This window comes from Allobosea sp. P2_B12 (assembly GCF_056404835.1).
This window is the reverse complement of record NZ_JBFUDG010000013.1, coordinates 1-112,022: the sequence shown is the minus strand read 5'-3', so window position 1 is coordinate 112,022 and position 112,022 is coordinate 1. Positions and strand designations below refer to the sequence as shown.

The window sequence follows — 112,022 nt, the reverse complement described above, 5'->3', positions numbered from 1 at the left end:
TCCGACATGGCCGCCAACACCACCGGCCACAAGAAGACCGACCACCTCAAGATCATCGCGCTCGCCGAAGCCGCGCTCGAATTTGCCAACGACATCCTGATGCCGGGCGGCTTCTTCCTGGCGAAGCTGTTCCAGGGCGGCGAGAGCGCCGAATTGCTGGCCCAGCTCAAGCGCGACTTCACCACGGTCCGCAACCTCAAGCCGGCGGCAAGCCGCTCGGATTCCTCGGAGCTCTACGTGCTGGCGACGGGGTTCAGGCGGAAGGCTGAGATTGCGCAGGAGGGTGCGCCGGAAGGTGTCTCGACAGGCGATCAGGAATCCTGACGCTGTTCTGCCGGCCTCAGGCTGCTCTCGGCACGATTCCCGCCAGCGTGGCCTCCATTGCCCGCTTGGCTTCCATCAGGTCGTAATCCGCCTGCAGCCCGAGGAAGAACCCTTCCGAGGCGCCGAAATAGCGGGCAAGCCTGAGATCGGTGTCGGCCGTGACGGCCCGCTTGCCCAGCACGATTTCGTTGATGCGCCGGGGCGATACACCAATTGCCCGCGCGAGTTCGCTCTGGCTCAGTTCCATCGGCTTCAGGAACTCCTCCAGCAGGATGACGCCGGCATGGGGGTTCGACAGCCGCTCCTCAGTGGTAGTCGACGATCTCGACATCATCCGCCCCTCCCTCGATCCAGCGAAAACAGATCCGCCATTGCTGATTGATCCTGATCGAATGCTGCCCTGCCCGGTCACCATGCAGGCTCTCCCGTCGGTTGCCAGGCGGAATCCGCAAATCGTCGAGACGGATCGCCCGGTTCAGCAAACGCAGCTTGATCAGCGCCTTGTCCTGAATCTCCAGCGGCAGCCGGCGCGACCGCAAGCCGCTCCAGATCTTCTCCGTCTCGCCATCACGGAAACTCAGGATCATCCAGAACTATACCGCATAACGTTATGAGGGCAATCACTAATGGGTTTTGCGGCTGAGGTGTTGGTCGCTCGCTACGGAAACAGGTCCCTCGGCAGAGCGTCAGGTCGGTAGATTCCGGGCCGGCTCTTCTCGATCGCATGATAGATCCAGGCGCCGAAGCCCAGCAGGCCCAGGAGCGGCAAGAACACTTCCAGCACGGGTATCGTGCCGTCGAGAGTCTTGAACAGGATCAGCGCGCCGGCTCCGCCAAAGACGATCAGGAAAACGACCCCGACGATTTTCATCGCCCTGTGCCGACCCTCCGTGACGCCGCGCAGGAAACGGATGCGCGCGGCATCCTGCAGCGGAATGCGGCGATGCAATTCCTCGACGAAGGCGATGAAGACCGGGTCGCGCGCCGGATCGTCCCCGCCCCAGGGCGCAGCGGAATGGACGACGAGCTGCTTGCCGCTGGCGAAGCTGAGCTCGACCATGGCCTCCCAGGGGCTGTTCTTGCCGCCATGGACGGCCTGCATCCTGACGCTGCGCAGATTGGAAAAGGGCCGCAGCCCCGTTCGGGCGTCGAGCGTATAGTCGATACCCTCATCGGTCAGCGTCAGCCTGGCCTCGGCCAGCTTGAACCGCATCCCGCCATCGCTGATGGCGAGGTCGAAATGCGCCTCGGGCTTGGTCGCAGCCGGCTCCATGGCATGATTGTGCCCTGCCGTAGCGGAAGATGACAAGCCTTGGGTCGGCCGGAGCCCGCTATTCCAGCGGCTTCTGGTCGGCGATCGCCTCCGCGGTCGCCTTGCGGGCGCTGGTTGGCGTGCTCAGGATATGGCCCGAGACCTCGGCGCCGGCATCGGGCGAAAGCCGCATCATCCAGAACACCGAGGAGGCCGAGATCAGCCCGACCAGCGCGAAGGCCGGCCAGAAATCGCCGGCACCCAGCGCTGCGCCGCCATGGACGGCATGGGCCGTCTCCAGCGCGAAGGCGCCGATCGTCACGCCGATGCTGAGCGACAATTGCTGCGCGACGCTCGACAGGCTGGTCGCGCTCGACATCTCCTTGTTGGAGACATCGGCATAGCTCAGTGCATTGATGCCGGTGAACTGCAGCGAGCGGAAGCAGCCGCCGACCAGCAGCACGCACAGCATCAACCAGTGCGGCGTCAGCGGTGTGAACAGCCCGGAAGCCGCGAGAAACGCCGCGCCGACCACGGCGTTCACCGTCAGCACGCGCCTGAAGCCGAAGCGCGCCAGGATGGTCTTGGCGAGCGTCTTCATCAGGAGCGCGCCAGCCGCCGAGACGAAGGTGATCAGACCCGATTGCAATGCATCGAGCCCGAAGCCGAGTTGCAGCATCAGCGGCAGCAGGAAGGGCACGGCGCCGATCCCGGTCCGGAAGATCGAGCCGCCGATCACGCCGATCCGGTAGGTCGGGATCTTCAGCAGCGCCAGATTGAGCACCGGATGGGCGACCCGCCGCGAATGGAACCAGTAACCGGCCAGGGCCGCGATTCCCGCCGCGACGCAGGCATAGGACACAGCTTCCGGGACAAGATGGCGCCCACCGGTGGCAAGCCCCAGCATCAGGCTGGCGAAGCCGAAGGACGACAGCACGAAGCCGCGGATGTCGAGCGGAGCGACGTCCTCCTCGCGCACATCCTCGAAGAACAGGCTCGCCAGCACGATGCCGATCAGGCCGATCGGGATGTTGATGAAGAAGATCCAGCGCCAGTCGAAATAAGTCGTGATGAAACCGCCCAGCGGCGGGCCGACAACGGGACCAACCAGCGCCGGCACCGTCAGATAGGCCAGCGCGCTGACCAGCTCCGACTTCTGCACGCTGCGCAGGATGACGAGCCGCCCGACCGGCACCATCATCGCCCCGCCCATGCCCTGGATGAAGCGGGCGCCGACGAAGGCCCCAAGCGAATTCGACAGGGCGCACAGCACCGAGCCGACCATGAAGACGCCGAGCGCGGCCCGGAAGATCGTGCGCGCGCCATAGCGGTCCGCCATCCAGCCCGAGATCGGGATGAACACGGCGAGGCTGACGAGATAGGAGGTCAGCGCCAGCTTCAGCGCGATCGGATCCTCGCCCAGCGACTGCGCGATCACCGGCAGTGAGGTCGCGATCACCGTCGAATCGGTGTTCTCCATGAAGAGCGCACAGGCCACGATCAGGGGCAGGAGTTTGGCGCGCTGCAAGGCGGAGGCTTTCGGCGGAGAGGCTCGGGACCTGCTTACTGCGGCAGGTCAGCGCCGACGAGAGCCGCGAGGCAAGAAAAACCCTGCGATGATCGGCATTGCGCCGGCTGCATAACCAAATCGTGAAGCTCAGGTCTGCTATGCGCCAAGGGCAGTCAAAACCTGCCTCGATCGGCACTATCTCCCAGGCGTCTCACACCGATGTGAGACGCGACTGGACTTCAGGCCAGCCACTAACGCTCGCCCAAGAGGTAATCCAATGATCGATCATGCAAGACATGCCCCGGCTCCGAATCGTGCTCGGTCATCGGGGGCATTGGCCCGGGCGGCCCTGCTGGCCTTTGCGGCCGGCAGCATCTGGATCGGCGCCGGCGCGGCGCCGGCTTCAGCGCAAACACAGCAGCCTGACATGAAATGGGAGACCGGTTGCGCCTGGCGCGAGGTTACGCCGGGCTCCGGCGATGCGCTGCGGCAGTACAACTGCACCCGGCAGAAGGAATGCCAGCTGATGGCCAATGCCAAGGGCGCCATGATGATGAATATGGGCTGCTTCTTCGTGCAGCCCGCCCCGACCTCGCCCTCGCCGGCGACGACCCGGACGCGTCCGGCCCAGCAGCAGTAGGAACCCCGGCGGCCGGCATCCGCGCCGGCCGCCTTCCTCTGGCTCGCGCAGGCATGACGCCACGCCGGCCTCGCATTGCAAAAAGATTCGCTGCTGCGCTCTAGCGAACGCCACGCACGCATGCTAACGGGCCTCGTCAACCCGGTCGCGGGCGCCCTCCGCGAGACCGCAACAGAGCCGGCCATAAGCCGGTGTCGGAGTTGACGATGACGCTTCCCCAAAACGGTCTGATTGCTCAAGGCGGCCTGATCCGCGACGGGCTCACCTTCGACGACGTGCTCCTCGAGCCCGGCCCGTCCGAGGTCATGCCGGCCGATGTCGACATCTCGACGCAGCTCACCAAGACGATCTCGCTGAACCTGCCGATCGTCGCCTCGGCCATGGACACGGTGACGGAGGCCCGCATGGCGATCGCCATGGCCCAGGCCGGCGGCATGGGCGTGATCCACCGCAATCTCGAGGCCGACCAGCAGGCGGCGGAAGTCCGCCTCGTCAAGAAATTCGAATCGGGCATGATTCTCAACCCGATCACGATCTTCCCCGACGAGACGCTCGCTGACGCGCTCGGGCTGATGAAGCAGAACCGCATTTCCGGCATCCCGGTGGTCGAGCGCGGGGCGCAGGGCCACAAGGGCAAGCTCGTCGGCATCCTGACCAATCGCGACGTCCGCTTCGCCGCCAATCCGCAGCAGCCGGTCTCCGAACTGATGACCAAGGACCGCCTGATCACGGTGCGCGAAGGCGTCGCCCAGGACGAGGCCCGCCGCCTGCTTCACCAGTTCCGCATCGAGAAGCTGCTCGTCGTCGACGACCATTACCGCTGCATCGGCCTGATCACCGTCAAGGACATGGAGAAGCAGGTCACGCATCCCAATGCGGCCAAGGATTCGCATGGCCGGCTTTTGGTCGCGGCCGCCACGACGACCGGAGATCTCGGCTTCGAGCGCTCGCAGATGCTGATCGACGCCGGCGTCGACATCATCGTCGTCGATACCGCCCATGGCCATTCCGCCAAGGTGCTGGAGGCGGTGACGCGGGTGAAGAAGCTCTCCAACGCCGTCCAGATCATCGCCGGCAACGTCGCCACCGCCGGCGGCGCCCAGGCGCTGATCGATGCCGGCGCGGACGCCATCAAGGTCGGCATCGGGCCAGGCTCGATCTGCACCACCCGCATCGTCGCCGGCGTCGGCGTGCCGCAGCTCACCGCCGTGATGGATGCGGCCTCCGCCGCGCAGAAGGCCGGCATCCCGGTGATCGCCGATGGCGGCATCAAATATTCCGGCGATCTCGCCAAGGCACTGGCGGCGGGCGCCTCCTGCGCCATGGTCGGCTCGCTCCTGGCCGGCACCGACGAGACCCCGGGCGAGACCTTCCTCTACCAGGGCCGCTCCTACAAATCCTATCGCGGCATGGGCTCGGTCGGCGCGATGGCGCGCGGCTCCGCCGATCGCTACTTCCAGCAGGACATCAAGGACGCGCTGAAGCTGGTGCCGGAGGGTATCGAGGGCCAGGTCGCCTATAAGGGCCCGGTTTCCAGCGTGCTGCACCAACTCGCCGGGGGCCTGCGCGCCGCGATGGGCTATGTCGGCGGCAAGGACCTGAAGGACTACCAGGCCAAGGCCCGCTTCATCCGCATTACCAGCGCGGGCCTGCGCGAGAGCCATGTCCACGATGTCACCATCGTGCGCGAGAGCCCGAACTACCCGACCCGCTCCTGAAGCGCCCGGACAGGCCAACTATCCACCATCATCTTCAACGCGGCGGGTCCATTGCGGCCCGCCGCGCTTGCATTCTGCGGGTATGTTCGCTTCGCTCCCGATCACGCTGCGCCGGCCCGACGCCGCGCCGCCGGACGATCGGAAACGCTGATGACGCTCAAGCTGGTCTATCCCTCCCTGGCCCTGATCCTCTGGATCTTCGTCGTCCTCGTCATCGTCTTCCTGCGGCGCAAGGCAGCGTTCACCGGCAAGCAGATACGGATGGCCGACATCGCAGTCTCGACGGAAGCGTATCCGGAGCCTGCCCGCCTCGCCGCCAATAATTTCTCCAACCAGTTCGAGACGCCGGTCATCTTCTTCGCGCTGATCATGCTGGCGATGGAGGTCGGCGCGGCCAGCTACATCATGGCCGGCCTCGCCTGGGCCTTTGTCGCGACGCGCGTCGCCCATACGCTGGTCCATATCGGCTCGAACGACCTCAAGCTCCGCTCCGCCATCTTCGCGGTCGGCGTCGTCATCCTGTTCGGCATGTGGATCGGCGTCGTCCTAGCCGTGCTGTAGCAGCCGCGGTCGATCGCGGAGTCACGCAAGAACCCTGCCGACATTGCGGGCGGAGCCAAGCAGTGACAATGAGCCCGCTTTCACGACACAAGTCCTGCGCAAGCGCGTCGCGTTAAGCATCGCGGCGGTTTTGCCGGCCGAATCCTGTGGCGGCGTTGAACCTTAACAAAAAGTAAACTACACCCGGCAGGCGGCGGACGAGTAAACAAGCGTAGGGTGGAGTCGACGCGATGTTGCGTGTCCGAGACGTTGCGACGCAGGCTTCGACCTGCGCCGAAAGAGCTGTCGCTTCAAGTGTTTCCGCCGAGAGCCTGCCACGAGGGAGTGAGCCACGGACCGCCAGTCCGGCGAGACTCGTCGCCTTGGCTGCTCTAGGACTTGCCCTAGGCGCTGGGGGGGCGGTCTTTACCGTCTCCCTGGTGCAGGCCGAGGACGACGCGGGCATCCGCGCCTTTCATCGCCAGGAAGCGGCGAACCGCCAGGCCGCCAGCTATCATGCGCCAGGTCAGCCGGCCCAGCCCCGCGCCTACGCCTATGCCCCGGCCCGCTCCGGCTGGCAGATTCCGCTGCTGCGGATGGAGGCGGACGGCCGCATCGCGCATCCGCCGGTCGATCTCAACCCGTTCCGGCAGCAGCGCGTGGCAAGCGACGGCCCGAAGCGCCAGGCCAAAAGCACTGCAAATACTGCCCATGTCCGGCTCGACACCGTCTCCGGCGCGGCCGACGTCGCGCGCACCATCTGCGTGCGCCTCTGCGACGGCTTCCACGCGCCGATCGGCTATCTGCACGCCGCCTCCGACATGAAGGCGCATGAGGCGCTGTGCCAGGCGATGAACCCCGGCATTCCCGTCAAGGTCTTCCGCGTCGCCGCTGGCGCCGCCGAGATTGGCAACGCGCAGGCCGCCGATGGCAAACGCTACAGCGCCCTGCCGATGGCCTACAGCCATGAGACCACGCGCGACGCGGCCGCGTGCCGTCCCGCCATCGTCCAGGCCGGCGAGCGTCGCATCTCGCTGCTGCGCGATTTCACCCTGCGCCCCGGCGATAGCGTCGTGCTCGACGGCAAGGTCAGGACCTTCGCGGGCGGCTCGCGCTGGCCCTACAGCACGCGCGACTTCCGCGACTTCCGCAGCGCGTCGGAACTCAGCAAGGGCCAGCGCAAGCAGATCGACGAGCGCGTCGGCGTCTCCCGCATGGAGGCGCAAGCCCGTGGCGTGCGCCGGCAGATGCGCCTGCGCGAGGCGAGCCTGCACGACGACAATCTCGCCAGCGACGCCGTCGTTGCGCTGCGCGGCTCGCTCGCCCCGAGCATGCGCGGTCCTGTCCGCATGATTTCGCTCACATCTGCGTCACAATAACAGAGACCAAAGGCGGGCGGCGAAAGTCGCACGCCACGCCTGTCGCGCAAAAAGCCAAGCCGTTTCCGATGGATGGCTCTTTTATTCGAATTATTCTAATAAAGAACTAGAGCTGAACCACTTTAACGCTTTGATTTAAAAGGTTTATCGAATTGACGCCCCGGCGGCGGGGCTCTATCGGTCCGCAGATGCGCGCTTGGCGCTTTTGAACCGACGGAGCGAACAATGATCGGAAAAAGGCATCTCTACGGCCTGGCGTTGAGCGCCAGCGTGCTGGCGTCTCCCGCCCTGGCGCAGAGCGTCAACCTCTACACCACCCGCGAGCCCGCTTTGCTCAATCCGGTCCTGGAAGCCTTCACCAAGGACACCGGCGTCAAGGTCAATGCCGTCTTCCTCAAGGACGGCCTGCAGGAGCGCATCAAGGCCGAAGGCGCCAACAGCCCGGCCGATGTGATGCTGGTGGTCGATGTCGGCGAGATCAACGCGGCCGTCGACGCCGGCGTGACCCAGCCGATCAAGTCGGCGGTCGTCGACAAGATCGTCCCAGTGCAACTCCGCGGCCCCGGCGACAACTGGGTGACGCTGACCAAGCGCGCCCGCATCGTCATCGTCTCGAAGGAGCGCGTCAGCCAGGACGCCATCACCTATGAGGACCTCGCCGACCCCAAGTGGAAGGGCAAGTTCTGCATCCGCGCCGGCCAGCACCCCTATAACAACGCCTTCTTCGCGGCCTATCTCGCCCGCAACGGCGCCGAGAAGACCGAGACCTATCTCAAGGCGCTGAAGGCCAATGTCGCCCGCAAGCCCGGCGGCGGCGACCGCGACGTCGCCCGCGACATCCTCTCCGGCCAGTGCGACATCGCCCTGATCAACACCTATTATATCGGGCTGATGAGCGTCGCGAAGAACGAGCAGAAGGGCTGGTATGACGCGATCAAGCCACTCAAGACCACCTTCGCCGGTGGTGGCACCCATGTGAACGTCTCCGCCGCCGCCATCGCCAGGAATGCGCCCAACAAGGACAATGCCGTCAAGCTGGTCGAGTACATGCTCGGCGAGAAGGCCCAGGCCCTGTACGCGGACGGCAATTTCGAGTTCCCGGTCAATCAGGACGTCAAGGAAAGCGCCGCGGTGAAGCTGCTCGGCGCGGTGACGCCCGACACCACGCCGCTCGGCGACGTCGCCAAGAACCGCAAGGCGGCGGCCGATCTCGTCGACAAGGTCGGCTTCGACAATTGAGCCTGAGCGCTCCTTTCGCCACCAAGCGACGGTCGCCACTGACGTGGCGGCCGTCGACGCGTTTTGTCTTCGCCTCGCTGCTCGGTGCGGCCCTCGTCGGCCTGCCGGTGCTGGCGCTCGCGATCACGGCCCTGTCCTCGCAAGCCGCGTCGATCTGGCCGCATCTGGCGGCCAACGTCATCCCCGCCGCCCTGGCCGACACGGCGCTGCTCCTGCTCGGCGTCGGTTTGCTCTGCGCGCTCATCGGGGTCGGAGCGGCCTGGCTGGTGACCCAGTACGAGTTTCCGGGCCGGCGCGCCTTCGAATGGCTGCTGGTGCTGCCGCTGGCACTGCCGACCTACATCACCGCCTATGTCTACGTCGAATTCCTCGGCTTCCAGGGGCCCCTGCAGGGGGCCTTGCGGGCGCTGACCGGCTGGCGCTCGCTGCGCGACTACTGGTTTCCCGATCCGCGCAACCTCTTGGGCGCGATCTGCATCATGGCGATCGTGCTCTACCCTTATGTCTATCTCAGCGTGCGGGCGCTGTTTGGCCTCCAGGCCGCGGCGATCGTCGAATCGGCCCGGACTTTGGGCGCCTCGCGCGGCCGGCTGTTCTGGCGCATCGGCCTGCCGATGGCGCGGCCTGCGCTGGCCGCCGGTCTGACGCTGGCGCTGCTCGAGGCGCTGAACGACATCGGCGCCAGCGAATATCTCGGCGTCCGCTCGCTGACGCTGTCGATCTACACGACCTGGGTCAACCGCAGCTCGTTGCCCGGCGCGGCGCAGATCGCCTGTGTCATGCTGCTGATCGTCGTCGCCCTGATCCTGATCGAGGGCAGGCTGCGCGGCCAGCGTCGCTTCGCCCTGCCCGTGCGCCAGCCGCGCGCCGTCGGGCGGGTGCCGCTCGCGGGGCGCCTCGCGCTGGCGGCGAGCCTCGCCTGCGCCCTGCCGGTCCTGCTCGGCGCGGTGCTGCCGATCGGTTTTCTCGGCCTCGAGGTGCTGCGGCGCGATCTCTGGCAGCAATTCGACGCCGCCCTGCTGCGCAGCCTCGTCAATGCCCTCGTCTTTTCCGGCCTCGCCGCCGGCATCGTGATCGCGATCGGCATCGGCATCGTCGCCGCCAGCCGCCAGGGTCGCGAACCCTGGCTCCCAGCGCTGGCCCGTATCGCCTCGCTCGGCTACGCCGTTCCGGGCACCGTGCTGGCGCTCGGGCTGCTGGTGCCGCTCGCCGCCTTCGACAATGTCGTCGCCAATGCCGCGTCGCGCTGGCTCGGCTTCAACCCCGGCCTGCTGCTGATCGGCTCGGGGGCCGCGCTCGTTCTCGCCTATGTCGTGCGCTTCCTGACGATCGCGGTTTCCGGCATCGAGAGCGGGCTGGCGCGGATCTCGCCCCGCATCGACGACGCCGCACGCACGCTCGGCGCCAGCGCGCCGCAGGTGCTGCGCAAGCTGCACTGGCCCCTCGCCCGCCCGGCCATCGCGGCCGCCGCCCTGCTCGTCTTCGTCGACTGCCTGAAGGAGCTTCCTGCGACCCTGCTGCTGCGTCCGCTGAACGTCGACACGCTGGCGACCACGGTCTACGGCCACGCCGCGCGCGGCTCCTTCGAGGACGGCGCGCTGGCCGGCCTGCTGATCGTGCTCGCGGGCCTCTACCCCGCCATCAGGCTGGCGCGCGCCGCTGGCCAGCGGGCATGAGGCAGCCGGCCCGGTTCGCCGGCTCGACAAGTCGCGGCCATCGGCCTAAACCGGGCACCGCACGGGACATGATGCCGAAAGCTGGGCGCCGTATTTCGGTCGGCTTCATGCCCTCCCCATGGTGAGTGAGAGGCGGGGCATAGGCCCGGACGGTATCGCTTGGGTGCGGCCGCCGACGCACCATCTCGGCGGGACGGCAAGCCGCCCCGACGCCGGTTCGACAGTCCACCACGTTTCGAAAGCCCATCGATCCGAAAGCCCATGATCCCCGAAACCCTATGACGCGACGCGCTTCGATCCTCGTCTACAGCATCGTCATCATGCTCGGATTGCTCGGCCTGCAATCCTGGAGCATCGCGGTCGCTCGCGTCGAGAAGCACGTCATCGCGGCGATCGAGGCGCGCACCGGTCTCGTGGTGACCGGGCTCGATCGCGCCGAGATCGCGCTGTTGCCGTTGCCGCGCATCAGCCTCTCCAATGTCGGCTTCAGCCAGCGGGGCGGAGAGGTCTCGGGCCGCGCGTTACGCATCAGAGCGCGCGCCAGGCTGTTGCCGCTGCTCGTCGGGCGCGTCGATTTCGACAGGATCGACCTCGTCGCGCCGCAGATCGACGTCGCGGTGGCGCCCAAAAGCGACGGCCTCTCCGATTGGCTCGCAGCCCCGGTCGACTATCTCCAGGGCCTGCGCGGCCAGAGCCGGATCATCATCACCGCCGGCTCGATCTTCATGCGGGCGCAAGGCGCGATCGCGACCATCCTGCGCGACGTCAATCTCGTTCTCGACGAGCGCGAGGCGGAGCAGCCGCTGGCGATCTCGGGCTCGCTGACCTGGCGCGGCGTTCCCACCGAGGTCAATCTGCTCTGGCCGGTCGCGACCGGTCGCGGCCGGACCTCGCTCAGCGTGACCTCGTCGCTGCTGAAGCTGAGCTTCGACGGCACCCGCAGCGCTTCGCCGGAACCCATCACCACCGGGCAATTGAGCCTGACGACGCGGGCGCTGCCGGAGCTTCTCGGCTGGTTCGGCGAGCGGCCGCGGCTGGCCTCCGCGATCGGTGCGTTCAGCCTCACCGCCGACGCCCGGATCAGGCCGCACGACATGGCCCTGAGCAATGTCGTCGCCCGCCTCGACGCAGACCGGCTCGATGGCGCGCTGAACGTCACCATGTCGGCCGGGCGCCCGTCGCTGTCGGGCACCCTGGCCGGCGCCGAGCTGGATCTCGGGCGCCTGGTCTCGCGCATGGACATCGCCGCGCCGGACGCAGGCCCCGGTGCCGCCGCCCTGCCCTTCGACGCCTGGACCGCGCAGGACATCGATCTGCGCGTCTCGGTCGAGGCCGCGCGTTTCAACGGCGCCAGGCTCGGCGACGTCGCGACCTATCTCCTGGTCAAGACGGGCCGTTTCGAGACCGGCATCCTGCGCGCCAATGCCTATGGCGGCAGCGTCAAGGGCCGCCTGCTCGCCATGGCGACGCCTGATGGCATCGACGTCAAGCTCATCGCCGGGCTGGACAAGATCAATCTCGGCCAGGCCGGCGTCGACCTGCCGCAGATCGCCCGCCTCAGCGGCACCGGCGGCCTGCAGCTCAGCCTCGACGGGCTCGGGCGCTCGCTGCCGGAGCTGCTCGGCTCGTTCAGCGGCAAGGCGACGCTGGCCCTGCGCCAGGGCGAGCTGGCCGGCTTTGCCTTCGGCGACCTGCTGCGCCGGGCCGAGCGCAATCCAGGGCCGGCACTGCGCGACTGGCGCCAGGGCAGGACGGGTTTCGAGATCGCCAGTGCCAATGCCGTCATCGCCAACGGTGTTCTGACGCTCGGCGATGCGCAGATGGCGGGTCAGGGCTATCGGCTGACGCTGGCGGGCACCGCCTCGCTGCCGACGCAGACCCTCGACATGCTGGCCCTGCTGCAGCCAACGACGGGCGCACTGAGGCTGCCCTTCAGCCTGACGGGTCCGATCGAGGCGCCGACGCTCGAACTCGAGCCGGAATCGATGCTGCGCCCGACCGGGGCGATCGGCGGCGCGCCTCTGCCGCTGCGCTGAGAGCATCGGCCCGAAAAGTGGCATGCGGTTTTCGGGAAAGCCGATGCTGCCACAATGCGCCGGATCATCGGATCGGATACGACATCCGGTCCGATAATCTGGCGCCTGTTTTCCCCGCTTCCGTTCGACGTCGAATTCAGCTTGGATGGCGTCAAGGCCGCGCGACGGCTGCACAGGGCAAGGAAACCGGCGAATGAAATACTGGATCGCGGCCACGGCCGGCGTCGTGGGATGGATGGCGATGGCGATGATCGAGGCGCAGCCGGCTGCGGCCCAAAATGCGGCCCAGGATCTGGTCACCGAGAAGAAGGTCTTCACGCTGCCGAGCTACACGACGCAGGGCGGCCGCACCCTCAAGGACGTCAAGGTCGGCTGGGAGAGCTACGGCACGCTCAATGCCGACAAATCCAATGCCATCCTGATCTGCCACTTCTTCTCCGGCAACTCGCATGCGGCCGGCAAATACGACGCCAAGGACGCCGCGCCCGGTTACTGGGACGCGATCATCGGCCCGGGCAAGGCGATCGATACCAACAAATACTTCGTGCTCTCCTCGGACACGCTGGTGAACCTCAACACCGGCGACCCGAAGACGACGACGACCGGCCCGGCCTCGGTCAACCCCGACACGGGCAAGCCCTATGCGCTCGACTTCCCGATCGTGACCGTCGGCGATTTCGTCAATGTCCAGAAGGCGCTGGTCGAAAGCCTCGGCATCAAGCGTCTGGCGCTGGTCGCCGGCCCCTCGATGGGCTCGCTGCAGACCTTCGAATGGGCGGCGTCCTATCCCGAGATGGTCGCCAAGGCCATGCCGGTGATCGGCGCCGGCGAGGCCGATGCGCAGCTCATCGCCTGGCTCGACGTCTGGGCTGCGCCCATCCTGGTCGATCCGAACTGGAACAAGGGCGATTATTACGGCAAGACACCGCCGAATGCCGGTCTCGCCAAGGCGCTGGCGGTGGTGACGCTGCAGGCCAACCACGCCGACTGGGCCAACGCCACCTTCGGCCGCCGCCCGGCCAAGCCGGACGAAGACCCGGCCAAGGCCCTGTCCAACCGCTTCCAGGTCCAGAGCATCCTCGACAATGCCGGCGAGGCCCGCGCCAAAGTCTCCGACGCGAACCATTTCCTCTATCTGGTCAAGGCGAACCAGCTCTTCGCCGCGGGCGGCACCTCGCTCGCGGATGCCGCCACGAAGATCAAGGCACCGATGCTGCTGATCACCCAGCCGAAGGACCTCGTCTTCACTGCCGACACCGTCAACCACACGGCCGAGACCCTGAAGAAGGGCGGGGTCGACCTGACCCATGTCCTGATCCAGGGCTCGCGCGGCCATCTCGACGGCGTCATCTCGATGAAGCAGGCCGAAGCCGCGATCCGGGCCTTCCTGGAAAAATAGCTACAGCTAAGGCGGAGTCGGGCGCGCTGGACTGGCCAAGCCGCGCCGCCCTGCGCTATCGCTGACGCGATCGGGGGGCAGCGGTTGATCGCGAAGCAGCGCATGGGAGGGAGATCTCCAGTCGGAAGGTCCTGGGTCGCGCTCGTGGCGGCCTATGCCGTCCTGCTTCAGGCCTTCTTCGGCAGCGCGCTGCTGGGGCAGAGCCTCGGCCCCGCCTTGCTCGACAAGGCGATCCATCTGACGCTGTGCGCGCCCGGCGCGGAAGGCGTCCCCAAGCCTGACGATGCGTCGATCCCGCATCTCCCCGCCTGCTGCCAGAGCGGCTGCAGCGCGCTCGGCGTTGCCTACGCCGCGCCGCCCGCCAAGATGTTGCTGCTTGGCTCGCCGGCCCGCTCCAGCGCCCCGACCTCCTTCCACGATCCCGCGCCTCCGGGCCTGCCCGGCCATGACCGGCTCGCCGGCCGGCCACGCGGACCCCCTTCCCTCGTCTGACGCGGGGCGGCCGATGCGGCCGCCTGCCATGCCGGGCACCGGTCGCCACAAGCTTGGCGCGCGCGGTCCCGGCGCTGTCCATCCAGACCGTCTACGAGGATCATCCATGACCGCTCATGCGGATTTCGAGGCGCGTGCCGAAGCCGGCCGTGCCATCGGGCTTTCGTCCGAACTCAAGGCGTTCGTCGCCAGGCTTCACTTCTATGCCGGGCTGTTCGTCGGCCCGTTCATCCTGGTCGCGGCGCTCACCGGCACGCTCTATGTGCTGACGCCGCAACTGGAAACGCTGCTCTACCGCCAGCAACTGACGGCGGCCACGACCGGCGAGCCTGCGCCACTCGCAGCCCAGATCGCTGCTGCCCGCAGCCATGTCGGCGAAGGCCCGCGCCTCTTCGCCCTACGGCCTGCACCGTCGCGAGGCGAGACCAGCCGCGTGATGTTCGCGCAGCAGGGCCTCGGCGATTCCGAAAGTCGCGCCGTCTTCATCGATCCGGTCTCGCTGGCGGTGCGGGGCGATCTCGTCGTCTACGGCACCAGCGGCATCCTGCCCTTCCGCACGACGCTCGACTACCTGCACCGCAACCTGCTGCTCGGCGAATTCGGCCGCAACTACAGCGAACTCGCCGCCTCCTGGCTCTGGGCGGTGGCGCTCGGCGGCGTCCTGCTCTGGTTCTGGCGGCGGCATCCTCAGGCCGCGAAACGCGCCGCGATCAACCCGGCGCTGCGGCTGCGACGCTGGCACGGCCTGACCGGGCTTGCGCTGTCGCTGGGCCTCGTCTTCGTCTCGGTCACCGGGCTGACCTGGTCGAAACATGCCGGCGACCGGATCGACGCCCTGCGCGCGACGCTCGGCTGGGTCACGCCTTCCGTTTCGGTGAAGCTCGACGCAGCTCCGGTCGCCGGAGGCGAACATGCCCATCACGGCACGGCCACCTCCGCCATGCCGATCATGCAACCCGGTAGCGCCGCGCAATTCGACGCCGTCCTCGCGGCGGCTCAAAAGGCCGGCATCGACTCGCCCCATCTCGAGATCCGTCCGCCGCGCGCCGAGGGCCAGGCCTGGCTGGTGCGGGAATACGACCGGAGCTGGCCGACGCAGGTCGATACCATCGCGGTCGATCCGCGCGATCTGTCCGTAGTCAGCCGTGCCGATTTCGAGACCTTCCCGCTGATCGCCAAGCTGATCCGCTGGGGCATCGACCTGCATATGGGCATCCTGTTCGGCTGGCCGAACCAGATGCTGATGGCCGGCCTTGGCATCGCGCTCATCGTGCTGACGCTGCTGGGTTATCGCATCTGGTGGCGCCAGCGCCCATCGGCCGGAGCCCTTCCGCGCACGCTCATCCAGTCCTGGCTGCGCCTGCGCGGGTTGGAGCGGGCGGCGATGCTGCTGGTCGCAGCCGCGCTCGGATGGGCCTTGCCTCTCATCGGCGCCAGCCTCGCGCTGTTCCTGATCGTCGATATTGCCCGCTGGCGAATGGCCCGCAGTTCCTGATCCCTTCCCTTCGGAGCGCCGCCATCACCGGCGGCGCTCCCCACCGCTCAGAAGCCGATATTCAAGCCCATGCGCAGCATGTCGCCACGGGTCTTCGCCCGCATCGTCGCATATTCGTCGGTGAAGAAGCCGAGCGTCTCGCTGAGCACGACGCGCTGCGTTCCGAGATCGTAGCGGAGATAGTCGAATTTCAGCGACAGCATCGGCCCCAGCGCATATTCGAGACCGCCGCCCAGAGCCCAGCCCGAGGCCATCTGCCCGTTCGAGCCCGCATAGGTCGGGTTGTTCGTCGGGTCGGGGTTGATCGCGCCGCGCTGGCCGAGATGGCCATAGGCATAGCCGCCGGTGGCGAAGACCATGAGGTCGCCGAAGGCGACGCCGGCCCGCGCGCGCACGGTGCCGAGCGTGAACAGCTCGTTTTGCGTCTGCGTCGTCACCTGGACGCCGAAGGGATTGACCGTCGACGACTTACGGCCGCCGGTGTGCATCGCCGAGAAATCCGTCTCGGCTCCCAGCACGACCATGCCGATCTGGTAGTTGAAGCCGGCCTGGCCCGAGATCGTGACGTTGCGGCCCGAGGGCGACAGCCGCGACGCGACATTGCCGGCATCGATCGAGGTCTGGACCTCGTTGTTGGGCCCGACGCCGGCGATCCGCGTCGGCGAACTCTGGTCGGCACCGCCGACCGAGCCGCCGACATAAAAGCCGGTCCAGCGCGGCTTGCCGGGCAGGAGCGCAGGCGGCAGTTCGGGAATCTCGGCCGGCTGTACCGGAGCCGGGCCGGACGGCGGCGCAAACGGCGCCTGCCGGGCCGGCGCGACGCGGGCGGGCGCGACATCGCGCGGCGTGAAGTCGGCGCGGCGGCTGCGCGGCTGCAACGCCGGGCAGACGGGGCACATCGCGGCAACCTGGACGCGGTTGCGGCTGGGCGCGCCGGGCGCCAGACGCAGCGCCTCCGCGACATGCGGCGAACCCGGATAGAGCCGGGCGAAGAGCCGCAGGGATTCGGCATCGCCCGCGCGCACCGTCTCGGCCCATGCCGTCTCCTCCGTGCGCAAGGTGAAGCTGCGATACAGCCGCACGGTGCGTTCGTCGTCAGGATGAGCGTCGAGCGTGGCGCGATAGATGTCGCGCCGGTCCCAGGCGATGGCGGCGCGATAGGCGTCGGCCGGTGCCATGGCGCGGAGCGCCGCCGCTGTCGGCCGCATCGTCAGCGAGGGGCCCGGCGCCGTGGCCGGAGCTGCCGGCGCCGTACCGGGCGCAGTCGCCGGACGCTGGAAGAAGGTGAAGTCGGTAATCAGCGAGGAGGTCTCCCAGGGGATCTGCTGGCCGCTGGTGGTGTCGTGGACGGCAAGCCGGATGCGGCGGAAGAGCTGCTCGATCGGCAGGCCAGGCTCGCGCATCTCGCGCAGGAAGGCGGTGGTGAAGGGGCTGTTGGTTCCCGTGCCGTCAGCGGCGGTGGCGCCCGGCGAGGTCGAGAAGGCTACGAAGGTGCCGCTGCCGGAATCGATCCGCGCCAGACCGGCCTCCGAGCGGATGCCTTCGCTGACGCCGTCGACGAGCTGGAGCGAGAGCCCGCGCGCGAGCTCGGCATTGGCGAAGGGGTTGTTGCGGCAGGCGTCGAGCACGACGATCTTGGAGACCGCGCCGGTGCCGTCGAGCCGCCGCAGGATCTCGCTCAGCGACAGCGCCCGCGATGCCAGATCGGTCGAGCGCGTCAGCCGCACATCGACCGGCAGCAGATAGTTGGTGCCGTCGAGCTGGACCGCATGGCCGGCATAATAGACCATCGCGGTCGCGCCGGTGCCGGCGGCACGGACCCGCTCGATGAAGGTATCGAGCGCGCTGCGCATCCCCGCCAGCGTCGCATCGGTCGCGGGCACGACGTCGAAGCCGGCCTCCTGCAGCACGGTGCGCGTCGCATTGGCGTCGTTCAGCGCGTTCTGCAGCGGCGCGACCCCGGTATAGCCGCCATTGCCGATGACGAAGGCGAGCCGCTTGGGCGCCTGCGCCGATGCGGCGCCCATCGTCACAATCGCAAACGCCATGGCGATAGCGGCGAACGCCGCCGCGAGCCTCCCTGATCCGAGCCGCATGCTGCCTCCCGATTCGCGTGATTCCCCGCCCGAGTATCGCCAAGCCGCACCGGGCCGGCATCATCCAATTGACGGAGGTCGCGGACTCGGGGGCGACAGTTACACGACGATGCATGGAACCGCGCCGTCATTCCGGACAAGCCGCGAAACGGCTCCGATCCGGGATGAAGACTTCGCTTGCTTGTCTCTCAATTGAGAGACATACTCCGCCTCGATCAGCAAGGGGAGCTCTCACGGTGGCTGCACGCACATCGATGTTGCATGTCCGCATCGACGATCACCTCAAGACGGAAGCGGCGGAAACGCTCGCCGGCTTCGGCCTCTCCGTTTCGGATGCCGTGCGCATTCTGCTGACCCGTGTTGTCAAGGAAGGCGGTCTCCCCGCAGGACTTGCTGTCGATCCCGAAGCCCATGACGCCTGGTTTCGGACCAAGGTGCGCGAAGCCCTGGCCGATCCGGGGGCCGGTCTGCCCCACGAACAGGTCATGGATGAGGTGCAGGCCCTGATCGACAGGAAGCACCTTGCCAAAGCTTGAATGGCGTCAGGTGGCGCGCGCTGACCTGTTGTCCATCGTGGACTACATCGCGGACGACAACCCCGAGGCGGCCCAACGCCTGAAGAACGAGATCGAAGCGAAGGTTGCGAAGCTACCGGCCTTCCCGAAGCTTTTCCGATCCGGCCGGGTTGAGGGCACACGGGAAATGACCATCGGGGCCAATTATATTGTCGTTTATGCGGAGGACGACACGACCATCCGCATCCTGCGGGTCCTGCACGCCGCACGGCAATGGCCGCCAAGCCAAGGCTAGGGCGCTCTGCGCCCTACCGGGAAACCCTGGCAACCGGCCTACCCCGCCCGGACCACCGCCCCCACCCCGTCGATCACGAACTGCACCGCCAGAGCCGCCAGGATGACGCCGAGCAGGCGCGTCAGCACGACGTTGCCGGTGATGCCGAGCAGGCGGGCCAGCGGCACGGCCAGCCAGAACACGACGAGGCAGGACAAGATCACCAGGCCGCAGATCAGCGCGAGCGCGGCCAGCCTCAGCGGGTCGCCGTCCGCCCGGCCCGCCAGCAGGATGATCGCGGTCAGCGCACCCGGCCCCGCCATCAGTGGGATCGCCAGCGGAAAGGCCGCGACATTGCGGATGTGATCCTGCGTGATCGCCGCCGTCGCCGTCTGCTGCTTGCGCTCGCTGCGGCGCTCGAACACCATCTCGAAGGCGATCCAGAACAGCAGCAGCCCGCCAGCGATGCGGAAGGCCGGCAGCGAGACGCCGAGCGCCTTCAGCACCACATCGCCCGCCACGCCGAAGAAGGCGAGGATGCCGAAGGCAATGATGCAGGCCCGGACCGCGACCTGCCGGCGCTCGCCCGTCGACATGCCCTGCGTCAACGACAGGAAGATCGGCGCCAGCCCTGGAGGGTCGAGCGTGACGAGCAGCGTCACAAGGGCGGAGGTGAGGAAATCGAGGAGCATGGGGGCAGTTAAGACACGCCGCGCGCCGCACCGGAAGGGCCGACGGCTCTGAAGCGCAGCGGCCTACGCTCAGCCCTCATCCTGAGGAGCTGCGCAGCAGCGTCTCGAAGGATGCTCCAGGAGGTTCCGGAGCGAGCTGGAGCATCCTTCGAGACGGTCGCCAAGGCGACCTCCTCAGGATGAGGGCTGGAGGATCAGTCAACGCGTCGCCACGTCGCTCGAGCCTGTTTTCGCTCCCAGCGAAGTCCAATCAAGGCGGGAATGTGGAGAGGATCGGAAGGCGTTTCCGAAACGGCATACAAGTACTTGATTTAATTGAATTTATTTTCCACCGAAAAGCCGGTGGCGCGGCTGGCCTAAACCACTGGAATCGGGTAGCCAGAAGCCTGAAAACAAGCAGGAATCGGGACCCAATCCCTTGAGCGACGACACAGACGACAAGCGCCCGGACGAGCCGCATTTCGGCGGCGACATCAAGCCGATCGCGATCACCGACGAAATGAAGAAGAGCTATCTCGATTACGCCATGAGCGTGATCGTGAGCCGCGCTCTGCCCGACGTCCGCGACGGCCTCAAGCCCGTGCACCGGCGCATCCTGTTCTCGATGCACGAGAACAAGAACCTGCCCGACCGGCCCTACACCAAATGCGCCCGCATCGTCGGCGACACGATGGGTAAATACCATCCGCACGGCAATCTCGCGGTCTATGACGCGCTGGTGCGCATGGCGCAGGACTTCTCGCTGCGCCTGCCGCTGATCGACGGCCAGGGCAATTTCGGCTCGATGGACGGCGATTCACCGGCGGCCGATCGTTATACGGAAGCCCGGCTCGACAAGGCGGCGATGCCGCTGCTGGAGGACCTCGACCTCGACACCGTCGAGTTCCAGCCAAACTATGACGGCAAGGAGCGCGAGCCCAAGGTCCTGCCGGCGCGCTATCCCAACCTGCTCGTCAACGGCGCCGGCGGCATCGCGGTCGGCATGGCGACCAACATCCCGCCGCATAATCTCGGCGAGGTGATCGATGCCTGCGTCGCGCTGATCGACAATCCCGAGATCACGATCGACGAGCTGATCGAGATCGTGCCCGGTCCGGACTTCCCGACCGGCGCCTCGATCATGGGCCGCAGCGGCATCCACGCCGCCTATCACACCGGCCGCGGCTCGGTGGTGATGCGCTCGAAGACGCATATCGAGGAGCTCCGCAAGGAGCGCGAGGCGATCATCGTCACCGAGGTTCCCTATCAGGTGAACAAGGCCTCGATGGTCGAGAAGATCGCCGACATGGTGCGCGAGAAGCGCATCGAGGGCATCTCCGACCTGCGCGACGAATCCAGCCGCGAGGGCGTGCGCGTCGTCATCGAGATCAAGCGCGACGCGCTGGCCGACGTGGTGCTGAACCAGCTCTATCGCTTCACCCAGCTCCAGACCTCCTTCGGCTGCAACTTCGTCGCGCTGACCGGCGGCCGCCCGGAGGTCCTGAACCTCAAGGACTTCATCGTCGCCTTCGTCGAGTTCCGCGAGGAGGTCGTCTCGCGGCGCACGCGCTTCCTGCTCAACAAGGCCCGCGAGCGCGCCCATGTGCTCTGCGGCCTGGCGACGGCGGTGGCGAATATCGACGAGGTCATCCGCCTGATCCGCACCGCGCCGACGCCGGCCGTCGCGCACGCCTCGTTGATGGACCGCGACTGGCCGGCCGAGGACATCGCCCCGCTGATCGCGCTGGTCGACGATCCGCGCCATCCGATCAATGCCGACGGCACCTATCGCCTGTCGGACGCGCAGGCCAAGGCGATCCTCGAACTGCGCCTCGCCCGCCTGACGGCTCTGGGCCGCGACGAAATCGGCGACGAGCTGCAGAAGCTCGCCACCGAGATCGCCGATTATCTCGACATCCTGCGCTCGCGCGTCCGCATCCAGACGATCATCAAGCACGAACTGGCCGAGATCAGAGCCGCGTTCGCCACGCCGCGCCGCACCGTGATCCAGGACTGGGGTTCCGATCTCGACGACGAAGATTTGATCGCGCGCGAGGACATGGTCGTGACCGTGTCCCATGCCGGTTACATCAAGCGCGTGCCGCTCTCGACCTATCGGGCGCAGCGCCGCGGCGGCAAGGGCCGCTCCGGCATGGCGACCCGCGACGAGGATTTCGTCGCCCGCCTCTTCGTCGCCAACACCCATACGCCGGTGCTGTTCTTCTCCTCGCTCGGCCAGGTCTACAAGGAAAAGGTCTGGCGCCTGCCGCTGGCGGCGCCGAACGCCAAGGGCAAGGCGCTGGTCAACATGCTGCCGCTCGAAAAGGGCGAGCGCATCACCACGATCATGCCGCTGCCGGAGGACGAGGAGAGCTGGGACAAGCTCGACGTAATGTTCGCCACGGCGTCCGGCGGCGTCCGGCGCAACAAGCTGTCGGACTTCGTCAACGTCAACCGCGCCGGCAAGATCGCGATGAAGCTCGACGAGGGCGACGCCATCGTCGACGTGCAGATCTGTACCGAGGGCAACGACGTCCTGCTAACCACCGCGCTCGGCCAGTGCATCCGCTTCGCGGTGCCCGAGGTGCGCGTCTTCAAGGGCCGCGATTCGACCGGCGTGCGCGGCATCAACCTGGGCAAGGGCGACATCGTCATCTCGATGGCGATCCTGCACCATCTCGACGCCACGCCGGATGAACGCGCCGCTTATCTCAAGCGCTCGGCCGCTGCCCGCAAGGCCTTCAACGGCGAAGGCGACGACAGCGCGGAGACCGTGGTTCCGGTCGATACCGAGGAGCCCGCCGGCGACATCGAACTCGGCCTTGAGCGCTATGCCCAGATGGACGCATCCGAGCAGTTCATCCTGACCCTGTCGGAAAAGGGCTACGGCAAGCGCACCTCGTCCTTCGAGTACCGGGTCACCGGGCGCGGCGGCAAGGGCATCGTCGCCATGGTCGTCAACGACCGCAACGGCAAGCTGATCGCCTCCTTCCCGGTCGATGAGCGCGACCAGATCATGCTCGTCACCGATGGCGGACAGGTCATCCGCGTTCCCGTCGATGCCGGCCCGGGCAACCGTATCCGCATCGCCGGCCGCTCGACGCAGGGCGTCACGGTGTTCAACACCGACGCCAGCGAGAAGGTGGTCTCGGTCGAGCGCATCGGCGACGAGGGCGACAGCGAAGAGGGCGAGGCCGAAGCCGGCCCGGCGCCGGAGGAGAACGGCGGGGAGTGATCTCCTCGCCGGTGGCTCACACGTCATGCTCGCCCTTGTGGCGAGCATCCACGTCTTGGTCATAGGGCTCGACGAAGGAAGACGTGGATGGTCGGGACAAGCCCGACCATGACGGCAACCGTCTACAGGGCCCGTTAGCCCCCTCAGCCCACATCCTTCGAGACGCCGCTTCGCGGCTCCTCAGGATGAGGGCTTCAAACAGTGTTTTACACCGTCTCCAGCAGCCCCTTGATCAGCGCGCGCCGCGGCGCGATCGAGGAGATCAGCGCGTATTCGCTGAGCGTATGGGCGCCCTCGCCATCGATGCCGAGCCCGTCCAGCGTCGGCACGCCGAGCGCGGCGGTGAAGTTGCCGTCCGAGCCGCCGCCGGTCATCGGGCAATCCTCCAGCGAAAAGCCGATGCCGGCCGCGATCGTCCGTGCCGTCTCGAACAGTCCCGCCACCGCCGTCGACTTCTCGTAAGGCGGCCGGTTCATGCCGCCGCTGATCTTGATCGCGACATCGGGGTCATGCGGCTTCAAGCCGAGGATGCGGCTCTCCATCTCGATGCCGTCCGCCAGGCTGGCGACGCGCAGATCGACACTGAACCAGGCATGCTGCGGAATGACATTGGCCGCCGTGCCGCCGCCCATCAGCGCGACCGAGGTGGTGATGCCGCGCGCATAGTCCGTCATGGCCTCGATCGCCAGGATCTGGTGGGCGGCCTCGCGGATCGCGCTGCGGCCATCGGCATGGCGCGAGCCCGAATGCGCCGGCCGGCCTTCGAGCTTGACCTCGAAGCGCCCGACGCCCTTGCGCGCGGTGACGATCTTGCCGCCCTCGCGCGCCGGTTCCGTCACCAGCACGGCAGCCGACGCCCGGCCGATCTGCTCGATCAGGCCGCGCGTCGTCGGCGAGCCGATCTCCTCGTCGGGCGTGAACAGGAAGACCATCGGCCGCTTCGCCGTGCCGGACAGCGCGACCTCCTTGAAGGCCTGGAGCGCGAGCCAGGCGCCGCCCTTCATGTCGTAGACGCCTGGCCCATAAAGCCTGTCGCCCTCGACGCGCACGGGCAGGTCGCGCGCGCTGGTCCCGACCGGATGGACCGTGTCGAGATGCGACATGACCGCGACCGACGCCTCGCCATTGTCGAGGCCGGCCCGCAGGATCAGGCTGTCGCCGAGGCCGTTGCGCCCGGGAATGCGCTCGACCGCGATCGGCAGACTTTCGACCTCGTGGGCGACCAGGTCCATCATGCCGTTAACGCCGGGCGTGTGGTGGGTGGGGCTTTCCAGGGCAAGCCAGACGGAGAGGGCGGAAACGCTGGGATCAATGCTGCTCATGATGCCGGCAGCTTCGCGAAGAACGCCGGCTCAGGCAAGAACGACGCGTGGGCCGGCCGCCCTGCCCTCGTTGCATGGCGTCACCCATCCGCGGGGCTTCAGGGTTGACATCGGCCATCACATTATTTAACCAATTGGTTAAGTAAATGACCTGACGCAAGCCGCGAAGACGACGATGGAGGACGCCATGAGCACGGTTCAGAAGATCACCCCCTTCCTGTGGTTCGACAATCAGGCTGAAGAGGCGGTCGCCTTCTATTTGTCCGTCTTCAAGAACGCCAAGGCCGGCCCGGTGATGCGCTGCGGCGATGCCGGTCCGGGACCCAAGGGTAGCGTCCTGTGTGCTTCCTTCGAGCTCGAAGGCATGCAGTTCACGGCGCTGAACGGCGGGCCGCATTTCACGCTCACCGAAGCGGTTTCGTTCCTCATCCATTGCGACTCGCAGGAGGAGGTCGACTACTTCTGGGAGAAGCTCGGCGAAGGCGGCCAGACCAGCCACTGCGGCTGGCTCAAGGACAAGTTCGGCCTGTCCTGGCAGGTCACGCCCGACCGGCTGCTCGAACTCAACATGGACCCGGACCCCGCCAAGGCCGGCCGCGTCATGCAGGCGATGATGCAGATGACGAAGATCGACATCGCCGCGCTGGAGCGCGCGGCGGTCGGCTGAACGGCCCCTTTTTGAGCCAGTAGAAGCGCGCCGTCATCCCGGGCGACCAAAGGGAGACCCGGGATCCATTCCGGAACGGTTCAGGCATGGATCCCGGATCGGCGCGGCTTCGCCGCTTGTCCGGGATGACGCCGCGCTGTTGCGATCACGCAAGCCCTGGCTTGAAGGCTTGCGACCTTACACCCGCCGGACGTTCCAGAAGGTCGGGAAGCTCGGCAGCACGCCGGTGATCGTCCGGCGATAGGCGGTCGGCTGGAAATACTGGCCGAGCGGCGCATAGGGCACGTCCTCGAAGACCTGGCGCTGGATGTCGGCGGCAATCCGCTTTTGCGCCGCGAGATCGGGCGCCTCGATCCAGGCTTCGCGCAGCGCCTCGATCTTGGGCGCGACCGGCCAGCCCGGCCAGGCCGCGGCGCCGTTGCCGCGCAGCGAGAGATGGCCGACGGGGTCGAACATGTCGAGCCCGGCCCAGCCGGTGAAGAAACAGTTCCAGCCGCCCTGCGAAGGCGGCTCCTTCTTGGCGCGCCTGGCGACGACGGTGCCCCAGTCCATGCTCTGGTAGTCGACATTCATGCCGATGCGCTTCAGCATCTCTCCGGCGACCTCGCATTCCGCCTTGAGGTTGGCGAGATCGGTGACGCCGAGCAGCACGACCTTCTCGCCGTTGTAGCCGGCCGCCGCCAGCGCCTGCTTGACCCGGCCGACATCGCGCGGGCTGTTCAGCACCTCCATGCCGGCATCGCTCGCCATCGGCGTGCCCGGCGGGAAGACGCCGACGCCGGCGCGCCAGAGCGCCTTGTCGGGCCCGCCGACCGCTTTCATGAACTCCGCCTGGTCGATCGCCAGCAGCATGGCGCGGCGGATCGCCGGATTGTCGAAGGGCGGATGCAGATGGTTCATCCGCATGATCGCGACCGCGCCGGTGGTCTCCTTGATGACGACCTCGATCGCCGGGTTCTTCGCCAGCACCGGCAGCAGATCCGGCAGCGGCTGCTCGACCCAGTCGATCTCGCCGCTCTGCAGCGCGGCCGCCGCCGTCGCCGGATCGGGCAGCGTGTGCCACTCGACCCGCTCGAAATGCACGATTTTTGGGCCGGCGGTCCGGCCCGGCTTGCCGTCGCCACGCGGGACATAGCCCGCGAATTTCTCGTAGACGGCGCGGCTGCCGGACTGGCGCTCGGCCGCGACGAAGCGGAACGGCCCACTGCCGACGACCTCGGTGACCTGGGTGAAGGCATCCGTCAGAGCCAGCCGCTCCGGCATGATCACCGGCATGAACGCCGTCATCTTGGCGAGCGCGTCGGGCAGAAGCGGAAACGGCTTCTTCAGCCGGAAGCGCAGGGTCCGGTCATCGACCGCAGCCAGTTCGTCGGTCAGGCCAAACAGCGTCTGGCCGAAGGAATCGCGCTTGCCCCAGCGCGTCAGGCTGGCGACGCAGTCGCGCGCCAGAACCGGCGCCCCGTCATGGAATTTCAGCCCGTCGCGCAGTCTGATGGTCCAGACCTTGCCGTCGGCATCGGGCACCGCGCCCTCGGCCATCTGAGCTTGAGCCTTGTAGGTCTCGTCCTGCCCGAACAGCGTGTCGTAGACCATGAAGGCGTGGTTGCGCGTCACCGTTGCGGTCGTCCAGATCGGATCGACGACCGCGAGGTCCGCCTGGGGTACGAACTTCAGGACCTTTGCATCTGCGGCCCCTGCGAGCCGTGGTGCAGAGAGGGTCAGCGCCGCCGCGCCGCCTGCCAGGAATCCGCGCCGTGTCGTCATCTCCGCCTCCCCTGTGACCGGAGGCCTTGTCTCAGGCAGGCCCCGCGATGACGCAGGCTATCGCAAGCCGCGTGCCAGCCCAAACCACCAGGAGAGCGAGTTCACACATGAGAACCGCGCCGCACCGGGGAAGCCCGGCACGACGCGGTGCAATGTTTTCAGGCGCGCCGATGCAGGCGCGTTCGGCGGTCGCGATGCAAATCCTAGAACGGGATGTCGTCGTCGAGATGGCTCGAGGACGAGCGCCCGCCGCCGCTGCTGGCGCCACCGCCCGCCATCGCCGGCTGGCGCGAGCCGCCACCACCGCTGCTGGGGCCGGAGCGGCCGAAGGACGAGCCGGAGGAGCGATCCTCCATCGATCCGCCGCCCTCGCCATACTCGTCCGAGCCGCCCTGGCCGCGGCTGTCGAGAATGGTCAGTTCGCCGCGGAAGCGCTGCAGCACGATCTCGGTGGTGTATTTCTCGACGCCGGACTGGTCCTGCCATTTGCGGGTCTGGAGTTGGCCCTCGATATAGATCTTCGAGCCCTTCTTCAGATACTGCTCGGCGACCTTGGCGAGGTTCTCGTTGAAGATCACGACGGAGTGCCACTCGGTGCGCTCCTTCTTCTCGCCCGACTGCTTGTCGCGCCAGGTCTCCGACGTCGCGATGCGCAGGTTGACGACCGGCTCGCCCGAGCCGAGACGCCGGACCTCGGGATCGCGGCCGAGATTGCCGACCAGAATGACCTTGTTGACGCTACCAGCCATGAGAGGCTCCATTTCCTGCGCACATCGAAACCGGCTTGCAACCGGAGCCGGACCCTACCGGCTGACCGCGCCACTATCAATCATGTTCCTGTTTTGTTCAAGGGCCATTTGCAGGGTTGTCCCCGGATTTCGTCGGCGCGTCCCGGAGACCGGGCAGGCTCAGGCCAGGCATTCGCCATCTCCCCAGACCATCGCTTCGGTCAGGCCGAGCGCCGCGAACTCCTCGGCCCTCAGCCCGGCCTCGCCGGCCGAGAAGAACTCGTCGAGTTGCGGTGGCGCCACCGTCGTGCCGCTGAGCATGGCATGCGCCTGGCCGCGATGATGGACCTGATGCTGGAACAGGTGCAGCAGCAGCCGGTCGAGCCGCTCGCGCTGGATGCTCGCTCCGCGATGCACCTCGACGACGCGGCCGAGGCCGGGCCCGGAGGCCGCCTCGACGACTGCGATCAGGCGCCGGTCCATCGCCTCCTGCGCGGCCTGCAGGGCGGGCAGAGTCGCGCAAGGCTCCGGATCGGCCCAGGCGGCGGGCCCGAGCCTGCCGCCTTCCATGGCGTCGATATAGAAATGGTCGATGATCAGGATGTGGTTCAGCGTCGCGCGCAGGCTCGGGAAGAACCCGGTGCGCGTCGCGACGAAATCCTGCTGCGACAGCCCTGCGCAGGCGTTCAGCAATCGATGGTTGGCCCAGAGATTGTTGCAGGCCATCGCCCGGTAGGGACGCAGCTCATCCATGACGGTGTCCTGCATGACGACCTCCTGTTCGACGAAACCACGCTATCACGGGCCGGCAGGTCAAGTCGCGGCAGCAGCTAGGCCGGATCGCGGCGCCCCCGCCTAGCCGTGTCGCTGCTCACGGATTTTCGGCAGGAACCAGGCGAGCAGGCCGATGGCCGGCAGGAACGAGCAGATCCGGTAGACCGCGTCGATGCCGATCTGGTCGGCGAGTTCGCCAAGGATCGCGGCCGCGACGCCGCCGAGCCCGAAGGACAGGCCGTAGAACAGCCCGCCGACGAGGCCGATGCGACCGGGCATCAGCTCCATCGCGTAGATCAGGATGGCCGCAAAGGCGCTCGACATGATCATGTTGATGACGATCGTCAGCACGCCGGTCCAGAACAGATCGGCGAAGGGCAGGATCAGCGTGAACGGCAAGGCGCCCAGGATCGAGAACCAGATGATCTTGTTGCGGCCGATCCGGTCTCCCAGCATCCCCCCGAACAACGCGCCTGCCGCCGACGAGGCGAGAAACAGGAAGAGCATGACCTGCGAGCTCTGCACCGACACCCCGAACTTGCCGATCAGGTAGAAGGTGTAGAACGAGCTGAAGCTCTGCGAATAGGCGTTCTTCGAGAACAGCAGGATGACGAGGATCGTCACGGCCAGAACCACGGCGCCGGCCGAGCGGGCCGGACCGGTGGCCGCCGCGCCCTTGGGGGCCGATGGCGTCGCTGCCTGCTGGCGCCGCAGTTCTGCATAGCACCCGGCCGTCCAGGTCAGCAGCATCATCGCGAGCAGCGCGGCGGCCGAGAACCAGGCCAGGCTGGCCTGGCCGCGCGGCACGATGATGAAGGCGGCAAGCAGCGGCCCGAGCGCGCCGCCGGTCTGGCCGCCGACCTGGAAGATGCCCTGCGCCAGCCCGTGCCGGCCGCCCGATGCGTTGCGCGCCATGCGGGTCGCCTCGGGATGGAAGATCGACGAGCCGAGCCCGACGCAACCCGCCGAAAGCAGCAGCAGCGGATAGCTGCCGGCATAGGCCAGCCCGATCAGCCCCGCCAGCGTGAAGCCCATGCCCGCCACCATCGAATAGGGCATCGGGTTCTTGTCGGAATAAGCACCGACCAGCGGCTGGAACAGAGAGGCCGTGATCTGGAAGGTCAGCGTGATCAGCCCGATCTGGCCGAAATCCAGCCCGTAGGCGGTCTTGATGATCGGATAGATCGCCGGGATCAGCGACTGCATCATGTCGTTGAGCAGATGCGTGGCGCTCAGCGCGATCAGGACCGGCATGGCGGCACGATGGGAAAGGCGGGCGGGCGTGCTGATGGTCATGTCCGGCGTTTCGTCTGGCGTCTTGTCGCGGTCGTCGGTTGCCTGGCTAACCAACCGATTGGACCCGCAAGAGGCGCGGCGCCAGCCGAAATCATGCAGGGACGGCATGCATCCAAGCAAGGAATGTCATGACCAAACAGCCCCGGAAGCCTTGCTTGAGCCCCTGATCTGTCGCTAAGGCCTCGGGCCAGCCCCGTGAGCGACAATCGCGCGGCCGATAAAGGATTCCACCCCGATGAGCATCGCAAACGGCCGGCCGATCCTGGCCATGCCAGGGCCGACCAATATTCCCGACCGCGTGATGCAGGCGATGATGCGCCCGGCGGAGGAGCTCTCCTCGCAGTCGATCATCGGGCTGACCGAGTCGATCCTGGCCGATCTCAAGCGCATCTTCCGCACGCAAGGCGAGACCTTCGTCTACGCCGCCAACGGCCATGGCGGCTGGGAGGCGGCACTGAGCAACGTGCTCTCGCGCGGCGACAAGGTCCTGGTGCTGGCGAGCGGCCGCTTCGCCATCGGCTGGGGCGAGATGGCGCGCTTCATGGGGGCCGACACCGAGGTTCTCACGGGCAGCTGGCGCGCCGCCGTCGATCCGGCCGCGGTCGAGGCGAGGCTTCGCGCCGACACCGGCCACATGATCAAGGCCGTGATGGTGGTGCAGGTCGACACCGCCTCCGGCGTCGTCAACGACATTCCCGCGATCCGCCGGGCGATCGATGCCGCCAACCACCCTGCCCTGTTCATGGTCGACGGCGTCGCCTCGGTCGGCTGCATGCCCTTCGAGATGGACGAATGGCGCATCGACGTCGCCATGTCGGCCTCGCAGAAGGGGCTGATGTCCTCTCCGGGCCTCGCCGTGGTCGCCGCCGGCCCCAGAGCCATGGCGGCCCATGCTCTTGCCGACATGCGCACCGGCTACTGGGACTGGACCGGCCGCATGAACACGCTCGCCTATATGAAGCATTGCGGCACGGCGCCGGAGCATCTGCTCTTTGGCCTGCGCGCCGCCTTCGACATGATCTTCGAGGAAGGGCTGGAGGCGATCTGGCAGCGCCACGCCATCCTCGCCCGCGCCACCCATGCCGCCATCGAAACCTGGCAGACCGGGCAGGTGCTGAGCTTCAGCGTGCCGGAGCCGGCGCAGCGTTCGCCTTCGGTCACCACGATCCTGGTCGAGGGCTTCGACGCCGCCACGATCACCGATTTCACCCGCGACATCTGCGGCGTCTCGCTCGGGTTGGGCATCGGCGACTATACCGGCAAGGCCTTCCGCATCGCCCATATGGGCCATTTCAGCGCGGCGACGCTGCTGGGAACGCTCGGCGCCGTGGAAATCGCGCTGCAGGCCAAGAGCGTGCCGCATGGTTCAGGCGGCGTGGCTGCAGCCGTGGCCGCCCTGAGCGCGGCGACGGCCTGAGGCGAACCGGCCGGGCCGGATGGGCTGCAACCATCCGCCGGGCCGAGCCTGCCCCATCGTCGAGCCTGCCCATCGTGAAGAATTACTCGACGCCTTCATTCGAATGCGAGGCGTCGCCGAAGGCCTATGTTCGCGAACATCCTCTATGGCTTGGCCGACTATAGGGGGTGCCGATGGCCTTGAAGATGATGATTGCGACGGCGGCTGCCATGATGCTCCGGCAGATGCCCGACATGAAGCCGGTCAAGCAGAGCCCGCTCGTCGCGCACGCGCCCGGCGACCTCGGAATGGAGGACGCGCCGATCGAGCCGTCCTGGATCATTGCCGGCACGCCGAAGGCGCGCGTCGCGCTGCATTCCCGCAGCGGCGACGACACCGCCAGCACCGCGGTCTGGGAGTGCACGGCCGGCGAATTCCGCTGGTTCTTCGATTGGGACGAAACCGTCGTCATCCTCGAGGGCGAGGTTCATGTCACCGCCGAGGACGGGACGCAGCGCACGCTGCGCGCCGGGGATATCGGCTATTTCGCCGGCGGCACCTGGGCGACCTGGCGCATCGATACCTATCTCCGCAAGATCGCCTTCTGCCGCAAGCGCTTCCCGACACCCGTCGTCCTGGCCTACCGCCTGCGCAACATGCTGCGCGGGACTTCGGCGACGCAGGGCGGCATCGCAGCTTGATGCTGGCGCTGCGGCCGACAGCGGATCCGCATCGAGCCGTGGCCGTAGACTCATAAGCACGGAGCCAGAGCCGCATTGAAGCGCGTTGGACCATGGCGAGGACGTTGGCGGCGAGCTTGTCGTAGCGGGTAGCGACGCAGCGGAATTGCTTCAACCTGGAGAAGAAGCGCTCGACTAGGTGACGGCCAGCCAGCCGACGAAATCCCCGATATCGCTGTCGAGCTCGACGGAGGTCGATCGGAGTTGCTGGGCCAGATCGCGCGCCTGCCCGGTCGTCTCATGCAGGATGCCGACCGCGTTCTGGACAATCCCGGCGCTTGTCATGGTCCCTTCCGCGATCATCGAGACCTCGGCCGCGTCGCCATAAATCAGCGCCGTGGCCGCGCTCTGCTTTGAAGCCAGTTCCGAGATCGACCTCATTTCCGTCTCCATCTCGCGAATGGTTTCGGAGATCGACCTGACCCCGACGATGGACCCGTTTGCGATCGCCTGCAGCGCCGTGATCTGGGCGGAGATCTCCCTGGTCGCCAGTTCCGTTTGGCCGGCCAGGGCCTTCACCTCGCCGGCGATTACCGCAAAGCCGCGACCTGCCGGGCCCGCACGCGCCGCCTCGATCGCCGCATTGAGCGCCAGGAGATTGGTTTGCGTCGCAATGGCCGCGATCAGGCCGATGACGGAGCCGATCTGGTTTGCGACGGCGCCGAGGCTTTCGACATTGTCGGAGAGCCTGAGCGCATCCGCGACGCCACGCACAGCCGTATCCCGGTGCCGCTCCATCGTGCTGCCGATCTCCGCGGCGGCCATCGAGAGCTGTTCCGTGGCCGAGGCGGTCACGGCCGCGCTTTCCCGGGTCCGGCGCGCTGCCGAACTGACCTCGGCGGTTTCGTGAGCCGCGGCCGCGCTGATCTGCGAGGCCTGGTCGGCGCTTTTGAGAAAGCGGTCGGATGAATCGTAGACGGCCTGATTCAGCTGCTTCATTTTCGACTGGAAATCGGCGGCGCCGTCGGCGAGGCGGATTTGTCGCGCGGTGCCGTCATGGGAGAGCTTCAGCTGCTCCAGCGCGATGGTGGTATTGATATCCAGCGTGAAAACCCGCCCGACGATCTCCATGTCGCGCGCCAATTTTCTCGGCGAGAACCGGTTTTTCCGCGCCAGCGCCAGCGAGATCGGCTCGAGCAGGCGCATTGCTATCGACAGGCGCGACCGGGCGCCAAGCGACGACGCAATCTCGATATTGCGGAACCGGACGACCGAGGCGACGTAGTCCTCGTCGAAATTCGCAGCAAACAACACGCAGAAATGGCGCGAAGCACAGGCAACCATTTCGTCCATTCTGGCAGAGATATCCCCCGTCTTGTCGGCATGGACGATCAGAGCCCGTCGGTAATCGACGTAGCACAGCCGCTCGATATTCTCCTCGACGACGGGCTTCAGCCAGCGGAGGAGCGATCGAGTCTTGTCATCGAGCCCGAAAACCGGCAGGCGCTTTTCGATCTCGCATCTGACGATTTCGACGAGGGTTGTCATAGGACGGCCAGACGGTTGGAGGCCGGGACCGCGACTAGGCGGCGGTTTCCCTTAACGCGGCGTTACGGATCGCGGCGGCAGCGATGCTGGCAGATGAAGCGGCGCTCCTGACAGGAGCTGTCAGTGGAAGCCGCTCCTGTCAGCCACACTGCGTGATAGACATGCCGGCCAACCCAAGCCGGGGCTGGCATGGCCCGGCTTTTGCCCTATCTCTACGCTTCATCCCTGACCGGACGGCCCCATGGCTCGCAAACCCTCGCCCGACAGCAAGACCTCTGCTGGTGGCAAGACCTCTGTTGGCGGCAACAAGACCTCGCTCGCCGACCAGGCCGCCTCGCTGGAGGCGCTGTTCGACGAGGCGCGCAAGACGGATTCGCGCGTCATCTCGGTGCGCGGCGCCCGCGAGCACAATCTCAAGAACGTCGATCTCGCGATTCCCCGCGACAAGCTCGTCGTCTTCACCGGGCTGTCGGGCTCCGGCAAGTCCTCGCTCGCCTTCGACACGATCTATGCCGAGGGCCAGCGCCGCTATGTCGAGTCGCTCTCGGCCTATGCCCGCCAGTTCCTCGAGATGATGTCGAAGCCCGATGTCGACCAGATCGACGGGCTCTCGCCGGCGATCTCGATCGAGCAGAAGACCACTTCGAAGAACCCGCGCTCCACCGTCGGTACGGTCACCGAGATCCACGACTATATGCGCCTGCTCTGGGCGCGCGCCGGCATCCCCTATTCGCCCGCGACCGGCCTGCCGATCGAGAGCCAGACCGTGCAGCAGATGGTCGACCGGCTGACCGAGCTGCCGGAGAAGACGCGCGGATACCTGCTCGCGCCGGTGGTGCGCGGCCGCAAGGGCGAGTTCCGCAAGGAGATGGCGGACTGGCTCAAGCGCGGCTTCCAGCGCGTCAAGGTCAATGGCGAGTTCGTCGAGATTTCCGACGCGCCGACGCTCGACAAGAAGTTCAAGCATGACATCGACGTCGTCGTCGATCGCATTGTGATCAGGCCCGATCTCGGCGCCCGCCTCTCCGACTCGCTGGAGCAGGCGCTCGAGCTGACCGACGGCATCGCCGTCTTCGAATATGCCGACGAGAAGGAGGAGAACGGCGAGGCCAAACGCATCATCTTCTCCTCGAAATTCGCCTGCCCGGTCTCCGGCTTCACCATCCCCGAGATCGAGCCGCGCCTGTTCTCGTTCAACAACCCCTTCGGCGCCTGCCCGGCCTGCGACGGTCTCGGCCACGAGATGCGCATCGACCCGGACATGATCGTGCCGGATTCGAGCCTGACCCTGAAGAAGGGCGCGATCGCGCCCTGGGCCAAGTCGACCTCGCCCTATTACGGCCAGACGCTGGAATCGCTGTCGAAGCATTTCGGCTTCTCGATGACGAAGCCCTGGGCCGAGCTTCCCGACAACGCCAGGATCGCCATCCTGTTCGGCACCGGCACCGATCCCGTCCGCATGGCCTATAATGACGGCCTGCGCGCTTATGAGGTGAGGAAGCCCTTCGAGGGCGTCATCACCAATATGGAGCGGCGCTGGAAGGAGACGGAGTCGGACTGGGCCCGCGAGGAGATCGGCCGCTTCATGTCGGAGACGCCGTGCAAGGCCTGCGAGGGCTATCGCCTCAAGCCCGAGGCGCTCGCGGTCAAGCTCGACATGCGCCATATCGGCGAGATCTCGCGGCTGTCGGTCAAGGACGCGCTGGAATGGGTCTCACGCCTCCCCGCGCGCCTGTCGAAGAAGCAGAACGAGATCGCCCCGCGCATCCTCAAGGAGATCCGCGACCGGCTGACCTTCCTGCTCGATGTCGGACTGGAATATCTGACGCTGGCCCGCGCCTCGGGCACGCTCTCGGGCGGCGAGAGCCAGCGCATCCGGCTGGCCTCGCAGATCGGCTCGGGCCTCACCGGCGTGCTCTATGTGCTGGACGAGCCCTCGATCGGCCTGCACCAGCGCGACAATGAGCGCCTGCTCGGCACGCTGCGTCGTCTCCGCGACCTCGGCAACACCGTCATCGTCGTCGAGCATGACGAGGATGCGATCCTCACCGCCGATTATGTCGTCGATGTCGGCCCCGGCGCCGGCATCCATGGCGGCGAGATCGTCGCCCAGGGCACGCCGCAGCAGATCCTCGACAACCCGGCCTCCCTCACCGGCAAATACCTCACCGGCGAGATGTCGGTCGCGGTGCCGGTCCGCCGCCGCAAGGCCCAGAAGGGCCGCTCGCTCAAGATCGTCGGCGCACGCGGCAACAACCTCAAGGATGTCACGGTCGACATCCCGCTGGGGCTGTTCACCTGCATCACCGGCGTCTCCGGCGGCGGCAAGTCGACGCTGGTCATCGACACGCTCTACAGGGCCGTGGCGCGCAAGCTCAACGGCTCGATCGAGCACCCGGCCCCGCATGAGCGCATCGAGGGCATGGAGCTGCTCGACAAGGTCATCGACATCGACCAGTCGCCGATCGGCCGCACGCCGCGCTCGAATCCGGCGACCTATACCGGCGCCTTCACGCCGATCCGCGAATGGTTCGCCGGCCTGCCCGAGGCCAAGGCGCGCGGCTACCAGGCCGGGCGCTTCTCCTTCAACGTCAAGGGCGGCCGCTGCGAGGCCTGCCAGGGCGACGGCGTCATCAAGATCGAGATGCACTTCCTGCCGGATGTCTACGTCACCTGCGACGTCTGCAAGGGCCGCCGCTACGACCGCGAGACGCTGGAGGTGAAATACCGCGACCACTCGATCGCCGACGTGCTCGACATGTCGGTCGAGGAGGCCAGGGACCTGTTCAAGGCGGTGCCCTCGATCCGCGACAAGATGGAGACGCTCGCGCGAGTCGGCCTGAACTACGTCAAGGTCGGCCAGCAGGCGACGACGCTGTCAGGCGGCGAGGCCCAGCGCGTCAAGCTCTCCAAGGAGCTCTCCAAGCGCGCCACCGGCCGCACCCTGTACATCCTGGACGAGCCGACCACCGGCCTGCATTTCCACGACGTCGCCAAGCTGATGGAGGTGCTGCACGAGCTGGTCGAGCAGGGCAATTCCGTCGTGGTGATCGAGCACAACCTCGAAGTGGTCAAGACCGCCGACTGGGTCATCGACATGGGCCCCGAAGGCGGCGACGGGGGCGGCATGGTCGTGGCTGAAGGAACGCCGGAAGAGATCGTCCGCGCCGGCAAGGGCCACACCGCGCGCTTCCTCAAGGAGGTGCTGGCGCGGCGGCCGATCAAGGGGGTGAAGGCGAGGCAGGCGGAGGCGGCGGAGTAATGCTCTCCCCCATCGACCTCGCCGCCTATCTCGCTTGCATCGGCTATGACGGCCCGGTCGCGCCGACGCGCGCCGTGCTCGATGCGCTGCACCTGCTCCATCCCCAGGCGATTCCATTCGAGAACCTGAACCCGCTCGCCGGCCTGCCGGTACGGATCGACCTCGCTAATGTCGTGGAAAAGCTCGTGCGCTCCCGCCGCGGCGGCTATTGTTTTGAGCACAACACGCTGTTCCACGCAGTGCTCGCAACCTTCGGCTTCGACGTAACGCCGCTCGCCGCGCGCGTGCTGATGGGTCAGCCGGAGGATGCGCAGGTCGCGCAGACCCACAAGCTGCTGCACGTGACCTGCGAAGGCGAGGATCTGATTGCCGATGTCGGCTTCGGCGGCATGACGCTGACCGGCCCGGTCCGGCTCGTCGCCGACCTCGAACAGGCGACCCCGCACGAGCCCTACCGGCTCGACCGGACCGGCGAGGACTGGTGGCTGCGTGCCAAGGTCGCCGGCGACTGGCGCCTGCTCTACCGCTTCACCCTGCATCCGACCTGGCGGATCGACGAGGAGGTCGCCAACCACTATGTCGCGACGCACCCGGACGCGGCCTTCACCACCACGCTGCGCGTCGCCCGCATCCTGCCGCAGGGCCGGCTGACCCTGCTGAACCGCCGCCTGACCGAGCACCGGCTCGGCGCCGCCTCGCAGGTCGAGGAGATCGCGAACGACACGGCCCTGCGCAGCGTGCTGGCGGACCGTTTTGGAATCGAGGTGAGCGACGCGCAGTGGGCGAAGGCCGCAGGCGCGATAGGCGACTGAAGCCGCCCTTGCGTCGTCGGTGGCAGCCAACACGCCTCGATAACAACCCCGCGCTGCGGCCTCGCGCCGCTTTGGTCGGCAACGCAATCCCCGTCGCTGGCGGCGGCGTGGTGGTGGCGGAGGGCACGCCGGAGGAGATCGTGCGCGCGGGCAAGGGGCATACCGCGCGCTTCCTCAAGGAGGTGCTGGCGCGTCGGCCGATCAAGGGGGCGAAGGGGGTTAGGCAGGCGGCGGAGTAGTCACTAGCATAGCGGCGCCTCCTATCAGGCGGCCATGCCGAGCTAGCCCACGACCCAAGTTTACCCACCTGATCGCCTCAGCCGATTACAACACCGCGTTGGCGATACATCGATTTCATTCAGCCCTTCCACGAGAAGAGCGCCCCCGCTGCGTTGACATGCATCTGCGTTAACGCATCATCGTTCTGGGGGAAAACCATGAAATTCGAGCTTTTGAGTTTTGATGCCGCTTTCAAGGCTGCATCGGCGTATGGCAAACGGCATCTTTTGCTGGGAAACGGCTTCAGCATTGCCTGCAAACGCGACATTTTTTCCTATCTCTCTCTATTTGAAGAGGCGAGAAAGACAATGTCGGCGGAACTCGCCGCCATTTTCGACGCCATGGGAACCCAAGATTTTGAAGAGGTAATCCGCGCGCTTCAGAACGCGGCGGCTATTGTGAGCGTTTATCGCCCCAAGTTTGTCGCTACCAAGAAGCTATTGTTATCGGATTCTGAGAAATTGAAGGTCGATCTGATCCAAGCTGTCGCTGGACGTCATCCTGCACGCCCTAATGAGATCGCCGACGATCGCTATGCCGCTTGCCGATCCTTTCTTGCAAATTTCGTCTCCGAGGGCGCTACAGGCAAAATCTACACTATGAACTATGACATCTTGCTCTATTGGGCTCTAATGCACGAGGAAGAAGATGTTCTTGCGAGAATAGCTCTCAAGCACGATGATGGATTTCGCAAAGATCATGACGACTATGAAGCGCCCTATGTTGAATGGCAGGGCGAGGGAGCGGCTCACGGCCAAAACATTCACTATCTTCATGGGGCGCTGCACCTATTCGACGCAGGACACCAACTTCAAAAATATACATGGGTAAACACCGGGAGAGCGTTGGTCGATCAGGCCAACGAGGCACTTAGAAACAACCTTTTTCCGCTTTTCGTTGCGGAAGGCGACAGCAACAGCAAGCGCTCCAAGATTCAACATAGTGCTTACTTACATCACAATTTTAAAAGCTTCTCCGGAATTTGCACCAGCAAGGCGCGCGACGGAACGGCGCTATTTGTCTACGGTCACTCTTTCCACGCGAACGACGCTCATGTCTTGAACATGATTGGCTACGGAAAGATAACCCATCTTTTTGTTAGCTTATATGGAGACCCTTCGAGCAAGGAAAATCTTCAAATACGAAATAATGTCGATTATATTTCAAGTTTACGGCCTCGTGAATATCCTGCATTGAAAGCAGATTTTTATGATGCCGCGTCAGCAAAGATATGGGGCTAACTCATTTTTAGTTTAAATATTACTGTTCCCTTTATCATCACCATCACCCAAACCGCCGCGACCGTCCGGAGCTATACCAGAAGTGGGGCGGCGCCTGCAGGCGGCTTGAATTAGACGCGGTGCCTCCCTCTCCCGGATGGGTGGCAGGGGTGAGGGACTGCCGCCGATCATTAAAGCGCACCGGCGCCGCTTGAGCCCTCTATTGCAACGGCAGGCCCTCATCCGGCGCTCCGCGCCACCTTCTCCCATCCGGGAGAAGGAAAGAGGCATCACGGTTCCCTCGCCTTCCGCGAGGTTCGGGGCCCCGCCCTCGCAGGACCAAGTGCGGGGAACCCCTCTCCCGGATGGGAGAGGGGCAGGGGTGAGGGACCGCCGCTGGGCGCTAAAAACAACGGAGCCGCTGCGCCCTCCCCCGGCAACGGCAGGCCCTCATCCGGCCCTCCGGGCCACCTTCTCCCATCCGGGAGAAGGATAGAGGCGTCGAGACCGCCTTGCCGGCAGCGCCCTTCGCGCGTTAGGAAGCCGCCCCGTAAGCGCTCCATGGAGGGTGTCATGACCAGGAACAAGCACGACGTCACCGACCAGCCGTCCTTTTGAGGTCACGAGCAAGCGTCGCAAATCCTATCCATCCGAGACGCGCGTGAAACGCGGCGTCCGCGTCGTTCATGGCGACGTGGAACTGCACGAAAAGCTCGGCCGTAACGATCTCTGCGTCTGCGGCTCCGGGCGCAGATTTCAAAAAGTGCTGCATGCCGGGCGGCCAGTTCGATGGTTCCGACCGGGACGACTACTTTCAGGGAGTGATGCCTCCCCTCCCCGGTAAAGCGCGGGGAACCCCTCTCCCGGATGGGAGAGGGGCAGGGGTGAGGGCCCGCCGCTGGCTGTTGAACACAACGGAGCCGTTGCGCCTTCTTGCTGCAACGGCAGGCCCTCATCCGGCCCTCCGGGCCACCTTCTCCCATCCGGGAGAAGGAAAGAGGCGTTGGGCTTTACGCCGCGGCGCGGCGGATTGCTGCCACGACCGCGTCGCGGTCATCCAGCACCTGCGCGTTGGTGAAGCGCAACACCGTGAAACCGAACTGCTCGATCTCCTGCGTCCGGGCAGCGTCGTAGTCGCGCTCCCAGCCATGCTGCCGACCGTCGATCTCGACGATGAGCTTGCGGTCAATGCAGAGAAAATCGACCGTGTAGGCCAGCAGCGGCACCTGCCGGCGGAACTTGAGGCCGTCGAGACGGCGCTTGCGCAGCAACTCCCAGATGATGTCCTCAGGCTCGGTGGCCTGTCGCCGAAGCCGCCTGGCGAAGCTGCGCTGCTCGGTGGTCATGCGTCAGGATGCTGCCATCGCGGAAGGCCGCGGGGAACCCCTCTCCCGCATCGAAGTCGGGTCTACCCGACTTCGACACTCTGGGTGCTGATCTCGGGCAGGCCCGCGATCAGTGAGAGGGGCAGGGGTGAGGGACCGCCGCCGATCGTCAGGGTGCGACGGAGCCGTGGCGCCTTCTTGCTGCAACGGCGGGCCCTCATCCGGCCCTCCGGGCCACCTTCTCCCATCCGGGAGAAGGAAAGAAGCGTCGAGGCTCCCAACCGAAACTTATCCCCGCCCCTTCCCGCCCACCCCATACTCCCCTCGCCCATCACCCAAACGGGGCGGCCGTCCGGAGGTATGCTGGAGGTTGGGTGAGGGTCGGCGCCTGCGGGTGGAGTTACGATCCACTCCCGGGAGGCTTCGGGGCACCGCCCTGGGGACACTACGGTCCCTGTGCGAGGAGCTCGCTGGACGGGACGGCGGAAGCGGTCAGGTCCGACACCGCGGTGTGGCGCACCCCATGGGGCGTTGAGGCTGCAGGACGGCAAGGCAGGCCAAGCCTCTCCCTATAAGCGCGGCCCGAGGTCCGAAATCGCCGGAGGCGGAGCGCCACGGGGCGTGCGACGGGTGGCTCAACCCCGCCGCGCCGCGTCCTGGCTCAACGGATGCGGATCTCTACTCTCGCGCCTCGCGGCGCTCCGCCAGCCCCTGCTTGTCCCCGCCGCGCGCCCGCGCGGGCGGATCGTCAGCGCGTGCCCGGCTGAAATGGAGGCGGGCCGCGCGCCCCACACAGGAGCCCGCCATGGCCAAGACCGAAAAATCGCCCTTCAGCGCCGAGCACATCGCCCAGTTCCACCGCATCCAGCAGGTGCGCAAGCAGGTCCTGCATCGCATGGGCAATCTGCTGGAGGTCTGGCGCCACTGCGAGAACAAGGCCTGCCAGCGGGCCAAGAGCTGCCGGCGCGACGACGCGACCTGCCTCTATGCCTTCATGCAGGCGATGCCCGACGAAGATCGCCGCTTTGCACGCTACGCCATCGAAAACGGCAGCGCCGGGCTCACCCCGCAGGAGGCGATGAGCCGGGCGCAGGCCCGCATCGACGACGAGATCGCCCGGGACGGCGGCTGAACGCTGAGGCCGGGGCAATGATGTGGGGGCTGTCCACCCGTCGTCATTCCCGCACCGTCATCCCGGACAAGCCGCGTCAGCGGCGCCGATCCGGGATCCATGCCTGAACTTCTCGGATCAGCGTTCCGGCATGGATCCCGGGTCTTCGCTGCGCTCCGCCCGGGATGACCCGCGCGTTGATGCGGATCATCCCGGCGATCGTGCCGGACATTCAGGGGACGCCGTCATCGGTGCGGCAACAGGGGCGCGAATCGATGACCCGCCCCGGCCGCCTGCGGAACTGCGAATATGGTGAACGTTTCCGGACGCGCCGCTACGGCCGGCAAAAGCCCTCTGCCGGCCCGCAATCGCGGCCGGCAGGCGCTCGAAACCGCCCATCGCGGTGGCAGGGACGCGCCCATTTCGCAGTTGCAGCATAAATTGCCCAGGGAATGGGCAGGAAACGCTCAAATCTTACCGATCCGTTAACCGCTCAGCGCGTGCGACTCGGCGAAAATGAAGGATTTGAGAATGGTTCATGCGTTGATTGCATAACAGAACTGACGTCATGCCTCTGTTTGGGGCGCACTGGCTCACTTATATGCACTGCACAACGAATTCATCGCTGTGGGCACCGACCCGCTCCGGAAACCTAGTAGGACCCTCGTTATGTTCGTCACCATGATCGCCGCCAAGATCCGCTCCTATCTGCGCTATCGCGAGACCGTTCGCGAGCTTTCCCGTCTGACCGACCGCGAGCTCGACGATCTCGGCCTGTCGCGCTCGGAGATCGCCTTCGTCGCGCGCAGCCACGCTGCCGTCTGAAGGCGTCGCGCTCCGCTCGGCGGGGCCGACAACGCCTAGTGTCTCCCGGCTTCGCGGTCCCTCCCCCGCGAAAATCGGTTGAAGAGCGAATGCCCGCCCCCCGGCGGGCATTTTGCATTTCAGGGCCCTGTATCCCTTGACCTTCCGGCCGGCTGCGGACACATGCCGGGCATGGAACCCATTCACATCATCGGCGGCGGGCTCGCCGGCTCGGAAGCCGCCTGGCAGGTCGCGGAGGCCGGCGTCCCGGTCGTGCTGCACGAAATGCGCCCGGTGCGCGCAACCGAAGCGCACCAGACCGAAGGCCTGGCGGAACTGGTCTGCTCGAACTCCTTCCGCTCGGACGATTCGCTGAACAATGCGGTCGGCCAGCTGCATTGGGAGATGCGGCGGCTGGGCTCGCTGATCATGGCCAAGGGCGACGCGCATCAGGTCCCGGCCGGCGGCGCGCTCGCGGTCGATCGCGACGGCTTCTCGCAAGGGGTGACGGCGGCGCTCGAAGCCCATCCGCTGGTCACGATCGACCGCGCCGAGATCGCCGGCCTGCCCCCGGCGGCGTGGGACAAGGTCATCATCGCAACCGGCCCCCTCACCTCGCCCGCGCTCGCAGCCGGCATCCAGTCGCTGACCGGCGAGGATTCGCTCGCCTTCTTCGACGCGATCGCGCCGATCGTCCATTTCGACTCGGTCGATATGGACCAGGCCTGGTTCCAGTCGCGCTACGACAAGGTCGGGCCGGGCGGCACGGGCGCCGACTACATCAACTGCCCGCTCGACCGTGAGCAGTACGAGGGCTTCATCGACGCGCTGCTGGCGGCCGAGAAGACCGAGTTCAAGGAGTGGGAGGGCACGCCCTATTTCGACGGCTGCCTGCCGATCGAGGTCATGGCCGAGCGCGGTCGCGAGACCCTGCGCTGGGGGCCGATGAAACCGGTCGGCCTGACCAACAAGCATAATCCGACGGTCAAGGCCTATGCCGTGGTCCAGCTAAGGCAGGACAATGCTCTGGGCACGCTGTTCAACATGACCGGCTTCCAGACCAAGCTGAAATATGGCGAGCAGGCCGCGATCTTCCGGATGATTCCGGGCCTGCAGAACGCGGAGTTCGCAAGGCTCGGCGGCATCCACCGCAACACCTATCTGAACTCGCCGAAGCTGCTCGACGAGCGGCTTCGGCTGAAAGCCGATCCGCGCCTGCGCTTCGCCGGCCAGATCACCGGCTGCGAGGGCTATGTCGAGAGCGCCGCGATCGGCCTGCTCGCCGGGCGCATGGCCGCCGCCGAACGTCTTGGCCGGGAGCTGGAGCTTCCGCCCGCGACGACGGCGCTCGGCGCGCTGGTCAACCACATCACCGGCGGGCACATCGTCACGATCGACGAGGGGCCGCGCTCCTTCCAGCCGATGAACATCAATTTCGGGCTGTTCCCGCATATCGAGGGCCAGCAGACCCATGGTCCAGACGGCAAGAAGCTGAAGGGACCGGCCAAGAGCGTCGCCCGCAAGCATGCCCTTACCGCCCGCGCCAAGACGGAGATGGATGCCTGGGCCGGGGGCGTGGCGCAGGCAGCGGAGTGAGAGCGGTCTACCTCGCCGCCCGCGCCGCGCGCCAGATCAGCCATTGCCGCTGCCAGGCCGGTAGCGTGATGATCGTGCGGTAGGGGTCGTAGCCGCCGCGCTCCATCCGTTTCAAATAGGGCTCGACCAGCGCCGTCGGCAAAAAGGCCGGCATCACCGCGCTCGGCACCGTGCCGCGCAGGTCCCGCAGCTTCTTCAGATGCGCGCGCGCGATCTCGCGCAGTTCCTTCAGCGAATACAAAACACCCGGCCCGCCGCGCCCGCGCACGATGTCGTCGCGGGTGACGCCGTTGCGGGCGAGGATGTCGGCGGGCAGATAAACCTGCCCCTCGGCTGCATGCCAGGGGAAGGCGCGCATCAGCCCTGTCAGCGCATAGGCGACGCCGGCATAGCCCGCGGCCGCCGCGCCACCGGGATCGCGGCCATTGGCGAGGATGATCGAGGCGAGCCGGATCAGCGCGCTCGATGTCTCGCCGGCATAGCCCTCCAGATCCCGCAGCGACGGCATCGGATCGTCATAGAGATCGAAGACCCGCGCCTCGATCAGCCCGGTCAGCGGCGCGATCGGCAGGCGGTAGCGCGCGATGGCGTCGAGCAGAGCTGCCGCGACCGGATGCGCCTGCGCCTCGCCGCTCGCCTCGCCTTCGAGCAGGTCGCGCCACCATTGCAAACGGACCTCGCCCGGCAGCGGCTCGCTGACGAGGCCGCGCACGCGGGCGATCTCATGGCTGAAGGCATAGAGCGCAAACAGCGCCGGCCGCTGCGATTCGGGGGCGTAGAGGCAGGCGATGTAGCGGTCATGATCGTGCTCTCGCACCAGCGCCGTGCAATGCGCATAGGCCTGCGGCAACGCAGAGGGCGTCGTCTCGCTGCGGCGGTCGGTCTCGGTTGTCTGCGGCATCATCCTGCCTCGATCCGGAGCCTGCGTTCCTGGCCACGATCGCGGCAGTGTAGGACGAGCCGGCCGCGGATGGCTACGCCTCTCGGACATGGCAGGCGCGATTTGGCACGAGGCGGCCTGAAAGGACGTGCTAATCCACCGCGATCAGCGCCGCCGCGACGCGACGGTCCTCGCCGACCAGCACATTGTAGGTCCGTGCCGCCGCTCCCGTCGCCATGCCCTCGACGGTGATGCCGCGCTCGGCCAGCAGGCTGCGCCAGGTTTGCGGGATGAAGACGATATCGGTTCCCGTGCCGATCAGCAGGAAATCGATCGCCTCGGCCTCGTCGAGCACCGGCTGGAGCGTCTCGGGCGTGATCTCGGAAAAGCGCGTCACCGGCCAGATCCGGATGCCGGCCGGCGTCGCCAGCACCGAGCCGCGATGGCCCATGCCGGCGAAGCGGAAGCCGCCGCCGCCGAAAGCGTCGAGCTGGTGCCGGCCGGGAACGAAGCCGTCGAAGCGGGGCATGCCGGAAGGCCAGCGTCGCGCGTCAGGCCTTGGCCTTGCCGGAAGCGGTCGCCTTTTCCAGCGCGTCCTCGCGCGCTGCGGTGCTGCGCACGTCCATGTAGAGCAGCACCGGCGTCGAGATGAACATCGCCGAATAGGTGCAGACCACGACGCCGAACAGCATGACCAGCGCGAAGCCCTCGATCGCCGAGCCGCCGAAGAGCACGAGCGCGATCAGCGCGAGCACCGTCGTGGTCGAGGTGATCGCCGTGCGTGACAGCGTCGAATTGACCGAGAGGTCGAGCAGGTCGGCGACCGGCATGGTCTTGTAGCGCCGCAGCAATTCGCGCGTGCGGTCGAACACCACGACCGTCTCGTTCAGCGAATAGCCGACGATGGTCAGGATCGCGGCGATCGAGGTCAGGTTGAATTCGAGCTGGGTGATCAGGAAGAAGCCCATCGTCAGCACGATATCGTGCAGTGTGCCGAGGATCGCGCCGATGGCGAGCGGCATCTCGAAGCGGAACCAGAGATAGATCAGCACGCCGACGATCGCGAGCACGACGCCGAGCGTACCGGCCTGGACCAGTTCGCCGGAGACGCGCGGGCCGACCGTCTCGACCCGGCGGAAGTCATAGGTCGAGGCGAACGCGTCGCGCGCCTTGACGACGACCTGCTGCTGCGCGACTTCGCCGCCCGGCTGGAGCGCGAAACGCATCGAGATCTCGCCGCCGGAGCCGAACTCCTGCACCTCGGCCTCGCCGAAGCCGAGCCCGTTGGCAGCCTGCCGCACCGAGGCGATCTCGGGCTTGCCAGCCTTGGACTGCATCTCGATCAGCGTACCGCCGCGGAAGTCGATGCCGAAATTCAGGCCCACCGTCAGGAACAGCGCGAGGACCAGCAGCGAATAGGCTGCCGAAAACGGATAGCTGAAGCGCCGGAAGCGAACGATCTTGAAAGTCGTACCATCGGGAACGATGCGAAGCAGACGCATGTGCCGGTCTCCTTGAACAGTGGGCTTGCGTCAGAACGGCAGGGCTTTGGGGCGTGCCCAGCGATACCACAGCGCGATCAGCATTCGGGTCAGCGTCACCGCCGTGATGACGGTGGTCAGGATGCCCAGGATGAAGACGACCGCGAAGCCGCGAACCGGGCCCGAGCCGAGCGCAAACAGCGCCAGCGCCGCGATCAGCATGGTGACGTTGGAGTCGATGATGGTGGCAAAGGCACGCTGGAAGCCGGCTTCCAGCGCCGAGACGAGCGAGCGTCCCTGATGCGATTCCTCGCGCATGCGCTCATAGATCAGCACGTTGGAATCGACCGCCGTGCCGATGGTCAGGACGATGCCAGCGATGCCCGGCAGCGTCATCGTCGCGCCCAGAACCGACATCAGGCCGAAGATCAGGCAGACATGCACGAGCAGCGCGATCGAGGCGATCAGCCCGAACACGCCATAGGTCCCGATCATGTAGATGATCACCAGCACGGTCGCGATCAGGGTCGCAAGCTTGCCGGCCTGGATCGAATCGGCGCCGAGACCGGGACCGACGGTCCGTTCCTCAACGATCGTCATCTTCGCCGGCAGCGCGCCAGCGCGCAGCAGGATGGCGAGGTTGTTGACCGATTCGACTGTGAAGTTGCCCGAGATCTGGCCCGAGCCGCCAGTGATCGGCGACTGGATGACCGGCGACGAGATCACCCGGTTGTCGAGCACGATGGCGAGCGGCCGGCCGAGGTTTTCCGTCGTCGCCTGGCCGAAGCGCTGAGCGCCGCGAATGTTGAAGCGGAAGTTCACGATCGGCTGCGACGTCCGCGAATCGAAGGCGGGTTGCGCATCGATCAGGTCGGCGCCCTCGACGATCACGCGCCGCTCGACCGGAACAGGCTGGCCGCCGGCATCGTTGGACGGCAGCATGTCGACATCGCCGGCCTGGCTCTCGGCGACCATGCGGAACTGGAGCTTGGCGGTCTGGCCGAGGATATCCTTCAGCCGCTGCGGGTCCTGCAGGCCCGGCACCTGGACAAGGATGCGGTCGAGGCCCTGGCGCTGGATGTTGGGCTCCGTCGTGCCGAGTGCATCGACGCGGCGGCGCAGCACCTCCATCGCCTGCTCGACGGCGCGGCGGACGCGTTCATTGGCGCCGCCTTCCGACACCGAAAGCTGGATCAGCCCGTCGGGCTGCTCGACGATGTCGATGGTGTTGTTACCCGAAGGCCCGAAGGCACCCAGAGTTCCGACCGGCTGGGACAGTTCGCGCAGCTTCGGCAGGAGCTTCGCCCGGTCGGCCGCCTCGGGCACGCGCACGCTGACGCCGCGCGCCGTCATGCCGATGCCGCCCTGGAAGCTGATGCGCTCGTCGCGCAGGATGCGGCGGACATCGTCGCGCAACTGCGTCACCTGGCTGCGCACCAGATCGGCACGGTCGATCTCGAGCAGCACATGCGAGCCGCCCTGCAGATCGAGGCCGAGCACGACCGCATGGATCGGCAGCAGGATGCGCGGGATCCAGGAGGGAGCTCCGGTCTCGATCGCCTTGCGCGTCTCGGGCGAGAACAGGTTCGGCAGCGCAAAGCCGCAGCCGAAGAGCAGCACGAGCAGGACGACGATGACCTTGCGGGTCTGGAAACGGAGCATCTGCGGAAACAGCCTTGTTGTCGTGCGCCGGCCCGTCGAGGAGCCGGAACCTGATTTTACCCCGCCGGGGGCTGGTTAGCTCTTGACCGGCTCGCTCTTGGTGCGAACGTCGGTGATCATGCCCTTGACCAAACGGACACGGACACCTTCGGCGATTTCCACCTCGACCTCGGCATCGTCGATGACCTTGGAGACCTTGGCGACAATGCCACCGGCCGTGACCACCGTGTCGCCGCGCCGCACATTCTTCAGCAGTTCCTGATGCGACTTCACCCGCTTCTGCTGCGGCCGAATGATCAGGAACCACATGATCACGAAGATCAGGACGAACGGCACCAGCGACATCAGCATGTCTGTGGAGCCACCGGCGCCAGCGGCTTGGGCAAAAGCGGGGGTGATCACGAAAGGGCTCCTTCATCGCAGCGGCGCAAACGCACCACCGGCCGCGGGGCGCGGCAAACTTCGGCACAGGCTTAAAAATCGCGCGGACTATAGCCAGCGACGCCGGTAAATCAATCGGATGGGCAGGGTCGCCCCGACCGCGCTCCTCACCTATGGGCTTGCGGCTATTCGCGCAATGGCCTTGCACTTCCGGGAGCGGCGCGCTTTACCGTTTCCATCCACCGTAACGCCGGGTACGGTTGCGGAACGACATTTCGAAAGCCTGCCTCATGACCGACCTCGCCACCGACCAGACGCTCGCCACCTTGCTGCGCATCGCCGACGCGCTGGAGCGGATCGCGCCGCCGGCCCGCAAGCCCGCCGATCTGACGCTGGCTGACGCCTTCGTCTGGCATCCGGCCGGCTCGGAGTTGGCCCCCGTCGCCAAGGTCAACCGCGTCGCGCTCTCGCTGCTGCGCGGAGTCGACCGCGTCCGCGACACGCTGGCCGAGAACACCGAGCGCTTCGCCCGAGGCCTGCCGGCCAACAATGTGCTGCTGTGGGGCGCGCGCGGCATGGGCAAGTCGTCGCTGGTCAAGTCGGTCCATGCCGACACCAACCGGCGTCTCGCAGGCGAAGGTTCGCAGTCAGGAATCCGGCCCCTCAAGCTGATCGAGATCCACCGCGAGGACATCGAGAGCCTGCCGGCGCTGATGGGGCTGCTGCGCCCCGACGCGCACCGCGCCATCGTCTTCTGCGACGATCTTTCCTTCGACGGCGAAGACACCTCCTACAAGTCGCTCAAGGCCGCGCTCGACGGCGGCGTCGAGGGCCGGCCCGGCAATGTCGTGTTCTACGCCACCTCAAACCGCCGCCATCTGATGCCGCGCGACATGATGGACAATGAGCGTTCGACCGCGATCAATCCCGGCGAGGCGATCGAGGAGAAGGTCTCGCTGTCGGACCGCTTCGGCCTCTGGCTCGGGTTCCACAAATGCAGCCAGGACGAGTATCTCGCGATGATCGACGGCTATGTCGGCCATTTCGCGCTGGCGATCGCGCCCGAGACGCTGCGCCACGAGGCGCTGGAATGGGCGACGACGCGCGGCTCCCGCTCCGGCCGCACCGCCTGGCAGTATATCCAGGATCTCGCGGGCCGCCTGGGGAAGCCGCTGGAGGGGTGAGCGGGCACGAACGGACCATCTTCGTCATGGTCGGGCTTGTCCCGACCATCCCCGTCTTCCTGCGACGAGACCTATGCCCAAGACGTGGATGCTCGGCACAAGGCCGAGCATGACGGGGAGCGCAAATAGGAGATGGTCGGGTCAAGCCCGACCATGACGCCGCTCAGGCAAAGAATGACGGGGCGGCCTTTCCTGGGACCGCCCCGCCTTGTTCCGACCGGTGGGGTCTCGCGGAGACCGGTCGAAGGGAAACCGGGACAAAATCAGTTGTTGAGGTAAGGCGTCGGATCGACCGGCGATGAGCCCTTGCGCAGTTCAAAGTGAAGCTGCGGCGAGGAGACATTGCCGGTCTGGCCGGATTTGGCGACGACCTGGCCGCGCTTGACCGTCTCGCCGCGCTTGACGTTGAGCTCGCCGGCATGGGCGTAGGCCGAGACATAGCCGTTCGGGTGGCGGATCAGCACGAGATTGCCGTAGCCCTTCAATTCGTTGCCGGCATAGGCGACGGTGCCGCCCTCGGCCGCCTTGATCGGGGTGCCTTCCGGCACGGCGATGTTGATGCCCTCATTGCCGCCCCGGCCACTGAAGCCGGCGATGACGCGGCCACGGGCCGGCCAGCGGAAATCGGCCTTCTCACCGGCCTCTTCCGGCTTCGCCAGGCTGGCGGTGGTCGAAGCAGGCTCGGGCTCGGACTTGGGAACGGCTGTGATCTTCGGCTCGGTCGCGGGAGCGCTGGCGACGACGACCGGCTTGGGCTTCTCGGGCGCGGGAGCGCGGACCGGCTTGGCCTCGGCGACGACGGGCTTCTCCACGACCGGCTTGGCGACGGCAACCGGCTTGACGGCGGCGACAGGCGCGGACGCCTTGGCGGCGGCCTTGGCCTTGGCCTCGGCTGCAAAACGGGCGCGCGATTCGCGCATCGCCAGGGCATCGGCGTCAGCTTTGGCCTTGGCCTCGGCGGCAGCGGCCGCTTTCGACTGGGCAGCCGCGGCCTTGGTGTCAGCAGGCGCAGCGGCGCGGATATCCCGCACCGGCGCGGCCGGACGGATCGGCGCGAGCGAGGCTGAGGGCGCGGGCCCGGTGACGAAGCGCGACGCATCGGAGCGCGTCTCGCTGGCCGCCTGGGCAACCTGCTGCCGCGGGGCCGGCGCGGCGCCGGCAGCGCTGTAGACCGGAATCGTCAGGCGCGAGCCCGGCGCGATGGTCGAGCCCGAAAGCCCGTTGGCCGAGATCAGCGCCGCACGCGGGACGCCGTAGCGCGACGAGATCATGTCGAGCGTCTCGCCCTGGGCAACCACGATCGGCGTGCCGCCCTGGGCGCTCCAACCGGAGGCGTTTCCGGCGACCGCCTGGGGCGCTGCGCTGCGCAGCGCGACGGCCGATTGCGGCGGCGGCAAAGGCTGGGAGCGCACCGCGCTCATGGCAGGCGCGGGCGTCGAATAGATCGGGGTGTTGGCAGAGCGGCCGATCGAGCCGGTGGTCGCCGGATCGCGCGCCGGGGCCGGCGCCTGGGCACTCTTGAACGGACTGGCAAAGGGCGTGTCAGTGAAGCGCATCGTCTCCGACGAGCAGGCACTGACGCCCAACGCCAGGAGGCACGCCGTCGACGCGCGAAGGACGAGGCTGAACTTGACCGATCCGGCTTGGCTACGCATGGAACTGGCACTCGCGAACAACGCAACTCGATAGCCAGCATTAAAGCCCCGTTCAGGTTACGAAAGCGTTTCGCGCCGCTCCGTCACGTTTGCTTTTTCGCAGGTCATCGCGAGCTGGGATGGCGAATGCAGTCCTGGCTCGGAAACACCGCGTCATCCCGGGCTTGACCCGGGATCCATCGGAGGGCTCCGGAGCTCTACGATAGATCCCGGATCGGCGCCGCTTCGCGGCTTGTCCGGGATGACAGCGAAATTCGATCCGTCGTCTAGAGCGCCCGCGCCAGCCCCGGCACCAGCGGCGGCAGGCGCACGACGGGCCCCATCGCGTGGTCGAAGCCGCCATCAGCCAGCCGCGTCACCACCACGCGCCGCGCCGCGCCTTCGACGCGCAGCGCCCCGACCAGGCGCCCGCCCGGCGACAGTCGCATCATCAATGATTCGGGGATGGCATGGGTGACGCCATTGACGAGGATGCGGTCGAACCGGCCCAGCGTGCGGTCGGTCTGGAAGCCGTCGGCATGGCGCAGATCCACCAGTTCGCCATAGCCGCTGCCCGCGACGCGCTCATGCGCAGCCAGCGCCAGCGTGCGGTAGCGCTCGAGCGAGACCACCTCGCCGCCCATCGCCGCCAGCAGCGCTGCGACATAGCCCGAACCGGTGCCGACCTCGAGCACGCGGGCGGCAGGCTGCATATCGAGCGCGGTCAGCAGCGCCGCGACGGTGTGCGGCGCGGTCATGGTCTGGCCGCAGGGCAGCGGCACCGAGACGTCCTGCCGCGCCAGATCGGCAAAGCGCGACGGTGCGAAGCGTTCGCGGGCAACCTTCTCCATGGCGCGCAGCACGGTGAGGTCGCGCACGCCCTGCGCCCGCAGCGACAGCAGGAAGGCGACGGTCCGCTCGCCCTCGCTGGCCGGCGCTTCGTCGCTCATATCATTGTCCGCCATCTCAGCCCTCATCCTGAGGAGCCGCGCAGCGGCGTCTCGAAGGATGCTCCAGAGCGCGCTGGAACATCCTTCGAGACGCGGCCTGAAGGCCGCTCCTCAGGATGCGGGCTGAGGGGTTCATTTGGAACTGCTCAAGCGAACACGCGCGCAAAGCGCGTCAGGGTCGGCTCGTGCGTCAGGTCGAGTTCGAGCGGCGTCACCGAGATTTTCTTCTCGGCGAGCGCGCGCAGATCGGAGCCGTTGGCCGGTTCGCTTTTGCTGCGCGCGAAGGCGATCCAGAAATACGGATTGCCGCGGCCGTCCTGCCGGGGCTGCAACTGCAGCAGTTCCTGGTCGCGCCGGCCCTGCACGGTCACCGCGATGCCCTCGACCTCGCCCGGCGGAACATTAGGAAAGTTCAGGTTGAACAGCACGTCCTTGGGGATGCCCTCCTCCAGCAGCCGCCGGATGATTCCCGGTGCATGATGCTCCGCGCAATCCCAATGGATGTTATCGCGCCCGCCCGGGCCATAGGCCTGGCTGACCGCGATCGAGGGAATGCCCAGCAGCGTGCCTTCCATCGCGGCGGCGATCGTGCCCGAATAGGTCACGTCCTCGGCGACGTTCTGGCCGCGATTGACGCCCGACAGCACGAGATCGGGCCGGTTCTCGATCATGATCGAGCGCGCCGCCATGATCACGCAATCGGTCGGCGTGCCGGTGACGGCGAAACGCTTCTCCGAGATCTGGCGCAGCCGCAGCGGGTTCGACAGGGACAGCGAATGCGCCACGCCCGACTGGTCGGTCTCGGGCGCCACGACCCAGACGTCATCCGACAACTGCGCCGCGATGCGCTCCATCACGCCAAGCCCCTCGGCATGGATGCCGTCATCATTGGTGACGAGAATGCGCATGGTCAGAAGTCTTTCAAAGGAGCGCGAAGGCGTTGGGCGAAGAGCGCGGGGAACCCCTCTCCTGTAAGGAGAGGGGCAGGGGTGAGGTGTAGGCCCCTGGACACCATTGCCGTGAGCTAACGGCGGCCATCTTACGGAAAGTTGGTCGAGGGACCGACCCCTCACCCTGCCCTCTCCCTACGGGAGAGGGTTCCCCGTGCTTAAATCCGCAAGCCTGCAGCATCACGCCTTCTCGATGCGCGTCACGCCGCGCATATAGGGCACCAGAACGTCGGGCACGGTGATCGAGCCGTCGGCGTTCTGGTAGTTCTCCATCACCGCGATCAGCGCCCGGCCGACCGCCGTGCCCGAGCCGTTCAGCGTGTGGACGAAGCGCGGCGCGCCGCCTTCCTTGGCCCGGTAGCGCGCATCCATCCGGCGCGCCTGGAAATCGCCGCAGACCGAGCAGGACGAAATCTCGCGATAGGTCTTCTGGCCGGGCAGCCAGACCTCGATGTCGTAGGTCTTCTGCGAGGCGAAGCCCATATCGCCGGTGCACAGTGTCATCACGCGATAATGCAGGTCGAGCTTCCTGAGCACGTTCTCGGCGCAGCTAAGCATGCGCTCATGCTCCTGCGCCGATGTCTCGGGCGTGGTGATCGAGACCAGCTCGACCTTCTCGAACTGGTGCTGCCGCAGCATGCCGCGCGTATCGCGCCCGGCCGAGCCAGCCTCGGCCCGGAAGCAGGGGGTGAGCGCGGTGTAGCGGCGCGGCAGCTCTTCCTCGGAGAGGATCGATTCGCGCACGAGGTTGGTGAGCGGAACTTCAGCGGTGGGGATGAGCCAGTGCAGAGGCGCATCTTGTGCTAGTGGCGCCATACGCTCCCTAAAGCGGGCTTGAGCGTCCGCGAACTCGCGGCTCACGTCCACAGATAGTGCTCCGTTTTCGTTCCGGACATTTCCCGCATCCGCAAACAATCGGCGCCGATACTCAGAAAACTCTGAGATGAATCCATCGAAGTCGCCTCTTGCAATCCGCGACGTAAAGTCGATCGCAAAACTCAAAGGTGGCGCAGCGGAAAACTGATCATCGGCAAATTTTGGAAGCTGAGCCGTACCGAACATAGCGGCCGATTTGACCATCAGCGGCGGCATCACTTCGGTGTAGCCGTGCTCCTCCGTATGCGTATCGAGCATGAACTGTCCGATCGCCCGGCTCAGGCGCGCGATCTGGCGCTCCAGCACGACGAAGCGCGAGCCCGACAGCTTGGCCGCCGTCTCGAAATCCATCTGGCCGAGCGCCTCGCCGAGCTCGAAATGCTCCTTGGGCGCGAAATTCTGGCCGAACAGCCGCCCGCCCGTCTTTTCGGGTGCTTCGCCATGCACCGACTTGACGACATTGCCGTGCTCGTCGGCACCATCCGGCACCTCGTCCTTGGGCGTGTTGGGGATCGCGGCGAGCTGTTCGTCCAGCTTCGCCTTCGCCGCCTTCTCTTCCGCTTCCAGCGCCGGCTGCAATTCCTTCAAGGAAGCCACCTCGGCCTTCAGGCTGTCGGCGAGCGCGACATCCTTCGCGCCCATCGCCTTGCCGATCTCCTTGGAGAGGGCATTGCGGCGTTCCTGCGAGCTTTGGGCCTTGGCGATGGCCGAGCGGCGTGTCTCATCCAGCGCGAGCAGCGAGGCCGACAGGGCCTTGAGCCCCCGCCGCTTCAAGCCGGTGTCGAACGCCTCGGCGTTCTCGCGAATCCATTTGATGTCGTACATCGTCGTCAGGCCACGCCGTCACGTTCGGGGAACAGCGTGATGCTCTAGACCGGGATCGCGCGCGAGGGAACAGGGATCGTGGCGGAACGAGCCGACGATCATCCCCTCCCCGTCATGGTCGGCCTTGTCCCGACCATCCACGTCTTCCTTCGGCGAATGCGGTGGTCGAGCCGTGGATGCCCGGCACAAGGCCGAGCATGACGGCGGAGCCTTACAGAGAAGGTTGGACTACTCGCTCGCCGCGTCAGCCGCGTCGTCGGCCGCCTTCTTCGCCAGGCGCTTCTTCTCGACATGGCGCACCGAGAACACCGAGAGCTCGTAGAGCAGCAGCATCGGCACGGCGAGCATGAGCTGCGAGATCACGTCGGGCGGAGTCAGCACGGCGGCGATCACGAAGACGAAGACGATGGCGTAACGGCGCTTGTCCTTCAGGAACGCCGAATCAATGATGCCCGCCTGGCCGAGCAGGGTCAGGATCACCGGCAGCTGGAACGAGATGCCGAAGGCGAAGATCAGCGTCATGATCAGCGAGAGATATTCGCTGACCTTGGCCACGAGAACGATGCTCGCCTGCGTCTCGGTCCCGACCTGCTGCATGCCGAGCGAGAACTTCATCAGCACCGGCATGGCGAAGAAGAACACCAAGGCAGCGCCGGCAACGAAGAAGATCGGCGTCGCAGCGAGATAGGGCGCAAATGCCGCCCGCTCGTTCTTGTACAGCCCCGGCGCGACGAATTTGTAGATCTGCGTCGCAATCACGGGGAAGGCAAAGAAGCCCGCGCCGAAGGCCGCGATCTTGATATGCGTGAACAATAGTTCGAGCGGCGCGGTATACTGCAACGGCGCGTTCGTGCCGGACCCGGCCGCCCAGATATAGGGCTGCAGCAGAAGATTGTAGATCTGCGTCGAGAACGCGTAGCAGATGAAGAACATCACCAGAAAGGCGATCAGCGACTTGATCAGCCGGGCGCGCAATTCGATCAGATGGTCGATCAGCGGGGCGCGCGAGGCTTCGATCTCGTCCTCGCCGTCGCGTGGATTGGCGACGCTCATGCCGCGCTCCCTTCACCCGGTTCGGCGGCTGCGGTCTTGCGCTTGCGCGGCGCCTTGGCCGGCGCGGGCTCGGGCAGCGATGCGGGTTCGGCGGCGACCTCGACGGGGGCCGCCTTGCGGGCACGCTTCGGCTTGGCCTCGGGCGACGGCTCGGCAGGCGCCGTAATGTCGCCCGGCGTAATCTCGACCGGCGGCAGCGGCTCGGGCGCGGGAATCGCGGCGAGCTTGGCCTCGGCCTCCTTCAGCGCGGCATCGTCGAGCCCGCTCGAAGCCGGCATCTCGATCGGCTTGAAGTCGGTATTCAGCGAACTGGACACGGAGCCGCCGATATCCTCGACCTCCTTCTTCAGGTCGTGGAGTTCGGCCTCGCGCATCGCATCGTTGAACTGGCCCTGGAACTCCGAGGCCATGCGGCGAATCTTGCCGACGGCCTGGCCGACGGTGCGCATGGCTTTCGGCAGATCCTTGGGGCCGATCACGACGAGCGCGACCGCCCCGATCAGCATGAATTCGCTCCAGGCGATGTCGAACATCGACGGCTCGTCCTCTCAGCCTTTCACGAAGGCTTGCTCTCGCCAGTAGCGAGCGGCTCGGCCTCAGGCCTTGGTCTCGGCCTTGGCCGGAGCGGGATTGGTGGCCTGCGCGTCGATGATCTTGGGATCGACGGGGGTCGAGGCGCTCGGCGGCGGCGGGGTGTCGTCCTCCGCCATGCCCTTCTTGAACGACTTGATGCCCTTGGCAACGTCGCCCATCAGCTCGGAAACCTTGCCGCGCCCGAACAGCAGCATCACGATGACGCCGACGACGATCCAGTGCCAGATACTGACGCCACCCATGGCGAACTCCCTCAATTCAAGTGTTGCCGGGGGATTGCGACCCCGGATCAAGCTGTTGCGGCGGAACCTATGTGTACCCCGCAGGGAACACAAGAACTTCGTCGGTGGGAATATCGAGCCCGACATCGTCGCCCTCGGCGATCGCGCCCGCCAGCGAGGCGCGCACCGAGAGCAGCCGCTCGAAGCCGTCGACCGCGATCAAGAGATGGTCGACCTCGCCGAGGAAGCGCCGGCTCACCACCCGGCCCGGCAGGCAGAAACCGTTCGGTACGATCCGGATCGCATGGGGCCTGATGCAGGCCACCGCCTCGGCACCCTCAGCCATCCCCTTCGCCGGGAAGCGCCCGAACGGCGTCTCCACCGCGCCGCGCAAGACCGTCCCGGGAACCTCCGTAAAATCGCAGAAGAATCGGGCGGCAAAGAGACTGCCGGGCTTGCGGTAAAGCTCCTCGCCGGTGCCGATCTGGACGATCTCACCGGCCCGCATCAGCACGATCCGGTCGGCGATGCGCATCGCGTCCTCGGGGTCATGCGTCACGATGATCGAGGTCGCGCCGGTTTCCTGCAGGAGAGCTGCGGTCTCGTCGCGGACGACGTCGCGCAGGCGCCGGTCGAGATTGGAGAACGGCTCGTCCATCAAGAGCACGCCGGGGCGCGGCGCCACGGCGCGCGCCAGCGCGACCCGCTGCTGCTCGCCGCCCGAGAGCATATGCGGATAGGATTCGGCGAGATCGGCCAGGCCAACGCGGGCGATGGCCCGCAGTGCCGTCGCGTCGATGGAGGCCTCGCTCTCGCTGCGGCGGCTCAGCCCGAAGCGGACATTCTCGCGCACCGTCAGGTGCGGAAACAGCGCGTAGTCCTGAAAGACCAGGCCGACGCCGCGCTGCTCCGGCTCGACAAACGAGCCCTGCGACGAGACGTCCCGGCCCTCCAGCAGCACCCGCCCGGCACTCGGCCGCTCGACGCCGGCCGCCAGCCGCAGCAGGGTCGTCTTGCCGCAGCCCGACTGGCCGAGCAGGGCGACGATCTCGCCGGGCTCGATCGCAAGCGAGACGTCCTTCAGCGCCGTGACCTCGCCGAAGCGCTGGGTGACGTCCTCAAAACCCAGCGCCATCGGGATGGCGGCGCCTGCCGTGCCGCGTCGGCCCCAGCTCAACCAGCGCGATTTGGTCTCGTTGACGGCCAAGGAATGCTCCGAACTTGCAAAAGCCTCCGCCGTCATCCTGGGCGACCGCAGGTCGTCCCGGGATCCATCATAGGGCGCGACATCGCCCTATGATGGATCCCGGATCTGCGCGGCTGCGCCGCTTGTCCAGGATGACGGTGGCGGAAACGGCGTGAAACCGCCCCGCCCTACTCGCCCGCCCCATGCGGCCCACCGTCGCCGTCGTCAAGCGGCGTGAACAGGTCGCCGAGCGGATCCTCATCGGCGCGCAGGTCCGGATCGTCGTCGGGAACCGGCACGGCGAGGTCGCGCGTCAGCCGTCCCTCGATGAAGCCCGAGCCCTTCAATTCCTCCAGACCAGGCAGATCGTCGATCCGGTCGAGCCCGAAATGATCGAGAAAGCCGGGCGTCGTGCCGAAGGTCACGGGACGCCCGGGCGAGCGGCGCCGGCCGCGCAGCCGCACCCAGCCGGCCTCCAGCAAAATGTCGAGCGTACCCTTGGCGGTGGCGACGCCGCGGATCTCCTCGATCTCGGCCCGCGTCACCGGCTGGTGATAGGCGATGATCGCCAGCACCTCGAGCGCCGCCCGCGACAATTTGCGCGGCGGCTCGGCCTCGGCCGCCAGGAGATAGCCGAGGTCGGGCGCGGTGCGGAAGGCGTAGCCCCCGGCGAGCTGGCGCAGATTGACCCCGCGCGGCTCATAGAGCGCGACCAGCCGCGCCAGCACCTGATCAATGGCGATGCCCGACGGCACCGAATGCGCCAGCACCTCGGCCGACAGCGGCGTGGCGGAGGCAAACAGCAGCGCCTCGACGACGCGGGTCGCCTGCGCGAAGGCCTCGGCCCCGCCGCCATCTTCGTCCTCGTCGAAAGGCTCCGTCATCGCGACCGTCATGAGGCATCCCGGCTGGCCAGCGGCAGCACCGGCGGGCGGGCCGAGCGGCGGCGCAGATAGAGCGGCGCGAAGGCGTCGTCCTGGCGCAGATCGAGCACGCCTTCCTTGACCATCTCCAGCATCGCAGACAGCGCCGAGGCCCGCACCGTCGCCGCCATCTCCCGCGCGGGCAGGCCGTGCGACGACATGTAGCGGGTCAGATAAGGGTCGATCTCGGTCCAGTCGCCGGCCTCGCCGACCAGCCGCTGCAGCGCCTCGCGCGCCTCGACCAGCGACCAGACCACACGCTGGCCCACCGAGATATGGCCCTGCACCCGCTTCTGGCGCTGCTGCGCATAGGCCGAGAGCAGGTCGTAGAGTTCCGCCTCCCAGACCGGCCGGGCGCCGGCGACGATTGCTTCCGGCGCGCCTCGCGCGAAGACGTCCTGTCCCAGCCGCTCGCGCGAGGCGAGCTTGCGCGCCGCCGCCCGGATCGCCTCCAGCCGGCGCAGGCGCAAGGCGAGAGCCGTTGCGAGATCGGCCGCGCTCGGCTCCTCGCCCTTGGGCGGTTCCGGCAGCAAAAGCCGCGATTTGAGATAGGCCAGCCAGGCCGCCATCACGAGATAGTCGGCCGCGAGTTCCAGCCGCAGCGCCCGCGCCTGCTCGACGAAGACGAGATACTGCTCGGCCAGCGCCAGGATCGAGATCCGGTGCAGATCGACCTTCTGCCGCCTTGCGAGATCGAGCAGCAGGTCGAGCGGCCCTTCATAGCCGTCGACATCGACGAGCAGCGCCGGCTCGTCGTCCCGGCGCGGGCCGTCATCCTCGAATGGCAGTTGCGCCGCCATGGATGGCCGCCCCCTCTCGCTCACGCGAAAGACGCGTGAGCGCCGCAGGTTCGACGGTTCAGGCGCTCAAGGCAAGCGCGCTCGCGAGCTGCGCCCGCGCGCTGTCCACATCCAGCGGCTCAGGCCCGTGCCGGATGCGCGCCAGCGCCATTGCGGCGCGGCGGGCGCGGTGGCCTTTCATCTCCGGCACGGCGCCGGCAATCGCCACCATCTCGTCCATGATGCCATGGCAGTGAAGCACGACATCGACGCCAGCCCGGATCGCCGCACTCGCCTTCTGCGCGAAGCCGCCCGACAGCGCCTTCATCGAGATGTCATCGGTCATGATCAGCCCGTCATAGCCGAGTTCGCCGCGCATGATCTCCTGCACGACCTTGCGCGACACCGTCGCCGGGTTCTTCGCGTCGAGCGCCGTGAAGACGACATGCGCCGTCATCGCCATCGGCATATCGGCGAGATGTCGGAAGGGCCGGAAGTCATGGGCCCGAAGCTCGTCCAGCGAGGCCTCGACCACGGGCAAATGGTGATGGCTGTCGGCCCGCGCGCGGCCATGTCCGGGCATATGCTTGATCACCGGCAGCACGCCGCCGGCCATCAGCCCTTCCGCGGCCGCGCGCCCGAGCCGCGCCACCATGTCGGGCTCATGGGCATAGGCACGGTCGCCGATGACGTCGTGGCTGCCGGCGACGGGCACGTCGAGCACGGGCAGGCAGTCGACATCGATGCCCACAGTCTTGAGGTCATGCGCCATCAGCCGCGCCGAGAGCCGCACGATCTCGCGCTGCTGCACGGGATCGTTGATCCCAAGGAAAGCGCGGGCGGGCGGATATTTCGGCCAGTGCGGCGGCGCCATGCGCTGGACCCGGCCGCCCTCCTGATCGATCAGGATCGGCGCGTGCCAACCGACTGTCTCGCGCATCTGCGCCGTCAGGGCGGCAATCTGCTCTGGGTCCTGCGTGTTGCGCCGAAACAGGATGAAACCCCAGGGCCGCGCGTCCCTGAAGAAGGCGCGCTCGTCTTGGGTCAGGCTCGTGCCGAGGCAGCCGGCGATGAAGGCGCGTGAGGTCATGGCTCAGGGGTAGGAAGGCGAAGGATGACGGTCAAGCCTCTACCGTCATCCTGGCCGGAGCGAAGCGGAGCGCCGGGATGACGGCGCAGGGTGTCAAAACCCGTCCGCCGTCAGCCCTAAGTATCCTCAGCGCATCTGCGCCGACATCTGGGCGTTGAAGGCGTCGAAAGGCAGCTCGGCGATGCGGAACCAGAGCTGTTCCTTCTTCCAGTAGGGCAGGAAGGAATCGTAGAAGGTCTTGAAGTTCGGGTTCGAGGCGGCAAGCTCCGCATACATCGCGAAGGCCTCCTTGAACGCCGCCAGCATGACCTCCTGCGGGAAGGGCCGCAGCTCGGCGCCGGTGCCGGCCAGACGCACGAGAGCGTCGGGATTGCCGTGGTCGTATTTGGCGACGCACAGCGCGTTCGCCTCGGCGCAAGCGGCTTCCACGATGGCCTTGTAGGAGGCTGGCAGCGCGTTCCACTTCTCGAGGTTCACCAGGAAGGAGACGTTGGCATTACCCTCCCAGAAGCCGGGATAGTAATAGTACTTCGCGACCTTCTGGAAGCCGAGCTTCTCGTCGTCGAGCGGACCGGAGAACTCGACCGCATCGAGCGTGCCGCGCTCCAGCGCCGGATAGATGTCGCCGCCGGCGATCTGCTGCGGCACGACGCCGAGCTTGGCCATGATCTGCCCGCCCATGCCGGCGATGCGCATTTTCAGGCCCTTCAGATCCTCCAGCGACTTGATCTCCTTGCGGAACCAGCCGCCCATTTGCGCGCCCGTATTGCCCGACGGGATGGTGTGGATGTTGAATTTCTGCATGAAGGCACGGCAGAGCTCGAGCCCGCCGCCGGAATAGAGCCAGGCGTTCTGCTGGCGGGTGTTGAAGCCGAAGGGCAGCGAGGTCTCGAAGGCGAAGGCGGGGTCCTTGCCAATATAGAAGCTCGACAGGGTGTGGCTGCATTCCACCGTGCCGTTCTGCACGGCGTCGAGGGCCTGGAGGCCCGGCACGATCTCGCCCGGCGCGAAGACCTGGATCTGGAAATTGCCGTCGGTCGCCTCTGCGACGCGCTTGGCGACCTGGGTCGACAGGCCAAACAGCGTGTCCAGGCTCTTCGGATAGCTCGAGGTGAGGCGCCAGGAGATCTTGGGCTGGCCTTGCGCGATCGCGGGCGCGGCGATCAGGGCGCTGCCGGCGGCGCCTGTGGCGGCGGTCTTGACGAAATTGCGACGATCCATGGTGTCCTCCTGGTCCTTTACGGTCTTCGGCCGTGGCTTCGCGAGATATCCTGCGAGATGCCTGAACGACTCTGCCGCGGCGCTCATCGCATGAAACCGGACCGGCAACCATCGACCGTCTCGCCGGGAGGCATTGCACCAAACGCCAACTAAAAACCGGCGACGCAGGGCGCCGCCGGTTCGTAGGTCACGAGGTGATCGCGATGCGGGCGGCTGGCGCTGCCCGTATCAGTTCTTCGGTGTCAGTTCTTGGCGATGAAGCACTGCCCGCCGGCGGACTGCAGCGCGGTGCACATCGTCGTCGCGTCCTCGCGAGAATACGGCCCGACACGGAGGCGGAACACCGTCTTGCCACCGGCAAGTTCGGTCTTGCGCACGATCGGCGGCTGGCCGCCGAGCTGCTCGGGATATTTGCGCTGGAGCGCGGCGAAGGTTGCACGCGCCTCCGATTCGCTGCCGGGAGCGCCGAGCTGCACCACGAAATCGCCGGTTCCGCTGCGAATGCCGGCGGTCGAGGGTGCCGGAGCGGCAGGCGTCTGCGCGGCCGGAGCGGAGGCGATGCGCATCGGAGCAGAAGGCGTCGTCGCCGGAGCCGGCGTCGCGGCGCGCTCTTGAACCTTTGCGGGCTCGGGAGCCTTGGCCGGCTCCTGTACCTGGACATTGTTCGGGCGCGGGCGGGGCTGGGTGGTCGCCGTCGTGGTCGTCGGGTCGGCCGGAACGATCGCGCTCGGCCGGGCCGGCGGCGCCGAACCCGTGGACAGCGGCGCCGCGGCTGCCGTGTAGGTCGTCGGGCTGTTTGCGGCCGGCGCAGGCGTGCCGTCGGGCCGGATCGAGACGGTGCGGACCCGGCGCGGCTCGCCCAGGCCCGGCACCGGCGGCACCGGCGTCAGGGCGGGTTCGGACGGGACCAGATCACGTATGGCAGCAGCCGGCGCCTGCGACAGCGCATTGGCCGCGGGCGTCGTGGCGACGCCCGAGCCCGGCCCCGGCAGCACGACGCGCGCCGGCAGCGAGCGCGCCGCCTGCTGCACGTCGACGGGCTGCTCCTCGCGGCTGACGACCTTGGTCTGCCCGACCGGCGCGTCGCCGGGACGCTCATAGATCTGCTTGTTCTGATTGGGGATATCGGCACCGCCGGGATTGACCGGCTCGACCTTGGTCGGCCCGTTGGCGGCGCTGATGGTCGGCGGCTGTCCGTCCGAGCGCGTGGTCGTGCCGCGCAGCGACATCGCGGCACCGACGCCGACGACACCGACCACGATCAGGGCCGCAGCAGCATAGAGCCCCTTGCGCGAGCGGCGCGGCTCCAGATCCGGCATCTCGTCTTCCGCCGGCAGGGCAGCATGCTGCTGCGCGTCATATGCGCCCTGCTGCTCGTGATACGGATAGGGCTCGCGCTCCTCGTCGAGGTCGCGCGGTGCCGGGGCCAACCCCTGCACGGCGGCGGGGCGCGCATAGGCCTGCGGCGCAGGCTGGTCGAAGCTTTCACCCTCATGCCCGTACTGTTGGGCCGCATAGTCTTGGGCCACGTAGTCCTGAGCGGCGTAGTCCTGGCCGAAGCGCGGCTCGGTCCGCGCCGGCGCTGCCTCGGCGGGCACGGAGGCTGGCCGCACTGCATCGGTACGGCGCAGCAGCGCCTCGAATTCGTCGAGGGCGCCACGCAGCTCGGCCGGCGGCGACGACTGCTCGGCGGCCGCCTGCAGTTGCTGGACCGGATCGAAAGACGGCTCCTGACGCGGCGGCTCTTGACGCGACGGCTCCTGCTGGCGCGATTGCACCTGCGCCTGAGCCTGCCACGAAGCGGGCACCCGCTGGGGCGCGGCGGCTTGGCCGCGATGGCCGAAGATGTCCTTCAGCGGATCGCCCTGATCGACGATACGCGTCAGCTCGGCCAGCGGATCGGCCGCCTGTCCTGACTTGGGCGCCTGTCCGGCACTGCGAAGCTGGCGCTCGAGATCTTCGAGATCGAGGGCGAAACGGTTTCTAGCTGGCTCACTCATGGCATGATCCATTCCAGCGCAGACCGGCAACACGGATGGAACGCCCAACGCGCCGCGCGGTCAATCTGACCTTGTGCGCACTGAGGGCCAGGTGGCCATCAGCGCATCTCGTCCGGCGCCGCAACTCCAGCGACGGCCAGACCGGAAGCAAGGACGCTGCGCACAGCATGCACAAACGCCAACCTCGCCAAAGTCGACTCTCGATCAGTTTGATTAACGAACCGTAATTGCGGCGAGTCTTTGCCCTTGTTCCAGAGCGAATGGAACGCGCTTGCCAGCTCATGCACGAAGAAGGCCACGCGATGTGGCTCATGGGCGGCGGCCGCGCCTTCGATGATGCGCGGATAGGACGCGATCAACTTGACGATACCCAATTCCGCCTCGTCGGTGAGGCGGGCGAGGTCGGCCCGCGCCAGCGCAGCGGGCGCAAGGTCGAGATCGGGAAACACCTCACGCGCCTGCCGGAAGATCGAGGCGCAGCGCGCATGCGCGTACTGGACATAGAAGACCGGGTTGTCCTTCGACTGCTCGACGACCTTGGCAAGATCGAAGTCCAAGGTCGCGTCGTTCTTGCGGAAGATCATCATGAAGCGCACCGCATCGCGGCCGACCTCGTCGATGACTTCGCGCAGCGTGACGAAATCGCCCGAGCGCTTCGACATCTTCACCGGCTCGCCATTGCGCAGGAGCTTGACGAGCTGGCAGAGCTTGACGTCGAGCGCGCCCTTCTCATGGGTCACGGCCTTCACCGCCGCCTGCATGCGCTTGACGTAGCCGCCATGGTCGGCGCCCCAGACGTCGATCATCTGGTCGAAGCCACGGGTGAACTTCGAGCGGTGATAGGCGATGTCGTTGGCGAAATAAGTGTAGCTGCCATCCGACTTCAGCAGCGGCCGGTCGACATCGTCGCCGAATCGCGTGGCTCGGAACAGAGTCTGCTCGCGATCCTCCCAGTCCTCGTCCTTTTGGCCTTTGGGCGGCGGCAGGCGGCCTTCATAGACCAGGTCGCGGGCGCGCAGATCGTCGATCGTCTCGGCCACCGCATCGCGGTTGCCGTCCTGCGCCTGCAGCGAGCGCTCCGAAAAGAAGGTCTCGTGGACGACGCCGAGCGCGGACAGATCCTCGCGGATCATCGCCATCATGCCGTCGATCGCGACGGTCCGCACCACCGGCAGCCATTCCGCCTCGGCTCTGTTCAGCAGCGCGTCGCCATGGGTCCTGGCCAGCGTCTGCCCGACCGAAACCAGATAGTCGCCGGGATAAAGGCCCTCGGGAATGGTGATCGTCTCGCCCAGCGCCTCGCGGTAGCGCAGGAAGGCCGAGCGGGCGAGCACGTCGACCTGCGCACCGGCATCGTTGATGTAGTATTCCCGCGTCACGGCATGGCCGGCGAAGGCGAGGATGTTGGCGAGCGAATCGCCGAACACCGCGCCGCGGCCATGGCCGACATGCATCGGCCCGGTGGGGTTGGCCGAGACATATTCGACATTGATCTTCGGCTCGGGCTTGGCTGCACCGCGCCCGTAATCGGCGCCGCGCTCGACGGCGTCCTTCAGGATCGCGGTGAAGACGGCCGGCTGCAGCGTCAGGTTGATGAAGCCGGGCCCGGCGATCTCGGCCTTGACGATTGCGGCGTCCTTGACGAGTTCCTCGACCAGCAGCGCGGCCAGCGCGCGCGGATTGGTGCCGGCCTCCTTGGCCAGCACCATCGCGGCGTTGGTCGCAAGGTCGCCATGGGCGGGGTCGCGCGTCGGCTCGACCACGACGCGCCCGAGATCGAGCCCGGCAGGCAGGGCGCCACGCTCGGCGAGCTGCCAAAGCGCGGCGTTGACGCGGGCGGAATAGGTCTCGAACAGGTTCATGGCGGCCAATATCTGCTGCAAAAGGCAGGTTCTGGAAGATCGGGAGAGCCCGGCCCTATCGCAGCGTGGGGGTCGCGTCAAACAGGCGGCGGTGCTCGTCGAGCGCGTACCAGTCGGTCATCCCGGCGATATAGTCGGCGATGCGACGCGCCCGGCGATGCGCGTCGAGGCTGCCGCAGCCCGCCGCCCAGTCGGGAGGCATCAGGTCCGGATCGGCGCTGAAGCGCCCGAACAGGTCGGCCACCACCTGCGCAGCCTCCGCGCGGATCGGCGCGATCCGGGCATGGCGATACATGTTGGGATAGAGGAAGGCCTTGATCTCGCGATCTGCTGTCTCGATTGCCGCGGGAAAGGCGATGACGGGGGCGCCCGCCCGCCTGATCGCATCAGCGTCAGTCGGCGCCAAATCCGCGAGTCGCACCTGCGATTCCCCGATCACACCCTCGACGAAGCGCGTGATCACCCGCCGCACCAACTCGTTGGTGGCGCGCGACGTCTCCAGCCCGGGATGCAACGCCTCGATCTCGTCGAGCAATTCCGCCAGGAAGGGCACCGCGCGCAGATCGGACAGGCCAAACAGCCCTGCCCGCAAGCCGTCATCGATGTCATGGGCGTTGTAGGCGATGTCGTCGGCAAGCGCGGCGGCCTGCGCTTCGGCGGAGGCGTAGCTGTCGAGCCAGAGATCCTGCCGCGCCTGATACTCGACGATCGCCGCCGGAATGCCGGTCGCAGCATAGCGTTCGGTCGGCATCCCATCGGCGAAGAGCAGCGGCCCGTTGTGCTTGACCAGGCCCTCCAGCGTCTCCCAGGTCAGATTCAGACCGTCGAAGCCGGCATAGCGCCGCTCCAGCCGGGTCACGATCCGCAGCGTCTGGGCGTTGTGATCGAAGCCGCCGAAGCCCGCCATGCAGGCATCGAGCGCGTCCTCGCCGGTATGGCCGAAGGGCGTGTGGCCGAGATCATGGGCCAGCGCCAGCGCCTCGGCCAGATCCTCGTCGAGCCCGAGCGCCCGCGCCAGCGCGCGGGCGATCTGCGCGACCTCGATCGTATGCGTCAGCCGCGTGCGGAAATGGTCGCCCTCATGCGAGACGAAGACCTGCGTCTTGTGCTTCAGGCGGCGGAAGGCGGTCGAATGGATGATGCGGTCGCGGTCGCGCTGGAACGGGTTGCGCGTTGGCGAGGCAGGCTCGGCGACCAGCCGGCCGCGGCTCGTTGCGGTGCGGCAGGCGTAAGGAGCCCGCCAGCGATCGCCCGGCTCGCGCCCGCCTTCGGCGTCGTGTCGATGCGGCATGGCTGATCCGTTGCCGGCCCCTGCTTGTCGGAGCGCTGCGCTGCCATTACCTTTGTGGGCAACTCAGGTGCAAGGAGCTTCTGCTCCGGGAGATCGCCAGAATGTCCATCGAGCTCGCGGTCAATCCGCGCGGGATCGCCGTCACCGACAAGGCCGCGAGCCGCATTCTCTCCGTGATGGCCAAGGAGCCGCCGGGCTCGATGCTGCGCGTCAGCGTCGCCGGCGGCGGCTGCTCGGGCTTCCAGTACATCTTCGATGTCGATCATGAGAAGGCGCCCGGCGATCTCGTGATCGAGCGCGACGGCGCCACTGTGCTGATCGACGAGACCTCGCTCGACCTGCTCGAAGGCTGCACGATCGACTTCGTCGACGATCTCGTCGGGCAATCCTTCAAGATTACCAATCCCAACGCGACCTCATCCTGCGGCTGCGGGACGTCGTTTGCGCTGTAGCAGCCGATTCGGGCAGCGTCAGGAGTTGCGCGCCTGCCGGCGTGCGGCATTGACCTCGGCATAGCGCAGCAGCCGATCGAGATCGTCGCGGCTGATATCGAGCGACTCGCCCATCTGCGCCACCGCTTCGTCGATATCCTTGGGGCTGAAGGCGGCGACGAGGCCATTCGGATTCATGTCGGCGCCAGCCGGCGCCGGCGCACGATGAGGATAGGACCGGCGCGACAGCGCGTGGAACGCCATCCCGAGCGCAACCAGCGACAGCGAATTCAGCGCCACTGGCACCAGCGGGAACAACGCGCCCCATTTCGCGACGATGGGGCTGCCGAGCGCCGCCGTCAGGGCGACCGCGCCTCCGGGCGGATGCAGCGACCGGGTCAGCGACATCACGGCGATCGCCAGCGCCACCGCACAGGCCGCCGCGATGGTGGCATCGGGAATCATCCAGGCGGCACCAAGCCCGACGATGGCCGAGATCGTGTTTCCGCCGATGACCGGCCAGGGCTGAGCCAGGGGGCTGGCCGGAACCGCGAAGACCAGAACCGCAGAGGCGCCGATCGGCGCCGCAAGCAAGGGTGAGGTCATCGAGAAGGCAAAGCCCGCTGCCGTAGCCGTCAGGGCCACGGCGACGAAGGCGCCGGCGCAGGCGATCACGCGCTCGGACAGGGTCGCGCCGGCAAGGATGGGTCTGAACAGCTTCACTGGGCCCCGCTGCGATAGGAACGGATCAGATGCTTATATAATAAGCAGCCCGCCCAGTTTAACGCCAGATCTGGGATAATGTACACCACGGCACATGGCCGCGGGCGATGCAGCCAGCGCATGGCCCGCACATGAAAAAGGCGCCGTTCCCGGCGCCTTTCCTCCTGTCAGATTGCCGTTCGGCTCAATGCGAGTTCGGCGGCCCGCCCTGCTCGAGCCGGATCTCGGCGGCCATCAGGCCCTTGGGTCCGGGTCCGTAGCGCACCAGCACGACCTGGCCGGGAATCAGCTCGACCAGCCCGTAGCGGCGCATCGTCTCCATGTGGACGAAGACATCGGGGGCATTCTCGCCCGCCGAGACGAAGCCGAAGCCGCGCAGGCGGTTGAACCATTTCACCGTCATCCGCTCGAGCCCGCTCGTCGGCGTGACCTGGACGTTGGTGCGCGCCAGCGGCATCTCGGCGGGGTGGCGCGCCGCGCTGGTGTCGATCGAGAGGACCCGCACCGCCTGCCGGCCGCGCGGCTTCTCGATCGCTTCGAGAACGATATGGGCGCCTTCTGCAATGGCGTTGAAGCCGTCGCGCTTCAGGATCGTGACATGGACGAGGACATCGGCGCCGCCATCCTCGGGCACGACGAAGCCGTAACCCTTGCTGACGTCGAACCATTTGACATGACCGCTGACCTCGACGCCGGCCTCGTTGCCGAGACCTTCTTCGTCGAGCCGCATCACGCGATTGAGCGACTGGATCGGCCCCATCGGTCTCCGTCCGCCCTCACCGAACTCGTCGGACATTTGCCACCCACCCCCGCCCGAAATGGCTTGATTCGTGGTGTCACGATACCATTGCTGGGGAGTCGCGATACAGCCGGCTTCGCGTCATCCACATCCGCGATCAAGGAATTCCACATCTGCGATCAAGGAATTCTTGGTCCGGCAGCTCCGTTTTGCGATACACCATGGCAGGCGCGACACACCGCCCCGCTGGAGGATGCAATGCCCGATCTTGCGACGCTGGCGCTGTTCACCGCCGCCTGCGCGGTCCTGACCGCGACGCCCGGCCCCGACATGCTGCTGATCGCCTCGCGCAGCCTGAGCCAGGGCCGCATGGCCGGCTTCCTGACCTATCTCGGCATCGCTACCGGCAGCTATCTCCAGGCCTTCGCGGCGGCATTTGGCCTGTCGCAGCTCTTCCTGCTGGTGCCGGCGGCCTACGACATCCTGCGCTTCGCGGGCGCGGCCTATCTGGCCTGGCTCGCCTGGACGACCTTGCGCGCGCAGACGCCGCTCTTCGCTCCCGACGCAAGCCACGCAGCCGTGCCGATGCGTCGCATCTTCCTACAGGGGCTGCTGACCAACCTGCTCAACCCGAAGATGGCGCTGTTCATGCTGGCGCTGCTGCCGCAGTTCCTGAGACCCGAGGCCGGCTCGATCGCGCTGCAGGTGATGGTGCTGGCGACCATCCTCAACCTGATGGGGCTGGTGACCAACGGCCTGGTCATCCTGACCGCGAGCCGGCTCGGCCACGCGCTCGCCGCCCGCCCGCATCTGGCGCGCCTGCCGCAGAAGCTGATGGGCGCCGTGTTCGGGGCGCTGGCGGTGAGGCTCGCGGTCGCGTCGCGGGAGTGAGGGAGGGTCACTTCAGGCGCTGGGCGTCCACGAACCAGGTCTTGCCGCGATAACGGATCTCTGAAGCCCCCGCGCCCGCATCCTCCTCCACGACGACGACCTTCGTCCCGGCGGCGAGACGCCGCGGGCAGTGCTTGCTCATCCGCGCTCCCCGGGGCCTCAGGGAGGCCAATCCGTATTCGTGCCAGCCGGCCCAGCTCACGCAGACAAACGTCTCCCGATTGATCGTCGTCATCCGCTCGGCGGCCAAGGCCGGACTTCCTGCGATCAGGGCGACGGCGATCAGGACCGTTTTCGACATCAGCACCATGGCCGCCTCCCTCCCCATGCAGGTCTCTGCCTATTCCGCCAACCGCCCCAGCACCGCCCCGATCTCGGCGCGCACCACCAGATCGGCGATGGTGTCCAGCTCCGTCGGCTCGCGGTTGACGATGACCAGCGTCGCGCCCTGCTTCTTGGCGATGATCGGCAGCGTCGCCGCCGGATAGACCACCAGCGACGAGCCGACGACGAGGAAAAGCTCGGCGTCCAGAGCCAGTTGCTGCGCCCGGCTCATCTGCGCCTGCGGCATCGCCTGGCCGAAGGAGATCGTCGCCGATTTCACCGGCCCGGCGCATATCAGGCAGTCCGGCGGCTCGCCCGTGGCCTCGAAGGCGGGGCGGATCGCCGCCAGTTCATGCCGCCAGCCGCAGGTCAGGCAGGTCGCATAGGTGCCGTTGCCGTGGAGTTCGATGACCTGCTCGTCGGGCACGCCCGAGGCCTGATGCAGATTGTCGATGTTCTGCGTGATGATCGCGGGCGAACGGCCCTGCGCCACCAGGCGGGCCAGAGCCCGGTGGCCGACATTGGGGGCAGCGCCTGCAAAATGGTCGTCCATCGCGAATTTGCGCCGCCAGGCCTCGATGCGCGCCGCGCGACTCCCCACGAAGGCCTCGAACGGGATCGGCTGGTTGACCATCCAGGGTGAGCCCGGCGTGCGGAAATCCGGCACGCCCGATTCCGTCGAGATGCCGGCGCCGGTGAAGGCCACGATGGAGGCGGCGCGGTCGAGCATGGCGTGCAGCGCCGCGACGGCCTCATTGGTCTCGTCCTGCATGCGTGGCTCCGCTTTCTCCCCCGGTCCAAGATATGGCCCGATCCGGCGCCGCATCCAAGCCGATAGCCCGGCATGCGCCAGGGTCGATTGACGGAAAGCCGGACGCGTCCCAAAGCTGCCCACCATGCTCCAGACCGCGCCCGCCTTCCTGAACCCCAACCTCATCGACACCGGCACGCCGCCGATCCCGCAGGCGCAAGGCTGGGCGCGCGCCTATGACGGCCGTTCCGGCCCGCTGGTCGACCTGTCGCAGGCGGTGCCGGGCTCGCCGCCGCCGCAGGAACTGCTGCAGCGCCTGTCCGAGGCGGCGGCCGACCCCGGCAACACCCGCTACGGCCCGATCACCGGCGACATGGCGCTGCGCGAGGCCTATGCGGCCGAGATCTCGCAGGCCTACGGCACAAGCTTCAAGCCGACCGAGGTGGCGATCAGCTCGGGCTGCAACCAGGCCTTCGTCATGACGATGATGGCGGTGGCGAGGGCCGGCCAGAGCATCCTTTTGCCGGCGCCCTGGTATTTCAACCACGAGATGACGCTTCGCATGCTCGGGATCGAGGCGCGCCCCCTGCCCTGCGACCCCGCTGCGGGCTTCGTGCCCGATGTCGCAACCGCCGAGGCGCTGATCGATGCCGGCACGCGTGCGATCGTGCTGGTGACGCCCAACAACCCGACAGGCGCGATCTATCCGCCCGCCACGATCGCCGCCTTCGCCGAACTCTGCGTCCGGCGCGGGCTCTGGCTCGTGCTCGACGAAACCTATCGCGATTTCCTGCCCGCTGGCGTTGCCGCGCCACATCAAGTCTTTGCGACAACGAACTGGCAGGCTTCGGTGATCGGGCTTTACAGCTTCTCGAAGGCCTATGCCATTCCGGGCTGGCGATTGGGCGCGATCACGGCAGGTGAGTCCGTCATGGCCGAGATCGCCAAGGTGCTCGATTGCGTCCAGATCAGCCCGGTGCGCGCCGGCCAGGCGGCCGTGACCTGGGGCATCGCCGGCATCCGCGCTTGGCGCGAGGCCAACCGCAGCGAGATCAATGCCCGTGCGACGCTGTTCCGCGAGGCGATGGCCCCTCTCAATGACTGGCAGGTGCTCGCGGCCGGCGCCTATTTCGCCTATGTCGCGCATCCCTTCGCTGGCGTCCCCGCTGCCGATGTGGTGCGCAAGCTGGTCGAGGAGCGCGGCGTGCTGGCCCTGCCCGGCCCTTATTTCGGCCCGGGACAGGAGCAGCATCTGCGCATCGCGATTGCAAATGTCGCGGCCGACCGGATCGGTGAGTTGAGCGACAGGCTGCGCGGTTTTTCGGTTTGAGGTCGCCTGGGTCGTCATGCTCGGGCTTGACCCGAGCATCTCTGAAACCAGCTAACCGGTCTGAGAGATTCTCGGGTCTGCTCTTCGCTTCGCCCGAGAATGACGGCTCACGTCAGCGCAGCAGCGCCGCATAACGCTCGCGATACGCGAAGACCAGCAAGCCACCGAGCACGACGAGGATCACCGCGACCGGAATCCCCTGCGGGTTGATCGCCAGATGGAACAGCACGATGACCGCCATCACCGGCGCGATCAGGGCCAGCCCAAGCGCCGGGGCGATGTTCAGCAGCAGGCTGAGCCCCCCGACCAGATTGACGCTCTTCAGCAGTGGCCAGAAGAAGCCGGAATTCTGCAGCGCCATCTCGAAGACGACGCCGCGCTCGCTGATCGGCGGATGGATGAAGTGGGCGCCGGTCGCCATCCACCAGAAGCCGTCGGCGGCCGAGACGAGGAAGAGCAGCCCGAGCAGGACGCGCGGCACGGTGACGAGAACGATGGACTTCATGATGAACCTTGGCCGAGAGACGAAAACGCCGGCGCGCCTGATGGCGTCGCCGGTTCACACGCTTCGTCGCATCAGGAGCCGATCCGGTTCAAGCCGTTCGCTCGAACCGCATCCCGATCACATCGTCGCGCCGATCTGCCAGGGCACGAATTCGGCGTCGCCATAGCCCATCGCTTCGGACTTCGAGTGCTCGCCCGAGGCGACGCGCAGCAGGTAGTCGAAGATTTCCTTGCCCTTCGCCTCCAGCGTCACGCCGTCGAGGACATCGCCGCAGTTGATGTCCATGTCATCGGTCTGCTTCAGATACATCGGCGTGTTGGTCGCGAGCTTGACCGACGGCGTCGGCTTGCAGCCATAGGCCGAACCCCGCCCGGTGGTGAAGGCGAGGATGTTGGCGCCGCCCGCCACCTGCCCGGTCGCCGAGACCGGATCGTAGCCGGGCGTATCCATGTAGACGAAGCCCTTGGATTTCACCGGCTCGGCATAGTGATAGACAGCGGCCAGCGTCTTGGTCCCGCCCTTGGCCGCAGCGCCCAGCGACTTCTCCAGGATGGTCGTCAGCCCGCCGGCCTTGTTGCCGGGCGACGGGTTGTTGTTCATGTCCATCCGGGCGCGGGCCGTATAATCCTCCCACCACTTGATGATGCCGACGAGCTTCTCGCCAACCTCGCGGGTGGCGGCACGGCGCGTCAGAAGATGCTCGGCACCGTAGATCTCCGGCGTCTCGGAGAGGATGGCGGTACCGCCATGCTCGACCAGGAGGTCGACAGCCTTGCCCAGCGCCGGGTTGGCAGTGATGCCGGAATAGCCGTCCGAGCCGCCGCATTGCAGCGCCAGCATCAGCTCCGAGGCCGGCACCGTCTCGCGCACGGCGCGGTTGGCGATCGGCAGCATCACCTTGAGCGCCTCGATGCCGGCCGCGACCGCCTTGCGGGTGCCGCCGGTCTCCTGGATCGTCAGGGTGCGGAAGACATCGCTTTCCTCGACGCCATAGGCGTCCTTCATGCGCTTGATCTGGAAGCCCTCGCAGCCGAGCCCGACGACCAGCACGGCGGCCATGTTCGGGTTGCAGGCATAGCCCCAGGTGGTGCGCTTCAGCACCTCGAAGCTCTCGCCGTTGTAGTCGATGCCGCAGCCGGTGCCGTGGGTCAGCGCGATGACGCCGTCGACATTGGGATAATCGGCGAGCAGGCCGGAGCGCTTGACCTCCTCGGCCATGAAGCGGGCGGCCGAAGCCGAGCAGTTCACCGAGGTCAGGATGCCGACATAGTTGCGCGTGCCGGCCTTGCCATTGGCGCGGCGGAAGCCCTCGAAGGTCGCCTGCTGCTCGACCGGCAGCACGAATTCGGGCTTGGCCTCGGCACAGAAGGCATAATCGCGCTCGAAGGCGTGGAAGCCGGTATTGTGCTCATGCACCCATTCGCCGGGCGGAATGTCGACGGTGGCGAAGCCGATGATCTGGCCGAATTTGCGGATCGGCTCGTCCTTGGCGATCGGTGCCAGCGCCAGCTTGTGGCCGCGCGGAATCCGCTTCAGCGCGGTGACCCCCGCAGCGGTGACGCCGACATCAATCGGATCGACTGCGACGGCGACATTGTCGACCGCGTTCAGCTTGAGGGTCCGCGGCGGAATCGCTTTGTCGAGCATGGGAGAAACCATCATCAGGAAAGGCCACGGAGCCCGCGGCACAACGCGCGCTAGACATGCGCCTCATCGCGCCAGTTTTCAATCGTTTGAAGCAGGGTCTTGCTCCTGCACGACCCAGACTCCCGATCAGGCACGGCCGGCTGGTCCCTTGATGAAATCGAGAAACGCCCGCAGCGGCGCCGGCACCAGGCGGCGGCCCGGATAGTACAGGAACGGGCCAGGGAAGCTCTGCCACCAGCTTTCCAGAACCGGTTCAAGCGCACCGCTGTCGAGATGCGGGCGCAGCCAGCCCTCGAACAGGAAGATGATGCCGCTGCCGGCGATTGCGGATTCGGCCAGGAGATCGATCGCCCCTCCGGCACTGACGATCAGCGGACCGGTGGGATCGACTCGCACGGTCTCGCCGTCGCGCTCGAACTCCCATGGCGCCGTCAGGGCGCCGCTCGCGAACCGGCCAAGCAGGCAGTCGTGGCCGAGCAAGTCGCGCGGATGCTCCGGCCGGCCGCGACGGTCGAGATAGGAAGGCGCGGCCGCAGCGGCGAAGCGCTGGACGCGCGGCCCGATCGGCACCGCGATCATGTCCTGCTCGAGGCGCTCATCATAGCGGATGCCGGCATCGCAGCCGGCGGCAAGCACATCGACGAAGCTCTCCTCGGCGACCACCTCCAGGCGGATATCCGGATAGGCAGCAAGGAAGCCCGGCACGATTTCCGGCAGGATCAAGCGCGAGGCGCTGACCGGCACGTTGAGGCGCAGTGTTCCCGCCGGCCGGTCGCGGAAGCTGTTGACGACGTCGAGAGCCGCTTCCATTTCGCTCATGGCCGGCCCGAGCCGTTCCAGCAGACGCTGGCCGGCTTCGGTGGCCGCAACGCTGCGCGTCGTGCGGTTGAGCAGCCTGACGCCGAGCTGCGCCTCGAGCCGGCGCACTGCTTCGCTCAAACCCGATGCGCTGCCGCCGCTCGCCCGCGCCGCGTCGCGAAAGCCCTTGGCACGCGCCACCGCGACGAAGGCGTTGAGATCGCCGAGATCGACTTTCATTGTTCGCCATCCCGCACAACCCGTGCCGATTATGGCCCATTCTCGCGCGGTATCGCAATGAATAGGTCAGGCTCGTTCCCACAGGAGATCAGCCATGTCCAATATCGACCAGTCCGACACGCTCGTCCTCGGCGACCGTCCCGTGAAACGCCTCGGCTACGGCGCCATGCAGCTTGCCGGCCCCGGCGTCTTCGGCCCGCCCAAGGATCGTCAAGCGGCGCTCGCCGTGCTGCGCGAGGCGGTTGCCACCGGCGTGAACCACATCGACACCTCGGATTTCTATGGGCCGCATGTCACGAACCAGATCATCCGCGAAGCGTTGCATCCCTACCCGGACGATCTCGTCATCGTCACCAAGATCGGCGCCCGGCGCGGCGAGGACGCCTCCTGGATTCCGGCCTTCTCGGCAGAGGACCTGACCAAGGCGGTCCATGACAATCTCCGCAATCTCGGTCTTGACGTGCTCGATGTCGTCAATCTGCGCGCCATGTTCGACATTCACGGCCCGGCCGAAGGTCCGCTGGAGGAACAGCTTGCCACGCTCGCCGAGCTGCAGCGCAAGGGCCTCGTCCGCCATATCGGCCTGAGCAACGTCACGCGCAAGCAGATCGCGGATGCGCGCAAAATCGTGCCGATCGTCTGCGTCCAGAACCAGTACAATCTCGCGCACCGGGGCGACGATGCCCTGGTCGAGGACCTCGCCCGCGACGGCATCGCCTATGTGCCGTTCTTCCCGCTGGGTGGCTTCAGCCCGCTGCAATCATCGACGCTGTCGGATGTCGCCGCGCAGCTTGGCGCCACACCGATGCAGGTCGCGCTGGCCTGGCTGCTGCACCGGGCGCCCAACATCCTGCTGATCCCGGGAACCTCGTCGGTCGCGCATCTGCGCGAGAACCTGGCCGCAGCCGACCTCGTTTTGCCGGCGCAGGTGCTCACGGCGCTGGACGGCATCGCCACGCGCGTCGATCACGGCTGACCGTCCAGCAGCGCACAAAGAAAAAGCCCGGCCGCAAGGCCGGGCTCGATCGGATGGAAGGAACTGCGCCGCCCGCTGCCAGAGGCTCGGGCGGGCGTCACATCACTTGGTGGCCGGAACGGCCTTGGCGACGATGCCCTCGAACGGCTTGTAAGCGTCCTTGGCCAGCGAGGAGTAGAGCTCGCCCATCTTCGTCATCTGGGCGACGGCGCCCTCGAAGGCGGTCTTGACGTAGTCGGTCTGGATCTCGATGGCCTTCTCGAGCGTCTTGACGCCGGCGAGCTTCTCGATCGTGGCCGTGCCGGTCTCGAACGACTTCTTGGCATAGTCGGTCGCCTCGACGGCAATGGTCTGGACGCTCTTGGAGGTGGCGCCGAAGGCCTTCAGGGCCGCATCGACGTTCTCTTTGGAGGCCTTCTGGATGGTCTCGAACTGCTGGATCATGTTTCTTCCCTCGGCACGGAGTGCCGCCTCTGCTGACGAGCCTGAAGCCCGGGTTTCTTCGCCCCTAGGTCAGATGAAAGTGTTCATCACCGGGACTGCTCTCATATTGTGCACCGCAACATGAATGTCAAGGACGTGCTGCAATGCATCAGACGCAGGCGCGGCACATCGGCGGCACGCATCGAGATCGTTAGCCTTTTAACGGCTCCGTAACCGCATCGTCCTAACCTCCTCAACTGTGTCCCTTATGCCACGTCGCAAGACGGTGCCGGGGACCGGGGACGTGAGTTCTGGTTGAGGCGGGTTGCATGGCTTTCAGTTGCGTTGGGTCCCGGCGCGTGCGCTTTCGCACGCTCGTCGGAATGATCGGTATCGTCGCGATCGCAGTGGCGGCGGTGGCGTCTCCGGCCGAGGCGGCCCGCAAGAAGCGGCGCCATGTCGGCGGCGGCTATGCGCCGCCCTATGCGGCGATGGTCGTCGATGTGAAGAGCGGCCGCACCCTGCATGCGGTCAACGAGGATGCCCCGCGCATCCCGGCCTCCATCACCAAGGTCATGACGCTCTATCTGCTCTTCGAGCAGCTCGAGCGCGGCAAGTTCAGGATGGATTCGGAGCTGACGGTCTCCGCCAACGCGGCGCGCCAGGCGCCCTCCAAGATCGGCTTTGCGCCCGGAGAGACGATCTCCGTGCGTGACGCGATCCTGGCCCTGGTGACCAAGTCGGCCAACGATGTCGCCATGGCGGTCGCCGAGAATGTCGCCGGCTCGGAGGACGAGTTCGCGCAGATGATGACGGCGCGCGCCCGCTCGATCGGCATGAGCCGCTCGGCCTTCTACAACCCGCACGGCCTGCCCCACAGCCCGCCCAACATCACCACGGCGCGCGATCTCACCATCCTCGCCCGCGCCATCCAGGAGCGCTTCCCGCGCTACTACCCGATGTTCTCGACGCGCGTGTTCAACTATGCGGGCGGTGCCTATCGCAACCACAACAAGCTGCTCGGCCGGGTCGAGGGCGTGGACGGCATCAAGACCGGCTACACCAATCTCTCCGGCTTCAACCTGATGACCTCGGCCAAGTCGGAAGGCCGGCACATCGTCTCCGTCGTGCTCGGCGGCCGCTCCGGCAATTCGCGCGACAAGATCATGGCCGATCTCGTCGCCTCGACCTTGCCCCGCGCCGCCACCGGCGGCCGCGCCACCATGGTCGCCGAAGCGCCCGAGCCCGAGGAGCGTCAGCCGGAGCGTGTCCAGGAACGCGCTCACGAGCGCCAGCGGCCCGCCGCACCGATCGTAACCGCCGCCGTGCCTGAACCCGCGCCCATGCCGGTGCCGCGTCCGCGCATCGAGACGGAGGCTCCGCTTCCGGCCGCCGCCCGTGCCTATGCGCCGGTCGCGACCACCACACCGATCGCCCCTCCGCGCCCCGTGAATGTCGGCGCCGCCCAGCAGTTGCAGATCTCCGGCATGCGGCCCGTCACCGCGACGACGACGCCCTCGGCCATGCGCTGGTCGATCGGCGCTCCCGCCGTCGACGGCAAGGTCATGCGCCCACCGGCGAATGTCGACGTGACCTCGTCGATCGCCAAGGTCGCCGAGCCCGAGGAGAAGCTTGCGGTCAAGCTCGCCGCAGCGCCCGCTCCGGTCGAGAAACTCCACGACGCCGGCACCACCACGGTGGCGAAACTCGCGGAGAAGGCCCCCGAGCAGGCCAAGCCGAGCGAAGCCCGCCCGGCGCTGGCCACCGCCGGCAAATGGATCATCCAGCTCGGCGCCACCGATGACGAGGCCAAGGCCAAGGACATCCTGGTCCGCGCCCGCGCCAAGGCGTCAGGCCCGCTCGCCGACGCCTCGGGCTTCACGGAGAAGGTCGAGAAGGGCGGCTCGACGCTGTTCCGCGCCCGCTTCGCCGGCTTCGAGGATCCCAAGGATGCCGAGAAGGCCTGCGCCAGGCTCAAGCGCGACGGCTTCGCCTGCTTCGCCACGCGCGGTTGAACGGACAAGGGACAAGGAACGCTGACGATGTCGTACCAGACTTACCCTTTCCCGGCCGGCACCTCACTTCAAAAGGACGTCCTTGGCCTGGTTGACGCGAGCGGCAAGTCCGCTGGTGCCCCCGGCGTCCGGGTGGATGCGCTTCATCAGGGCGCGATGGGCCTCGCGGACCGCCTCCTCGCCCGCCCCCGGCTGAAGCCCCAGGATCTCGTAGGCCTCCTGCTGCGACATCGCGCCCGTGCCCGTCGCGCGGCCCTGCCCCGCGTCGCGGTGACGATCAGCGTCTTCACGCCAGCCGGGCGACCGGCGGTCGAGATATGCCTCTAGCAGCCGGGCTCCCTCGGGATCCCCAGCCAGGCATTCGCGCATCAGCGCGCCGATCTCGGCCAGCGACAGATCGTCGAGATTGCGCCCGGCGAAACTGCCGGCGCTGACCGTGCCGGTCATGCCGCCGCTGTCATGGTCGAGTTCCATCGCCAGCAGCGCGGACGTCACCTTCGAGCGCGCTCCCGGCGTCTCGCCCGCCCCCTTGCTCCAGGGAAAGCGGATGCCGCCCGGCCCGGTCGCGCTCCAGCCGAGCAGCCAGGCGCCGATGCCGCCGACGAACAGCGCCATGTCCATCCGGCCGCGCATCATCAAAAGCCCGGCGACGCCGAGCGAGAGCACGCCACCGCCGCTCTTGACGACCTTCGCGAGCAGCTTCGGATTGGTGCTGGCGAACAGCTTCGAGACCCACCAGAACAAGAGCAGGGCGGCCACGCCGTAGAGCAGCGTCACCGGCGGCCTCCATCCATTGCGCCGATCAGCCCGCGCACGGCAGGGCTGCCGCCGGCGAGCTTCAGCATCGCCTCGCGCCCGCCCGCCGCATAGGCCGCGGCCCCGCGCAGCAGCTCGAGCAGCGAGTCCGGCGCATTCACGTCGAAGCGCGCATGCGCGCCGCCGGTCAATCGCGCCATCGTGGCGAAGGCCGCGCTCGCGGCGGGATCATGCCCCTCCTGGAACAGGAAACCGCGGATGCCGCGTAGGCCGAGTTCGCCTGCGAGCGCCGCCAGCGCGTCGACATCCTCCTCCATCGCGTCGCCGACCAGCACGAAGGCGCGGATCGGGACGGACTTCGCCTCGTCGCGGACATGCTTCAGGACGCGGGCGATCTGGGTCTGGCCGCCCTGGCAGGCGATGGCGCCCATCAGCCCGTTCAGCCGGCGCGGCTCGCCCACCCAGCCCGAGGCCCGGCATTCGCCGAGGCCCCGGAAATAGACCAGCTGCACGGCAAGCCCGCCGCTCGTCGCCGCGACCTCGAACATCCGCGCCTGCAGCGAACAGGCGAGGTCCCAGGTCGGCTGGCGGCTCATCGTGGCGTCGAGCGCGAAGACGAGCCGCCCCGCCTGCCCCGTCGCCAGGGGCGCGAGCTGCTTCGCCGCGCCGAGGAAGCGGTCGATCTCGCCCGGCGCAGAGCGGCCCGGGCTCACGCCCGTGCTCGCAGCCTTGCCGAGGGCTCTGTCGGTCTTGTCTGTCATGGGTCTGATATTGGCCATCGCCGGCACATTTGCTACCCGTCAACCGACCGGACGGTTGCCACTTCACAGCCCTCATCCTGAGGAGCCGCGAAGCGGCGTCTCGAAGGATGCTTCAGGAGGCTCCGGAGATCGCTGGAGCATCCTTCGAGACGCAGCCTTCGGCTGCTCCTCAGGATGAGGGCTGAAATATCCATGCCGACGATGAGAGACACGCCATGAGCCAGATCGCGATCTTCGAAACCGTCGCCGCGATGCGCGCGGCCGTGGCGGGCTGGCATGCCGCCGGCGAGAAGGTCGGCCTCGTGCCGACCATGGGCGCGCTGCATGAGGGCCATATCGCTCTGGTCAGGGAGGCACAGCGCCATGCCAGGCGCGTGATCGTCACAATCTTCGTCAACCCGACGCAGTTCGCGCCGCATGAGGATTTCAAGAAATACCCGCGCACCTTCGACGATGACTGCGCCAAGCTCGTCGCGGCCGGCGCCGACGCTGTGTTCTTCCCACCGGTCGAGGAAATGTATCCGGCCGGCTTCGCCACCCGCATCCTGCTGCTCGGCCCTGCGGCGGTCGGGCTCGACGACCGCTTCCGGCCGACGCATTTCGAGGGCGTCGCCACGGTCTGCTGCAAGCTCTTCACGCAGTCGCGCGCGGATCTCGCCGTCTTCGGCGAGAAGGACTACCAGCAGCTCAAGGTGGTGACGCGCATGGCCGCCGATCTCGACCTCGGCATCGAGATCGTGCCGCTGGCGACGTTCCGCGAGCCCGACGGCCTCGCCATGTCCTCGCGCAACCGCTACCTCTCGCCCGAGCACCGCGCGCTGGCGCCGCTGCTGCACCAGGTCATGCAGGCGCTGGCCGCCCGCATCCGCAACGAAGACCCGCTCTTCCAGGCTGTGGGCGAGGCACAGACCGAGATCATCTCGGCCGGCTTCGAGCTCGACTATCTGGAGGCCCGCCATGCGCAGACGCTGGCACCCGTGACCTCGCTGGCCGACGGCCCGATCCGGCTTCTCGTCGCGGCACGGATCGGCGCGACAAGGCTGATCGACAATATCGGGGTGTGAGAACGGTCGAGCCGCCAATCACAAATGGCGGCCGACATCCATCCTTTCGTGAAGGATGCGCATGATGTCGATACCGGCTTCCGAGAGGCGGTAGAAGACGAGATGCGATCCAACCCGATATTTGAGATAGCCGGCGCGGATATCGACGGGGCGGCCGTGCTTCCCGCCTGCCGCCAGCCCCTCGAACGCGGCGATGATCGTGGCGTGATAGCTTTCGGCCTGCTCCGGTGACCAACGCCCGACGGTATAGGACCAGATGTCTTCGAGATCGGCCTGCGCCAGCGGGGAAAGCCGGTAGCGACCCGCCTTAGCCATGCTTGGCGCGCATCCGCGCCACAAACGCATCATTGTCGAAGGCAACGGGCGAGCCGGACTGCTCTCCGGCGATCAACGCCTCCTGAAGCGCCTTGACCTTGGCCTCGTGTTCTTCAAGCAGGCGCAGACCGGCCTTCACCACATCGCTGGCCGAGTCGTAGCGGCCCGCCTTCACCTGCGCGCCGACAAAACGGTCGAAATGATCGTCCAGCAAAATCGATGTGGTCTTCGACATGGCAACGCTCTCCGGTCGATGCCAACAGATAGCAAAATCGACGGTCATCGCCAATCGATGGCGCGCAACGCCTACAGCAGTCCCATCTCCGCCAGCTCGCGCCGCAGCGCCTCCGGCATCGCGCCGAGATCGCCGCTGCGGCCGTCGATGTCGCGGGGAGCGTCCTTGTCGGCGAGGTAGCGCCAGCCCTGGAACGGACGGCACGGGCGCGGCTCCAGCGGCACGACCACCGGCTCCATCACGAGATGGCAGCGGCCGATGCCGTCGCCATCGGTGAAGGGGCGGATCGCGGTCAGGCGCTGGCGGGCCGAAATCTGGCCCTTGATCACCCAGTAGAGCGAGCCGCCCGCGACGATCTCCTCAACGCGCTTGGGCACCATGCGGGTGGTGTGGATCTGCTCCTCCGGCCGGCCGAGCCGCCGCTCCAGCGTCATCCGCTCCTCGATCCACTCTTCGAGATCGCTGATCGATTCGGCGCCGACGCAAAGCTTGAGCAGGTGGAGAGGCATGGCGGCAATCTAGTGCGCCCGGGGCAACCCGACCAGCGGCTGCGGCGTTTCTCCACAGCCGGCGGCACTCTTCTCGTCAGGGTCGGGCTTGTCCCGACCATCCACGTCTTCCTTCGTCAAGGTCGGTGTTCAAGACGTCGATGCTCGGCACGAGGCCGAGCATGACGGGACTTCTCCGGCAGGCTAGTAAGACGCCCAACACAACGGAGGAACAACATGCGCGGACTTGCAGGCAAGGCCTTCCTCGTCACCGGCTCGTCGAACGGCATCGGCTACGCCATGGCGCAGCGCCTCGTGGCTGATGGCGCCAAGGTCCTGATCCATGGCCGCGACCAGACCGAGATCGATGCCGCCTGCCGCCATCTCGGTTCCGCCACGCAAGGCATGGCGGGCGATCTTGCCGATCCCGCCACGGCGCAAGCCATCGTCGATGCCACGGTCAAGGCCTTCGGCCGCATCGACGGGCTGGTCAATAATGCCGGGATCTATCCGCGCGGCGCCATCGGCGAGACCACGGCCGCGTTCTTCGACCATATGTTCGCCGTCAACACCCGCGCCCCGCTGCTCTGCGCCGAGGCGGCGATCCGGGCCTTCCGCCTGCAGAAATCGGGCGGCTCCATCGTCACCGTCGGCTCGCTCAACGCCTGGTGCGGCCTTTCCAACCTGACCGTCTATTCCATGTCGAAGGGCGCGCTGATGACGATGACGCGCAACCTCGCCGACGCGCTCGGCCCCGAGTGCATCCGGGTCAACCAGCTCAATGTCGGCTGGACCTTCACCGCCAATGAGGACGCCACCCAGCAGCGCGAAGGCCGCAAGCCCGGTTGGGAGAACGAGGTCCCGCTCCGCCAGGCGCCAACGGGGCGGATCATGCAGCCCGAAGAGGTCGCTGCCCACACCGCCTTCTGGCTCTCGGACGAAAGCACCCCGGTCTCGGGCCAAGTCTACGAGGTCGAGCAGTTCCCGGTCGTGGGGCGGCTGTAATCAGGCCAATCCCTGATCCTGCGGCGAGCGAGTCATCCACGTCTGCGGCGTAGATATCGAGATCGAGTTCCAGCCCGCGCTGGCCGATCGCTACCTGTATCGCCGGGCTGAGATTGATGCCCCAGTTCATGCGCGGCATGAACACCCCGCAGAACAGATCCGCCCGAAAGCGGACCGTCAAAACGTCCCACCGCGACAGGTCCTGCGTCGTCGCGCCGAGCAGCGCCACAATCTTCGCTTCAAGGTCGCCGGGCTGATCTTGGCTTATCGATAGCGACCACAATCCGAACCGAGCCAAACCCAAGGAGGTCCCGTTCGGCGAGGTTCTCGGGTCACCTTTCCGATACGCTCGCGTCGGCTGGCTGCCGATCACGGTGCTGATCTCGTCAGGATCGAGGTCGTCGCCGCTAAATCGCAGGCTGACAGCGATGCGCTCGCTCAGAGCATGATCGATCACGCCTCACTCCCGGAGCACGACCACCTTCGCGCCTTCCGCCACCTGCGCCCCCGGCTCGCCGGCGACCTCGCTGACGGTGCCGTCGCGCGGGGCAGTCAGGACGTGTTCCATCTTCATCGCCTCGACGATGGCGAGCCGCTGGCCCTTCACCACGGCATCGCCGGCGGCGACGAACAACGCGATCAGCTTGCCGTGCATCGGCGCCTTGATCACGCCGCCGGCTCCCGCCGCCGCGTCGAGATCGACGCTGAACGGGTCGAACAGCGAGACCGCCGTCTGCCGGCCGCGATGCAGCGCGAGCCAGGTGCCGCGCTCGGCCTGCGCCAGCGCGATCTCGTGCTCGCCCTCCTCGATCTCGTGGCCGGGCAGGCTGACGCGGGCGCCGGCTTCATGCCATTCGATCCGGGCCTCGACGCGCTCGCCATCGACCAGCAGCGGCAGGCCCAGCGCCGGGCGCGGCATGAGCGAAAACGCGTCCGCCACGAGCCAGGGCGAACGCGCCTCGCCATCGGCCCGCTCGGCCGCCTGCATCACGACCGCAAGCTCCCGCTCCTCCTCGAGCTGGAGCGCGGCCGCCGCGACCGAAGCCGCATCGAGCGGCTGCGGCTCGGCCCCAAGCGCCGCGATATTGCGCTCGATGAAGCCGGTGTCGAACGGCCCGTCGCGAAAGCCCTGCGCTTCCGTCAGCTTCTTCAGGAAGGCGAGGTTGGTGCGCGGCCCGGCCACCACCGTTTGCCCCAAGGCCGCACCGAGCCGGTCGAGCGCCTCATTGCGCGTCGCGCCATGGGCGATGATTTTGGCGATCATCGGATCGTAGAACGGCGTCACCACATCGCCGGCCTCGACCCCGGTATCGATGCGGATGCCCTCAGCCACCGGGAACTGCAGCGCCCAGAGCTTGCCGGTCGAGGGCAGAAAACCCTTTTCGGGATCCTCGGCATAGAGCCGCGCTTCGACGGCATGGCCGGTCGCCTTCACATCGGCCTGCGAGAACCCCAGCGGCTCGCCCGCCGCGACCTGCAACTGCAGTTCGACCAGGTCGAGCCCGGTGATCGCCTCCGTCACGGGATGCTCGACCTGCAGCCGTGTGTTCATTTCCATGAACCAGAAGCCGTCGGGTTTCAGCCCGTCCCGCCCGTCGGCGATGAACTCGACCGTACCGGCGCCGACATAGCCGACGGCCCTCGCGGCCTCCGTCGCGGCCTTGCCCATGGCGGCGCGGACCTCGTCCGTCATGCCCGGCGCGGGAGCCTCCTCGATCACCTTCTGGTGGCGGCGCTGCAGCGAGCAATCGCGCTCGTAGAGATGGACGACATGGCCATGACTGTCGCCGAAGACCTGGATTTCGACATGGCGCGGCGAGAGCACATATTTCTCGACGAGCACGCGCGCATCGCCGAAGGCGCTCTGGCCCTCGCGCTGGGCGCTGGTCAGCGCATCCGCGAAATCGTCGGGCCGATCGACCTTCTTCATGCCCTTGCCGCCGCCGCCCGCAACCGCCTTGATCAGCACGGGATAGCCGATGCGCTGCGCCTCCTTGCTGAGGAAATCGACGCCCTGCTCGGCGCCGTGATAGCCCGGCACCACCGGCACATTCGCCTTCTCGACCAGGGCCTTGGCGGCGTCCTTCAATCCCATCGCCCGGATCGCCGAGGCCGGCGGGCCGACGAAGACGATGCCGGCCTTGGCGCAAGCCTCGGCGAAATCGGCGTTCTCCGAGAGGAAGCCATAGCCCGGATGGATGCAGGCAGCGCCGGACTCCTTCGCGACCGCGAGAATCTTGGCGGCGTCGAGATAGCTCTCGCGGGCCGGAGCGGGACCGATGCGATAGGCCTCGTCGGCCATCTCAACGAACAGCGCCTCCGCGTCCGCGTCCGAATAGACCGCGATGGTGCGCAAGCCCAACCGGCTGGCGGTGCGGATGACGCGGCAGGCGATCTCGCCGCGATTGGCGATCAGGATGGAGGGCAGCTTTTCGGCGATCGACATCAGGCGGCTTTCCTTCGCAGGCATGCCGCCTTTATAGCCCGCCGGCTTGCCCTGTCGCGGCCTTGTTCTGCACAGCCGGATCGGCAGGCTCGACATGATCGGCAGGCCTGCCGCGCAGCGAGCGCCAGATCGCCCAGCTCGCCTGGAAACAGATGCCGGCGACGATGACGTCGAAGAGATATTCCGGCCAGCGCACCGGCGCGACGCGGGCGAAGAGTCCGACCAGCGCGAAGCCGGTCGTCGAGATCACGTCGTTGCGCGAGGACAGCCAGGTCGCCTTGATCACCGGGTTGGCCTCGGCCCGGAAGCGCCAGAGCACGCCGACGATCAGCACCGCGACGACGACCGCGCTCGCAGCCGAGAAGCCGAGCGTCCAGATCTCGATCGGACGCGGCGTGATGATCTTGGCGGCGAGGTCGTAGAGCGTGTGCAGGCCCGCCACCGCCATCACCGCGCCGATGGCGAGCGCCGCCAGCTTTTCGGCCCGGGCGTCGCGTCCGAAGACGACCGCCGCGATGCCGTAGAGCGCGACGTCATAGACCCAGTCGACGCCGTCCTTGAACAGCTGCGCATTGCCCACCGCCAGCGCCCAGGCGACGACGCCGATCGCAAAGACGAGGATCGACAGCGCGATCCCCCAGATGGTGAGGGTGTAGGCGCGGGCCGTGGCCCGGCTTACGCCAATGGCGCCATCCTCATGCGCGAGCATCGATCATCCCCGTGCCGTCATCCCGGACAAGCCGCAAAGCGGCGCCGATCCGGGATCCATGCCGGAACATAGTCGATTCAGGTTCAGGCATGGATCCCGGGTCTACGCTTCGCTACGCCCGGGATGACGGGCAGGTCCGCCCTCACCCCCGCCCGACAAACGGTGCGTTCGTCGCCATCACCGTTACGAACAGCACGTTCGCCTCCGGCGGCAGGCTCGCCATGTGCAGAACGGTGGTGGCGACGTTGTCGACATCCATCACCGGCTCGACCTTGATCGAGCCGTCGGCCTGCGGCACGCCGGTGGTCATGCGCTTGGCCATTTCGGTCAGCGCATTGCCAATATCGACCTGGCCGACGGCGATGCCGTATTTGCGGCCGTCGAGCGAGGCGGTCTTGGTCAGGCCGGTGATGGCGTGCTTGGTCGCGGTATAGGCCACCGAGTTCGGCCGCGGCGCATGGGCCGAGATCGAGCCGTTGTTGATGATGCGCCCGCCCTGCGGCTGCTGGTCCCGCATCGCCTTGAAGGCCTCCTGCGTGCACAGGAACGGGCCGGTCAGATTGGTGTCGACGACCTTCTGCCAGTCGGCCAGCGAAAGGTCCTCCAGCATGATGCCGCCGGGCGCATTGACGCCGGCATTGTTGAACAGCACGTCGACCCGCCCGAACGCCTCCTTGGTCTTGGCAAACAGCGCCTGCACGGAAGCGGGATCGGTGACATCGGTCGAGACGGCGAGCGCCTGCGAGGCCGGCACGCCGGACAGCGTAATCGTCTCCTCCAGCGCGTCGGTGCGGCGGCCGGCCAGCACGGTGCGGTAGCCGTCTTTCAGGAAGGCGAGCGCCACGGAGCGGCCGACGCCCGATCCGGCTCCGGTGATGATGGCGACCTTGTTGTGAGACGGCATGGCGTATCCTCGTCTTTTCTTCGGCTTCAACCGATTGAATGGAGGGCCGACCATAGCAGCGCGCCGCGCCGACGGAACAGGCTTTCGCGCAGCCGTGCCGCGCTTTGGCGACGGCACCGCCTGTCGCATCCGTGTCTTGCCAAGGCGGTAAACGGCCATACTCTCAGGCCAAAATGGGAGGACGTGCCATGATCAGCCTGACCCGCCGCCATCTCCTCGCCACTGCAGGCGCGACGCTCGCGGCCCCGGCGCTGGCCCAGCAGCCCGGCCACGAGCACCATGGCGGCCATTACGAGCGCCTGAGCCAACCCGGCCGCATCCAGAAGCCCGAGCTGGCGACGAGCCAGAACGTCTTCGATTCACCCGCCCCGAAGGCGGCCAATCCCGGCCGCTGGAGCACCAAGGCGCTGCTGCCGATGCCGCGCTCGGAGATGGCCTGGGCGACGGCCTATGACGACCGCATGCACATCGTCGGCGGTTACGCCGAGCAGCGCGTCGACCGGCCCTATCACCATGTCTACGAGCCCGCGTCCGACCGCTGGACCGACGCGGCGCCGCTGCCTGTTGGCGCCAACCATGTCGGCGTCGCCTTCCTCGACGGCAGGCTCTACGCCATCGGCGGCTTCCTCGAGCAGAACCGCAAGCCTCATCCGCGCTGCTTCACCTGGGACGCGAAGGCCGACCGCTGGGCCGAGATCGCGCCCCTGCCCCGCCCGGCCGGCTCAACGGCGGTGGTCGCGCTTGGCGGCCTGCTGCATGTCATCGGCGGCGCCATCGGCGAGACCACCGAGGCCAAGCGCTCGGTCGACTGGCACCTGGTCTACGACCCCAGGGCCGACCGCTGGAGCGAGCGCGCGCCTCTGCCCACGGCGCGAGACCACACCGGCACGCTGCCGATCGGCAATCTGATCCATGTCATCGGCGGCCGGGTGGATAGCTTCCACACCAACTCGAACCTGCACCACGCCTATGACCCGGCGACCGACAAATGGGCGCCGCGCAACCCGCTGCCGACCGCCCGCTCCGGCCATGGCGCGGTGCTCTACCGCGGAAAAGTCTTCGTGATGGGCGGCGAAGGCACCAACCGCGTCTTCGGCCAGATTGAGGCCTACGACCCCGTCAGCGACGGCTGGGAGCAATACGCCCCGATGCCGACCCCGCGCCACGGCCTGGGCGCAGCCCTGGTCGGAGACGCCATCCACGTCGCCGGCGGCGGCCCGGTCATGGGCGGCGGCGTGCAGAGCGCGGTGCATGAGGCGTTTGCGTTGGGGTGAGGTGGGTACCCCCGACGAATTCTGATGCTAATATTGCATGTATCAATACCGCCGTGGACGTTTAATCATTACAAGAATCGCGGCCGGCTTATGCCTCCCCTTAAGTCCCATTCGCGAACAGCGTTTATTTATCTGGTATTCATACGATTGCGCCTTTCAAAGCACTGAAATTAAGGACTCGCTATGAGTGGGGATGTAGAAGCGGCACGCCAACTCGATCGCCATCTAAGATCTCCACGCCAAATCTGGCTGACAGGCGCTGGCATTAGCCTAGCAGCCGGCTTACCTCTCATGTATCCGTTGACGGAGCAGGTATTTAGCCGCCTTGCGGCCGATACAGTAAATGCCGACGCGTATAAGCTCGTGGAGGCAGTGCGAGCCGATCTTCCGACAAATCTCCATATTGAACACGTTCTGAGCCATTTTTGCGATCTGATTGCGCTGGCCGAGCGAGCAAAAGATGCTAGCGCCGCAGTCGGCACTAATCGCGCACATAAGACACGCCTTCAGGCGGCGCATCATATGATACTACGCCATATTCGAGATATTCTGAGGTGGGGTTACAGCCCTCTGAATGGAAGCACTCCGGAACGGATTGGTGCACCGGGAAAACCTATAGTCACCATCACCGATCATTGCCGGTTCGTTCGAACACTTTACAAAATAAACCGAGCGGGTCTCGATGATCGGCGCGACGCGATCCAGTTCATCACCACTAACTATGACACCCTATTGGAAGACGCGCTGGCACTCGAACTCATACCCTTCGCAGACGGCTTTGCGGGTGGCGCCATCGCAGCATGGGACGAACACTTATTCGATTCCGCACACAGAACTCCCAATATAAAAGCTGTTGTTACCAAATTGCACGGCTCAATTGATTGGTATCGAAGCAATGCGGCGGGAGGTCGGGTGTTTCGCGTACGTCATGACGACCTCTACCCGGACCGATCTGACGAAAACGGCAGCGTGGTCATTTATCCCCAATCGACCAAATACATGGCATCGCGTGAGGATCCCTTCGGCCATCTGTTCCAGCGCTTTCGCGAACTGCTCTCGCAGGCACAACAGCAGGTTCTCTTCGTTTGTGGCTACTCGTTCGGCGATGATCACATCGACGCTATTATCGAGCAGCACCTTCTCCATCCGGACTGTAAGACGACGCTTGTCGCATTTGCGGGCACGCGTAATAGCAAGTTGAAGCGCTGGGGCGGAAGTAGTGCAGGCGAGCGAATTTTCGTAGTCGCCAAAGATGGACTTTATCGCGGCAAGGATGGACCATATTTTCCGCCTGTCTCGCCCGCGACAGAACGCGACTGGTGGACGTTCTCGGGTACTACCGCCCTGCTGGAGGACGGCTTGCCGGCAGACATAGCGGAGATGATCGAATGAGTGACTTTGATCTCGACCCGCACCTTCAGATAGGCACGGTATTCGAAACCTCGGGCACCACGATCAAAGTATCATTGCGGCGTAGCCTGACGGAGCTGGTGCAATCTCACGGTGGCACCGTCTATTCAGTTGGCCAGATTGGAAGCTTAATCAAACTCCATATGGGCCGTACTGTCCTGTTCGCAATGGTGCGACTGCTGCGCCTGCAGACAGAGGAGGAAGCCGCTGCCCGGGGCGCGATTGACGGCCTGGACCGACGCATTCTGGAGGCAGATCTTTTCGGCGAAGCACGCTGGCAGAAGGCTAGCGAGGCACTAACCTTTGATCGAGGCGTACGGAACTCGCCGCTTCCATTACAGGCCGCTTATCTCGTCACATCGTCCGAGACACGCCGCCTCTATACCGCCATCGAGAAGCAAGGGGGAGATGGGGTCAATCGATTCATCACGTTTGGTACTTATGCAGGCGCCGACGGAGTTGCTTGCCATGCAGACATGGACAAACTATTTGGCCAACATTTCGCGGTACTCGGCTCTACTGGTTCAGGCAAATCTACAGCTGTCGCGGCTATTCTGCACGCGGTATTAGACCATAAGGCGGCGGAGGCCGGACCTCGTGCAACGCCACGCGTGATTGTCATCGATCCTCATGGGGAATATGGCTCCGCATTCGGCGAGCGAGCGACTGTATTTAGAGCCTACGAAGAAGCGGGAGCGGATAGCGCAGCTTCGCGCCCCGTGAACCTCCCCTATTGGCTGATGTCGAGCGATGAATTCCGTCGGCTGGTTGTGGGCAAGGGCGAATTCGAAGCTACTTCGCAAGCAAACGTCGTATACAAGGCGCTAGCTCACGCTCGAATGCACGCAGCGGGGCTAGTTAGCGCAGCAAATGATCCCGCGCGAAAGACAGATGGACTGGGTCATCCGGATCTGCCACGCAACGCCCCTGGGAAGACGATGGTAGAAATCGCGGAATTTAACCGCGATTGGCCCATGCCATTCGATATTGAAGAATTTATAAATCATATTGAATTATGTCAAAATAATCGTCGAGTATCAAACGCGTGGCAATCTCTTACGGACAGTGAATACCAACAGAAATTCGCATCCATACTCGATAAACTACAAGTATTATGCTTAGATAGCCGAATTTCCTTTTTAATGCGTAATCACGTTGCGGGCGATCCAACCCTTGCTGATATTCTCGCTCAGTTCGTTGGCGCGGACACCGCAAAGCCGAACGCCTCTATTCGAATTCTCGATATCTCCGGTCTTCCAACTGAGGTCGCGGGCCCTCTAACTGCCGCAGTTGCCCGCCTCCTCTTCGCTTACAAACTCAATCAAACGCGAGAGGAGCGCGAAAGCGACCCGATCCTTCTCGTCTGCGAGGAGGCCCATCGTTATGTGCCGGATCGTGGTGAGGCTCTGTATGGCGCGGCACAAGACGCCGTGCGACGTATCGCGCGGGAGGGACGAAAGTATGGAATTGGCCTCATGTTGGTATCGCAGCGGCCGTCAGATGTCGAAAGCACGGTACTATCCCAATGCAATTCGTGGCTTGTCTTGCGCCTAACTAACGGCAATGACCAAGAGCACGTTAGCCGGTTTCTGCCAGACATGATGGCTGGTTTGATAAAGCTTCTTCCCTCATTACCGCGCCGGGAAGCATTGTTTGTGGGCGAGGCAGCGGCGCTACCAGCTCGAATCAAATTGACGCACTTGCCTTTAGACAAGCGTCCTCAATCGAATGACATCTCTTTCGCTGCCGGCTGGGCACAGGCTGTTCCCGATATTACCGCGTTGACGGCGATCGCAGAGCGCATGGCTAGCCGATAAGCAGTCGGCACCTACTTGGAAAACATGACGTACGCCCAACTTATCCCCGCCCCTCGCCCTTCCCCCATAATCCCCTCGCCCATCACCCAAACGGGGCGGCCGTCCGGAGGTATGCTGGAGGTTGGGTGAGGGTCGGCGCCTGCGGGTGGAGTTACGATCCACTCCCGGGAGGCTTCGGGGCACCGCCCTGGGGACACTACGGTCCCTGTGCGAGGAGCTCGCTGGACGGGACGGCGGAAGCGGTCAGGTCCGACACCGCGGTGTGGCGCACCCAATGGGGCGTTGAGGCTGCAGGACGGCACGGCAGGCCAAGCCTCTCCCTATAAGCGCGGCCCGGAGCCCAAAATCGTCGAAGGCGGAGCGCCACGGGGCGTGCGACGGGTGGCTCAACCCCGCCGCGCCGCATCCTGGCTCAATGGATGCGGATCTCTCTCGCGCCTCGCGGCGCTCCGCCAGCCCCCGATCTGAAACGTCCGCGCCCCTGAGCGCGGGCGGGTCTTGCCATGCCTGATCCCGGCCATGCCTGTTCCCGGCGAGGAGACGAGCGATGCCTGACGACAGCCGATCCGGCGCAGCCGCGCAGCGCGCCGCCGAGAACGCGATTCACCGGGCCCATCACGAGCGCGTCCTACGCGGGATGGGCGACCGGGCCGGCCTCTGGGCGTACTGTCCGGCCGCCGGCTGCAGGCGCAGGCGGGCCTGCAGCCGCGACGACGCGCGCTGCTACCGAACAGCCGTCAGTGCCCTGATGACCGATGAGGACCGCGCCTTCTACGGCGCGGCCTTCGCCCTGATGGGCCGGGGCGTTCCGCGGCAGCAAGCCTTCGCCCAGGCGCGCGATGCGATTGTCGCGCAGGAGCGCGCCCTGCGCGAGATCGGCGCCGGCCTCACATCCTGAACACGCCGAACTTCGTCTCCGGCACGGGCGCGTTGAGGCAGGCGGAGAAGGCCAGCGCCAGCACGCGGCGGGTTTCGGAGGGCAGGATGATGCCGTCGTCCCAGAGCCGGGCGGTGGCGTAATAGGGCGAGCCTTCCGCCTCGTAGCTCTCGCGGATCGGCGCCTTGAAGGCCTCCTCGGCCTGCGCCGACCAGTCCTTGCCCTCGGCCTCGATATTGTCACGGCGCACAGTGGCGAGCACGCTCGCCGCCTGCTCGCCGCCCATCACCGAGATGCGCGAATTCGGCCAGGTGAACAGGAAGCGCGGCGAATAGGCCCGGCCGCACATGCCGTAATTGCCCGCGCCGAACGAGCCGCCGACCAGCACGGTGATCTTGGGCACGCGGGCCGAGGCGACGGCGGTGACGAGCTTCGCCCCGTCCTTGGCGATGCCGCGCGTCTCGAAGTCGCGCCCGACCATGAAGCCGGTGATGTTCTGCAGGAACAGCAGCGGAATCCGGCGCTGGCAGCACAGTTCGATGAAATGCGCACCCTTCAGCGCGCTTTCGGAGAACAGGATGCCGTTATTGGCGATGATGCCGACCGGAATGCCGTGGATGCGGGCAAAGCCGGTGATCAGCGTCGTGCCGTAGAGCTTCTTGAACTCGTCGAACTCGGAGCCGTCGACGAGCCGGGCGATGACCTCGCGGATGTCGTACTGCTTCTTGAGATCGGTCGGCACGACCGCCTCGAGCTCCTCGACCGGATACAACGGCTCGACCGACTCGGCGATGTCGATATCGGGCCGCTTGACGCTGTTGAGGTTGCCGGCGATGCGGCGCGCGATCGCCAGCGCATGGGTGTCGTCGCCGGCATAGTGATCGGCGACGCCCGAGAGCCTGGCATGGACATCGGCGCCGCCGAGATCCTCGGCCGAGACGACCTCGCCGGTCGCAGCCTTCACCAGGGGCGGGCCGCCGAGGAAGATCGTGCCCTGCTTGCGGACGATGATGGTCTCGTCCGACATCGCCGGGACATAGGCGCCGCCGGCGGTGCAGGAGCCCATCACCACGGCAACCTGTGGAATCCCCTGCGCCGAAAGATTGGCCTGGTTGTAGAAGATCCGGCCGAAATGCTCGCGATCGGGAAAGACCTCGGTCTGGTGCGGCAGGTTGGCGCCGCCGGAATCGACCAGATAGATGCAGGGCAAACGGTTCTCGGCCGCGATCTCCTGCGCGCGGAGATGCTTCTTCACCGTCATCGGGTAATAGGTGCCGCCCTTGATGGTGGCGTCGTTGCAGACGACCATGCATTCGCGGCCGGCGACGCGGCCGATGCCGGCGATCATGCCGGCGCCATGCACGTCGCCCTCATACATGCCGAAGGCGGCAAGCGAGCCGATCTCAAGGAAGGCCGAGCCGGGATCGAGCAGGCGCAGCACGCGTTCTCTGGGAAGCAGCTTGCCGCGTGCGGTGTGGCGCTCGCGCGATTTGGCATTGCCGCCGAGCGCAGCCGAGGTGCGGCGCTCCTGAAGCTCGGAGCGCAGGCCTGCCCAAGCTTGCGCATTGGCGCGCGTCTCGGCCGAGTTCAGATCGACCTTGCTCTCGATGACCGGCACAGTGCGCGCTCCCAGGCGGTGTTCTCCACCGGGTTATGGCGCGGCCAGCGGCAAACGCCAACCGGCGCGGATGCTCAGAGGCGGAAGCGGAAATCCCCCATGCCGTCCCGGCGCGTTATTCTCTGGCCTTGTTGATCGAGCCGGTCACGCTCGGCCCCGCCACCGCCCCGATCGCGCCGCCGGCCACCGCCCCGATCGGCCCGAGCACGATGGCGCCGGCCCCCGCCCCTGCCGCCGCGCCAGCGATGCGCTGGTCGGTGTTGGTGCAGGCCGCAAGGCATGCCGCGATGGCGGCCGCGCAGATGAATTTGGTCATGGTCGTCCCGTCCCTCTCCGTCTGTCCGTGACGGGAGGATGGGCCGGCTTGGTCAACGCAAGGTAAACCGGATGTGCCGCGCGGCTTTCAGGGAACGACCGTCGCGCCGAAGATGCGCTCGAACTGGACGCGTAGCTCCGCGTCGACGTCCGCCATCGTCAGCGGCAGGCCGAGATCGACCAGCGAGGTGACTCCGTGGTCGCTGACGCCGCAGGGCACGATGCCGTCGAAATGCGACAGCTCCGGCTCGACATTCAGCGAGATGCCGTGGAACGAGACCCAGCGCCGCACGCGAATGCCGATCGCGGCGATCTTGTCCTCGGACCCTGCCGCCTTCTCAGGCCGTCGAACCCAGACGCCGACGCGGTCCTCGCGCCGCTCGCCGCGGATGTTGAAGCCGTCGAGCGTCGCGATCAGCCAGGATTCGAGCGCCGCGACGAAGCGCCGGAGATCGGGCTCGCGCCGCTTCAGGTCGAGCATGACATAGGCCACGCGCTGGCCCGGCCCGTGATAGGTGAACTGCCCGCCCCGGCCGCTGCGATGCACCGGGAAGCGCTCCGGCGCGATCAGATCCTCGTCCCTGGCCGAGGTGCCGGCGGTATAGAGCGGCGGGTGCTCGACCAGCCAGACCCGCTCGCGGGCGAGCCCGTCGGCGATCAGCCCGGCGCGCATCTCCATCTCGGCGACGGCATCGTCATAGCCGACGAGCCCGTCGGCCACGACCCATTCGACCGGTGCCGAGCCCGGCTCGGGGAGGAACAATTCGGCAAGCGCCTCGCGCGTCTTCACTGCGCATTAACCCTGTTTGGCCCAACCTCGGGATCGAAGCGGCGGCCAGCCTCATGCTCCCTGAAAGAGCAGCAGGCAAGTTTCGTTGGTGGAATTCTGAAGTAGTGTTTCGGAGGCAGGACTTGAAGGCCGATCTCGATCTCGTACCTGTCGAACTCACCGTCGTGCTGGGCTCCACCCGGATGCCGATCTACAAGCTGCTGCGTATGGGCCGTGGCGCGATCATCGAGCTCAATGCCAGCGAGACCGACGAGGTCCAGATTCTTGCCAACAACCACCCCTTCGCCAAGGGAATCGTCGTCGTCAGCGGCTCGCGCATCTCCGTCGAGATCACGCAGATGCTGAAACGGCCGACGGTCTACACCCTCCAAAGCGTCGCGGCCGCAGCCTGAGCACGTTTTCCTTCGCAACGCCCTTGTGGCGACGGATTCGATTTGCTAGACCCGCGCCGCTCCGGAGTTCACCGCGTCAGCGCGGAATGGCCGGAGCCGCTGCGGTCATGGCGGAACTGGTAGACGCACTACCTTGAGGTGGTAGCGGGGAAACCCGTGGAGGTTCGAGTCCTCTTGACCGCACCAGATTGAGGGCCTCCGGCCCGGCGAACGGCGATCCGCAGGGGTCGCCGTTCGCGTTTCAACGTCGCAATTCGCGTTTCGGAACCCGCCTGCGCGGTTCTCGCCGTCAAACCGCCCTGCTGCATTGCAACAGGGCAAGGCCGCTGACACAAGGGCGGCTGGCACCCAGCCGAATCCACATCTCGAATCGCGGAGCGGGCCGATGACGGACACGCACAAGGCTCCCGGCGACACGCTCGACCGCCCGATCCGCGACGAGGACGGGGCGATCGATGCCGGTCTGGTCGAACAGGTCTCGCAGGCGCTGCTGCTGTCGGACCTGACGACGCTGCGCGCCGTCGTCGCCGACATGCACGAGGCCGATCTCGGCGCGCTGCTCGAGGCGCTCGACCCTGACGAGCGGCCGCGGCTGATCTCGCTGCTCGGCAGCGACTTCGACTTCACCGCGCTGACCGAGGTCGACGATTCGATCCGCGAGGAGATCCTCGAAGAGCTCTCGCCACAGACCGTGGCGGAGGGCGTGCGCGACCTCGACACGGACGATGCCGTCTACATCCTCGAGGACCTCGACGACGCCGACAAGAAGGAGGTGCTCGACCGGCTGACCCCCGCCGAGCGCATCGTCCTGCAGCAGGGCCTCGACTATCCCGAGGATAGCGCCGGCCGGCGCATGCAGAGCGAAATCCTCGCCGTACCGGCCTTCTGGACCGTCGGCCAGACCATCGACCACCTGCGCCAGACCGACAATCTGCCCGAGCGCTTCTTCGAGATCCTGGTCGCCGACCCGGCCCATCATTTCGTGGGTTCGGTGCCGCTCGACCGGCTGCTGCGGACCCGGCGGCCGGTCGCGATCTCGACCCTGGTCGACGAGGACAGCCGCGCGGTGAAGGCGACCGACGACATCGAGGACGTGGCGCGCATGTTCCAGCGCTACAACCTGATCGCCTCGCCGGTGATCGACGATGCCGGGCGGCTGGTCGGCGTGCTCACCATCGACGACATCGTCGACGTGATCGAGGACGCCGCCGATGACGACGTCAAGCAGCTCGGTGGCGTCCACGCCGACGAGGAACTCTCCGACCCGGTGCCGATGATCGCCCGCAGCCGCTTCAGCTGGCTGTTCATCAACCTGGTGACCTCCTTCCTCGCCGCGGCGGTGATGAGCCTGTTCGAGGCGCAGCTTTCGCAGGTCGTGGCTCTCGCGATCCTAGCGCCGGTGGTGGCGAGCCAGGGCGGCAACGCCGCGACGCAGACGATGACGGTCGCGGTGCGGGCGCTCGCGACGCAGGAGCTCGGCGCCTGGAACCTGCGCCGGTTCTTCACCCGCGAGATGATCGTCGGGCTGATCAACGGCGTCGGCTTCGCGCTGATCACCGGCGTCGTGGCGGCCTTGTGGTTCGGCAGCCACGGCCTTGGCGGCGTCATCGCCATCGCCATGGTCGTCAACCTTCTGGCTGCCGCGATCGCCGGCGTCGTCATCCCCGTCTTGCTCGACCGCTACGACATCGACCCGGCGATCGCCTCGGGCACCTTCGTCACCACGGTGACGGATGTGGTGGGCTTCTTCTCGTTCCTCGGCGTCGCCGCGATCTGGCTCGCACATAGCTAGGAGCGAGGCATGCTGACGCAGCACCGTTCCCAGATGGTCCGATTTCAGTAACGTAAACCCGCCGTCAAGTTTTCTCCACGATCTTGCGCGACATGACGTCCCGCCGCATGAAAATCTTCCAGCCCGCAACCCTCCTCGCCGCCGCCGCTCTCGCGGTCCTTGGCGGCTGCGTGGCGCTGGAGGGGAACTACCCGGCCAAGGGCGATGCGCGCCCCCATCCCGGCGTGGCGCAGGCACACAGCTACCCGATCCACGGCATCGACATCTCGCGCTGGCAGGGCGAGATCGACTGGACCGCGGTCAAGGGCGCCGGCACCCGCTTCGTCTACATGAAGGCGACCGAGGGCGGCGACCATGTCGATCCGGCTTTCCAGCGCAACTGGGAGGGCGCGCGGCGCGCCGGCATTCCGCGTGGCGCCTATCACTTCGTTTTCTGGTGCCGCCCGGCCCATGAGCAGGCGATCTGGTTCAAGCAGCAGATTCCCAACGATCCCGACGCGCTGCCGCCGGTGCTCGACGTCGAATGGAACGGCCATTCGAAGACCTGTCCGCAGAAGATCGACCGCTCGCTCGCGCTGGAGAAGATCCAGCTCATGCTGACCGAGCTCGAGCAGCTCACCGGCAAGAAGCCGATCATCTACACCGACATCACCTTCCACAAGGACGTGCTGGAGGGGCAATTCAACAACTACCCCTACTGGATCCGCTCGACCGCGGCCCTGCCCGAGGCCCGCTACACCGAGCGCCCCTGGGCCTTCTGGCAGTTCACCACCACCGGCCGCGTGCCCGGCATCAAGGGCGACGTCGACCGCAACGCCTTCTTCGGCAATGAGGGCCAGTTCGATGGCTGGCGCCAGGGCGAGTTCGACATCGGCACGCGCCGCTGGGACAAGCCCAGGCCCGTGCCGCCGCAGCCGAGCCCCGGCCCCGAGCGCCCGGCAGCGCCGACGCCTTCGCCCGCCATCGCGCGGATTCCCGGCAGCGTCGCGCCCGTCGCCTCCTCGTTCCAGCCACCCGACGACGAGACCGCTCAGGCCGACTGACGTCGGGCCGGCGCGGCGGCAGGCTCCCTGGTTGGCCAAGGCCTTCTCGATTGGCCAAGGCCTCCCCGGTTAACCAAAGCTGAAACAAGCCCGCCGCATTCGCTTCAAATCTAACCGGCTCTTAACTGTCGCATCCGCATTTCGAAGGACGACGCGGGATAAGGAGTTGCCGGTGCGATCGAGGATACTGGAGCGGACGACACGCGCCGCCATCGCCATCGGCAGCCTGCTGACCTTGCTGTCGACGCCCGCAGCCGCGCTTTATCCGAAGAAGAGCGATTCCGCGCCGCATCACGGCGTCCGGGATGCGCGCCGCCAGGCGATCCAGGGCATCGACGTCTCGCGCTGGCAGGGCGAGATCGACTGGACCAAGGTCAAGGATGCCGGCACGCGCTTCGCCTTCATCAAGGCGACGGAAGGCGGCGACCATCTCGATCCGAGCTTCAGGCGCAACTGGGCCGAGGCGAAGAAGGCCGGCGTCGCACGCGGCGCCTATCACTTCGTCTGGTGGTGCCGCCCGGCGAAGGACCAGGTCCGCTGGATGAAGCGTCACATTCCGCGCGATCCCGACGCTTTGCCGCCGGTGCTCGATGTCGAGTGGCAGAACGGCTCGCAATGCGACCGCAAGGTCTCGCGCGAGGATGCGCTGGAGAAGATGCGCATCATGCTCGCAGCCCTGCAGGAGCACACCGGCAAAAAGCCGATCATCTACACCGACATCAACTTCCACGAGGATATCCTCGAAGGCGAGCTCAACGATTACCCTTACTGGCTGCGCTCGACCGCGGCCCCGCTGAGGCATCGCTACAACCGCGAGAAATGGGAGTTCTGGCAGTTCACCACGACAGGCCGCGTGCCCGGGATCACCGGCGACGTCGACCGCAACGCCTTCTTCGGCAGCGAGCATGAATTCGCCGCCTGGCGCCAGGGCCGCTTCGACATCGGCGCCCGCAAATGGCGCGGCGGCGAGCCAAAGGTCGCCAGCGACCGGGCGCCGGCAACCTCGGCGGGCTCGCGTGCGCCCAAGGCGGCCGGCGGCACGGCGCTGCGCATCGCCCCGCCCGCGAAGATACCGCAGCGCACCGCCCACAACGACTGACGCCGGCGGATTGACGTCAACGAACCGTCGACGTCATCGAACTGTCATGGCGCAGGCGCAGGGCTCGCGCTCTTGCCAGCGAGTTCGCCGATCACATCACGATGCCCTCCCCGATCGCCATTGCCGACGCGCAGTCCCGCATGGGCATCATCTGGGCCTATCGCTTCGATGCCGGTGGCGTGCCGACGCTGATCGGGCGCGAAACCCTTCCCGGCGTCGACCCGTCCGAGGGCTTCGTCTGGATCCATCTCGACCTTGTCCACAGCCGCGCCAAGGCCTGGGTCACCGAGCAGCCCTGGCTGCCGGCAGCCGCCGAGGAGATGTTCGTCTCGCCGGAAAGCCATCAGCGGCTGGACCATTCCGCCGAACTCGCCTGGGGCATTGCCCACGACCTCGTCCGCGACATCGCCTCCGATTCCGATCTGGTCGGCGCGTTGTACTGGATCGTCGGCGAGCGGCTGCTGGTGACCGGCCGGCGCGATGCCCTGCAGTCGATCCGGCTCGCCGCCGATGCGCTCAACCGCGGCGAAGTCGTCGAAGGGCCGGTCGCACTGTTCGAGCAGATCATCGAATACATCATCGACGACGTCACCCGCGCGGTCGTGCGGCTGATGGATGAGACCGACAGCGTCGAGGATCATGTGCTGGCCGACCGGTTCGACGACGCGCCGGCGCGCGTCGGCGCCGTGCGGCGCATGGCGGTGCGGCTGCACCGCCAGATCGGCGGGCTGCATCTGCTGTTCCGCCGCTTCGCCGAGACGAATTCCGGCCGCAGAGCGCCCGAGGAGGTCAAGGCGGCCGCCGCGCGCCTGCTCCAACGCATCGACGGACTGCATCACGACGTCCAGTCGGTGCAGGATCGGGCGAGGCTGCTGCAGGACGAGACGACGGCGCGCACCGCAAGCCAGACCAACAGGCAGCTCTATGTGCTCTCGATCCTGACGGCTCTGTTCATGCCAGCGACCTTCATCACCGGCCTGTTCGGGATCAATGTGAAGGGCCTGCCCTGGATGGAGCACGATCTCGGCGCGTTCTTCGTCACACTTACCTGCATCGGCGCCGCGCTGCTGACGCTGATCCTGCTGCGGCGCAGGGGCATCATCGGCGGTTGAACGCGGCTATCGGCCCGCCAACAGTCCTACCCAGCCGTGATAGCCGACATAAAGCCCTACGAGGATGATAAGCCCGCCGGATAGATAGGGCGCCCTCCGAGCGAATTCCCCGAACCATGACCAGCGTCGCGTCGCATGCCGGACGCTGAGCGCGGCCGCAGCGCCGACGGCGACCAGCGTGATCGCCAAGCCGATCGAGAAACACAGCACCAGCGCGAAGCCCAGCGTCAATTCCTTCAGCTGCAGGCAGAGCAGCAGCACCGTGATCGCCGCCGGGCAGGGAATGAGCCCCCCGGTCAGGCCGAACAGCACGATCTGCCAGGTGGTCGCCTCCCGGCCCGTGAAGCGGCGGCGGATATCCTCCGCATGCGCCCGCTCATGCGCATCCTGATGGCCGTCGGCTTCGGCCAGGATGGTCGCTCCCGCCGAGCCGAACGGGATCGCATCGCGAGGCCCATCATGATGATGGTGATGATCATGGGCGCCGCGCCCGTGGTCATGAGCATGACCATGATCATGATGATGATCATGGTGGTGGCCGTGATCATGGGAGTGATGCCGCGCCTGCGTCACCGGATGCTGGTCGCGCCAGGTGCGCCACAGCATCCACAGCGCCAGCGCGATAATCGCGGCCGCCGAGGCGAGCTGGAAATAGGGCTCGAACGTCTCTGAAGCGACATCGCGCCAGAGATAGAGGCCTCCCAACGCGATCGCCCACACGACGAGCGTATGCGACGCCGTCGCCGCCAGCCCCAGCAGCACGGCCTGCGTCACCGTCCCCCGGATCGCAATGATGAAGGCTGCCATCATCGTCTTCGAGTGGCCGGGCTCCAGCCCGTGCAGCGCCCCGAGCAGGATCGCGCTGGGAACGAACAGCCAGGCCTGCCCTGCCCCCTGCTGGATCAGTTCGGCGAAAGACGGCATCGGCGCCTCACAGATATTTGGTCAGGGCCTTGAGCCCGTCGATGGTGCGGCGCATCTCGGGTGTCGACGCCTGCCCATGGTCGAACAAATGATGCTCGATATGGTCGAAGATCAGCAGCTCCTTGACCTTCTCCAGCGCCTTCTCGACCGCCTGGAGCTGCTGCACGACATCGGGCACGTCCCGCCCGGTTTCGACCATCGCGATGACGGTGCCGAGATGCCCCTGCGCCCGGCGCAGACGGTTGGTGATGTCGGGATTCATCTCGTGGCTCATGGCCTCTATCCTATCCTCCTGGATAGGATAGGCAAGTGGTCGTTGTTCGTCGTGCTTGAGCTTGTCCCGAGCACCTCAAGGCACGATGGCTCTGGCTCGACGGAGCATGGCCAGGACCGTCATGCTCGCCCTTGTGGCGAGCATCCACGCCTTGTCCACCGCACTCGCCAAAGGAAGACATGGGTGGCCGGCTATCTCTGAAGAACAATCAACAAGCACGACCATGACGGAGGAGATGCGCGGCACGGCGTCGATACCCAAACCCTGTTCGCGCTCACGCGCGCTGACTTGGTCGCCATCCGCGCTATAAGGCGGGAAACGCCGCGCGCCATGCCGCGCCGCTCGCCGGGAGGACACCATGCTCGCCAACGCGCCCCGCCCCTTCAATTTCGACCTCGGCGAGACCGCCGATGCGATCCGCGACACCGTCCATGCCTTCGCGCAGGAGAAGATCGCGCCGCGCGCCCAGGAGATCGACGCGACGAACCAGTTCCCGCGCGATCTCTGGCCGCAAATGGGCGCGCTTGGCCTGCACGGGATCACGGTCAAGGAGGAGGATGGCGGCGCGGGGCTGGGCTATCTCGAACATGTCGTGGCGATCGAGGAGATCAGCCGCGCCTCGGCCTCGGTCGGCCTCTCCTATGGCGCCCATTCCAACCTCTGCATCAACCAGATCGCCCGCAACGGCAATGCGGCCCAGAAGGCGAAATACCTGCCCAAGCTGATCTCGGGCGAGCATGTCGGGGCGCTCGCCATGTCGGAGCCGGGAGCGGGCTCGGACGTCGTCTCGATGAAGACGAAGGCGGTGAAGACCGGCGACCGCTATGTCCTGACCGGCAACAAGATGTGGATCACCAACGGCCCCATCGCCGAGACGCTGGTGGTCTATGCCAAGACCGATCCCGAGGCCGGCTCCAAGGGCATCACCGCCTTCCTGATCGAGAAGGGCATGAAGGGCTTCTCGACCCACCAGAAGCTCGACAAGCTCGGCATGCGCGGCTCGGACACCTGCGAGCTCGTCTTCCAAGACTGCGAGGTCCCCGAGGAGAACGTGCTGGGCACGGTCGGGCGCGGCGTCAACGTGCTGATGTCGGGCCTCGACTACGAGCGCGTCGTGCTCTCGGCAGGCCCGCTCGGCATCATGCAGGCGGCGCTCGACGTCGTCATGCCCTATGTCCACGAGCGCAAGCAGTTCGGCCAGGCGATCGGCGAGTTCCAGCTCGTCCAGGGCAAGCTCGCCGACATGTATGTGATGATGAACGCCTGCAAGGCCTATGTGTACGCGGTCGCAAAAGCCTGCGACCGCGGCGAGACCACCCGCGAGGACGCCGCTGGCGCGATCCTGATCTCGGCCGAGAAGGCGACCCAGATCGCGCTCGACGCGATCCAGCTTCTGGGCGGCAACGGCTACATCAACGACTACCCGACGGGACGCCTGCTCCGCGACGCCAAGCTCTACGAGATCGGCGCGGGCACGAGCGAGATCAGGCGGATGCTGATCGGGCGGGAATTGTTCGCGAAGACGAAGTAGGACGAGCCGAATCGCGGTAGCGTGAATCATGCCAGTTCCCGCCCGGCCCAAAATCTACCATATCGTCCACGTCGATCGGCTGGCTTCGATCATTGCGGACGGCTTTCTGTGGTCAGATGCGGCAATGTTTCAGAGACAGGGTGTCGGCACTACGATCGGCATGAGCAATATCAAAACCCGTCGCCTGAACGAGCTCAGTTTGAGTTGCTATCCCGACCTGCGCGTGGGTCACTGCACTCCATTCTATTTCTGTACGCGATCGATTATGCTCTATCTGATTTATCGAAGGAACGAAGAGCTTAGTTATAAGGGCGGGCAAGAGCCCATTGTTCATCTCGAAGCCGATCTCCATGCAGCGATTGCATGGGCACAACAGAATAACCAGCGTTGGGCATTTACCTTATCCAATGCAGGCGCATATTACTTTGAAGACAGTTCAGATATCGCAAGATTGAGCGATATCAACTGGGATGCCGTCGGTGCTCGCCAATGGTCGGGAAACGGTGTTTCGCGTTCGATTAAGGAAGGCAAGCAGGCTGAATTCCTGATCGAGCGCGCTTTCCCTTGGCATCTCATCGAGCGCATAGGGGTCTATGCGCAGGGCATCGTGCCACTTGTCTCCAACGGCATGCAGGGCGCGGCGCATCGGCCGATGATCGAAATAAAAAGAGAATGGTATTATTGAGGGCTATGGCGATGATCACGTTCCGGACCGGAGATATCTTGAGGGCGGATGCGGAAGCGCTCGTCAACACGGTCAACTGCGTCGGCATCATGGGTCGCGGGATCGCCCTCCAGTTCAAGAATGATTTCCCGGACAATTTTAGGGCCTACGAAGCCGCCTGTGCCCGCGAAGAGGTGCAGCCGGGCAAAATGTTCGTATTCGAGACGCGAACACTGACCAATCCGAAGTTTATCATCAACTTTCCAACTAAGCGCCATTGGCGTGGCAAGAGCCGAATGGAGGACATCGACTCCGGCTTACAAGCCCTCGTAGCAGAAATCCGGAATCGCAGCATCCGGTCGATCGCCATTCCGCCTCTAGGCAGCGGCCTTGGAGGTCTGAACTGGAGCGACGTGCGCCCCCGCATCGAAACAGCGCTGCGCGGTATCGACGATCTCGACGTCATCATCTTCGAGCCGAACAGTGCGCCCATTGCTACCAGGTCCCGGGAGGTTCCGAACATGACCGCGGGACGCGCCGCGCTGGTCGTTTTGATGCACCGCTATCTCGGTGGGCTGATGGACCCTTTCGTGACATTGATTGAAGTTCAGAAGCTCATGTACTTCATGCAAGAAGCTGGAGAGCCGCTTCGGTTGAATTATATCAAGCACCACTATGGCCCTTACGCAGACAATCTGCGCCATGTGTTGACCAAGATCGAAGGGCATCTCGTGGCCGGATACCACGACGGCGGCGACGCCCCGGAGAAGCAACTCGAACTCGTCCCTGGTGCAGTGACGGACGCCGAAGCATTTTTGAGGCAAGATTGCGAAACGCGAGGCCGCTTCGATCGGGTCGGCAAGCTGGTCGAAGGCTTCGAGACGCCGTTTGGCCTCGAACTGCTTGCAACTGTTCATTGGGTTGCAACCCACGAGAAAGCAACGAGCGCCGAAGATGCCGTAGTGAAGGTCTATGCGTGGAACGATCGTAAAAAGTGTTTCTCGCCGCGCCAGATCGGCATCGCGTTCAAGACCCTTCATGCGAAAGGCTGGTTGGAGGAATCCGAAAACTCAGAGCACTTACCTCAGTAGGATGCCCCTCTACTTCGCCTACGGCCTCAACATGGACCCCGCCGGCATGGCGCAGCGTTGCCCGCGCTCGAAGCCGCTCGGCCTCGCCCGCCTGCCGCGCCACCGCTTCATCGTGACCCGCGACGGCTATGCCTCGGTCATCCGCGATCCGCGCGAGGAGGTCCATGGCGTGCTCTGGGACTGCGCGCTGGGCGACGTCCGCACGCTCGACAAGTTCGAGGAGCTGGCGAGCGGGCTCTACGTCAAGATCAGCCAGCCGGTCATCGTGCCCGGCGGCGCCAAGCGCGCGCTGGTCTATATCGGCCGCTCGGGTGACCCCGGCCGGCCCAAGCCCGGCTACATGGAAACAGTGATCGCCAGCGCCAAACACTGGTCTCTGCCAGAGAGTTATGTAGCCGGCTTGAATCGGCTTCTGAGCAAGCCAGTTCTGGATGCGAAGTCGCTGAATCCAGTTGCGAGCGATCTGCCGCCGGGCCCGGTCAAGGGCGTCAGACCTAGAGCACTCGCGCCGAAGTAAGGAGCCGGCCGTCATGCTCGCCCTTGTGGCGAGCATCCACGTCTTGGACACCGCCCTCGCCGGCCGAAGACGTGGATGGTCGGGACAAGCCCGACCATGACGCAAGGGCTCGGCTGGTGGTCCTACACCGTCAGCCCCTTCGCCAACTCGCTGACCTGCTTCTCGAACAGGCCGCGATAGGCGCCGTTTTCGCGCTGGAGCAGCGCCTCGTGCGGCCCTTCCTCGACGACGCGGCCGCGGTCGAAGACCAGGATCCGGTCCATCGCCCGCACCGTCGAGAGCCGGTGCGCCACCACGATGGTGGTGCGGCCCAGCATCAGCCGCTCCATCGCCTCCTGGATCAGCGCCTCCGATTCCGAATCGAGGCTCGAGGTCGCCTCGTCCAGGATCAGGATCGGCGCATCGGCCAGGAAGGCGCGCGCGATCGCGACGCGCTGGCGCTCGCCGCCCGAGAGCTTGACGCCGCGCTCGCCGACCAGCGTCGCATAGCCCTTGGGCAGCCGCATGATGAACTCATGCGCGTTGGCAAGCTGTGCCGCCTGCTCGATCTGCGCCAGCGAGGCGCCGGGCCGGCCATAAGCGATGTTCTCCGCCAGCGAGCGGTGGAACAGCACCGGCTCCTGCTGCACGATCGCGATCTGGGCGCGCAAGCTCGCCTGCGTGACATCAGCGATGTCGCGCCCATCGATGGCGATGCGCCCCGAGGTCACGTCGTAGAGCCGCTGGATCAGCTTGACGAAGGTGGTCTTGCCCGAGCCCGAGCGTCCGACCAGCCCGACCTTCTCGCCGGCACGGATCACCAGCGAGAAATCGCGATAGAGCGGCTCGGCATGCCCGCCATAATGGAAGGTCACGTCCTCGAAGGTGATCTCGCCTGCCGTCACCGCCATGGCGGTCGCACCCCTCGCGTCGGCGACGCCATAGGGCTGATCGTGCATCGCGACGAGCTCCTCCATGTCGTTCACCGAGCGCTGCAGGTTGTGCACATGCTGGCCGACATCGCGCAGATAACCATGCACCACCGCATAGCTCGTCAGCACGAAGGCGACATCGCCGGGCGTCGCCTGCCCGTTCGCCCAAAGCCAGATCACAAGCCCGATGACGGCCGCGCGCAGGGCCAGCAGCACGAGCTGCTGCGCCGTGCCCGAGGTCGTGCCGCGCACCCAGGTCCGCCGCGTCCGCAGCGACCATTTCGCCAGCACTCCGGCGGCGCGGGCGTCCTCGCGCAACTCGGCGCCATAGGCCTTGACCACCGGGTTGCACGAGATCGCATCGGCCAGCGCCCCGCCGACGCGGGTGTCCCAGCTATTGGCGAGCCGTGCCGCCGGCGCGACATAGTTGAGCGACAGCGCGACGGTGACGCCGACATAGAGCAGCGCGCCCGCGAAGACGACGAGCCCCATCGCAGGCCAGTGCCAGGCGAGCAGCACGGTCGAGCCGAGAAGCACCACGACCGAGGGCAGCAGCGCGATCAGGATCGTGTCGGTGAGCAGGTCGAGCGCCCACATGCCGCGCGTGATCTTGCGCACGGTGGAGCCGGCAAAGTTGTTGGCGTGCCAGTCAGTCGAGAAGCGCTGCAGCCGCGCGAAGGCTTCACTCGCCGTGTCGCCCATGGTGCGCAGCGTCATGCCGGTGATGCCGATGAAGCCGAGATGGCGAAAGACCACGCCGCAGGCGCCTAGCGCCAGCATGGCGGCGAGCGCCCACAGCGCGGCCTCCAGCGCCGACGCGCCCTCGCCTGCCACCGCATCGACGAGGCGCCCGGCATAAACCGGCATGAACAGGTCGGCGACGGTGGCAGCCATCATCGAGCCGGCGACGAAGCCGACGGGTCCGGGCCGGCGAGCCCAGTGGCGGAAAGTGAAGCCGAGAACGGCCCGGAACGGCTCGGGCCGCCCGGTGCGATCGGGTCGGGACATGTGTGTCTTCGGCCCGCAGGGGAGCCGACTCCAGATCATGCTGCAGACGGCGACGCACGCCGATCTTCAGCGAAGGACAGGAAAGCGATGGAGAATGCTCAGGCGCCGCCTTTGGCGGGCCACGGGCGAGTCCGACCTAGTGGCGGGACATTCGCGGGGAGCTGACGATGATCATGAATTCCATTCAGCCCTCCCTGTCTCGTGCGTGAGCGATGGAGACAGGATGCCGCAGGATGATCGGGCTGGCAAGACGGCTGGCGCGCATCGCGGGCGGGATGAGGCTTCGCGGCAACAGATGAAGGCGTGGCCGCTCGGACCTCACCACCCTCGCCGCCCCTACCAGAACAGCGCCAGCAGCCTGACCGCGATCACCAGCAGGAAGCCGGTTATGATGGTTGCCAGCACCTGCTGGCGCCTCGCCCGGTTCGGGAACTGGCGCGCAAAAATCCGCCCCAGCGGCTTGCGGAACAGGAAGGCGACGACGGCCAGAACGATCAGGATGTGGGACAAAGGCGGCGGCTCGAACCGTTCAGGACGCGGCGGGTTTATGCCGGACACCCTTGTCGGCTCGGGCGAAGCAGGTCAATGCGGAGCACGTCTTCAAATCCAGCGACGCCTTGGCAAGCGACGATGGAACACGCAAGCTGCCGCCAGGGGATTGGCATGACCGGCATGATCGGATTCGAGACGCTCGACATCATCGGCATGGTGTTCTTCGCCGCGTCCTGGATCGGCTATCATTTCGCCGTCGAGATGGGGCCGCATGCCGGCAAGAGCCTGAACATGCGGATGAACCTGCGCCGCGCCCGCTGGATCCGCGAATCGATGAGCCGCGACAACCGCATCGTCGATACGCAGATCATGAACGGCCTGCAGAATGGCACGGCCTTCTTCGCCTCGACCTCGCTGATCGCCATCGGCGGCACGCTGACCCTGCTGCAATCGACCGACCGCGTGGTGGCGCTGTTCTCGGACCTGCCCTTCGGCACCGCGCCGACCCGCGCCGCCTGGGAACTCAAGGTCATCGGGCTGGCGCTGATCTTCGGCTACGCCTTCTTCAAATTCGCCTGGAGCTACCGGCTGTTCAACTACTGCGTCATCCTGCTCGGCTCGCTGCCCCCGGCCAAGAACCACGAGCCCAAGGACGCCGAACGCGCCGTCCATGAGGCGACCGAAATGAACATCGCAGGCGGGCGGCATTTCAACCGCGGCCAGCGCGCCTTCTTCTTCGCGCTCGCCTATATGGGCTGGTTCCTCGGGCCGACGACCTTCATCCTCTTCACCGGCGCCGTGCTGGTCGCGATGTACCGGCGGCAATTCGCCTCCGACGCCGCCCGCGTCTTCCGCTATCCGGACACCACACAGAAAACCCCCGAGTGATGACCAAGCCTGACGATGCCGAATTCGAAGCCACGATCCTGAATCTCGCCGGCGAGCGCGGCGAAGGCCGCACGGTCGGCCCCTCCGACGTGGCGCGCGTGCTCGGCGGCGATCATCCCGATGGCTGGGGCCCGCTGATGCAGCCGATCCGCCGCGTCGCGGTCCGGCTGATGAAGGAGGGCCGCATCGTCATCACCCGAAAGGGCCGGCCCGTCGATCCCGATGATTTTCGCGGGGTCTACCGGCTGCGGCTGCCGGAAGGCGAATAGCTCGCCTCCCCGCGTCCTACGGCCCCGGAAACAGCGTGTCGGTATAGCCCGCCAGCCAATAGGCTAGCAGTCCGACCCATTCCTTGAAGCCGTCATCGGCGATGACGAGGCCGCGCGGCGCTCGCGCATAGGGCCGGATGAAATCGGCCGGCTCGCCCTCCGAGAGATAGTCGACCGGGAAGGCCTCGACCGCAAAGCCCGCCTTGCGAAACACGCCCATCGAGCGCGGCATGTGCCAGGCCGAGGTCACCAGCAGCCAGCGCTCGCCGGGTTTGGGATCGACCAGCCGGCGGGCAAAGACGGCATTCTCCAGTGTGTTGCGCGATTTGTCCTCGAGCACGAGCCGCTCCGGCGCCAGCCCGAGCCCGGTGAACATCAGCCGCGCGCCGTCGGCCTCGGTATAGGTCACCGGCGAGATCAGATTGGCAGCGCCGCCGGCGAAGACGACTTTCGCCTGCGGATGCAGCCTGGCGAGTTCAACCGCCTTGGTGATGCGCGCGCCGGCCGAGAGCAACACGACGTCGTCGCGGGCGATCCCGATCGGCCCGCCGAGCACGACGATCCCGGCGACCGGCCCCTTGGCCGCATCCTGCTGCGGAAACCGATCCTCCAGCGGCCGCACCACGATGCGTGGCAACGGGCTGAAGGCCATCAGGACGAGCCCCAGCGCAGCCGCCGCGCCGATCCAGCGCCCCAGTCGCGCGAAGCGCGTGAACGACAGCAGCGCGCTGAGCCCCACGATGAGGATGACGAAATTCACCGGCGAGAAGGCGAACCAGACAAGCTTGGACAGGGTGAAGAACATGCTGTCTCCAGGCCGCGGATAGTCCCGGCCGTTCTTACCCTGCGAAAGCTGACAGCTTGATAATGCCTGCGCTCAGCGGAAGATCTGCGGTGGCGATTGCGGGCGGCGGGCCGGCGCCTGCGGCAGCGCGGCGCGTTCCAGTTCGAGCGCACGCATCGCGACCTCGCGCAACTCGCAGCCGGCCTGCCGACCAAGCTGCCAGCCCTCGCGCTGGGTCGAGCCATAGAAGGCGCATTTCTGCGCGATGAAGCCCTCCCAGGTCAGGTGCAGCGCCGCAAGGCGGCTGCGCTGCCCGGCATCGAGCGTGCGGCCGCTCGCCTGCAGCGCCTGCGTCAGGCGCTCGCGCCAGACCGTCTCCTCGCGCCGGGCGCAGCCGGACTCGGCGGAACGCCGGTCGGCGCTGGCCGCACTTATGCAGCCGACGGCGATGGCGCCGATGCAGGACGGTGCGGCCGAGCGATTGTCGCGCAGGCAGGCCGCGAGTTGGGCGCGGTCGGAAGCAAGCGTCGTGCTCCCCTGCGCCCAAACTGGCGAGACGCCGAAGATCAGCAGCAAGAGAGCGAGCCTGGGCAGGAGCATGGCCGCCATACTGACACCGATCGCAGCCGGATCAAGGCGTCCCCAGGCCATGTCAGGCGACCGGCAGGGGCAGCGCGGGCTTCGCGGCGGGGCGGGAGAAGATCGCATCATACCAGCGCCGCACATGCGGGCGCTCGGCCTGCTCGACCGGCATGTTGAGCCAGCGATGCGCGCCGCAGCCCACCGTGATGTCGGCCATGCCGAAGCGCTCGCCAGCCAGGAAGCTGCGCGTCGCCAGATGCGCGTCGAGGATGTCCATCAGCTTCTCGGCCTTGGCCGCGCTGGCCGCGATCCTGTCCGGGTCCATGTACTCGGGCACCTTGCGGACCACGCCCCATAGGACCGGCGTCATCGCCGGCTGCAGCTCGGACTGCATCCAGTCCATCCAGCGGTCGGCATCGGCGCGCAGCGCCGGGTCCTCCTCCCAGATCCAGCCCGAGCCGTAGCGCGCCGCGAGATAGCGCACGATGCTGTTGGATTCCCAGATGCAGACATCGCCATCCTCCAGCACCGGAATCTGGGCGTTGGGATTCTTGGCGAGGAAGACCGGCTCGCGCAGGCCGCCGAAAGCGCCGCCGCAATCGATGCGCTCGAAGCTCTGCCCGACCTCGCCGGCCGCCCATACGGCCTTCTGGACATTGATGGAGCTGATCCGCCCCCAGATCGTCAGCATGTGAACCTCCGCAATCCCGTCATGCTCGCCCTTGTGGCGAGCATCCACGCCTTGAACACCGCCTTCAGCCGCAGAAGGCGTGGATGGTCGGGACAAGCCCGACCATGACGAGACAGCCTAAGCCTGTCTCGGCGCACTTACTTGAATTCCATGATGACGGCATCGACGGCGAGCGAATCGCCCTCTTTCGCCAGGATCTTGGCGATGGTGGCGTCCTTCTCGGCCAACAGCACGTTTTCCATCTTCATGGCCTCGACCATGCACAGGGCCTCGCCGGCCTTGACCTCCTGGCCGACGGTGACCGAGATCGCCTTGACCACGCCGGGCATCGGGCAGAGCAGGAATTTGCCGGTGTCGGCCGCGACCTTCTCCGGCATCAGCGCCGCGAGTTGCGCCTCGCGCAGCGTATGGACATGGGCGTTGGCATAGGCCCCGGCATGGCCGAGCGAAAAGCCGTTCAGGATCGAGCGCACCTGTGCCGCCACCGCGACGCCGTCGAGCGTGCCGCGCCAGACCGGCTCGCCCGGGCGCCAGTCGCTGACGACCGAGAGGCTGCGCGGGCCGAAGCCGATCACCACTGTCTCGCCCTGCTCCGTGACCTCACCTTCGAAGCGCTCAGCCCCGAGCACCACGATGCGCGTGCGCTCGAAGGCGACCTTGCGCCAGCCCTCCATCTGCGCGCTGACATGACGCTTGCGCTGGTTGAGTTTGTGGTCACAGGCGATCGCGATCGCGGCCATCCGCAAGGCGACTTCGCCGACAGGCACCGGCAGCGCAAAGCCCTCGGGGAATTCCTCGGCGATGAAGCCGGTCGAGAGATTGCCGGCGATCCAGCGCGGATGATGCATCAGCGCCGAGACGAAGGGGATGTTGTGGCGGATGCCCTCGATAGCAAAGGCATCCAGCGCCCTCGCTTGCGCCTCGATCGCAGCGAGCCGCGTCGGCGCATGCGTCACCAGCTTGGCGATCATCGGGTCGTAATAGATCGAGATCTCGCCTCCCTCGAACACGCCGGTGTCGTTGCGCACCATCGCGTCGCCATCCGGCCCCTCCACCGGAGGCCGATAGGTCACGAGCCGCCCGGTCGAGGGCAGGAAGCCGCGCGTCGGGTCCTCGGCATAGACGCGGGATTCGACCGCCCAGCCGTTGAGCTTGACCTCGCCCTGCGTCAGCCCGAGCTTCTCGCCATAAGCAACGCGGATCATCTGCTCGACCAGATCGATCCCGGTGATCATCTCGGTGACCGGATGCTCGACCTGAAGG

At 66.5% G+C, this 112,022-nt stretch carries 110 protein-coding genes, 1 tRNA gene and 1 pseudogene (1 of these 112 running past the window's edge); 49 read left to right on the top strand and 63 right to left on the bottom strand.

Annotated features, from left to right (window positions below):
• On the top strand, window positions 1–324 hold the final stretch of the coding sequence (locus AC1DYU_RS23220; RefSeq protein WP_476793702.1) for an RlmE family RNA methyltransferase. 489 nt of this gene lie to the left of the window's left edge; only the last 324 of its 813 coding nucleotides appear in the window; the start codon falls outside the window, past its left edge; its stop codon occupies window positions 322–324.
• Window positions 325–340: 16 nt separating this feature from the next.
• On the opposite strand, the gene AC1DYU_RS23215 is transcribed toward AC1DYU_RS23220, so the two are convergent.
• The 4 genes from AC1DYU_RS23215 to AC1DYU_RS23200 form a co-directional block, all read right to left on the bottom strand.
• Complete coding sequence (locus AC1DYU_RS23215; RefSeq protein WP_476793720.1) at window positions 341–655, bottom strand: HigA family addiction module antitoxin; 315 nt, start codon at window positions 653–655, stop codon at window positions 341–343.
• Window positions 630–911 (bottom strand): type II toxin-antitoxin system RelE/ParE family toxin, encoded by a 282-nt coding sequence (locus AC1DYU_RS23210; protein ID WP_476793701.1) that lies wholly within the window; start codon window positions 909–911, stop codon window positions 630–632. Before AC1DYU_RS23210 ends, AC1DYU_RS23215 begins: the two co-directional genes overlap by 26 nt.
• Before the next feature lie 71 nt (window positions 912–982).
• Window positions 983–1,597 carry a hypothetical protein gene (locus AC1DYU_RS23205; protein ID WP_476793700.1) on the bottom strand — a complete coding sequence of 205 codons (615 nt, stop codon included), beginning with the start codon at window positions 1,595–1,597 and terminating at the stop codon, window positions 983–985.
• A 58-nt stretch (window positions 1,598–1,655) separates the two neighbouring features.
• Entirely contained in the window at window positions 1,656–3,104 is a 1,449-nt protein-coding gene (locus tag AC1DYU_RS23200; protein WP_476793699.1) for a DHA2 family efflux MFS transporter permease subunit, read from the bottom strand.
• Window positions 3,105–3,513: 409 nt separating this feature from the next.
• Here AC1DYU_RS23200 and AC1DYU_RS23195 point away from each other — a divergent pair, with 409 nt between their 5' ends.
• The 10 genes from AC1DYU_RS23195 (at window position 3,514) to AC1DYU_RS23150 (ending at window position 15,700) form a co-directional block, all read left to right on the top strand.
• Entirely contained in the window at window positions 3,514–3,726 is a 213-nt protein-coding gene (locus tag AC1DYU_RS23195; protein ID WP_476793698.1) for a hypothetical protein, read from the top strand.
• A gap of 206 nt (window positions 3,727–3,932) precedes the next feature.
• A complete protein-coding gene (guaB, locus tag AC1DYU_RS23190) occupies window positions 3,933–5,444 on the top strand; it encodes an IMP dehydrogenase (RefSeq protein ID WP_476793697.1) in 1,512 nt (503 codons plus the stop codon).
• Between the two features lie 150 nt (window positions 5,445–5,594).
• Window positions 5,595–6,005: an MAPEG family protein gene (locus AC1DYU_RS23185; RefSeq protein ID WP_476793696.1), complete on the top strand. Its 411-nt coding sequence runs from the start codon at window positions 5,595–5,597 to the stop codon at window positions 6,003–6,005.
• Between the two features lie 362 nt (window positions 6,006–6,367).
• The gene (locus tag AC1DYU_RS23180) at window positions 6,368–7,363 is read left to right on the top strand and encodes a DUF2865 domain-containing protein (protein WP_476793695.1); all 996 of its coding nucleotides are present in this window, start codon (window positions 6,368–6,370) and stop codon (window positions 7,361–7,363) included.
• Window positions 7,364–7,588: 225 nt separating this feature from the next.
• Entirely contained in the window at window positions 7,589–8,602 is a 1,014-nt protein-coding gene (locus tag AC1DYU_RS23175; RefSeq protein ID WP_476793694.1) for an extracellular solute-binding protein, read from the top strand.
• Window positions 8,599–10,278: an ABC transporter permease gene (locus AC1DYU_RS23170; protein WP_476793693.1), complete on the top strand. Its 1,680-nt coding sequence runs from the start codon at window positions 8,599–8,601 to the stop codon at window positions 10,276–10,278. Before AC1DYU_RS23175 ends, AC1DYU_RS23170 begins: the two co-directional genes overlap by 4 nt.
• Before the next feature lie 278 nt (window positions 10,279–10,556).
• Window positions 10,557–12,314 carry an AsmA family protein gene (locus AC1DYU_RS23165; protein WP_476793692.1) on the top strand — a complete coding sequence of 586 codons (1,758 nt, stop codon included), beginning with the start codon at window positions 10,557–10,559 and terminating at the stop codon, window positions 12,312–12,314.
• Window positions 12,315–12,507: 193 nt separating this feature from the next.
• The gene (locus AC1DYU_RS23160) at window positions 12,508–13,713 is read left to right on the top strand and encodes an E22 family MetX-like putative esterase (RefSeq protein WP_476793691.1); all 1,206 of its coding nucleotides are present in this window, start codon (window positions 12,508–12,510) and stop codon (window positions 13,711–13,713) included.
• A 144-nt stretch (window positions 13,714–13,857) separates the two neighbouring features.
• A complete protein-coding gene (locus AC1DYU_RS23155; protein WP_158484832.1) occupies window positions 13,858–14,205 on the top strand; it encodes a hypothetical protein in 348 nt (115 codons plus the stop codon).
• A gap of 106 nt (window positions 14,206–14,311) precedes the next feature.
• Complete coding sequence (locus AC1DYU_RS23150; RefSeq protein WP_476793690.1) at window positions 14,312–15,700, top strand: PepSY-associated TM helix domain-containing protein; 1,389 nt, start codon at window positions 14,312–14,314, stop codon at window positions 15,698–15,700.
• A gap of 47 nt (window positions 15,701–15,747) precedes the next feature.
• Here the strand turns inward: AC1DYU_RS23150 and AC1DYU_RS23145 are convergent, their stop codons facing one another.
• On the bottom strand, window positions 15,748–17,748 hold the full coding sequence (locus AC1DYU_RS23145; RefSeq protein ID WP_476793689.1) for a caspase family protein: 2,001 nt from the start codon (window positions 17,746–17,748) through the stop codon (window positions 15,748–15,750).
• A 284-nt stretch (window positions 17,749–18,032) separates the two neighbouring features.
• Between AC1DYU_RS23145 and AC1DYU_RS23140 the strand changes: the two genes are divergently transcribed.
• Together AC1DYU_RS23140 and AC1DYU_RS23135 are read left to right on the top strand one after the other, a co-directional pair.
• Window positions 18,033–18,332 carry a type II toxin-antitoxin system RelB/DinJ family antitoxin gene (locus AC1DYU_RS23140; RefSeq protein ID WP_476793688.1) on the top strand — a complete coding sequence of 100 codons (300 nt, stop codon included), beginning with the start codon at window positions 18,033–18,035 and terminating at the stop codon, window positions 18,330–18,332.
• On the top strand, window positions 18,319–18,606 hold the full coding sequence (locus AC1DYU_RS23135; protein WP_476793687.1) for a type II toxin-antitoxin system RelE/ParE family toxin: 288 nt from the start codon (window positions 18,319–18,321) through the stop codon (window positions 18,604–18,606). Before AC1DYU_RS23140 ends, AC1DYU_RS23135 begins: the two co-directional genes overlap by 14 nt.
• 38 nt (window positions 18,607–18,644) lie before the next feature.
• Here the strand turns inward: AC1DYU_RS23135 and AC1DYU_RS23130 are convergent, their stop codons facing one another.
• Window positions 18,645–19,277, bottom strand: coding sequence for a MarC family protein (locus AC1DYU_RS23130; RefSeq protein ID WP_476793686.1), 633 nt, complete (start codon window positions 19,275–19,277; stop codon window positions 18,645–18,647).
• 418 nt (window positions 19,278–19,695) lie between these two features.
• On the opposite strand from AC1DYU_RS23130, the gene gyrA reads away from it, so the two are divergent.
• Window positions 19,696–22,491 carry a DNA gyrase subunit A gene (gyrA, locus tag AC1DYU_RS23125; protein WP_476793685.1) on the top strand — a complete coding sequence of 932 codons (2,796 nt, stop codon included), beginning with the start codon at window positions 19,696–19,698 and terminating at the stop codon, window positions 22,489–22,491.
• Window positions 22,492–22,697: 206 nt separating this feature from the next.
• Here gyrA and AC1DYU_RS23120 read toward each other — a convergent pair whose 3' ends face one another.
• A complete protein-coding gene (locus AC1DYU_RS23120; protein WP_476793684.1) occupies window positions 22,698–23,813 on the bottom strand; it encodes a M20 family metallopeptidase in 1,116 nt (371 codons plus the stop codon).
• 187 nt (window positions 23,814–24,000) lie between these two features.
• Between AC1DYU_RS23120 and AC1DYU_RS23115 the strand changes: the two genes are divergently transcribed.
• A complete protein-coding gene (locus AC1DYU_RS23115; RefSeq protein WP_476793683.1) occupies window positions 24,001–24,480 on the top strand; it encodes a VOC family protein in 480 nt (159 codons plus the stop codon).
• Between the two features lie 177 nt (window positions 24,481–24,657).
• Here the strand turns inward: AC1DYU_RS23115 and AC1DYU_RS23110 are convergent, their stop codons facing one another.
• The 4 genes from AC1DYU_RS23110 to AC1DYU_RS23095 all read right to left on the bottom strand — a co-directional run bounded on the left by AC1DYU_RS23110 (window position 24,658) and on the right by AC1DYU_RS23095 (window position 29,042).
• Window positions 24,658–26,244 (bottom strand): ABC transporter substrate-binding protein, encoded by a 1,587-nt coding sequence (locus AC1DYU_RS23110; protein ID WP_476793682.1) that lies wholly within the window; start codon window positions 26,242–26,244, stop codon window positions 24,658–24,660.
• 203 nt (window positions 26,245–26,447) lie between these two features.
• The gene (gene ssb, locus AC1DYU_RS23105; RefSeq protein WP_158487395.1) at window positions 26,448–26,993 is read right to left on the bottom strand and encodes a single-stranded DNA-binding protein; all 546 of its coding nucleotides are present in this window, start codon (window positions 26,991–26,993) and stop codon (window positions 26,448–26,450) included.
• Between the two features lie 159 nt (window positions 26,994–27,152).
• The gene (locus AC1DYU_RS23100) at window positions 27,153–27,740 is read right to left on the bottom strand and encodes a DinB family protein (protein WP_476793681.1); all 588 of its coding nucleotides are present in this window, start codon (window positions 27,738–27,740) and stop codon (window positions 27,153–27,155) included.
• Window positions 27,741–27,827: 87 nt separating this feature from the next.
• On the bottom strand, window positions 27,828–29,042 hold the full coding sequence (locus AC1DYU_RS23095) for an MFS transporter (RefSeq protein ID WP_476793680.1): 1,215 nt from the start codon (window positions 29,040–29,042) through the stop codon (window positions 27,828–27,830).
• A 235-nt stretch (window positions 29,043–29,277) separates the two neighbouring features.
• Here AC1DYU_RS23095 and AC1DYU_RS23090 point away from each other — a divergent pair, with 235 nt between their 5' ends.
• Window positions 29,278–30,459, top strand: a complete 1,182-nt coding sequence (locus tag AC1DYU_RS23090; RefSeq protein WP_476793679.1) for a pyridoxal-phosphate-dependent aminotransferase family protein — start codon at window positions 29,278–29,280, stop codon at window positions 30,457–30,459.
• A 173-nt stretch (window positions 30,460–30,632) separates the two neighbouring features.
• Window positions 30,633–31,139: a cupin domain-containing protein gene (locus AC1DYU_RS23085; RefSeq protein ID WP_476793678.1), complete on the top strand. Its 507-nt coding sequence runs from the start codon at window positions 30,633–30,635 to the stop codon at window positions 31,137–31,139.
• A 40-nt stretch (window positions 31,140–31,179) separates the two neighbouring features.
• On the opposite strand, the pseudogene AC1DYU_RS23080 reads toward AC1DYU_RS23085, so the two are convergent.
• Window positions 31,180–31,323: pseudogene (locus tag AC1DYU_RS23080) on the bottom strand (IS5/IS1182 family transposase); the annotation flags it as partial.
• On the bottom strand, window positions 31,314–31,916 hold the full coding sequence (locus AC1DYU_RS23075; RefSeq protein WP_476793719.1) for a methyl-accepting chemotaxis protein: 603 nt from the start codon (window positions 31,914–31,916) through the stop codon (window positions 31,314–31,316). The gene AC1DYU_RS23075 and the pseudogene AC1DYU_RS23080, both read right to left, overlap by 10 nt.
• Window positions 31,917–32,907: 991 nt before the next feature.
• Here AC1DYU_RS23075 and uvrA point away from each other — a divergent pair.
• From uvrA to AC1DYU_RS23050, 5 genes are all read left to right on the top strand, one after another.
• Complete coding sequence (gene uvrA / locus AC1DYU_RS23070; protein WP_476793677.1) at window positions 32,908–35,928, top strand: excinuclease ABC subunit UvrA; 3,021 nt, start codon at window positions 32,908–32,910, stop codon at window positions 35,926–35,928.
• Window positions 35,928–36,740 carry an arylamine N-acetyltransferase family protein gene (locus AC1DYU_RS23065; RefSeq protein WP_476793676.1) on the top strand — a complete coding sequence of 271 codons (813 nt, stop codon included), beginning with the start codon at window positions 35,928–35,930 and terminating at the stop codon, window positions 36,738–36,740. Before uvrA ends, AC1DYU_RS23065 begins: the two co-directional genes overlap by 1 nt.
• Before the next feature lie 71 nt (window positions 36,741–36,811).
• Window positions 36,812–36,979 (top strand): hypothetical protein, encoded by a 168-nt coding sequence (locus AC1DYU_RS23060; protein WP_476793675.1) that lies wholly within the window; start codon window positions 36,812–36,814, stop codon window positions 36,977–36,979.
• A gap of 198 nt (window positions 36,980–37,177) precedes the next feature.
• On the top strand, window positions 37,178–38,260 hold the full coding sequence (locus AC1DYU_RS23055) for a DUF4917 family protein (protein ID WP_476793674.1): 1,083 nt from the start codon (window positions 37,178–37,180) through the stop codon (window positions 38,258–38,260).
• Window positions 38,261–38,900: 640 nt separating this feature from the next.
• The gene (locus AC1DYU_RS23050; protein ID WP_476793673.1) at window positions 38,901–39,083 is read left to right on the top strand and encodes an SEC-C metal-binding domain-containing protein; all 183 of its coding nucleotides are present in this window, start codon (window positions 38,901–38,903) and stop codon (window positions 39,081–39,083) included.
• 166 nt (window positions 39,084–39,249) lie between these two features.
• Here AC1DYU_RS23050 and AC1DYU_RS23045 read toward each other — a convergent pair whose 3' ends face one another.
• Window positions 39,250–39,585 carry an endonuclease domain-containing protein gene (locus AC1DYU_RS23045; protein ID WP_476793672.1) on the bottom strand — a complete coding sequence of 112 codons (336 nt, stop codon included), beginning with the start codon at window positions 39,583–39,585 and terminating at the stop codon, window positions 39,250–39,252.
• Between the two features lie 784 nt (window positions 39,586–40,369).
• On the opposite strand from AC1DYU_RS23045, the gene AC1DYU_RS23040 reads away from it, so the two are divergent.
• Window positions 40,370–40,696, top strand: a complete 327-nt coding sequence (locus tag AC1DYU_RS23040; RefSeq protein WP_476793671.1) for a hypothetical protein — start codon at window positions 40,370–40,372, stop codon at window positions 40,694–40,696.
• Between the two features lie 76 nt (window positions 40,697–40,772).
• Here the strand turns inward: AC1DYU_RS23040 and AC1DYU_RS23035 are convergent, their stop codons facing one another.
• The gene (locus tag AC1DYU_RS23035; protein WP_476793670.1) at window positions 40,773–40,907 is read right to left on the bottom strand and encodes a hypothetical protein; all 135 of its coding nucleotides are present in this window, start codon (window positions 40,905–40,907) and stop codon (window positions 40,773–40,775) included.
• A gap of 437 nt (window positions 40,908–41,344) precedes the next feature.
• Between AC1DYU_RS23035 and AC1DYU_RS23030 the strand changes: the two genes are divergently transcribed.
• Both AC1DYU_RS23030 and trmFO read left to right on the top strand, forming a co-directional pair.
• Window positions 41,345–41,500: a DUF1127 domain-containing protein gene (locus AC1DYU_RS23030; protein WP_158487384.1), complete on the top strand. Its 156-nt coding sequence runs from the start codon at window positions 41,345–41,347 to the stop codon at window positions 41,498–41,500.
• Between the two features lie 162 nt (window positions 41,501–41,662).
• Window positions 41,663–43,075, top strand: coding sequence for a methylenetetrahydrofolate--tRNA-(uracil(54)-C(5))-methyltransferase (FADH(2)-oxidizing) TrmFO (gene trmFO, locus AC1DYU_RS23025; protein WP_476793669.1), 1,413 nt, complete (start codon window positions 41,663–41,665; stop codon window positions 43,073–43,075).
• Window positions 43,076–43,082: 7 nt separating this feature from the next.
• Here the strand turns inward: trmFO and AC1DYU_RS23020 are convergent, their stop codons facing one another.
• The 5 genes from AC1DYU_RS23020 to yajC form a co-directional block, all read right to left on the bottom strand.
• Window positions 43,083–43,976, bottom strand: a complete 894-nt coding sequence (locus AC1DYU_RS23020) for a phytoene/squalene synthase family protein (RefSeq protein WP_476793718.1) — start codon at window positions 43,974–43,976, stop codon at window positions 43,083–43,085.
• Window positions 43,977–44,106: 130 nt separating this feature from the next.
• Entirely contained in the window at window positions 44,107–44,484 is a 378-nt protein-coding gene (locus AC1DYU_RS23015) for an Mth938-like domain-containing protein (protein ID WP_158487382.1), read from the bottom strand.
• 22 nt (window positions 44,485–44,506) lie between these two features.
• Complete coding sequence (secF, locus tag AC1DYU_RS23010) at window positions 44,507–45,457, bottom strand: protein translocase subunit SecF (RefSeq protein WP_476793668.1); 951 nt, start codon at window positions 45,455–45,457, stop codon at window positions 44,507–44,509.
• A 30-nt stretch (window positions 45,458–45,487) separates the two neighbouring features.
• Entirely contained in the window at window positions 45,488–47,098 is a 1,611-nt protein-coding gene (gene secD, locus AC1DYU_RS23005) for a protein translocase subunit SecD (RefSeq protein WP_158487380.1), read from the bottom strand.
• 75 nt (window positions 47,099–47,173) lie between these two features.
• Entirely contained in the window at window positions 47,174–47,449 is a 276-nt protein-coding gene (gene yajC / locus AC1DYU_RS23000) for a preprotein translocase subunit YajC (RefSeq protein ID WP_054207969.1), read from the bottom strand.
• Window positions 47,450–47,769: 320 nt separating this feature from the next.
• On the opposite strand from yajC, the gene AC1DYU_RS22995 reads away from it, so the two are divergent.
• A complete protein-coding gene (locus tag AC1DYU_RS22995; protein ID WP_476793667.1) occupies window positions 47,770–48,663 on the top strand; it encodes an ATP-binding protein in 894 nt (297 codons plus the stop codon).
• 263 nt (window positions 48,664–48,926) lie between these two features.
• Here the strand turns inward: AC1DYU_RS22995 and AC1DYU_RS22990 are convergent, their stop codons facing one another.
• From AC1DYU_RS22990 to AC1DYU_RS22920, 15 genes are all read right to left on the bottom strand, one after another.
• Window positions 48,927–50,219 (bottom strand): peptidoglycan DD-metalloendopeptidase family protein, encoded by a 1,293-nt coding sequence (locus AC1DYU_RS22990; protein ID WP_476793666.1) that lies wholly within the window; start codon window positions 50,217–50,219, stop codon window positions 48,927–48,929.
• Between the two features lie 365 nt (window positions 50,220–50,584).
• Entirely contained in the window at window positions 50,585–51,247 is a 663-nt protein-coding gene (locus AC1DYU_RS22985) for a protein-L-isoaspartate O-methyltransferase family protein (protein WP_476793665.1), read from the bottom strand.
• 146 nt (window positions 51,248–51,393) lie between these two features.
• Window positions 51,394–52,155, bottom strand: coding sequence for a 5'/3'-nucleotidase SurE (gene surE / locus AC1DYU_RS22980; protein WP_476793664.1), 762 nt, complete (start codon window positions 52,153–52,155; stop codon window positions 51,394–51,396).
• 222 nt (window positions 52,156–52,377) lie between these two features.
• Window positions 52,378–53,898 carry a serine--tRNA ligase gene (gene serS, locus AC1DYU_RS22975; protein WP_476793663.1) on the bottom strand — a complete coding sequence of 507 codons (1,521 nt, stop codon included), beginning with the start codon at window positions 53,896–53,898 and terminating at the stop codon, window positions 52,378–52,380.
• 228 nt (window positions 53,899–54,126) lie between these two features.
• Window positions 54,127–54,951, bottom strand: coding sequence for a twin-arginine translocase subunit TatC (gene tatC, locus AC1DYU_RS22970; protein ID WP_158487374.1), 825 nt, complete (start codon window positions 54,949–54,951; stop codon window positions 54,127–54,129).
• Window positions 54,948–55,484: a Sec-independent protein translocase protein TatB gene (gene tatB, locus AC1DYU_RS22965; protein ID WP_476793662.1), complete on the bottom strand. Its 537-nt coding sequence runs from the start codon at window positions 55,482–55,484 to the stop codon at window positions 54,948–54,950. Before tatB ends, tatC begins: the two co-directional genes overlap by 4 nt.
• Before the next feature lie 63 nt (window positions 55,485–55,547).
• Window positions 55,548–55,787: a twin-arginine translocase TatA/TatE family subunit gene (locus AC1DYU_RS22960; RefSeq protein ID WP_476793661.1), complete on the bottom strand. Its 240-nt coding sequence runs from the start codon at window positions 55,785–55,787 to the stop codon at window positions 55,548–55,550.
• A gap of 67 nt (window positions 55,788–55,854) precedes the next feature.
• Window positions 55,855–56,901: an ABC transporter ATP-binding protein gene (locus AC1DYU_RS22955; protein WP_476793717.1), complete on the bottom strand. Its 1,047-nt coding sequence runs from the start codon at window positions 56,899–56,901 to the stop codon at window positions 55,855–55,857.
• A gap of 239 nt (window positions 56,902–57,140) precedes the next feature.
• On the bottom strand, window positions 57,141–57,848 hold the full coding sequence (gene scpB / locus AC1DYU_RS22950) for an SMC-Scp complex subunit ScpB (protein WP_476793660.1): 708 nt from the start codon (window positions 57,846–57,848) through the stop codon (window positions 57,141–57,143).
• The gene (locus AC1DYU_RS22945; protein ID WP_158487370.1) at window positions 57,845–58,675 is read right to left on the bottom strand and encodes a segregation and condensation protein A; all 831 of its coding nucleotides are present in this window, start codon (window positions 58,673–58,675) and stop codon (window positions 57,845–57,847) included. Before AC1DYU_RS22945 ends, scpB begins: the two co-directional genes overlap by 4 nt.
• 58 nt (window positions 58,676–58,733) lie before the next feature.
• Complete coding sequence (gene nagZ / locus AC1DYU_RS22940; protein ID WP_476793659.1) at window positions 58,734–59,744, bottom strand: beta-N-acetylhexosaminidase; 1,011 nt, start codon at window positions 59,742–59,744, stop codon at window positions 58,734–58,736.
• A 126-nt stretch (window positions 59,745–59,870) separates the two neighbouring features.
• Window positions 59,871–60,965 (bottom strand): TRAP transporter substrate-binding protein, encoded by a 1,095-nt coding sequence (locus tag AC1DYU_RS22935; RefSeq protein WP_476793658.1) that lies wholly within the window; start codon window positions 60,963–60,965, stop codon window positions 59,871–59,873.
• 242 nt (window positions 60,966–61,207) lie between these two features.
• On the bottom strand, window positions 61,208–62,965 hold the full coding sequence (locus tag AC1DYU_RS22930) for an SPOR domain-containing protein (protein WP_476793657.1): 1,758 nt from the start codon (window positions 62,963–62,965) through the stop codon (window positions 61,208–61,210).
• A gap of 98 nt (window positions 62,966–63,063) precedes the next feature.
• The gene (argS, locus tag AC1DYU_RS22925) at window positions 63,064–64,827 is read right to left on the bottom strand and encodes an arginine--tRNA ligase (protein ID WP_476793656.1); all 1,764 of its coding nucleotides are present in this window, start codon (window positions 64,825–64,827) and stop codon (window positions 63,064–63,066) included.
• A gap of 55 nt (window positions 64,828–64,882) precedes the next feature.
• Window positions 64,883–66,118 (bottom strand): deoxyguanosinetriphosphate triphosphohydrolase, encoded by a 1,236-nt coding sequence (locus tag AC1DYU_RS22920; RefSeq protein WP_476793655.1) that lies wholly within the window; start codon window positions 66,116–66,118, stop codon window positions 64,883–64,885.
• 101 nt (window positions 66,119–66,219) lie between these two features.
• Here AC1DYU_RS22920 and AC1DYU_RS22915 point away from each other — a divergent pair, with 101 nt between their 5' ends.
• Window positions 66,220–66,570 carry a HesB/IscA family protein gene (locus tag AC1DYU_RS22915; RefSeq protein WP_476793654.1) on the top strand — a complete coding sequence of 117 codons (351 nt, stop codon included), beginning with the start codon at window positions 66,220–66,222 and terminating at the stop codon, window positions 66,568–66,570.
• Window positions 66,571–66,588: 18 nt separating this feature from the next.
• On the opposite strand, the gene AC1DYU_RS22910 is transcribed toward AC1DYU_RS22915, so the two are convergent.
• Together AC1DYU_RS22910 and AC1DYU_RS22905 are read right to left on the bottom strand one after the other, a co-directional pair.
• A complete protein-coding gene (locus AC1DYU_RS22910; protein ID WP_476793653.1) occupies window positions 66,589–67,272 on the bottom strand; it encodes an HPP family protein in 684 nt (227 codons plus the stop codon).
• Window positions 67,273–67,456: 184 nt separating this feature from the next.
• A complete protein-coding gene (locus AC1DYU_RS22905) occupies window positions 67,457–68,068 on the bottom strand; it encodes a cold-shock protein (protein ID WP_158487363.1) in 612 nt (203 codons plus the stop codon).
• A gap of 201 nt (window positions 68,069–68,269) precedes the next feature.
• Between AC1DYU_RS22905 and AC1DYU_RS22900 the strand changes: the two genes are divergently transcribed.
• On the top strand, window positions 68,270–68,902 hold the full coding sequence (locus AC1DYU_RS22900) for a LysE family translocator (protein WP_476793652.1): 633 nt from the start codon (window positions 68,270–68,272) through the stop codon (window positions 68,900–68,902).
• Window positions 68,903–68,909: 7 nt separating this feature from the next.
• Here AC1DYU_RS22900 and AC1DYU_RS22895 read toward each other — a convergent pair whose 3' ends face one another.
• Window positions 68,910–69,212 (bottom strand): hypothetical protein, encoded by a 303-nt coding sequence (locus AC1DYU_RS22895; protein WP_476793651.1) that lies wholly within the window; start codon window positions 69,210–69,212, stop codon window positions 68,910–68,912.
• Between the two features lie 30 nt (window positions 69,213–69,242).
• A complete protein-coding gene (locus AC1DYU_RS22890; protein ID WP_476793650.1) occupies window positions 69,243–69,998 on the bottom strand; it encodes an SIR2 family NAD-dependent protein deacylase in 756 nt (251 codons plus the stop codon).
• 124 nt (window positions 69,999–70,122) lie between these two features.
• On the opposite strand from AC1DYU_RS22890, the gene AC1DYU_RS22885 reads away from it, so the two are divergent.
• Window positions 70,123–71,307: an aminotransferase gene (locus AC1DYU_RS22885; RefSeq protein WP_476793649.1), complete on the top strand. Its 1,185-nt coding sequence runs from the start codon at window positions 70,123–70,125 to the stop codon at window positions 71,305–71,307.
• A gap of 112 nt (window positions 71,308–71,419) precedes the next feature.
• Here AC1DYU_RS22885 and AC1DYU_RS22880 read toward each other — a convergent pair whose 3' ends face one another.
• The 3 genes from AC1DYU_RS22880 to AC1DYU_RS22870 form a co-directional block, all read right to left on the bottom strand.
• A complete protein-coding gene (locus AC1DYU_RS22880; protein ID WP_476793648.1) occupies window positions 71,420–71,812 on the bottom strand; it encodes a hypothetical protein in 393 nt (130 codons plus the stop codon).
• A gap of 117 nt (window positions 71,813–71,929) precedes the next feature.
• Window positions 71,930–73,459, bottom strand: a complete 1,530-nt coding sequence (locus AC1DYU_RS22875) for a UxaA family hydrolase (protein WP_476793647.1) — start codon at window positions 73,457–73,459, stop codon at window positions 71,930–71,932.
• Window positions 73,460–73,585: 126 nt separating this feature from the next.
• On the bottom strand, window positions 73,586–74,497 hold the full coding sequence (locus tag AC1DYU_RS22870) for a LysR family transcriptional regulator (protein ID WP_476793646.1): 912 nt from the start codon (window positions 74,495–74,497) through the stop codon (window positions 73,586–73,588).
• 94 nt (window positions 74,498–74,591) lie between these two features.
• Between AC1DYU_RS22870 and AC1DYU_RS22865 the strand changes: the two genes are divergently transcribed.
• Complete coding sequence (locus AC1DYU_RS22865) at window positions 74,592–75,473, top strand: aldo/keto reductase family oxidoreductase (protein WP_476793645.1); 882 nt, start codon at window positions 74,592–74,594, stop codon at window positions 75,471–75,473.
• 102 nt (window positions 75,474–75,575) lie between these two features.
• Here the strand turns inward: AC1DYU_RS22865 and AC1DYU_RS22860 are convergent, their stop codons facing one another.
• Window positions 75,576–75,917: a phasin family protein gene (locus AC1DYU_RS22860; protein WP_158483259.1), complete on the bottom strand. Its 342-nt coding sequence runs from the start codon at window positions 75,915–75,917 to the stop codon at window positions 75,576–75,578.
• Window positions 75,918–76,255: 338 nt separating this feature from the next.
• Here AC1DYU_RS22860 and AC1DYU_RS22855 point away from each other — a divergent pair, with 338 nt between their 5' ends.
• Entirely contained in the window at window positions 76,256–77,911 is a 1,656-nt protein-coding gene (locus AC1DYU_RS22855; RefSeq protein WP_476793644.1) for an SPOR domain-containing protein, read from the top strand.
• 63 nt (window positions 77,912–77,974) lie between these two features.
• Here the strand turns inward: AC1DYU_RS22855 and AC1DYU_RS22850 are convergent, their stop codons facing one another.
• Both AC1DYU_RS22850 and AC1DYU_RS22845 read right to left on the bottom strand, forming a co-directional pair.
• Entirely contained in the window at window positions 77,975–78,688 is a 714-nt protein-coding gene (locus tag AC1DYU_RS22850; protein WP_158483257.1) for a DnaJ domain-containing protein, read from the bottom strand.
• The gene (locus AC1DYU_RS22845) at window positions 78,685–79,428 is read right to left on the bottom strand and encodes a VWA domain-containing protein (protein WP_476793643.1); all 744 of its coding nucleotides are present in this window, start codon (window positions 79,426–79,428) and stop codon (window positions 78,685–78,687) included. The genes AC1DYU_RS22850 and AC1DYU_RS22845 overlap by 4 nt, the downstream gene beginning before the upstream one ends.
• Before the next feature lie 215 nt (window positions 79,429–79,643).
• On the opposite strand from AC1DYU_RS22845, the gene panC reads away from it, so the two are divergent.
• Window positions 79,644–80,492, top strand: coding sequence for a pantoate--beta-alanine ligase (panC, locus tag AC1DYU_RS22840; protein ID WP_476793642.1), 849 nt, complete (start codon window positions 79,644–79,646; stop codon window positions 80,490–80,492).
• Window positions 80,493–80,510: 18 nt separating this feature from the next.
• On the opposite strand, the gene AC1DYU_RS22835 is transcribed toward panC, so the two are convergent.
• From AC1DYU_RS22835 to AC1DYU_RS22825, 3 genes are all read right to left on the bottom strand, one after another.
• Entirely contained in the window at window positions 80,511–80,807 is a 297-nt protein-coding gene (locus tag AC1DYU_RS22835) for a type II toxin-antitoxin system RelE/ParE family toxin (RefSeq protein WP_158483255.1), read from the bottom strand.
• Entirely contained in the window at window positions 80,800–81,042 is a 243-nt protein-coding gene (locus AC1DYU_RS22830; RefSeq protein WP_158483254.1) for a type II toxin-antitoxin system ParD family antitoxin, read from the bottom strand. Before AC1DYU_RS22830 ends, AC1DYU_RS22835 begins: the two co-directional genes overlap by 8 nt.
• 71 nt (window positions 81,043–81,113) lie before the next feature.
• Window positions 81,114–81,551 carry a DUF1489 family protein gene (locus AC1DYU_RS22825; protein ID WP_476793641.1) on the bottom strand — a complete coding sequence of 146 codons (438 nt, stop codon included), beginning with the start codon at window positions 81,549–81,551 and terminating at the stop codon, window positions 81,114–81,116.
• A gap of 216 nt (window positions 81,552–81,767) precedes the next feature.
• On the opposite strand from AC1DYU_RS22825, the gene AC1DYU_RS22820 reads away from it, so the two are divergent.
• Window positions 81,768–82,535, top strand: a complete 768-nt coding sequence (locus AC1DYU_RS22820) for an SDR family NAD(P)-dependent oxidoreductase (RefSeq protein WP_476793640.1) — start codon at window positions 81,768–81,770, stop codon at window positions 82,533–82,535.
• Here the strand turns inward: AC1DYU_RS22820 and AC1DYU_RS22815 are convergent.
• The 4 genes from AC1DYU_RS22815 to AC1DYU_RS22800 all read right to left on the bottom strand — a co-directional run bounded on the left by AC1DYU_RS22815 (window position 82,420) and on the right by AC1DYU_RS22800 (window position 86,594).
• A complete protein-coding gene (locus AC1DYU_RS22815) occupies window positions 82,420–82,992 on the bottom strand; it encodes a DUF4279 domain-containing protein (RefSeq protein WP_476793639.1) in 573 nt (190 codons plus the stop codon). The two genes, AC1DYU_RS22820 and AC1DYU_RS22815, sit on opposite strands and share 116 nt — an antisense overlap.
• A gap of 3 nt (window positions 82,993–82,995) precedes the next feature.
• Entirely contained in the window at window positions 82,996–84,981 is a 1,986-nt protein-coding gene (locus tag AC1DYU_RS22810; protein ID WP_476793638.1) for an acetyl/propionyl/methylcrotonyl-CoA carboxylase subunit alpha, read from the bottom strand.
• Window positions 84,982–85,012: 31 nt separating this feature from the next.
• Window positions 85,013–85,690, bottom strand: coding sequence for a cation efflux transmembrane domain-containing protein (locus AC1DYU_RS22805; protein ID WP_476793637.1), 678 nt, complete (start codon window positions 85,688–85,690; stop codon window positions 85,013–85,015).
• Window positions 85,691–85,832: 142 nt separating this feature from the next.
• On the bottom strand, window positions 85,833–86,594 hold the full coding sequence (locus tag AC1DYU_RS22800; RefSeq protein WP_476793636.1) for an SDR family oxidoreductase: 762 nt from the start codon (window positions 86,592–86,594) through the stop codon (window positions 85,833–85,835).
• A 188-nt stretch (window positions 86,595–86,782) separates the two neighbouring features.
• On the opposite strand from AC1DYU_RS22800, the gene AC1DYU_RS22795 reads away from it, so the two are divergent.
• The 4 genes from AC1DYU_RS22795 to AC1DYU_RS22780 all read left to right on the top strand — a co-directional run bounded on the left by AC1DYU_RS22795 (window position 86,783) and on the right by AC1DYU_RS22780 (window position 91,993).
• A complete protein-coding gene (locus tag AC1DYU_RS22795; RefSeq protein WP_476793635.1) occupies window positions 86,783–87,868 on the top strand; it encodes a Kelch repeat-containing protein in 1,086 nt (361 codons plus the stop codon).
• 291 nt (window positions 87,869–88,159) lie between these two features.
• Window positions 88,160–89,260, top strand: a complete 1,101-nt coding sequence (locus AC1DYU_RS22790) for an SIR2 family protein (protein WP_476793634.1) — start codon at window positions 88,160–88,162, stop codon at window positions 89,258–89,260.
• Window positions 89,257–91,095: an ATP-binding protein gene (locus tag AC1DYU_RS22785; RefSeq protein ID WP_476793633.1), complete on the top strand. Its 1,839-nt coding sequence runs from the start codon at window positions 89,257–89,259 to the stop codon at window positions 91,093–91,095. Before AC1DYU_RS22790 ends, AC1DYU_RS22785 begins: the two co-directional genes overlap by 4 nt.
• A gap of 547 nt (window positions 91,096–91,642) precedes the next feature.
• On the top strand, window positions 91,643–91,993 hold the full coding sequence (locus AC1DYU_RS22780; protein WP_476793632.1) for a hypothetical protein: 351 nt from the start codon (window positions 91,643–91,645) through the stop codon (window positions 91,991–91,993).
• Here the strand turns inward: AC1DYU_RS22780 and AC1DYU_RS22775 are convergent.
• From AC1DYU_RS22775 to lipB, 3 genes are all read right to left on the bottom strand, one after another.
• On the bottom strand, window positions 91,983–93,590 hold the full coding sequence (locus tag AC1DYU_RS22775) for a carboxyl transferase domain-containing protein (RefSeq protein ID WP_476793631.1): 1,608 nt from the start codon (window positions 93,588–93,590) through the stop codon (window positions 91,983–91,985). The two genes, AC1DYU_RS22780 and AC1DYU_RS22775, sit on opposite strands and share 11 nt — an antisense overlap.
• Before the next feature lie 115 nt (window positions 93,591–93,705).
• A complete protein-coding gene (locus tag AC1DYU_RS22770; RefSeq protein ID WP_476793630.1) occupies window positions 93,706–93,906 on the bottom strand; it encodes a hypothetical protein in 201 nt (66 codons plus the stop codon).
• Window positions 93,907–93,993: 87 nt separating this feature from the next.
• Entirely contained in the window at window positions 93,994–94,695 is a 702-nt protein-coding gene (gene lipB, locus AC1DYU_RS22765; RefSeq protein WP_476793629.1) for a lipoyl(octanoyl) transferase LipB, read from the bottom strand.
• Window positions 94,696–94,817: 122 nt separating this feature from the next.
• Here lipB and AC1DYU_RS22760 point away from each other — a divergent pair, with 122 nt between their 5' ends.
• The 6 genes from AC1DYU_RS22760 to AC1DYU_RS22735 all read left to right on the top strand — a co-directional run bounded on the left by AC1DYU_RS22760 (window position 94,818) and on the right by AC1DYU_RS22735 (window position 100,133).
• Complete coding sequence (locus AC1DYU_RS22760; protein WP_476793628.1) at window positions 94,818–95,087, top strand: FliM/FliN family flagellar motor switch protein; 270 nt, start codon at window positions 94,818–94,820, stop codon at window positions 95,085–95,087.
• Window positions 95,088–95,188: 101 nt separating this feature from the next.
• Window positions 95,189–95,273, top strand: a tRNA-Leu gene (locus AC1DYU_RS22755).
• A 199-nt stretch (window positions 95,274–95,472) separates the two neighbouring features.
• Window positions 95,473–96,879 carry a magnesium transporter gene (mgtE, locus tag AC1DYU_RS22750; protein ID WP_476793627.1) on the top strand — a complete coding sequence of 469 codons (1,407 nt, stop codon included), beginning with the start codon at window positions 95,473–95,475 and terminating at the stop codon, window positions 96,877–96,879.
• 92 nt (window positions 96,880–96,971) lie between these two features.
• A complete protein-coding gene (locus AC1DYU_RS22745) occupies window positions 96,972–97,922 on the top strand; it encodes a glycoside hydrolase family 25 protein (protein WP_476793626.1) in 951 nt (316 codons plus the stop codon).
• A gap of 172 nt (window positions 97,923–98,094) precedes the next feature.
• The gene (locus tag AC1DYU_RS22740; RefSeq protein WP_476793625.1) at window positions 98,095–99,021 is read left to right on the top strand and encodes a glycoside hydrolase family 25 protein; all 927 of its coding nucleotides are present in this window, start codon (window positions 98,095–98,097) and stop codon (window positions 99,019–99,021) included.
• Between the two features lie 101 nt (window positions 99,022–99,122).
• On the top strand, window positions 99,123–100,133 hold the full coding sequence (locus tag AC1DYU_RS22735) for a CorA family divalent cation transporter (protein ID WP_476793624.1): 1,011 nt from the start codon (window positions 99,123–99,125) through the stop codon (window positions 100,131–100,133).
• Between the two features lie 6 nt (window positions 100,134–100,139).
• On the opposite strand, the gene AC1DYU_RS22730 is transcribed toward AC1DYU_RS22735, so the two are convergent.
• Window positions 100,140–101,057: a nickel/cobalt efflux transporter gene (locus AC1DYU_RS22730; RefSeq protein ID WP_476793623.1), complete on the bottom strand. Its 918-nt coding sequence runs from the start codon at window positions 101,055–101,057 to the stop codon at window positions 100,140–100,142.
• Between the two features lie 7 nt (window positions 101,058–101,064).
• Window positions 101,065–101,331 (bottom strand): metal-sensing transcriptional repressor, encoded by a 267-nt coding sequence (locus AC1DYU_RS22725; RefSeq protein WP_158483236.1) that lies wholly within the window; start codon window positions 101,329–101,331, stop codon window positions 101,065–101,067.
• A gap of 358 nt (window positions 101,332–101,689) precedes the next feature.
• On the opposite strand from AC1DYU_RS22725, the gene AC1DYU_RS22720 reads away from it, so the two are divergent.
• The 4 genes from AC1DYU_RS22720 to AC1DYU_RS22705 are packed head-to-tail and all read left to right on the top strand — an operon-like array spanning window position 101,690 to window position 105,134.
• On the top strand, window positions 101,690–102,862 hold the full coding sequence (locus AC1DYU_RS22720; RefSeq protein ID WP_476793622.1) for an isovaleryl-CoA dehydrogenase: 1,173 nt from the start codon (window positions 101,690–101,692) through the stop codon (window positions 102,860–102,862).
• Between the two features lie 28 nt (window positions 102,863–102,890).
• Window positions 102,891–103,547 carry a type II toxin-antitoxin system toxin DNA ADP-ribosyl transferase DarT gene (gene darT / locus AC1DYU_RS22715; protein ID WP_476793621.1) on the top strand — a complete coding sequence of 219 codons (657 nt, stop codon included), beginning with the start codon at window positions 102,891–102,893 and terminating at the stop codon, window positions 103,545–103,547.
• 5 nt (window positions 103,548–103,552) lie between these two features.
• On the top strand, window positions 103,553–104,617 hold the full coding sequence (darG, locus tag AC1DYU_RS22710; RefSeq protein WP_476793620.1) for a type II toxin-antitoxin system antitoxin DNA ADP-ribosyl glycohydrolase DarG: 1,065 nt from the start codon (window positions 103,553–103,555) through the stop codon (window positions 104,615–104,617).
• Between the two features lies 1 nt (window position 104,618).
• Window positions 104,619–105,134 (top strand): gamma-glutamylcyclotransferase family protein, encoded by a 516-nt coding sequence (locus AC1DYU_RS22705; RefSeq protein ID WP_476793619.1) that lies wholly within the window; start codon window positions 104,619–104,621, stop codon window positions 105,132–105,134.
• A gap of 122 nt (window positions 105,135–105,256) precedes the next feature.
• On the opposite strand, the gene AC1DYU_RS22700 is transcribed toward AC1DYU_RS22705, so the two are convergent.
• Window positions 105,257–107,053, bottom strand: a complete 1,797-nt coding sequence (locus AC1DYU_RS22700; protein WP_476793618.1) for an ABC transporter ATP-binding protein — start codon at window positions 107,051–107,053, stop codon at window positions 105,257–105,259.
• Between the two features lie 336 nt (window positions 107,054–107,389).
• Window positions 107,390–107,563, bottom strand: coding sequence for a hypothetical protein (locus tag AC1DYU_RS22695; RefSeq protein WP_476793617.1), 174 nt, complete (start codon window positions 107,561–107,563; stop codon window positions 107,390–107,392).
• Window positions 107,564–107,716: 153 nt separating this feature from the next.
• Here AC1DYU_RS22695 and AC1DYU_RS22690 point away from each other — a divergent pair, with 153 nt between their 5' ends.
• Window positions 107,717–108,433, top strand: a complete 717-nt coding sequence (locus AC1DYU_RS22690; RefSeq protein WP_476793616.1) for a DUF599 domain-containing protein — start codon at window positions 107,717–107,719, stop codon at window positions 108,431–108,433.
• The gene (locus AC1DYU_RS22685) at window positions 108,433–108,702 is read left to right on the top strand and encodes a DUF3253 domain-containing protein (protein ID WP_158483232.1); all 270 of its coding nucleotides are present in this window, start codon (window positions 108,433–108,435) and stop codon (window positions 108,700–108,702) included. Before AC1DYU_RS22690 ends, AC1DYU_RS22685 begins: the two co-directional genes overlap by 1 nt.
• Before the next feature lie 16 nt (window positions 108,703–108,718).
• Here AC1DYU_RS22685 and AC1DYU_RS22680 read toward each other — a convergent pair whose 3' ends face one another.
• From AC1DYU_RS22680 to AC1DYU_RS22665, 4 genes are all read right to left on the bottom strand, one after another.
• On the bottom strand, window positions 108,719–109,507 hold the full coding sequence (locus tag AC1DYU_RS22680) for a YdcF family protein (protein ID WP_158483231.1): 789 nt from the start codon (window positions 109,505–109,507) through the stop codon (window positions 108,719–108,721).
• A 72-nt stretch (window positions 109,508–109,579) separates the two neighbouring features.
• A complete protein-coding gene (locus tag AC1DYU_RS22675; protein WP_476793615.1) occupies window positions 109,580–110,095 on the bottom strand; it encodes a hypothetical protein in 516 nt (171 codons plus the stop codon).
• 43 nt (window positions 110,096–110,138) lie between these two features.
• Window positions 110,139–110,759, bottom strand: coding sequence for a glutathione S-transferase (locus AC1DYU_RS22670; protein ID WP_158483229.1), 621 nt, complete (start codon window positions 110,757–110,759; stop codon window positions 110,139–110,141).
• A gap of 137 nt (window positions 110,760–110,896) precedes the next feature.
• A partial coding sequence (locus AC1DYU_RS22665; RefSeq protein ID WP_476793614.1) for a biotin/lipoyl-containing protein occupies window positions 110,897–112,022 on the bottom strand: 1,126 nt, incomplete at its 5' end.

Bases quoted from the DNA above. Each gene is read 5' to 3' on its own strand.
- AC1DYU_RS23215 (WP_476793720.1), bottom strand. From the start codon at position 655: ATGTCGAGATCGTCGACTACCACTGAGGAGCGGCTGTCGAACCCCCAT.
- AC1DYU_RS23210 (WP_476793701.1), bottom strand. From the start codon at position 911: ATGATCCTGAGTTTCCGTGATGGCGAGACGGAGAAGATCTGGAGCGGC.
- AC1DYU_RS23205 (WP_476793700.1), bottom strand. From the start codon at position 1,597: ATGGAGCCGGCTGCGACCAAGCCCGAGGCGCATTTCGACCTCGCCATC.
- AC1DYU_RS23195 (WP_476793698.1), top strand. From the start codon at position 3,514: ATGAAATGGGAGACCGGTTGCGCCTGGCGCGAGGTTACGCCGGGCTCC.
- guaB (WP_476793697.1), top strand. From the start codon at position 3,933: ATGACGCTTCCCCAAAACGGTCTGATTGCTCAAGGCGGCCTGATCCGC.
- AC1DYU_RS23185 (WP_476793696.1), top strand. From the start codon at position 5,595: ATGACGCTCAAGCTGGTCTATCCCTCCCTGGCCCTGATCCTCTGGATC.
- AC1DYU_RS23175 (WP_476793694.1), top strand. From the start codon at position 7,589: ATGATCGGAAAAAGGCATCTCTACGGCCTGGCGTTGAGCGCCAGCGTG.
- AC1DYU_RS23165 (WP_476793692.1), top strand. From the start codon at position 10,557: ATGACGCGACGCGCTTCGATCCTCGTCTACAGCATCGTCATCATGCTC.
- AC1DYU_RS23160 (WP_476793691.1), top strand. From the start codon at position 12,508: ATGAAATACTGGATCGCGGCCACGGCCGGCGTCGTGGGATGGATGGCG.
- AC1DYU_RS23150 (WP_476793690.1), top strand. From the start codon at position 14,312: ATGACCGCTCATGCGGATTTCGAGGCGCGTGCCGAAGCCGGCCGTGCC.
- AC1DYU_RS23145 (WP_476793689.1), bottom strand. From the start codon at position 17,748: ATGGCGTTTGCGATTGTGACGATGGGCGCCGCATCGGCGCAGGCGCCC.
- AC1DYU_RS23130 (WP_476793686.1), bottom strand. From the start codon at position 19,277: ATGCTCCTCGATTTCCTCACCTCCGCCCTTGTGACGCTGCTCGTCACG.
- AC1DYU_RS23120 (WP_476793684.1), bottom strand. From the start codon at position 23,813: ATGAGCAGCATTGATCCCAGCGTTTCCGCCCTCTCCGTCTGGCTTGCC.
- AC1DYU_RS23115 (WP_476793683.1), top strand. From the start codon at position 24,001: ATGAGCACGGTTCAGAAGATCACCCCCTTCCTGTGGTTCGACAATCAG.
- AC1DYU_RS23110 (WP_476793682.1), bottom strand. From the start codon at position 26,244: ATGACGACACGGCGCGGATTCCTGGCAGGCGGCGCGGCGGCGCTGACC.
- ssb (WP_158487395.1), bottom strand. From the start codon at position 26,993: ATGGCTGGTAGCGTCAACAAGGTCATTCTGGTCGGCAATCTCGGCCGC.
- AC1DYU_RS23100 (WP_476793681.1), bottom strand. From the start codon at position 27,740: ATGCAGGACACCGTCATGGATGAGCTGCGTCCCTACCGGGCGATGGCC.
- AC1DYU_RS23095 (WP_476793680.1), bottom strand. From the start codon at position 29,042: ATGACCATCAGCACGCCCGCCCGCCTTTCCCATCGTGCCGCCATGCCG.
- AC1DYU_RS23090 (WP_476793679.1), top strand. From the start codon at position 29,278: ATGAGCATCGCAAACGGCCGGCCGATCCTGGCCATGCCAGGGCCGACC.
- AC1DYU_RS23085 (WP_476793678.1), top strand. From the start codon at position 30,633: ATGGCCTTGAAGATGATGATTGCGACGGCGGCTGCCATGATGCTCCGG.
- AC1DYU_RS23075 (WP_476793719.1), bottom strand. From the start codon at position 31,916: ATGGAGCGGCACCGGGATACGGCTGTGCGTGGCGTCGCGGATGCGCTC.
- uvrA (WP_476793677.1), top strand. From the start codon at position 32,908: ATGGCTCGCAAACCCTCGCCCGACAGCAAGACCTCTGCTGGTGGCAAG.
- AC1DYU_RS23065 (WP_476793676.1), top strand. From the start codon at position 35,928: ATGCTCTCCCCCATCGACCTCGCCGCCTATCTCGCTTGCATCGGCTAT.
- AC1DYU_RS23055 (WP_476793674.1), top strand. From the start codon at position 37,178: ATGAAATTCGAGCTTTTGAGTTTTGATGCCGCTTTCAAGGCTGCATCG.
- AC1DYU_RS23045 (WP_476793672.1), bottom strand. From the start codon at position 39,585: ATGACCACCGAGCAGCGCAGCTTCGCCAGGCGGCTTCGGCGACAGGCC.
- AC1DYU_RS23040 (WP_476793671.1), top strand. From the start codon at position 40,370: ATGGCCAAGACCGAAAAATCGCCCTTCAGCGCCGAGCACATCGCCCAG.
- AC1DYU_RS23035 (WP_476793670.1), bottom strand. From the start codon at position 40,907: ATGTCCGGCACGATCGCCGGGATGATCCGCATCAACGCGCGGGTCATC.
- AC1DYU_RS23030 (WP_158487384.1), top strand. From the start codon at position 41,345: ATGTTCGTCACCATGATCGCCGCCAAGATCCGCTCCTATCTGCGCTAT.
- trmFO (WP_476793669.1), top strand. From the start codon at position 41,663: ATGCCGGGCATGGAACCCATTCACATCATCGGCGGCGGGCTCGCCGGC.
- AC1DYU_RS23020 (WP_476793718.1), bottom strand. From the start codon at position 43,976: ATGCCGCAGACAACCGAGACCGACCGCCGCAGCGAGACGACGCCCTCT.
- AC1DYU_RS23015 (WP_158487382.1), bottom strand. From the start codon at position 44,484: ATGCCCCGCTTCGACGGCTTCGTTCCCGGCCGGCACCAGCTCGACGCT.
- secF (WP_476793668.1), bottom strand. From the start codon at position 45,457: ATGCGTCTGCTTCGCATCGTTCCCGATGGTACGACTTTCAAGATCGTT.
- secD (WP_158487380.1), bottom strand. From the start codon at position 47,098: ATGCTCCGTTTCCAGACCCGCAAGGTCATCGTCGTCCTGCTCGTGCTG.
- yajC (WP_054207969.1), bottom strand. From the start codon at position 47,449: ATGCTGATGTCGCTGGTGCCGTTCGTCCTGATCTTCGTGATCATGTGG.
- AC1DYU_RS22995 (WP_476793667.1), top strand. From the start codon at position 47,770: ATGACCGACCTCGCCACCGACCAGACGCTCGCCACCTTGCTGCGCATC.
- AC1DYU_RS22990 (WP_476793666.1), bottom strand. From the start codon at position 50,219: ATGCGCTTCACTGACACGCCCTTTGCCAGTCCGTTCAAGAGTGCCCAG.
- AC1DYU_RS22985 (WP_476793665.1), bottom strand. From the start codon at position 51,247: ATGAGCGACGAAGCGCCGGCCAGCGAGGGCGAGCGGACCGTCGCCTTC.
- surE (WP_476793664.1), bottom strand. From the start codon at position 52,155: ATGCGCATTCTCGTCACCAATGATGACGGCATCCATGCCGAGGGGCTT.
- serS (WP_476793663.1), bottom strand. From the start codon at position 53,898: ATGTACGACATCAAATGGATTCGCGAGAACGCCGAGGCGTTCGACACC.
- tatC (WP_158487374.1), bottom strand. From the start codon at position 54,951: ATGAGCGTCGCCAATCCACGCGACGGCGAGGACGAGATCGAAGCCTCG.
- tatB (WP_476793662.1), bottom strand. From the start codon at position 55,484: ATGTTCGACATCGCCTGGAGCGAATTCATGCTGATCGGGGCGGTCGCG.
- AC1DYU_RS22960 (WP_476793661.1), bottom strand. From the start codon at position 55,787: ATGGGTGGCGTCAGTATCTGGCACTGGATCGTCGTCGGCGTCATCGTG.
- AC1DYU_RS22955 (WP_476793717.1), bottom strand. From the start codon at position 56,901: ATGGCGCTGGGTTTTGAGGACGTCACCCAGCGCTTCGGCGAGGTCACG.
- scpB (WP_476793660.1), bottom strand. From the start codon at position 57,848: ATGACGGTCGCGATGACGGAGCCTTTCGACGAGGACGAAGATGGCGGC.
- AC1DYU_RS22945 (WP_158487370.1), bottom strand. From the start codon at position 58,675: ATGGCGGCGCAACTGCCATTCGAGGATGACGGCCCGCGCCGGGACGAC.
- nagZ (WP_476793659.1), bottom strand. From the start codon at position 59,744: ATGACCTCACGCGCCTTCATCGCCGGCTGCCTCGGCACGAGCCTGACC.
- AC1DYU_RS22935 (WP_476793658.1), bottom strand. From the start codon at position 60,965: ATGGATCGTCGCAATTTCGTCAAGACCGCCGCCACAGGCGCCGCCGGC.
- AC1DYU_RS22930 (WP_476793657.1), bottom strand. From the start codon at position 62,965: ATGAGTGAGCCAGCTAGAAACCGTTTCGCCCTCGATCTCGAAGATCTC.
- argS (WP_476793656.1), bottom strand. From the start codon at position 64,827: ATGAACCTGTTCGAGACCTATTCCGCCCGCGTCAACGCCGCGCTTTGG.
- AC1DYU_RS22920 (WP_476793655.1), bottom strand. From the start codon at position 66,118: ATGCCGCATCGACACGACGCCGAAGGCGGGCGCGAGCCGGGCGATCGC.
- AC1DYU_RS22915 (WP_476793654.1), top strand. From the start codon at position 66,220: ATGTCCATCGAGCTCGCGGTCAATCCGCGCGGGATCGCCGTCACCGAC.
- AC1DYU_RS22905 (WP_158487363.1), bottom strand. From the start codon at position 68,068: ATGTCCGACGAGTTCGGTGAGGGCGGACGGAGACCGATGGGGCCGATC.
- AC1DYU_RS22900 (WP_476793652.1), top strand. From the start codon at position 68,270: ATGCCCGATCTTGCGACGCTGGCGCTGTTCACCGCCGCCTGCGCGGTC.
- AC1DYU_RS22895 (WP_476793651.1), bottom strand. From the start codon at position 69,212: ATGGTGCTGATGTCGAAAACGGTCCTGATCGCCGTCGCCCTGATCGCA.
- AC1DYU_RS22890 (WP_476793650.1), bottom strand. From the start codon at position 69,998: ATGCAGGACGAGACCAATGAGGCCGTCGCGGCGCTGCACGCCATGCTC.
- AC1DYU_RS22885 (WP_476793649.1), top strand. From the start codon at position 70,123: ATGCTCCAGACCGCGCCCGCCTTCCTGAACCCCAACCTCATCGACACC.
- AC1DYU_RS22880 (WP_476793648.1), bottom strand. From the start codon at position 71,812: ATGAAGTCCATCGTTCTCGTCACCGTGCCGCGCGTCCTGCTCGGGCTG.
- AC1DYU_RS22875 (WP_476793647.1), bottom strand. From the start codon at position 73,459: ATGCTCGACAAAGCGATTCCGCCGCGGACCCTCAAGCTGAACGCGGTC.
- AC1DYU_RS22870 (WP_476793646.1), bottom strand. From the start codon at position 74,497: ATGAAAGTCGATCTCGGCGATCTCAACGCCTTCGTCGCGGTGGCGCGT.
- AC1DYU_RS22865 (WP_476793645.1), top strand. From the start codon at position 74,592: ATGTCCAATATCGACCAGTCCGACACGCTCGTCCTCGGCGACCGTCCC.
- AC1DYU_RS22860 (WP_158483259.1), bottom strand. From the start codon at position 75,917: ATGATCCAGCAGTTCGAGACCATCCAGAAGGCCTCCAAAGAGAACGTC.
- AC1DYU_RS22845 (WP_476793643.1), bottom strand. From the start codon at position 79,428: ATGACAGACAAGACCGACAGAGCCCTCGGCAAGGCTGCGAGCACGGGC.
- panC (WP_476793642.1), top strand. From the start codon at position 79,644: ATGAGCCAGATCGCGATCTTCGAAACCGTCGCCGCGATGCGCGCGGCC.
- AC1DYU_RS22835 (WP_158483255.1), bottom strand. From the start codon at position 80,807: ATGGCTAAGGCGGGTCGCTACCGGCTTTCCCCGCTGGCGCAGGCCGAT.
- AC1DYU_RS22830 (WP_158483254.1), bottom strand. From the start codon at position 81,042: ATGTCGAAGACCACATCGATTTTGCTGGACGATCATTTCGACCGTTTT.
- AC1DYU_RS22825 (WP_476793641.1), bottom strand. From the start codon at position 81,551: ATGCCTCTCCACCTGCTCAAGCTTTGCGTCGGCGCCGAATCGATCAGC.
- AC1DYU_RS22820 (WP_476793640.1), top strand. From the start codon at position 81,768: ATGCGCGGACTTGCAGGCAAGGCCTTCCTCGTCACCGGCTCGTCGAAC.
- AC1DYU_RS22810 (WP_476793638.1), bottom strand. From the start codon at position 84,981: ATGTCGATCGCCGAAAAGCTGCCCTCCATCCTGATCGCCAATCGCGGC.
- AC1DYU_RS22805 (WP_476793637.1), bottom strand. From the start codon at position 85,690: ATGCTCGCGCATGAGGATGGCGCCATTGGCGTAAGCCGGGCCACGGCC.
- AC1DYU_RS22800 (WP_476793636.1), bottom strand. From the start codon at position 86,594: ATGCCGTCTCACAACAAGGTCGCCATCATCACCGGAGCCGGATCGGGC.
- AC1DYU_RS22795 (WP_476793635.1), top strand. From the start codon at position 86,783: ATGATCAGCCTGACCCGCCGCCATCTCCTCGCCACTGCAGGCGCGACG.
- AC1DYU_RS22790 (WP_476793634.1), top strand. From the start codon at position 88,160: ATGTATCCGTTGACGGAGCAGGTATTTAGCCGCCTTGCGGCCGATACA.
- AC1DYU_RS22785 (WP_476793633.1), top strand. From the start codon at position 89,257: ATGAGTGACTTTGATCTCGACCCGCACCTTCAGATAGGCACGGTATTC.
- AC1DYU_RS22780 (WP_476793632.1), top strand. From the start codon at position 91,643: ATGCCTGACGACAGCCGATCCGGCGCAGCCGCGCAGCGCGCCGCCGAG.
- AC1DYU_RS22770 (WP_476793630.1), bottom strand. From the start codon at position 93,906: ATGACCAAATTCATCTGCGCGGCCGCCATCGCGGCATGCCTTGCGGCC.
- mgtE (WP_476793627.1), top strand. From the start codon at position 95,473: ATGACGGACACGCACAAGGCTCCCGGCGACACGCTCGACCGCCCGATC.
- AC1DYU_RS22745 (WP_476793626.1), top strand. From the start codon at position 96,972: ATGACGTCCCGCCGCATGAAAATCTTCCAGCCCGCAACCCTCCTCGCC.
- AC1DYU_RS22735 (WP_476793624.1), top strand. From the start codon at position 99,123: ATGCCCTCCCCGATCGCCATTGCCGACGCGCAGTCCCGCATGGGCATC.
- AC1DYU_RS22730 (WP_476793623.1), bottom strand. From the start codon at position 101,057: ATGCCGTCTTTCGCCGAACTGATCCAGCAGGGGGCAGGGCAGGCCTGG.
- AC1DYU_RS22725 (WP_158483236.1), bottom strand. From the start codon at position 101,331: ATGAGCCACGAGATGAATCCCGACATCACCAACCGTCTGCGCCGGGCG.
- AC1DYU_RS22720 (WP_476793622.1), top strand. From the start codon at position 101,690: ATGCTCGCCAACGCGCCCCGCCCCTTCAATTTCGACCTCGGCGAGACC.
- darT (WP_476793621.1), top strand. From the start codon at position 102,891: ATGCCAGTTCCCGCCCGGCCCAAAATCTACCATATCGTCCACGTCGAT.
- darG (WP_476793620.1), top strand. From the start codon at position 103,553: ATGGCGATGATCACGTTCCGGACCGGAGATATCTTGAGGGCGGATGCG.
- AC1DYU_RS22705 (WP_476793619.1), top strand. From the start codon at position 104,619: ATGCCCCTCTACTTCGCCTACGGCCTCAACATGGACCCCGCCGGCATG.
- AC1DYU_RS22700 (WP_476793618.1), bottom strand. From the start codon at position 107,053: ATGTCCCGACCCGATCGCACCGGGCGGCCCGAGCCGTTCCGGGCCGTT.
- AC1DYU_RS22690 (WP_476793616.1), top strand. From the start codon at position 107,717: ATGACCGGCATGATCGGATTCGAGACGCTCGACATCATCGGCATGGTG.
- AC1DYU_RS22685 (WP_158483232.1), top strand. From the start codon at position 108,433: ATGACCAAGCCTGACGATGCCGAATTCGAAGCCACGATCCTGAATCTC.
- AC1DYU_RS22680 (WP_158483231.1), bottom strand. From the start codon at position 109,507: ATGTTCTTCACCCTGTCCAAGCTTGTCTGGTTCGCCTTCTCGCCGGTG.
- AC1DYU_RS22675 (WP_476793615.1), bottom strand. From the start codon at position 110,095: ATGGCGGCCATGCTCCTGCCCAGGCTCGCTCTCTTGCTGCTGATCTTC.
- AC1DYU_RS22670 (WP_158483229.1), bottom strand. From the start codon at position 110,759: ATGCTGACGATCTGGGGGCGGATCAGCTCCATCAATGTCCAGAAGGCC.